98 protein-coding genes (1 of these 98 cut by a window edge) are annotated in these 115,343 nt (G+C 55.3%); 28 read left to right on the top strand and 70 right to left on the bottom strand.

The features are described from left to right. Nucleotides 1-180 precede the first annotated feature (180 nt). Nucleotides 181-2,001 (top strand): protein kinase domain-containing protein, encoded by a 1,821-nt coding sequence (locus K0H63_RS02875; protein ID WP_220066640.1) that lies wholly within the window; start codon nucleotides 181-183, stop codon nucleotides 1,999-2,001. 58 nt (nucleotides 2,002-2,059) lie between these two features. Here the strand turns inward: K0H63_RS02875 and K0H63_RS02870 are convergent, their stop codons facing one another. After that, entirely contained in the window at nucleotides 2,060-2,653 is a 594-nt protein-coding gene (locus tag K0H63_RS02870) for an FxsA family protein (protein WP_220066639.1), read from the bottom strand. 210 nt (nucleotides 2,654-2,863) lie between these two features. On the opposite strand from K0H63_RS02870, the gene cutA reads away from it, so the two are divergent. From cutA to K0H63_RS02845, 5 genes are all read left to right on the top strand, one after another. Continuing rightward, entirely contained in the window at nucleotides 2,864-3,196 is a 333-nt protein-coding gene (gene cutA / locus K0H63_RS02865) for a divalent-cation tolerance protein CutA (protein ID WP_220066638.1), read from the top strand. Continuing rightward, nucleotides 3,193-5,013: a protein-disulfide reductase DsbD gene (locus tag K0H63_RS02860; protein ID WP_220066637.1), complete on the top strand. Its 1,821-nt coding sequence runs from the start codon at nucleotides 3,193-3,195 to the stop codon at nucleotides 5,011-5,013. Before cutA ends, K0H63_RS02860 begins: the two co-directional genes overlap by 4 nt. Before the next feature lie 123 nt (nucleotides 5,014-5,136). Beyond that, a complete protein-coding gene (locus K0H63_RS02855) occupies nucleotides 5,137-6,744 on the top strand; it encodes a cation:proton antiporter family protein (protein WP_220066636.1) in 1,608 nt (535 codons plus the stop codon). A gap of 151 nt (nucleotides 6,745-6,895) precedes the next feature. After that, entirely contained in the window at nucleotides 6,896-8,044 is a 1,149-nt protein-coding gene (gene galK, locus K0H63_RS02850) for a galactokinase (RefSeq protein WP_220066635.1), read from the top strand. A 96-nt stretch (nucleotides 8,045-8,140) separates the two neighbouring features. Then, complete coding sequence (locus K0H63_RS02845; protein ID WP_220066634.1) at nucleotides 8,141-9,166, top strand: aldose epimerase family protein; 1,026 nt, start codon at nucleotides 8,141-8,143, stop codon at nucleotides 9,164-9,166. A gap of 161 nt (nucleotides 9,167-9,327) precedes the next feature. Here K0H63_RS02845 and K0H63_RS02840 read toward each other — a convergent pair whose 3' ends face one another. The 6 genes from K0H63_RS02840 to K0H63_RS02815 all read right to left on the bottom strand — a co-directional run bounded on the left by K0H63_RS02840 (nucleotide 9,328) and on the right by K0H63_RS02815 (nucleotide 15,721). After that, a complete protein-coding gene (locus K0H63_RS02840) occupies nucleotides 9,328-9,753 on the bottom strand; it encodes a hypothetical protein (RefSeq protein WP_220066633.1) in 426 nt (141 codons plus the stop codon). 246 nt (nucleotides 9,754-9,999) lie between these two features. Further along, the gene (locus K0H63_RS02835) at nucleotides 10,000-11,001 is read right to left on the bottom strand and encodes an NAD(P)H-quinone oxidoreductase (protein WP_220066632.1); all 1,002 of its coding nucleotides are present in this window, start codon (nucleotides 10,999-11,001) and stop codon (nucleotides 10,000-10,002) included. Between the two features lie 255 nt (nucleotides 11,002-11,256). After that, on the bottom strand, nucleotides 11,257-12,828 hold the full coding sequence (locus tag K0H63_RS02830) for a methyl-accepting chemotaxis protein (protein ID WP_220066631.1): 1,572 nt from the start codon (nucleotides 12,826-12,828) through the stop codon (nucleotides 11,257-11,259). A 188-nt stretch (nucleotides 12,829-13,016) separates the two neighbouring features. Beyond that, a complete protein-coding gene (ybaK, locus tag K0H63_RS02825; RefSeq protein ID WP_220066630.1) occupies nucleotides 13,017-13,490 on the bottom strand; it encodes a Cys-tRNA(Pro) deacylase in 474 nt (157 codons plus the stop codon). A 188-nt stretch (nucleotides 13,491-13,678) separates the two neighbouring features. Next, on the bottom strand, nucleotides 13,679-14,857 hold the full coding sequence (locus tag K0H63_RS02820) for a GGDEF domain-containing protein (protein WP_220066629.1): 1,179 nt from the start codon (nucleotides 14,855-14,857) through the stop codon (nucleotides 13,679-13,681). 177 nt (nucleotides 14,858-15,034) lie between these two features. Next, nucleotides 15,035-15,721, bottom strand: coding sequence for an arginine N-succinyltransferase (locus K0H63_RS02815; RefSeq protein WP_220066628.1), 687 nt, complete (start codon nucleotides 15,719-15,721; stop codon nucleotides 15,035-15,037). Between the two features lie 238 nt (nucleotides 15,722-15,959). Between K0H63_RS02815 and K0H63_RS02810 the strand changes: the two genes are divergently transcribed. Then, entirely contained in the window at nucleotides 15,960-16,538 is a 579-nt protein-coding gene (locus K0H63_RS02810) for a c-type cytochrome (protein WP_258405698.1), read from the top strand. A gap of 11 nt (nucleotides 16,539-16,549) precedes the next feature. Then, a complete protein-coding gene (locus K0H63_RS02805) occupies nucleotides 16,550-17,611 on the top strand; it encodes a c-type cytochrome (protein WP_220066626.1) in 1,062 nt (353 codons plus the stop codon). Nucleotides 17,612-17,727: 116 nt separating this feature from the next. On the opposite strand, the gene K0H63_RS02800 is transcribed toward K0H63_RS02805, so the two are convergent. Together K0H63_RS02800 and K0H63_RS02795 are read right to left on the bottom strand one after the other, a co-directional pair. After that, entirely contained in the window at nucleotides 17,728-18,684 is a 957-nt protein-coding gene (locus K0H63_RS02800) for an alpha/beta hydrolase (protein WP_220066625.1), read from the bottom strand. 2 nt (nucleotides 18,685-18,686) lie between these two features. Then, nucleotides 18,687-19,853 (bottom strand): MFS transporter, encoded by a 1,167-nt coding sequence (locus K0H63_RS02795; RefSeq protein ID WP_220066624.1) that lies wholly within the window; start codon nucleotides 19,851-19,853, stop codon nucleotides 18,687-18,689. 165 nt (nucleotides 19,854-20,018) lie between these two features. Here K0H63_RS02795 and K0H63_RS02790 point away from each other — a divergent pair, with 165 nt between their 5' ends. Then, entirely contained in the window at nucleotides 20,019-23,522 is a 3,504-nt protein-coding gene (locus K0H63_RS02790; protein ID WP_220066623.1) for a hybrid sensor histidine kinase/response regulator, read from the top strand. A 145-nt stretch (nucleotides 23,523-23,667) separates the two neighbouring features. On the opposite strand, the gene K0H63_RS02785 is transcribed toward K0H63_RS02790, so the two are convergent. The 5 genes from K0H63_RS02785 to K0H63_RS02765 all read right to left on the bottom strand — a co-directional run bounded on the left by K0H63_RS02785 (nucleotide 23,668) and on the right by K0H63_RS02765 (nucleotide 29,482). After that, nucleotides 23,668-24,339, bottom strand: coding sequence for a response regulator transcription factor (locus K0H63_RS02785; protein ID WP_220066622.1), 672 nt, complete (start codon nucleotides 24,337-24,339; stop codon nucleotides 23,668-23,670). 128 nt (nucleotides 24,340-24,467) lie between these two features. Further along, nucleotides 24,468-26,744, bottom strand: a complete 2,277-nt coding sequence (locus K0H63_RS02780) for a TonB-dependent receptor (protein WP_220066621.1) — start codon at nucleotides 26,742-26,744, stop codon at nucleotides 24,468-24,470. A 276-nt stretch (nucleotides 26,745-27,020) separates the two neighbouring features. Further along, entirely contained in the window at nucleotides 27,021-27,968 is a 948-nt protein-coding gene (locus K0H63_RS02775) for an extracellular catalytic domain type 1 short-chain-length polyhydroxyalkanoate depolymerase (protein ID WP_220066620.1), read from the bottom strand. Nucleotides 27,969-28,093: 125 nt separating this feature from the next. Beyond that, a complete protein-coding gene (locus K0H63_RS02770) occupies nucleotides 28,094-28,759 on the bottom strand; it encodes a CoA transferase subunit B (protein ID WP_220066619.1) in 666 nt (221 codons plus the stop codon). A 9-nt stretch (nucleotides 28,760-28,768) separates the two neighbouring features. Next, on the bottom strand, nucleotides 28,769-29,482 hold the full coding sequence (locus tag K0H63_RS02765; RefSeq protein WP_220066618.1) for a CoA transferase subunit A: 714 nt from the start codon (nucleotides 29,480-29,482) through the stop codon (nucleotides 28,769-28,771). 219 nt (nucleotides 29,483-29,701) lie between these two features. Between K0H63_RS02765 and K0H63_RS02760 the strand changes: the two genes are divergently transcribed. Next, a complete protein-coding gene (locus K0H63_RS02760; protein WP_220067790.1) occupies nucleotides 29,702-30,502 on the top strand; it encodes a 3-hydroxybutyrate dehydrogenase in 801 nt (266 codons plus the stop codon). Nucleotides 30,503-30,624: 122 nt separating this feature from the next. On the opposite strand, the gene ssb is transcribed toward K0H63_RS02760, so the two are convergent. After that, a complete protein-coding gene (gene ssb, locus K0H63_RS02755; protein WP_220066617.1) occupies nucleotides 30,625-31,323 on the bottom strand; it encodes a single-stranded DNA-binding protein in 699 nt (232 codons plus the stop codon). A 35-nt stretch (nucleotides 31,324-31,358) separates the two neighbouring features. Further along, nucleotides 31,359-32,726 carry an MFS transporter gene (locus tag K0H63_RS02750; protein ID WP_220066616.1) on the bottom strand — a complete coding sequence of 456 codons (1,368 nt, stop codon included), beginning with the start codon at nucleotides 32,724-32,726 and terminating at the stop codon, nucleotides 31,359-31,361. Between the two features lie 257 nt (nucleotides 32,727-32,983). Here K0H63_RS02750 and uvrA point away from each other — a divergent pair, with 257 nt between their 5' ends. From uvrA to K0H63_RS02730, 4 genes are all read left to right on the top strand, one after another. Continuing rightward, a complete protein-coding gene (gene uvrA, locus K0H63_RS02745) occupies nucleotides 32,984-35,812 on the top strand; it encodes an excinuclease ABC subunit UvrA (RefSeq protein WP_220066615.1) in 2,829 nt (942 codons plus the stop codon). 80 nt (nucleotides 35,813-35,892) lie between these two features. After that, nucleotides 35,893-36,849 (top strand): M28 family peptidase, encoded by a 957-nt coding sequence (locus tag K0H63_RS02740; protein WP_220066614.1) that lies wholly within the window; start codon nucleotides 35,893-35,895, stop codon nucleotides 36,847-36,849. Nucleotides 36,850-37,051: 202 nt separating this feature from the next. Next, nucleotides 37,052-38,983, top strand: coding sequence for a DEAD/DEAH box helicase (locus K0H63_RS02735; RefSeq protein WP_220066613.1), 1,932 nt, complete (start codon nucleotides 37,052-37,054; stop codon nucleotides 38,981-38,983). A gap of 274 nt (nucleotides 38,984-39,257) precedes the next feature. After that, nucleotides 39,258-40,208, top strand: coding sequence for a TerC family protein (locus K0H63_RS02730; protein WP_220066612.1), 951 nt, complete (start codon nucleotides 39,258-39,260; stop codon nucleotides 40,206-40,208). Nucleotides 40,209-40,308: 100 nt separating this feature from the next. On the opposite strand, the gene K0H63_RS02725 is transcribed toward K0H63_RS02730, so the two are convergent. After that, the gene (locus tag K0H63_RS02725; protein WP_220066611.1) at nucleotides 40,309-41,214 is read right to left on the bottom strand and encodes a dTDP-4-dehydrorhamnose reductase family protein; all 906 of its coding nucleotides are present in this window, start codon (nucleotides 41,212-41,214) and stop codon (nucleotides 40,309-40,311) included. Nucleotides 41,215-41,432: 218 nt separating this feature from the next. Between K0H63_RS02725 and K0H63_RS02720 the strand changes: the two genes are divergently transcribed. Further along, the gene (locus K0H63_RS02720; RefSeq protein WP_220066610.1) at nucleotides 41,433-43,310 is read left to right on the top strand and encodes a metallophosphoesterase family protein; all 1,878 of its coding nucleotides are present in this window, start codon (nucleotides 41,433-41,435) and stop codon (nucleotides 43,308-43,310) included. An 83-nt stretch (nucleotides 43,311-43,393) separates the two neighbouring features. On the opposite strand, the gene K0H63_RS02715 is transcribed toward K0H63_RS02720, so the two are convergent. The 6 genes from K0H63_RS02715 to K0H63_RS02690 all read right to left on the bottom strand — a co-directional run bounded on the left by K0H63_RS02715 (nucleotide 43,394) and on the right by K0H63_RS02690 (nucleotide 50,246). Beyond that, complete coding sequence (locus K0H63_RS02715) at nucleotides 43,394-44,443, bottom strand: HlyD family secretion protein (protein ID WP_220066609.1); 1,050 nt, start codon at nucleotides 44,441-44,443, stop codon at nucleotides 43,394-43,396. Then, the gene (locus K0H63_RS02710) at nucleotides 44,444-45,772 is read right to left on the bottom strand and encodes a glycosyltransferase family 2 protein (RefSeq protein WP_220066608.1); all 1,329 of its coding nucleotides are present in this window, start codon (nucleotides 45,770-45,772) and stop codon (nucleotides 44,444-44,446) included. Next, nucleotides 45,772-47,163 carry a TackOD1 domain-containing metal-binding protein gene (locus K0H63_RS02705; RefSeq protein ID WP_220066607.1) on the bottom strand — a complete coding sequence of 464 codons (1,392 nt, stop codon included), beginning with the start codon at nucleotides 47,161-47,163 and terminating at the stop codon, nucleotides 45,772-45,774. The genes K0H63_RS02710 and K0H63_RS02705 overlap by 1 nt, the downstream gene beginning before the upstream one ends. A 316-nt stretch (nucleotides 47,164-47,479) precedes the next feature. Then, nucleotides 47,480-48,409: a pseudouridine synthase gene (locus tag K0H63_RS02700; protein WP_220066606.1), complete on the bottom strand. Its 930-nt coding sequence runs from the start codon at nucleotides 48,407-48,409 to the stop codon at nucleotides 47,480-47,482. Nucleotides 48,410-48,481: 72 nt separating this feature from the next. Then, nucleotides 48,482-49,057: an LON peptidase substrate-binding domain-containing protein gene (locus K0H63_RS02695; RefSeq protein WP_220066605.1), complete on the bottom strand. Its 576-nt coding sequence runs from the start codon at nucleotides 49,055-49,057 to the stop codon at nucleotides 48,482-48,484. A 133-nt stretch (nucleotides 49,058-49,190) separates the two neighbouring features. Continuing rightward, nucleotides 49,191-50,246 (bottom strand): alpha/beta hydrolase, encoded by a 1,056-nt coding sequence (locus K0H63_RS02690; protein WP_220066604.1) that lies wholly within the window; start codon nucleotides 50,244-50,246, stop codon nucleotides 49,191-49,193. A 137-nt stretch (nucleotides 50,247-50,383) separates the two neighbouring features. Here K0H63_RS02690 and K0H63_RS02685 point away from each other — a divergent pair, with 137 nt between their 5' ends. Both K0H63_RS02685 and K0H63_RS02680 read left to right on the top strand, forming a co-directional pair. Next, on the top strand, nucleotides 50,384-50,845 hold the full coding sequence (locus K0H63_RS02685; protein ID WP_220066603.1) for a NanQ anomerase/TabA/YiaL family protein: 462 nt from the start codon (nucleotides 50,384-50,386) through the stop codon (nucleotides 50,843-50,845). 146 nt (nucleotides 50,846-50,991) lie between these two features. Further along, nucleotides 50,992-52,656: an alkaline phosphatase gene (locus tag K0H63_RS02680; protein ID WP_220066602.1), complete on the top strand. Its 1,665-nt coding sequence runs from the start codon at nucleotides 50,992-50,994 to the stop codon at nucleotides 52,654-52,656. A 152-nt stretch (nucleotides 52,657-52,808) separates the two neighbouring features. Here K0H63_RS02680 and K0H63_RS02675 read toward each other — a convergent pair whose 3' ends face one another. Then, a complete protein-coding gene (locus K0H63_RS02675; protein ID WP_220066601.1) occupies nucleotides 52,809-53,399 on the bottom strand; it encodes an MliC family protein in 591 nt (196 codons plus the stop codon). 85 nt (nucleotides 53,400-53,484) lie between these two features. Between K0H63_RS02675 and K0H63_RS02670 the strand changes: the two genes are divergently transcribed. Further along, complete coding sequence (locus tag K0H63_RS02670) at nucleotides 53,485-53,823, top strand: hypothetical protein (protein WP_220066600.1); 339 nt, start codon at nucleotides 53,485-53,487, stop codon at nucleotides 53,821-53,823. Here K0H63_RS02670 and K0H63_RS02665 read toward each other — a convergent pair. The 7 genes from K0H63_RS02665 to K0H63_RS02635 all read right to left on the bottom strand — a co-directional run bounded on the left by K0H63_RS02665 (nucleotide 53,795) and on the right by K0H63_RS02635 (nucleotide 61,927). Beyond that, entirely contained in the window at nucleotides 53,795-54,409 is a 615-nt protein-coding gene (locus K0H63_RS02665; RefSeq protein WP_220066599.1) for an HAD family hydrolase, read from the bottom strand. The two genes, K0H63_RS02670 and K0H63_RS02665, sit on opposite strands and share 29 nt — an antisense overlap. Further along, complete coding sequence (locus K0H63_RS02660) at nucleotides 54,406-55,293, bottom strand: DMT family transporter (protein ID WP_258405697.1); 888 nt, start codon at nucleotides 55,291-55,293, stop codon at nucleotides 54,406-54,408. The genes K0H63_RS02665 and K0H63_RS02660 overlap by 4 nt, the downstream gene beginning before the upstream one ends. A gap of 126 nt (nucleotides 55,294-55,419) precedes the next feature. Beyond that, nucleotides 55,420-56,874, bottom strand: coding sequence for an MBL fold metallo-hydrolase RNA specificity domain-containing protein (locus K0H63_RS02655; RefSeq protein WP_220066597.1), 1,455 nt, complete (start codon nucleotides 56,872-56,874; stop codon nucleotides 55,420-55,422). 79 nt (nucleotides 56,875-56,953) lie between these two features. After that, on the bottom strand, nucleotides 56,954-59,197 hold the full coding sequence (locus K0H63_RS02650) for a GGDEF/EAL domain-containing response regulator (RefSeq protein WP_258405642.1): 2,244 nt from the start codon (nucleotides 59,195-59,197) through the stop codon (nucleotides 56,954-56,956). A 104-nt stretch (nucleotides 59,198-59,301) separates the two neighbouring features. Next, a complete protein-coding gene (gene arsJ, locus K0H63_RS02645) occupies nucleotides 59,302-60,543 on the bottom strand; it encodes an organoarsenical effux MFS transporter ArsJ (RefSeq protein ID WP_220066595.1) in 1,242 nt (413 codons plus the stop codon). Between the two features lie 5 nt (nucleotides 60,544-60,548). Then, nucleotides 60,549-61,562: an ArsJ-associated glyceraldehyde-3-phosphate dehydrogenase gene (locus tag K0H63_RS02640; RefSeq protein ID WP_220066594.1), complete on the bottom strand. Its 1,014-nt coding sequence runs from the start codon at nucleotides 61,560-61,562 to the stop codon at nucleotides 60,549-60,551. 29 nt (nucleotides 61,563-61,591) lie between these two features. Next, nucleotides 61,592-61,927 carry an ArsR/SmtB family transcription factor gene (locus K0H63_RS02635; protein ID WP_220066593.1) on the bottom strand — a complete coding sequence of 112 codons (336 nt, stop codon included), beginning with the start codon at nucleotides 61,925-61,927 and terminating at the stop codon, nucleotides 61,592-61,594. A gap of 677 nt (nucleotides 61,928-62,604) precedes the next feature. Between K0H63_RS02635 and putP the strand changes: the two genes are divergently transcribed. From putP to K0H63_RS02615, 4 genes are all read left to right on the top strand, one after another. After that, a complete protein-coding gene (putP, locus tag K0H63_RS02630) occupies nucleotides 62,605-64,101 on the top strand; it encodes a sodium/proline symporter PutP (RefSeq protein ID WP_220066592.1) in 1,497 nt (498 codons plus the stop codon). 299 nt (nucleotides 64,102-64,400) lie between these two features. Further along, nucleotides 64,401-65,504: a phosphoribosylaminoimidazolesuccinocarboxamide synthase gene (locus K0H63_RS02625; RefSeq protein WP_220066591.1), complete on the top strand. Its 1,104-nt coding sequence runs from the start codon at nucleotides 64,401-64,403 to the stop codon at nucleotides 65,502-65,504. A gap of 230 nt (nucleotides 65,505-65,734) precedes the next feature. Further along, entirely contained in the window at nucleotides 65,735-67,582 is a 1,848-nt protein-coding gene (locus tag K0H63_RS02620; RefSeq protein ID WP_220066590.1) for a M48 family metallopeptidase, read from the top strand. 314 nt (nucleotides 67,583-67,896) lie between these two features. Continuing rightward, nucleotides 67,897-68,355 carry a universal stress protein gene (locus K0H63_RS02615; protein WP_220066589.1) on the top strand — a complete coding sequence of 153 codons (459 nt, stop codon included), beginning with the start codon at nucleotides 67,897-67,899 and terminating at the stop codon, nucleotides 68,353-68,355. A gap of 55 nt (nucleotides 68,356-68,410) precedes the next feature. Here K0H63_RS02615 and K0H63_RS02610 read toward each other — a convergent pair whose 3' ends face one another. Further along, on the bottom strand, nucleotides 68,411-69,340 hold the full coding sequence (locus K0H63_RS02610; RefSeq protein WP_220066588.1) for a zinc metalloprotease: 930 nt from the start codon (nucleotides 69,338-69,340) through the stop codon (nucleotides 68,411-68,413). A 279-nt stretch (nucleotides 69,341-69,619) separates the two neighbouring features. Here K0H63_RS02610 and K0H63_RS02605 point away from each other — a divergent pair, with 279 nt between their 5' ends. Beyond that, the gene (locus K0H63_RS02605; RefSeq protein ID WP_220066587.1) at nucleotides 69,620-70,117 is read left to right on the top strand and encodes a GNAT family N-acetyltransferase; all 498 of its coding nucleotides are present in this window, start codon (nucleotides 69,620-69,622) and stop codon (nucleotides 70,115-70,117) included. Between the two features lie 80 nt (nucleotides 70,118-70,197). Here K0H63_RS02605 and K0H63_RS02600 read toward each other — a convergent pair whose 3' ends face one another. Then, nucleotides 70,198-70,905: an SIMPL domain-containing protein gene (locus tag K0H63_RS02600; protein ID WP_220066586.1), complete on the bottom strand. Its 708-nt coding sequence runs from the start codon at nucleotides 70,903-70,905 to the stop codon at nucleotides 70,198-70,200. 241 nt (nucleotides 70,906-71,146) lie between these two features. Here K0H63_RS02600 and rimO point away from each other — a divergent pair, with 241 nt between their 5' ends. Beyond that, complete coding sequence (gene rimO / locus K0H63_RS02595; protein WP_220066585.1) at nucleotides 71,147-72,571, top strand: 30S ribosomal protein S12 methylthiotransferase RimO; 1,425 nt, start codon at nucleotides 71,147-71,149, stop codon at nucleotides 72,569-72,571. A gap of 3 nt (nucleotides 72,572-72,574) precedes the next feature. On the opposite strand, the gene K0H63_RS02590 is transcribed toward rimO, so the two are convergent. Further along, the gene (locus K0H63_RS02590; RefSeq protein ID WP_220066584.1) at nucleotides 72,575-72,814 is read right to left on the bottom strand and encodes a ribosome alternative rescue factor ArfA; all 240 of its coding nucleotides are present in this window, start codon (nucleotides 72,812-72,814) and stop codon (nucleotides 72,575-72,577) included. Between the two features lie 169 nt (nucleotides 72,815-72,983). Here K0H63_RS02590 and K0H63_RS02585 point away from each other — a divergent pair, with 169 nt between their 5' ends. Then, nucleotides 72,984-73,889, top strand: a complete 906-nt coding sequence (locus tag K0H63_RS02585) for a substrate-binding periplasmic protein (protein WP_258405641.1) — start codon at nucleotides 72,984-72,986, stop codon at nucleotides 73,887-73,889. A 113-nt stretch (nucleotides 73,890-74,002) separates the two neighbouring features. Here K0H63_RS02585 and pmbA read toward each other — a convergent pair whose 3' ends face one another. Continuing rightward, nucleotides 74,003-75,346 (bottom strand): metalloprotease PmbA, encoded by a 1,344-nt coding sequence (gene pmbA / locus K0H63_RS02580; protein ID WP_220066583.1) that lies wholly within the window; start codon nucleotides 75,344-75,346, stop codon nucleotides 74,003-74,005. Nucleotides 75,347-75,512: 166 nt separating this feature from the next. Here pmbA and yjgA point away from each other — a divergent pair, with 166 nt between their 5' ends. Further along, on the top strand, nucleotides 75,513-76,061 hold the full coding sequence (gene yjgA, locus K0H63_RS02575) for a ribosome biogenesis factor YjgA (RefSeq protein ID WP_220066582.1): 549 nt from the start codon (nucleotides 75,513-75,515) through the stop codon (nucleotides 76,059-76,061). A 50-nt stretch (nucleotides 76,062-76,111) separates the two neighbouring features. On the opposite strand, the gene K0H63_RS02570 is transcribed toward yjgA, so the two are convergent. The 6 genes from K0H63_RS02570 to K0H63_RS02545 all read right to left on the bottom strand — a co-directional run bounded on the left by K0H63_RS02570 (nucleotide 76,112) and on the right by K0H63_RS02545 (nucleotide 82,099). Continuing rightward, nucleotides 76,112-77,272: an ABC transporter permease gene (locus tag K0H63_RS02570; RefSeq protein ID WP_220066581.1), complete on the bottom strand. Its 1,161-nt coding sequence runs from the start codon at nucleotides 77,270-77,272 to the stop codon at nucleotides 76,112-76,114. Further along, on the bottom strand, nucleotides 77,269-78,396 hold the full coding sequence (locus K0H63_RS02565) for an ABC transporter permease (protein ID WP_220066580.1): 1,128 nt from the start codon (nucleotides 78,394-78,396) through the stop codon (nucleotides 77,269-77,271). Before K0H63_RS02565 ends, K0H63_RS02570 begins: the two co-directional genes overlap by 4 nt. Nucleotides 78,397-78,399: 3 nt before the next feature. Beyond that, nucleotides 78,400-79,368, bottom strand: a complete 969-nt coding sequence (locus K0H63_RS02560; protein ID WP_220066579.1) for an HlyD family secretion protein — start codon at nucleotides 79,366-79,368, stop codon at nucleotides 78,400-78,402. Then, nucleotides 79,365-80,729 carry a TolC family protein gene (locus K0H63_RS02555; protein ID WP_258405696.1) on the bottom strand — a complete coding sequence of 455 codons (1,365 nt, stop codon included), beginning with the start codon at nucleotides 80,727-80,729 and terminating at the stop codon, nucleotides 79,365-79,367. Before K0H63_RS02555 ends, K0H63_RS02560 begins: the two co-directional genes overlap by 4 nt. Nucleotides 80,730-81,195: 466 nt before the next feature. Beyond that, nucleotides 81,196-81,498 carry a MafI2 family immunity protein gene (locus K0H63_RS02550; RefSeq protein WP_220066577.1) on the bottom strand — a complete coding sequence of 101 codons (303 nt, stop codon included), beginning with the start codon at nucleotides 81,496-81,498 and terminating at the stop codon, nucleotides 81,196-81,198. Next, complete coding sequence (locus K0H63_RS02545; RefSeq protein WP_220066576.1) at nucleotides 81,491-82,099, bottom strand: hypothetical protein; 609 nt, start codon at nucleotides 82,097-82,099, stop codon at nucleotides 81,491-81,493. Before K0H63_RS02545 ends, K0H63_RS02550 begins: the two co-directional genes overlap by 8 nt. Nucleotides 82,100-82,403: 304 nt before the next feature. Here K0H63_RS02545 and K0H63_RS02540 point away from each other — a divergent pair, with 304 nt between their 5' ends. Both K0H63_RS02540 and curA read left to right on the top strand, forming a co-directional pair. Beyond that, nucleotides 82,404-82,994, top strand: coding sequence for a TetR/AcrR family transcriptional regulator (locus K0H63_RS02540; protein ID WP_220066575.1), 591 nt, complete (start codon nucleotides 82,404-82,406; stop codon nucleotides 82,992-82,994). Nucleotides 82,995-83,103: 109 nt separating this feature from the next. Further along, nucleotides 83,104-84,138 (top strand): NADPH-dependent curcumin/dihydrocurcumin reductase, encoded by a 1,035-nt coding sequence (gene curA / locus K0H63_RS02535; RefSeq protein ID WP_220066574.1) that lies wholly within the window; start codon nucleotides 83,104-83,106, stop codon nucleotides 84,136-84,138. Nucleotides 84,139-84,291: 153 nt separating this feature from the next. On the opposite strand, the gene K0H63_RS02530 is transcribed toward curA, so the two are convergent. From K0H63_RS02530 to K0H63_RS02390, 29 genes are all read right to left on the bottom strand, one after another. Further along, complete coding sequence (locus K0H63_RS02530; RefSeq protein WP_220066573.1) at nucleotides 84,292-84,465, bottom strand: hypothetical protein; 174 nt, start codon at nucleotides 84,463-84,465, stop codon at nucleotides 84,292-84,294. A 242-nt stretch (nucleotides 84,466-84,707) separates the two neighbouring features. Continuing rightward, a complete protein-coding gene (gene tldD, locus K0H63_RS02525) occupies nucleotides 84,708-86,156 on the bottom strand; it encodes a metalloprotease TldD (RefSeq protein WP_220066572.1) in 1,449 nt (482 codons plus the stop codon). 33 nt (nucleotides 86,157-86,189) lie between these two features. Next, the gene (locus K0H63_RS02520) at nucleotides 86,190-87,032 is read right to left on the bottom strand and encodes a carbon-nitrogen hydrolase family protein (RefSeq protein ID WP_220066571.1); all 843 of its coding nucleotides are present in this window, start codon (nucleotides 87,030-87,032) and stop codon (nucleotides 86,190-86,192) included. After that, on the bottom strand, nucleotides 86,956-91,500 hold the full coding sequence (locus K0H63_RS20025; protein WP_258405640.1) for a YhdP family protein: 4,545 nt from the start codon (nucleotides 91,498-91,500) through the stop codon (nucleotides 86,956-86,958). The genes K0H63_RS02520 and K0H63_RS20025 overlap by 77 nt, the downstream gene beginning before the upstream one ends. Continuing rightward, the gene (gene rng / locus K0H63_RS02510) at nucleotides 91,500-92,966 is read right to left on the bottom strand and encodes a ribonuclease G (protein ID WP_220067788.1); all 1,467 of its coding nucleotides are present in this window, start codon (nucleotides 92,964-92,966) and stop codon (nucleotides 91,500-91,502) included. The genes K0H63_RS20025 and rng overlap by 1 nt, the downstream gene beginning before the upstream one ends. An 89-nt stretch (nucleotides 92,967-93,055) precedes the next feature. Continuing rightward, on the bottom strand, nucleotides 93,056-93,640 hold the full coding sequence (locus K0H63_RS02505; protein ID WP_220066570.1) for a Maf family protein: 585 nt from the start codon (nucleotides 93,638-93,640) through the stop codon (nucleotides 93,056-93,058). Between the two features lie 5 nt (nucleotides 93,641-93,645). Beyond that, nucleotides 93,646-94,134 (bottom strand): rod shape-determining protein MreD, encoded by a 489-nt coding sequence (mreD, locus tag K0H63_RS02500; RefSeq protein WP_011758589.1) that lies wholly within the window; start codon nucleotides 94,132-94,134, stop codon nucleotides 93,646-93,648. Beyond that, on the bottom strand, nucleotides 94,131-95,057 hold the full coding sequence (gene mreC, locus K0H63_RS02495) for a rod shape-determining protein MreC (protein ID WP_220066569.1): 927 nt from the start codon (nucleotides 95,055-95,057) through the stop codon (nucleotides 94,131-94,133). The genes mreD and mreC overlap by 4 nt, the downstream gene beginning before the upstream one ends. Nucleotides 95,058-95,102: 45 nt before the next feature. Then, the gene (locus K0H63_RS02490; protein WP_011758587.1) at nucleotides 95,103-96,152 is read right to left on the bottom strand and encodes a rod shape-determining protein; all 1,050 of its coding nucleotides are present in this window, start codon (nucleotides 96,150-96,152) and stop codon (nucleotides 95,103-95,105) included. Nucleotides 96,153-96,365: 213 nt separating this feature from the next. After that, nucleotides 96,366-99,011, bottom strand: a complete 2,646-nt coding sequence (locus tag K0H63_RS02485) for a DUF8470 domain-containing protein (protein ID WP_220066568.1) — start codon at nucleotides 99,009-99,011, stop codon at nucleotides 96,366-96,368. Next, nucleotides 98,998-99,417, bottom strand: coding sequence for an MSHA biogenesis protein MshP (locus tag K0H63_RS02480; protein ID WP_220066567.1), 420 nt, complete (start codon nucleotides 99,415-99,417; stop codon nucleotides 98,998-99,000). The genes K0H63_RS02485 and K0H63_RS02480 overlap by 14 nt, the downstream gene beginning before the upstream one ends. Then, nucleotides 99,407-100,255, bottom strand: coding sequence for a PilW family protein (locus tag K0H63_RS02475; RefSeq protein ID WP_220066566.1), 849 nt, complete (start codon nucleotides 100,253-100,255; stop codon nucleotides 99,407-99,409). Before K0H63_RS02475 ends, K0H63_RS02480 begins: the two co-directional genes overlap by 11 nt. Further along, nucleotides 100,255-100,782 carry a prepilin-type N-terminal cleavage/methylation domain-containing protein gene (locus K0H63_RS02470; RefSeq protein ID WP_220066565.1) on the bottom strand — a complete coding sequence of 176 codons (528 nt, stop codon included), beginning with the start codon at nucleotides 100,780-100,782 and terminating at the stop codon, nucleotides 100,255-100,257. Before K0H63_RS02470 ends, K0H63_RS02475 begins: the two co-directional genes overlap by 1 nt. Next, complete coding sequence (locus tag K0H63_RS02465; RefSeq protein WP_220066564.1) at nucleotides 100,772-101,263, bottom strand: pilus assembly FimT family protein; 492 nt, start codon at nucleotides 101,261-101,263, stop codon at nucleotides 100,772-100,774. The genes K0H63_RS02470 and K0H63_RS02465 overlap by 11 nt, the downstream gene beginning before the upstream one ends. 123 nt (nucleotides 101,264-101,386) lie before the next feature. After that, nucleotides 101,387-101,896, bottom strand: coding sequence for a pilus assembly FimT family protein (locus K0H63_RS02460; protein WP_220066563.1), 510 nt, complete (start codon nucleotides 101,894-101,896; stop codon nucleotides 101,387-101,389). Between the two features lie 12 nt (nucleotides 101,897-101,908). Further along, a complete protein-coding gene (locus tag K0H63_RS02455; RefSeq protein WP_220066562.1) occupies nucleotides 101,909-102,415 on the bottom strand; it encodes a type II secretion system protein in 507 nt (168 codons plus the stop codon). Nucleotides 102,416-102,453: 38 nt separating this feature from the next. Next, complete coding sequence (locus K0H63_RS02450) at nucleotides 102,454-103,059, bottom strand: pilin (RefSeq protein ID WP_220066561.1); 606 nt, start codon at nucleotides 103,057-103,059, stop codon at nucleotides 102,454-102,456. A gap of 70 nt (nucleotides 103,060-103,129) precedes the next feature. After that, nucleotides 103,130-103,621 carry a hypothetical protein gene (locus K0H63_RS02445; protein WP_220066560.1) on the bottom strand — a complete coding sequence of 164 codons (492 nt, stop codon included), beginning with the start codon at nucleotides 103,619-103,621 and terminating at the stop codon, nucleotides 103,130-103,132. 3 nt (nucleotides 103,622-103,624) lie between these two features. Next, entirely contained in the window at nucleotides 103,625-104,845 is a 1,221-nt protein-coding gene (locus K0H63_RS02440) for a type II secretion system F family protein (protein ID WP_220066559.1), read from the bottom strand. A 2-nt stretch (nucleotides 104,846-104,847) separates the two neighbouring features. Beyond that, nucleotides 104,848-106,611: a GspE/PulE family protein gene (locus K0H63_RS02435; RefSeq protein WP_220066558.1), complete on the bottom strand. Its 1,764-nt coding sequence runs from the start codon at nucleotides 106,609-106,611 to the stop codon at nucleotides 104,848-104,850. After that, nucleotides 106,608-107,801: a tetratricopeptide repeat protein gene (locus tag K0H63_RS02430; protein ID WP_220066557.1), complete on the bottom strand. Its 1,194-nt coding sequence runs from the start codon at nucleotides 107,799-107,801 to the stop codon at nucleotides 106,608-106,610. Before K0H63_RS02430 ends, K0H63_RS02435 begins: the two co-directional genes overlap by 4 nt. Next, nucleotides 107,798-108,700, bottom strand: coding sequence for an ExeA family protein (locus K0H63_RS02425; protein WP_220066556.1), 903 nt, complete (start codon nucleotides 108,698-108,700; stop codon nucleotides 107,798-107,800). The genes K0H63_RS02430 and K0H63_RS02425 overlap by 4 nt, the downstream gene beginning before the upstream one ends. Before the next feature lies 1 nt (nucleotide 108,701). Continuing rightward, on the bottom strand, nucleotides 108,702-110,378 hold the full coding sequence (mshL, locus tag K0H63_RS02420) for a pilus (MSHA type) biogenesis protein MshL (RefSeq protein WP_220067787.1): 1,677 nt from the start codon (nucleotides 110,376-110,378) through the stop codon (nucleotides 108,702-108,704). A gap of 11 nt (nucleotides 110,379-110,389) precedes the next feature. Next, on the bottom strand, nucleotides 110,390-110,686 hold the full coding sequence (locus K0H63_RS02415; RefSeq protein WP_258405639.1) for an MSHA biogenesis protein MshK: 297 nt from the start codon (nucleotides 110,684-110,686) through the stop codon (nucleotides 110,390-110,392). Continuing rightward, entirely contained in the window at nucleotides 110,670-111,323 is a 654-nt protein-coding gene (locus K0H63_RS02410; protein WP_220066554.1) for an MSHA biogenesis protein MshJ, read from the bottom strand. The genes K0H63_RS02415 and K0H63_RS02410 overlap by 17 nt, the downstream gene beginning before the upstream one ends. After that, nucleotides 111,320-111,925 carry a PilN domain-containing protein gene (locus K0H63_RS02405; RefSeq protein WP_220066553.1) on the bottom strand — a complete coding sequence of 202 codons (606 nt, stop codon included), beginning with the start codon at nucleotides 111,923-111,925 and terminating at the stop codon, nucleotides 111,320-111,322. Before K0H63_RS02405 ends, K0H63_RS02410 begins: the two co-directional genes overlap by 4 nt. Beyond that, nucleotides 111,922-112,791 (bottom strand): MSHA biogenesis protein MshI, encoded by an 870-nt coding sequence (locus tag K0H63_RS02400; RefSeq protein ID WP_220066552.1) that lies wholly within the window; start codon nucleotides 112,789-112,791, stop codon nucleotides 111,922-111,924. Before K0H63_RS02400 ends, K0H63_RS02405 begins: the two co-directional genes overlap by 4 nt. Nucleotides 112,792-112,961: 170 nt before the next feature. After that, nucleotides 112,962-114,869, bottom strand: a complete 1,908-nt coding sequence (csrD, locus tag K0H63_RS02395; RefSeq protein ID WP_220066551.1) for an RNase E specificity factor CsrD — start codon at nucleotides 114,867-114,869, stop codon at nucleotides 112,962-112,964. 149 nt (nucleotides 114,870-115,018) lie between these two features. Continuing rightward, nucleotides 115,019-115,343, bottom strand: the 3' end of a protein-coding gene (locus tag K0H63_RS02390) for a malic enzyme-like NAD(P)-binding protein (RefSeq protein ID WP_220066550.1). 923 nt of this gene lie beyond the right edge of the window; only the last 325 of its 1,248 coding nucleotides appear in the window; its start codon lies off the right edge, out of view; it ends in the stop codon at nucleotides 115,019-115,021.

The raw sequence follows: 115,343 nt of genomic DNA, 5'->3' as shown, positions 1-115,343 counted from the left end.
CCTGCGGTTAAGCAAAGTATAAATTGATAAAAACACCTTAGCCTGTGCTGTCTGCGCCAGAGTTGATTTGCATCAAAATGGAGGGTAAAAAACTTGGGTAGGCGGCCGCTAAATACCTTGCCTGTCTGCGGCGGATATGGCTTTAATGGTGGATTGATATCAGCGCCGGGGATCCCTTTTTTGTCCGCCCAAACGCCACAGCTGCAACACTTCTATATTTCTGAAGAACAATCCATCTACCTGCTCAAGGCCGACGACGCCCGTAAACACAAGGCGTGGGTGCGCCTGTGTAAGCAACAGCTGTCCAAACTGGGTTACAGGGACATAGAGTTTATTGGCAAGGGCGCCTATGGCTTTGTGTTTGCAGGGGTCAACGAGGCCGGCGAAGCACACGTATTCAAGTTTTCCCGTATTACTTTGCCCCAGCAAATCCAGGACAGGCTGGAAGAAGAAGCCTTTATGCTATCCCATTGCCGCCACCCCAATGTGCCGCCGCTGGTCAAATTTGAGCGTGTGGGCAAACAGGGGATTCTGGTGATGGCCCGTGCTCCGGGGGAAGAGCTGGAGCAGCTGTGTCGGCGCCGAGGCGCACTGCCTATTCCCATGATCATGAGCATTGCGCGCCAGCTGGCTGATTTGCTTGTGTATCTTCGCACCGGCAGGCCGTTGGTTCACGGCGATATCAAACCATCCAATCTGGTTTATGACGAAGCCACCGGCCATTTGTCCCTGATTGACTGGGGCTCGGCGGTGTTTGCCCAGCGGGATGAACTGGGGCGGCCGGTGGAAGAACATGTGATGAATCTGCTCTCCAGCGACCAGCAGCACACCAATGCCCGCATGGGGGATGTGTACTTTATCGGTGACGAACAGCTCAGTGGCGCCCTTTCGAGCCCCCGATTCGACGAGCAGGGGGTTGCAGCCACCCTGTATGCCCTGGCATCGGGACAAGCCAGCCGCTTTGGTTCCCGGGTTATTCCGCCCACCAGCATTGGCCTGCCGATGGAGCTAGCCCGTACTCTCGAAGCCATGCTCAGTGATGATGCCCAGACCCGCAACCGGGGCGGCGACTATTTCCTTCGCAGCATGCGCCACAGTCACCGCCTGCTGTTACCGAATATCCCCCGCCCCGAGGCCATGGCCGAAATTCCTGTGTGGGTACAAAACCGTGGCAAAGAGGTAGATACGGTGAGCTACAGCTCGCGCAAGTCCTTTTTACGCGAGCACAACGCCGATGAACCCATCGCCCGAGTCGATGATGTGCAGCTGGATAAGTACTACCGCAATTTCCTGGCCGGCATGGGGGATACGGAGAAGGGCTTTATCGCCGCAGTGGGCAGATTGGGACAGTATCCCATAGTGGGCGGGCTCGCTATCCATTGGCAACAGGATGGGGTGTTTATCGACTCCAACCTGGCGCTCCACGACGCTGCGCTAAAGCAGGCGTTGGTGCAGGCAGTCAATAACATGGTTACCCTGGCCAGGGGCATAGGTCGCCTCGGTACCTTCAAAGCCTGCTTTTTTAATGCAAGGGACACTTTGCACATCAGCCGGGATTCGACCAGCGGCACCTTTGTGGCGAGCCCCGCTCAGCAGTTACCCTTTGAAGTGGGCGATGTGCCCATGTTGGAAGACAAGTCGCGACTGCACTCGTACTTTGAAGATGGCAAAGATCCGGACGAAAATCTGGAGCTGCCCGCCGAAATCATGACCGAGCTTGGTTGGCTCAACCAAATTCACCACACAGGCTGCATCATCTTTGAGGCCCTTGGCGATCACTTGAAGATCCACAGCTACTTAAAGCTGCTTAACCCGCGCAAGCAGGCGGCCTTCAGGGCCAGTCTCGACAGGATTTTGCACCATGTAGATAAAATTCACGGTAACGGCGTATCGGGCTTTATGAAGCTGCCATACAAGAACACCCGCAGGTTCGCCAAAATCAGCACCAAGCCCGAGGCCTTTTATCCTAAAGATCCCAGGCAGTTACAATCCGAAACCTGACTCATCGAGTGTGGGACAAGATACTGAGAACGCGCGGCCAGTAAACCCGTCGCGCGGCTCAGTCTTTAGGTTTGTTGGTGTCAGAGTGGGCGGCATCATCTTCACTGGCCGGAGTTTTCGGCTGGTCCAGCTGATGACTTCGTGCCATGGGGTCATCTTTACGCTCAAAGTCGCCGTCAAAGGTGTTGCCCCCATCACGATTAAAGGGGTCATTTCCGAAAGGCCCCTGGCCGAAGGGACCTTGACCAAAAGGCCCCTGACCAAAATTGGCGCCAAAACCGCCCTGCCCCACCACTCTCAATTGCAAGCGCTTCAGCAGCAAGGCTGCCAGGGGTTTGCGGGTAATGGGTGTCAGCAGCAGCAAACCGATAAAGTCGGTGACAAAACCTGGAATCAGCAGCAAGACGCCGGCCATGGCCAGCATCATGCCCTGAACCAATTCGGACGTGGGCGCCTCCCCCTTGGCCATTTTCTGCTGCGCCTGCATCAGGGTGGACAATCCCTGACTGCGCACCAGAGATACCCCCACCACCGCGGTAAAGAGCACCAGCGCCACTGTGGTCAGGCTACCGAGGGCTTCACCAACCCGAATCAGCACCGAGAGCTCGACCACGGGGATCAGGATAAATATCAGAACAAAAGCAAAAAACATGGCGGCCTCTAATGCAGTGGGTTGCAAGATATATGGGGGCTGTCCGGTCAAATTTCAAGAGTATCGGCTGTCGCTGCGGGGAAACAACCCGTATCACTATTTCAGCTTTCTCTTAATGCAAGAGTCAGACAAAACACGTAAAGTGTTTGCCAACCTGAGCTTAAGGCTAACTTAGCAGCCTTAAGGGAGTTTTAAACCTTGGGAGAGATCATGGCACAGTCCATGGATGACTATATCCTGGTTATGACCACCTGCCCCTCAGAGGATGTCGGCCTTGCCATTGCCAAACGTCTGGTGAGCAACAGCCTTGCTGCCTGTGTGCAGCAGGGTGGCCCCGTGACTTCGGTGTACCATTGGCAGGGGAAACTCTGTGAAGACAGGGAATATCCCTTATTCATCAAAACCCGGCGGGCACTGTATGCCGAGGTGGAACGGGTGATTTCTGAGCTGCATCCCTACGAGTTGCCTGAGATTATCGCGACGCCCGTAACCGAGGCCCTGCCCGGCTATTTGAACTGGATAAACGACAATACACAATCATGAAAAAAATCATCACCCTGCTGTTTAGCTGTCTGCTGTTATTGGCGCCCTCGACCCATGCCAATGATATTTTTGGCAAGAAGTTCGATTTCCTTAAGGGCGAGCCCGAGCTGATGCCCGTGAATGAGGCCTTTGTGTTCGATGCCGTGCAGGACGGGGATCGGATGCGGCTGTCCTTTGTGATTGCCGATGGCTATTACCTGTACCGCGACAAGCTCAAGTTTGAGGCCGACAACGCCACCCTGGGCGAGGTTGCTCTGCCGCCGGGCAAGCTGCACAACGACGAGTATTTTGGCGAGCAGCAGGTGTTTTACAGCTATGTTGAGTTCACCGTTGCCCTCAAAGAAGCACTGGAGCAGGGCACGCTGACAGTCACCTTTATGGGCTGCGCCGAAGGCAAACTCTGCTTCCCACCCACCAAGGTCAGTAAGCAGCTTGCCGCTGTGGCACCCAACGATGGCAAGCTGTCGGGCGAAACCGCAGAGCAGCTAACCGGCGGCACAGTTTCAAGCACGTCCGCCTCAGCCCCCCTGACTCAACAGGACAGTCTGGCGCAGATGCTGACCGAGGGAAATCTCGGTTGGACCTTGTTGATTTTCTTCGGGTTGGGCATTGGTCTGGCGCTCACTCCCTGCGTGTTCCCCATGTACCCCATTCTCTCGGGCATCATCGTCGGCCAGGGTGAAAAGCTGTCCACGGGCCGCGCCTTTACCCTGTCCATGGCCTACGTGCAGGGCATGGCAATTACCTACTCTCTGCTGGGGCTGGTGGTGGCTTCGGCCGGGATGAAATATCAGGCCGCGCTGCAGCACCCCGCCGTGCTTATTGGTCTTGCGGTACTGTTCTTTGTTCTCAGCCTGTCTATGTTCGGCCTATATGATCTCAAGCTGCCGTCATCCTGGCAGGAGAAGATGAATGGCCTATCCAACAACCAGAAAGGTGGCAACCTCACCGGCGTTTTCATCATGGGGGTGATTTCCGGTCTGGTGGCCTCGCCATGCACCACTGCCCCCTTGTCGGGTGCGCTGGTTTACGTGGCACAAAGTGGCGATCTGCTGATGGGCTTTGCCGCCCTGTACGTGCTCAGCATGGGCATGGGTCTGCCACTGCTGCTGATGGGCACGTCCGGTGGTAAATTGCTGCCCCGCGCCGGTGCCTGGATGGAAATCATCAAGACGGTGTTTGGCTTCCTGCTGATTGCGGTGTCTGTGATGATGATTGGCCGCATCTGGCCGGGCATGGTGTCTGACTTGCTGTGGGCCCTGTGGGGCGTGGCACTGGCGGGCTACCTGCTGCATCAAAACAAAAAGACCGAGTTCAACTGGAAACAAACCGTGCGCACTGTGCTGCTGATGCTGGGGCTGCTGGCGGCGTTCTCCTACGGCTTCCAGGCTGTGATGGGTGGTTTGGGCTACCAGATGCCCACCAACAAGGCACAGCAAGCCGTGAAGGGAGTTGAATTCAAACGCATCAAGTCGGTGGAAGATCTCAATGCCGAGCTGGCCATTGCCCGCTTAGAAGGCAAGTTTGTGATGCTGGATCTCTACGCCGATTGGTGTGTGGCCTGCAAGGAATTTGAGCACATTACCTTCCCCGACCCGGAAGTGAAGAAGCGCCTGGATAACATGGTGCTGCTTCAGGCCGATGTGACCAGGTCAGACGCCACCGACGTAACCTTGCTGGAAACCTACGATGTGCTCGGCCTGCCGACGCTGCTGCTGTTCGATCCCCAGAGTGGCCTGCGTGATGACCTGAGAGTCACCGGCTTTATGGGCCCCAAAGAATTTGCGGCGCACCTGGACCTGCTGCAAGTGCATTAATCCCCATTTTCCCTTATAACTAAAGGCAAAGATTTCACTGAAATCTTTGCCTTTTTCATCTCACATTAAATAAAGTCCGCTAAGATACCTGATTTATAGCTGAATTATCTGTTAAGGAGTTTCATGGAGCCGGCCATTCTCGTCATCACCCTCGCTTGCGGCCTCTTGGTCAACCGCGTTGGTTTGCCGCCATTGATAGGATATCTGGCCGCCGGCTTTGTGCTCTTTATGTTTGGCATTGAAGAATCCAGTTTGCCGATGCTGCAGCAATTTGCCGATCTCGGTGTAACCCTGCTGCTGTTTGCCATTGGCCTGAAACTGGATATTCGCAGCCTGTTCAAGGCCGAAGTCTGGGCCGGTGCCAGCCTGCATCTGGTGGGCACCATGCTGTTTTTGGTTCCCGTGCTCAAACTGCTCGGTATTCTGGGCCTGAGCCAACTTACCGACCTCAGTCTTAATCAGCTGTCGCTGCTGGCCTTTGCCCTGAGCTTCTCCTCCACGGTATTTGCGGTGAAGGTGCTGGAAGACAAAGGGGATATGCAAACCCTTTATGGTCGTGTCGCCATTGGTATCCTCATCATGCAGGACATCTTTGCCGTAGGCTTCCTGACCGTGTCCAAGGGGGAATGGCCTTCCATCTGGGCGCTGACACTGCTGTTGCTGCCAATAGCCAGACCGCTGATTTACCGCGCTTTTGATCGCGTTGGCCATGGTGAACTCCTGGTGCTCTTTGGTCTGGTCATGGCCCTGGTGCTGGGTGCCTGGCTCTTTGAAGCCGTGGGGCTTAAGCCCGATTTGGGCGCCCTGATTATCGGCGTGCTGCTTGCTGGCCACCCCAAGGCATCCGAGCTTGCCAAATCATTGTTTTACTTCAAAGAGCTCTTCCTGGTAGCCTTCTTCCTCACCATAGGACTCAATGGGCTGCCAAGCCTGGAAGACGTGGCGCTGGCGGGGCTCCTGGTGGCACTCATTCCCTTCAAGGTCGCCCTCTTTGTGGTGCTGCTGACCCGCTTCAAGCTGCGTTCCCGTACCTCTATGCTGGCTTCGTTCAACCTGGGTAACTATAGCGAGTTCGGTCTGATTGTCGCGGCGGTGGCCGCGTCCAAAGGCTGGCTGCCGTCACAGTGGCTCATTATTATCGCCGTGGCGCTGAGCTTCAGCTTTTTGCTCGCAGCCCCCCTCAACAATATGGTAGGTAAGATTTACCAGCGATACCAGCAGCCCCTGAGACGCATGGAGCGCCCGCCGCTGCATCCGGAAGACAGACCCATCCCCATTGGTAACCCCCGTTTCCTGATTTTGGGTATGGGCCGTATTGGTTCAGGTGCTTATGATGAGCTGAAACTCAGATTCGACGGGGAAATCCTTGGCATTGAGCACAAGCAGGAACTGGTGGACTTCCACCGCGCACAGGGACGTAATGTAGTGCAGGGCGATGCCTCGGATACCGACTTCTGGGAAAAGCTCGACAGAGCCCCCAACCTGGATCTTGTCCTCCTTGCCATGCCCCATCACGCGGGCAACCTTTTTGCGGTAGAACAACTGAAGAAACAGGACTATCAGGGTAAGATCAGCGCCATTGTCCAGTACGCAGAACACACCGACTCCCTGAAAGAGAGTGGCGTGCACAGCGTCTACAACCTCTATGAAGCCGCGGGTGCGGGTTTTGTGGAACACGTCGCCACAGAGCTGATGCCCGCAGAGGGTGAACTGGCCCAGGCCAGAGGCTGATTTGAAACGCCGCGAATTCGCGGCGTTTTTGTTTGTTCACTTATCGCAAAAATCTCAGTTTTCCGGCTTTTTAAGACGTGGTATAACTCAGGGAAGCCGCCATTTCGTGCGGCACTTCAGAATAACCCGGTTATCAATGGGATCAGTGAGCATGTCGAACCCTGCGCAGCGCGCCACCAAGCTGTTTGTCCAAACTTTCGGGACCAAGGCCGATGCCTATTACCAGGCTCCGGGCCGGGTCAATATCATTGGTGAACACACAGACTATAACGATGGGTTTGTGCTGCCTGCAGCCATTAATTTTCATACGGTTATCGCAGTAAAAAAGCGTGATGACGACCGTTTTCGGGTCGTCACAGAGGCCTTTCCCGGTGAGCTGAAGGAGTGGCGTTTCGGCGAAGAAGGCGAAGTCACTGCCGGAGGTGACTGGGTAAACTACCTCAAAGGTTTCACCCAGGCAGTGGGCCAGGCCGGACTCAAAGCCAAGGGGCTCGACCTGGCGGTGGTAAGCAGCATCCCTATGGGAGCGGGCTTTTCATCCTCAGGCGCGCTGGAAATTGCCTTTGGCACGGCGTTGAATGACACCTGTCAGCTCCACCTTTCCCCCATGGCCATTGCCCAACTGGCACAGCGCGGCGAGAGCCGTTTCCACGGCAGTACCTGCGGCGTGATGGACCATATGACCAGCGCCCTGGCCGAGGCGGATTCAGCCCTGCTGATTGACTGCCTGGATCTGGATATAGAAGCCGTGCTGATCCCCGATAACCTGAGCCTTATCATTGTGCATTCGCCACTGGACCCCAAGTTACTGGAAGAGGCCTATAAGGCCCGGGCCGATGAGTGCCGCGATGCCGCCGAATTTTTCGGGCTCGACTCCTTACGGGATCTGGAACTGGACGAGCTCAAGGCCGCCAGCGACGTGCTGGATGAAACCCTCTATAAACGCGCCCGACATGTCATAACCGAGAACCTGCGCACCCAGAGTGCCGGCCGGGCATTGAAACGCGGTGATGTGGCCAGGCTGTCGGAACTGATGGCACTTTCCCACGCCTCACTGCGGGATGACTTTGAACTCATGGTCCCGGAAGTTGAGACCCTGGTGCAAATCATGGCTCAGGCCATTGGCGACCGTGGCGGGGTGCGAATGACCGACGGCTGCAGTGTCGTTGCGCTGGTGGAACATGATTTGACCGATGCCGTGGTACACGCGGTAGAGTCGGAATACCCTGCCAAAACCGGGCTGGAGCCCGTGCTGTATATGTGTGCCCCAAGCGCAGGCGCAGGACGTATCGACGGCTGATTTTTTTCAGCCAAAACATACGAATGCAGTCACTGTTTCGTGGCTGGGCTATCGTTTATAGTGCTTTGACTTTTATATGGATAAGGCAATCTACTCATGGTGCGTCACTCAGTGCTCGACTCCTGGAAGGATCCCAGGGGCGGAGAAATCGAACGGGTCCGATTGGATAACGGCCAGTTGGCCATCGAAGTACTGAGTCTGGGCGGTATCATTCGCTCACTCTGGGCCCCCGACAACCGGGGCGAGCGCGCCAATCTGGTACTTGGCTGTGACAGTGTCGAAGACTATCTCACCCAGAATGCGCACCTTGGCGCCATTGCCGGACGCTATGCCAACCGTATCGCCCACGGCAAATTGCACTATGACGGTGAAGACTTCCAACTGGATGTGAATCAGGCAACCAATTGCCTGCATGGCGGCCGGGAAGGTTTTAATCGCAAGCAATGGACGCTGGGATTGCTTCCCGACGGTGTGCGTCTGAGCCTTCGCAGCCCCGATGGTGACATGGGATTTCCGGGCAATTGCTCGGTCCAGCTGGATTACCGGCTCGCGGGCAACAACCTCTACGTTGAAATCATGGCGATGACCGACAAGCCCTGCCCGGTCAACCTGACCCAACACAGCTACTTTAACCTCGACGGACGCGCCGATTGTCTCGATCACACTGTGACCATGCACGCCAAGACGTTTCTGCGCTGTAACGAGGCAGGGATACCCACAGGACACGCCTCCACCACAGGTACACCGCTGTCGTTGCAGGATGCTCGCCTTGGTGACCGGGTACAACACCCGGACTTGGCCTCCACCCGCGGTTTTGACCACTGTTTTGTTATCGACAAGACGCAGGACGAGCTGGCGTTGGCAGCCGAGCTGCACAGTCCACACTCGGGCAGACTCCTTAAGCTCTATACCAATCAGCCGGGTGTACAGCTCTATGGGGCGAATTTTCTCGATGGCGAACGTGGGCGGCAGGGCAAAATTTATCGACCCTATCAGGGTGTTTGCCTGGAGCCACAACTGTTTCCGGATGCGCCGAATCAACCCGACTTGGGCAAGGCCTGGTTAATGCCGGGGGAAATCTATCATCACATCAGTCGTTACCAGTTCGAGGTAAAAGACTGAATCGAGGTAACCCAGCGCGCCATAGATGCAGCTCAGCAAGAGCCTACCGACAAAGTGATGGAAGGTGCTGAAGCACTGGATGCTGCGGGGTGAGAGCTCACCACTAAACAGAAAAGCGCCAGGTCGACCATTGGGTCGACCTGATTGCAGCAATCGACGGATTAATCGTCGAAATCGTCGGACCAATCGTCGCCGAAATCGTCGCTGCTACCGCTGCTGCCACCACCACTCAAGTCTTCATACTCAGGCTCAGCTTCGGCTTTGGCCTTGCGGGAAGAGGCTGGTGCATCCTTGATATTGCTCAAGTTGATCCGTGCGTGGTGCTTTTCCATAAAGGACGCACGAGCGGCTTTCCATTCTCCGCTGTAATTGCTCTCGGCAGCCTTGAGTCCGGCATCATCAAGCTCATGCAGGTTGGGCTTAACGATGTCTTCAACATACTCAATAATGGCTTTGCGCTCGGTGTTATAAAGATAAACACGTCCCGCGGAAGCTTCGGGCAACTGATTGTCGTGAATGACGATGGAAGTTCCGCGAGCAGTTTTCAACACTCCCCACCAAACCTGTTTCTTCGCCGTGTTATACATATATGCCAATACCTTTTAATCAACACATACACTAGGAATTTACGGTTGTTTGAATTCGCGGGGAAGCACACCACCCCAGCAAAAAATCGACCGAATAACTCGGACGCTTCAAGTTGGGTATTCTTACAGAATCTTTCCGAGAATCAATGCTAAATTAAGCGATTTTTTTGTGATATTTAGATTAATTTCAACCTGTTTTTTTCATTTTTCCGTTTAATCTCGACTTTAGTCGAAAATTTCGCCATATCAAGCAATTCCCTTGAGGCTGAGCACCAGCTTTCCATGATGGGATTTTGCCTCCATGATGCTGTGGACCTTCACCACTTCATCAAGGGGATAAACACCGAAAAGGGGGATACGGCATTGACCGGCGTCGAGCAGCGGCCAAACCTTCTCTTTAAGCTGCTCTGCGATGGCTGCCTTGGCCTCGATACTCAGGGGTCTTAAGGTTGAGCCTGTCCACAGGATGCGTTTACTCATGATGCGAAACACATCCACCTCAGCCCTGGGGCCAGCCTGCATGGCCACAGAAACCATGCGGCCATCATTGGCGAGCATTTTCAGATTGTTATTAACCATGGCACCACCCGCCATGTCCAGCACTACATCCACACCGCGGCCTTCAGTGGCTGCAAGCACCTTGTCCACCAGCGCCTCATCCCGGTAGTCAAAGGCCATGTCAGCCCCCAAACTCAAGCAATAATCGCGTTTATCGGCACTGCCTGAGGTTACCAGCACCCGCGCCCCAAACGCCCTGGCCAGCAGAATAGCCGTGGAGCCAATGCCACCGCTGCCGCCCTGAATAAGCAAGGTCTCGCCCGCCTTGAGGCCACCGCGCATAAAGAGATTGCCCCACACGGTAAAGAAGGTTTCAGGCAGGCCTGCGGCCTCCTCAAGGGACATAGTTAAGGGTATGGGCAAACAGTGTACTGCGGGGGTCACCACCAAGGCGGCATAGCCACCACCGGGCACCAGGGCGCAAACCTTGTCTCCCACTTTTGGCCAGCTGACATCGGCGCCAACCTCAACCACCTCGCCAGAAACTTCCAGGCCCAAAATTGGCGAAGCGCCCGGCGGTGGTGGATAAGCGCCTTTGCGCTGCGCCAAATCCGGTCCGTTAACGCCGGCGGCGGCGACCCGAATCAGCACCTCGCCGGTTATTGGGGAAGGCGCAGGCCCTTGCACCAGTTTCATCACCTCGGGGCTACCGGGGGCATCAAACACAACCTGAGTATGGAGTGAAGTCATAAAGAAAAATTACGCAGACTGAGAAAAGTTGTCCCAAGCATAGCAGCTTCCGGCAAGGCTAAAAGATGAAACTTAACCGGGACTTGAAACACACAACCGCCATTCTGGGTAAGCAGCGTCCACAAAGCAGCGCCATTCCACCGGATGGTGCCCATCCCTTACACAGGTTTTACGTCTTGTGTGCGAGAGAATTAGATAAAAAGGTCCGCGATAGCGGACCCTTCATATCAACACCTGGCCAAAAATGCCTGCAGCCTAACCTCGGCCGCTTACGCTTTTTTGCCAAAACTGCTTGGATAAACCACTGGTTTTACTTGAAAGGCGTGACATACGAGCCCCCAACTGCTCGGCCTCACGGGATTGGCTGAGCACGGCTTCGGCCAGTTCATTGATGGTTTGCAGCGAGTCGCTGATACTGCCCGCCGCGCTGGACTGCTCGGTCATGGCGTGGGCACTGTGATCGGAGAGGGATTTAATGGTGTTGATGGCACTATCCAGCGCCCCAAAAGCCTGTTGCACCTGCTCAAGTCTTGCGGCCAGATTCTTGAGCTGCTGCTGACTGTTATCCAGATTAGCTTCGGCCCGCGCCGTACTGGACTGGAATTTGCGCACTATGCCTTCGATCTGTCCGGTCGACTCGCCGGTGCGTCCTGAAAGCTGCCGCACTTCATCCGCTACCACGGCAAAACCGCGTCCTGACTCGCCGGCACGGGCGGCTTCGATGGCGGCATTGAGCGCCAGCAGATTGGTTTGCTCTGCTATGGTGCCTATGACTTCAAGCACCTGATTGATGGCCTGGCTGTCGCTGGCAATCTCACGCACAACGGCGTCGCACAGGCTCATTTGCTGCTGCAGCTGTTGCATGGCCCGTTCAACCTCCGCCAGCTGCTGTTGCCCAAGCCCCATGGCACTCTGGCACTGTTCCACATCGCTGGCCACCGCCAGCGTATGCTCTTTGACCTCGGCAAAACTCACGTGCAGCTCTTCCACTGCAGCGGCGGCCTGCTGGGTTTGCTGACGCTGACCGTCGGCCCGTTCGGCGCTGCGGGCAATGGCATCAAGCAGCTCATTGCTTTGGTTCGCCATGGTCTCGGTGGAGTCAGCCATCCGCCCCATCACACCGCCGGTTTCATTGGTCATAAAACGCATGGCGAGCATAAGGTCACCAATTTCATCCCGCCGACCTGTGTATACCGCTCTGGCCACGGGATCCTGAATAATACCGCGTGCCTCACTGGCAAGATCGCGCAGCGGCGCCAATAAACCACGGCACCCCAACAGGGCGACGGGCAACAGCGGTAACATCAACCAAAAAGACCACTGGGCGGCAAGGGCCGACAATCCGAGCATCAGGGCCGTCCACAGCATGAGTTTGCCACACACTCCAAAGCGGCTATCCCTGAGCATTGCGGGCTGATGACCTTTCACCAACTCGGCATACAAGGATTCGGCGCGCTCCCTGTGTTTGGCGTTCACCTTGCGGCGCACCGACTGGTATTCGTGGACTTCGCCATCTTCATACACGGGGGTGACATAGGCATCGACCCAGTAATAGTCCCCGTTCTTGCAGCGGTTTTTCACCAACCCCATCCAGGGGCGTCCTTCGCGAATTCGATTCCAGAGCATCTTGAATGCCGCAGGTGGCATATCGGGGTGACGGATGAGATTGTGGGGTTCATTCACCAGTTCCTCTTCCCGGAAACCGGCAATATTACAGAAGTCCTGATTGACGTACTTGATACGCCCTTTCAGATCTGTGGTAGAAAGAATGATGGCCTCGTTGTCGAGCACCACCTCCCTGAGGGTAACGGGTTGGTTGTTGCGCATCTTTTATTCTTGTTGGCCAATTGATGCGCAAGATTTTCACCTTTTAACGCCTGTATTAAATTGATGCAGTGCAAAAAAAGTGTCTCTGAGATGTCTGTTTATTGATCCACTGCACATTTGCAGCAAACAAAAAGCGCTAGTCAAAACCTTTAAAATATACAGTCACTTAAAATCTACTCAGCCGGAACTCAGCCAGCTATTGCGGCAAAACTCCCCCGACAAAGCCCAGCCAGGCTTTGGGGTGCCAGGGCAATCTCAAGCCCCCGTCGACCAGCGCTTACATGCATCTGCTTCAAGGGCTCGGCACTGATATCTATGAGTGTGGGCAAAGGCTTTTTCTGCCCCAGTGGACTTATGCCCCCCACCAGATAACCGCTGGAACGCTCGGCGGCCGCCGGATTTGCCATCACCAGCTTTTTTTGCCCCAGGGCTTTGGCAGCCAGTTTAAGATTCAGCTGCTTTGCTACCGGCACCAAGGCCACGGCGATGGGGGCAGACTTTTCGTCCAGTGCCACCATCAGGGTTTTAAAAACCAATTCGGGCGCAAGCCCCAATTTGTCGGCGGCCTCCATACCGTAGGACGGAGCACGGCTATCGTGCTCATATTCGAGCACCTCAAAAGGGATCCCGGCCTTTTCGGCCTGTTTAATCGCTGGAGTCATGGGCGTATCTGGTTTGGAATTTTCCCCAGTGTGCCAGCCTGATAGCGATGGGTAAATCCAGTCTAAAGCGAAAGCGTGTTAATGCGGGCTGTATGCCAAAACCCAGCAGGCACCATGTGACCCAAACACGCCTTTCTGAAAGTGATTAAGAAAAAACCACACCAGTAATCTGTTGTGGCAGACCCAGACTAGCTGACCTGGCTTAACTCCAGGCCATTGTGAAATGCAACCCTGTCACGCCCGGATTGTTTGGCATGGTAAAGCGCCGAATCGGCACGCTCGAGGATTTGTAGCCAGCTTTGGTCCCTTTCACGCCGCTGAGCCACACCTATGCTGACGGTAAGATTGACTCTGTCTTGCCCAAGGGTAACAGGTTCATTTTGAATTTTGACTCTTAGCCGATTGGCCAACTTACGAGTGCACTCATCATCACTGCCGGGTAGGAGGATCACAAATTCCTCGCCGCCAAAGCGGAACAGATAATCGTAGCCACGCAGCAATAAGGCGCAGGTGTTGGTGACATGCTTGAGCGCCGCATCACCATCAACGTGGCCATAGGTGTCGTTGATTTTCTTGAAATGATCTATGTCCAACACCATGAGCCCCAGCTCGGATGAAGTGCGGGCACTGCGCTCAAACTCACGCACGGCAATGTCATTCAGGGCACGACGATTGAACCAGCCGGTAAGGGGATCTGTGGTGGTAAGTTGCCTCAGCTCAAGCTCCTGGCGACGAATAACCATCGTGGCGCAGGCCATGGTACCCAGGCTTAAAAACACAAAAATCGCCAGGGTGCCCGAGGTTTGGAAAAACTGGCTCCCGGCGTAGGTCAGGTTCATCTCGGCCGAAGTGCCCAGGATCAGAGTGCGCAATAACAATTGCAGCAAAAACAATAACTCCAACACTAACAGAGGCATGCACGCCAGCCTCAGCTCCCTGGCGCCGTAACGCCAGAGTACGGAGATAGTCAGGCCGCTGATGAGCATCAACAGTGGGAAAAACAGTAACAGACGGTTGGCGACGGACGCCTGAACCCAGGGCACGGCGTGCACTGCCGCAATGAAGATGGCCACCGCCACACCAAACTGCCAGTGGGTTTTCAGGCCGAAGTAACGCCTCACCCCCATCAGAACGGCACAGTGTCCGGCAAAATAGAAGGCGTTAGTGAGTACCGGTGCCACCCAAAATGGTTGCGGAAAATGAAACACCAACACAGTCAAACCATTAGTCGCCAAAAAACATAAACCGGCAAAGGACCAGTCGAGCAGACTGTATTCCCTGGGGCTGGCGATAAAGAGTCCCAACAGGCTGATGGTCATCATGGCGCTGGCAAAGGCCGTGGCTATATGTAGGGTGTAAGCGTCCATTCTCACTCTCTTTTTATTGCACTGCACAAATCAGAATGCAGTACCGTATAAGATATTTCTGGCGCCATGTTAACCCAGTCTCGCCAGCGAACTCCAACAAACTTTGATCAGGTTTACCCATATCCGGGCTCACCGAGATCCAGCTTGCCCAAGTTGGCAAGCCACAGACCGCAGAGCTCAGGGGCGGAGTTTGATATAAAGCTCTCCTTCGCGGATTTCTATATCTTCGACCCCATCGGCAAAGGCATTCCAAAAGCCACTGTCGCCGAATTCACTCACCAGATTCACCTGCTTCATATTGCCAAGCCAGGCATTGGGAAGGGGCACGCCCATCAGGCTCACCCCAACCAAAGCCACCACAGGACGGCGACGCTGATCCAAATGGATATCCAGCCCCGCATTCACCCTCAGGGTTTCACCGGCCATGATGGGAAAGTCTCTGGGAATGGGGATCAACAATTTGGCACTGGCGAGGTTGTCGGAAAAATCAATCGCCAGTCGCTCGGCAAACTCCGGGCTGCGACCAATCATGGCGTTGACCTCTTTTTCACTGAAGGTCACCTGCCGCAAATCATCCCTCTCCCGGTAGGGCTCGGGAGTCAGGTCCGTACTTCCCCGGTTGGCTGTCCCTTGCCTGTCTTTATTCGATGGACGTTGAATATCCCAGCCCAGGGTGTCCAGCTTGGCCTCGAGTTTCTTCTCCTCTTTGGCGCTCAGGGTCACAGGGGTAAAGGGGCTTGGGAAAATATAGGTACGGATAATCAAAAAGCTTGCCACGACAGTCAATAACATCACGGCCAGAATAATGAGCAATACCTGTGCACCACTGAAGCCACGTTTATCAGCGCTGGTTCTTGTATTCATCCACTTGTCCCCTATCGTCTTTGCCCGGCATGTTACCGCCCTGACGCTCGAAAGGACAGCACCACGGATAGCGAGAGTAGTCAGGACAGAGCCCTGGCTGGCCCGAATCACTCTCGCTGTTTTTTGCCTTCCATTAAATTCTTCTAATATTATCGATTTAGGTTTACGCTGAACATCTTTCATGATGGGAGAAGATTTCATGACATCCAAACTAATCGGGGCTTTTGGCCTGTTGCTGATGGCCACTACCCATGGTGCCCAGGCGACTACGGCACCCGCCATGCCACCACAGGCAGCACTTTGCGGCAGTTGCCACGGCCCCCAGGGCCTTGGCGTAGAACCGCTGGGACCTCGTTTGGCGGGGTTATCGAGCGAGTACATTCAAAAGCAAATCAAAGATTTTCAATCTTCAAAACGGCAAAACCCCACCATGACGCCCATGGCCATGACGCTGCAGGGCGATGCCTTGATTGTCCAGGTTGCGGATTATTTTGCGGCGCAAGCCGTACCCAGCGTCAGCATTCAGCGCCGTGGTGAGCAAGTGACATTTAAGGACAGCACAGAGCAACTTGCCTACCAGGGAGATTGGTCCCGTGAGTTACCGGCCTGTGTCACCTGCCATGGCCCATCGGGCATCGGCGCTGGCACCTTCCCCCGTCTTGCCGGACAACAAGCCAGCTACCTCAAGAGTCAACTGCTGGCCTGGCAGGCAGGAACGCGTCAGGGTGACAGTGACGGCATGATGGCCAATGTTGCCAATAAGCTCTCGGCGGCGGAAATTGACGCCATTGCCCACTATTTTGCCAACCTGAAGTAAGGACGCCCGACATGAAACCTGTACTGATGTTGATGCTGGGCGCCGCAGCGGTTACGGCCGCCCACGCAGCTCCACCTGCCACCACCAGCCTGCCCGATCGCCAGGCACAGCTACCCTCATCTCCCAAACTCGAGGGCCAGGAATATCTCATCCCAAGACCACTGGAGAGCATTCCTCAGGGTGCCTTTGGCGATAAGGTACGCCGCGGCTATCAGTTATTTGTGAATACCCAGCAGCTGAGGGGCAAGTATGTTGGCAACGAGCTTAACTGCGTAAATTGCCATATGGATGCGGGCCGCAAACCCAATGCCTCACCCATCTGGGGGGCCTTTTTTGCCTATCCGGCGTACCGCAAGAAAAACGACAAGGTCAACAGCTTTGAAGAGCGCATACAGGGCTGCTTTACCTATTCCATGAATGGCAAAGCGCCACCTTCCGGCAGCCCTGAACTGGTTGCCATGTCTGCCTATGCCTATTGGCTGGGAATGGGCGGCCTGATGGTTCAATACGGTGTTGCCGGTGAAGTGCCCCAGCTTGATGATGCCGAGTTGCTAAAGGGCGCAAAGCGCGATGATTTTCCAGCACCGGATGCCATCAAGGCGGCATTGACGGTAGACGCCCGAGCGCAACTGCCCGGCAGGGGTTATCCGGCAATCCCCAAACCAGAGCTGCCTTACGATGCCAGCCGAGGTGCCTTGGTGTATCAGGCCCATTGCCAATCCTGCCATGGCAGTGACGGGCAGGGGCAGGCCATTGCCGGCGTCTATGCCTTGCCGCCCCTGTGGGGACCGCAAAGCTTTAACTGGGGAGCGGGCATGCACAGGGTCAACACGGCTGCTTTTTTCATCTATGAAAATATGCCACTTGGAAAGAGTATGCAGCTGACAACTCAGCAGGCCTGGGATGTGGCGGCCTTTATCAACGCCAAAGAACGGCCCCAGGATCCTCGCTTCGAAGGCAATCTGGACGCAACCAAGTCTCGCTACCACAAGCACGATGGTTACTACGGTACCACCCAGGATGGGGTGCTGCTGGGTAAAGACGCCTTCCCTGTGTTTCCAGCCACACACTGAAATGTAAACGCCCCTGCCCGATGATGCGGGCAGAGGCTGCTACCGGCAGAGTACGCAACCACGCTGCGCGCCTGCGATGACTACAGGAGCCAGATTGTCTGCGCGTCCGGGCGCCGTCAGGGGGCATGGATAAAGCGGGCAATACGCTGATAGGTGCTTAAACACTCTTCTGCCACCAGGTCGTGAAGCAGCATATAGGCGTGGATCATGTCCTCCAGCCCGTGATGCTCTACCTTTACCCCCGCGCGCTGTAACGCCTCGGCATAGGCCCGGCCTTCATCGCGAAGCGGATCGCAGCCAGCAGTGAAGATCAGCGTTGCAGGCAATCCAGCCTCGATACGACCGTGCAGTGGCGATGCCGCCCTCACCTTTTCAGCATCCAGGGCCGAATCCTGAAAGTATTGCTCGAAATACCACTTCACCCTTGGGGTTTCCAGCAAGAAACCCGCGCCGTTGCTCTCGTACGAGGCGCTCGCCATGGTGTAATCCACGCTGGGATAAATCAGAATTTGCTTGCGAATATCCAGACTCGGGTCAGCCAGACTGCGCTCACTCAAACTGGTGCAGATGGCACCGCCCGCACTGTCGCCCATGATGCAGGGGCCGGTGATAAAAGCGACGTCCTCCAGCACTTCGGCGTAGTGGCGCAGGGCATGCTCGCAATCCTCAAGACCCGCAGGATAAGGATGCTCAGGTACCAAGCGGTACTCCACACTAATCACCACGCAGTGAGCTGTGCTCGCCAACTGGCGGCAGATGGGGTCGTATAGCTCCACACTGCCACACATGTGGCCGCCACCATGGCAGTGCACCACCACAGGCAAGGCGCTATGTGGGTCGGGGCTGTAAACCCGTGCGGGAATGGCTCGGTCACCAAGTTGCCAGGCTCTGTCGGCGATGTAGCTCACATCGGGTTTACAGGTCATGAAGGCGGCGAGCTTATTGAGATTCTCCCTCAACAGCGCCGGTGTGAACTGAATGTTTTGCTCCCTCGCAAGGGCTATGTTTTGGTTGGCTTGGGCCAGAAACTCCGCCAGCTTTGCTGACGCCGAACCACGTGGAGAGTCTTGCATGCTTATTCCTTGGGTTTTCCGGTTTCAGGGAGAAAATAGCTGCCAACAAATACGGTGGCGCTCAGCAGGGTAATAAGGACAAAAGAGGCGAAATAGCTGCCCTGATTCATGTCCACCAACTTGCCAAAGAGCCACAGCACTATGGTGGAAATGAGATAACTGATGGACCAGAAGAGGCTGAAAATCACCGTGATTTTTTGCCCCGTCATCTTTGGCAACTCGTGGGGAATGCTGACAAGGGCCGTCACCGGCAGGAAGATACAAAAACCCAGTACGATGGCGCACAGGGTTTGCAGCCAGGGTTCGCTGCCAAAGGATAAGCCCAGCACAGTGATAAAAATCACCAGCCCGCTTATCCGGATGATGGGCAGTCGCAGCGGCTGTTTGCGGCTGTAGAGGATACCGGCGACAGTGCCGAGAATACCAAAGCCAATCACCCACTTGCTTTGGCTGATGCCCGCCTGGGGATAAAAGGTAAACAGGCAAATATAAAAAGACAGCAGACCGGAATAAGTTAAGGCGTACGCCCAGTTAAAGCCGTCCTTCAAACCATCGAGATAACTGTAATGGCTGGACTCTTGAGCTGGCACACCAGCACCTGGCTGCTCGCGGTCGAACTTCACCATCAGCCACAGCAGTGCCAGCGCCAGACTCGCCAATGAAAACACCAGCAAACTTTGCTGCCAACCGCCGGTAATGGCATTGATGGCAGGCATGCCCCAGAGCACGATTGCGGTACCCACGTTAAAGGCCACTGCGTTCAAGCCGTTGATCACCGGGCGCTCTTCGGGGGCAAACCAGTGCATCACTATGGGGTTGAAATACACAATCATAAAGGCGCCGCCAAGCCCCATCAGAAAGCGGCTGACCAGGAGCACATCGTAGTTGGGGGCGTAGGGCGTGACTATGCCGGTCACTATCAACAAGGCCGCCACCAAAAAGGCGTATTTCACCCCGAATTTCAATGTGAGGTAAGCTGCGGCAAAGGTGCCGACAATCTTCGCCAGGGTCACGGCGCCGCTCAGTAAACTCGCCGAGGCAAAGCTCTCGATATGCATCGAGGCCATTATCTGGTCCATACTCGCGGTGCCGCCAACCCATGCCATGGCAAATAATACGTAACTGGTAAAAACCAGACCTTCCACCAGATATTTATGGGTTATTTTCATAGGCGTAATGGCTCAAAACCTGAGATGAATATTGGGGGCTAGGTTATCTGATGAAGTGGGATAAAGAAGTACTACCTTAGTGCACCGCAGAGGGATCAAGCCTTTAACAATCGGCCTGCCTGGTGTAGCTTGGCTGGGTATTGGAACATCATTCTGGGGTTTATTTTGCTGGCTTGGCTGTCTGTTGATACCTGGTGGATCAGCGTTATTTCAATCGCCTATTTGGCCGTGCTCTTTATTGTTGCTCAATGGGGGCAAAACCAGCCCTTCGGCCAGTGGCGAAAAAGACCCTGGGTTTACAGCCTGTCTTTGGGGGTATGTTGTACCTCCTGGGCCTTTTACGGCACTGTCGGCCAGGCCGCCACCACAGGTGCCTGGCTGGCACCCATTTATATCGGCTCCATTATGTGTCTGGTGCTGGCCTGGCCCATGTTGATGCGCACCCTGCACATAGTCAAAAGCCAGAACCTCACCTCCATCGCCGACTTCATTGCCTGCCGCTTCGACCGCTCGCCCAAAATTGCCGCCAGTGTGGCCATGGTATCGCTGCTGGGCACCATTCCTTACATCGCCCTGCAACTTCGGGCCATCAGTACCAGTTTTGATCTCCTGACAGGCACCTTCCAGTCTGGAATAAGCACGGCGTTTATCGTGACTATTGTGCTGATTATATTCAGCATTTTATTCGGCACCCGCCAGTTGTCGGCAAGTAAGCAAAATCAGGGGCTGGTGCTGGCCATTGCCTTCAGCTCGGTGGTGAAGCTGCTGGCACTGACGACTGTGGGCATCTTTGCCACCTTTTATATTTTCGACGGCTTCAGCGATCTCCTCTCCCGGAGCCAAACGCTCCCCACCAGCACAGAGGCCAACTCCCTCTATTTTGTGCTGTCGCAAATCCTGCTGGGGGCCATCACCATCTATGCCCTGCCCCAGGAGTTCCACATGATGATGATTGAGAATCATCATGCCAAAGAGCTCAAATCTGCCCGTTGGATGGTCCCCCTGTACCTGCTGCTCATGAATGCCTTTATTCTGCCGATAGCCCTTGCGGGCCAGCTGAGTTTCCCAGGCGGCAGTGTGGATGCCGATACCTATGTGCTTACCCTGCCGCTGTTTTACCAACAGGCCTGGTTGGGGGTACTGGTGTATCTCGGTGGTCTTGCCGCAGCAACCGCCATGGTGATTGTGGCGGCCATTGTACTGAGCACCATGATATCCACGGAGATCCTCACTCCGCTGCTGCTCCGTCTGCCCAGATTCAGTTCTCAGCAAACACCGCAGCTTGCGGGAATTCTGCTGAACCTGCGCCGCGTCGCCATTGCCGCCATCCTGTTATCGGCCTTTGCCTTTGAGCGCTATATCGACCAGCAAAATCACCTCGCCAGCATAGGCCTTTTATCTTTTGTGTTGTTGTCGCAATTTGCACCCGCCGCCGTGGGAGCGCTGTACTGGCGCAGGGCCAACACCCAGGGTGCTTTCTGGGGCATGTTGCTGGGCAGCCTGGTCTGGCTCTACACCCTGCTGCTGCCCGCCACCTTCCCCGATGCCAACTGGGTTCTCAACGGCCCATGGCACATCGGCTGGCTCACCCCCAATGCCCTCTTTGGCCTTAATGGTCTGGATAACATCAGCCACGGCCTCTTCTTCAGCCTGCTGGTGAATATCGGTAGCTTCGTGCTTATTTCCCTCTTCCGAGAGCAGAGTGTGGGCGAGCTCTTGCAGGCCGATGTGTTTGTAAACCGCAAGCAGTTGCAGCTTGAGCGCCATCTGTCGGTGAGCGATTTGGCCAGCCTGCTACACCGCTTTATCAACAAAGAAGAAGCCGATGCCCTGGTGACAAAAGCCAAACTGCTGGGCTCTGAGCTGTCGTCCCGCCGGGAGGAACTGGTGGATTACACCCGGCTGAAACTCTCAGGTGTATTGGGGTCCGCCTCCACCCGCATGGTGATGAACGCCGCCTCCCGCGCCCAGCAAGTGCCGCTGGAGGATGTGGTCAGCATTGTCGATGAAGCCAACCAGATATTTGAATTCAACCGTGAACTGCTGCAATCGGGGGTGGAAAATATCGAGCAGGGGATAAGCGTGGTCGATGCCGACATGCGCCTGGTAGCCTGGAACAAGCGTTATATTGAGCTCCTTGATTATCCAAAAGATTATGTAAAAGCGGGCATCCCAATCGAGAAGCTGCTGCGCTACAACATAGCACGCGGCATCATAGTCGGTGACGAGGCCCACGAGCTGGTGGAGAAGCGCCTCGCCCATATGCGCAGCGGCAGCCCCCATCATTTCCAGCGCACCATGCACGATGGCCGGGTGCTGGAAATCCGCGGCCAGGCGATGCCGGGGGGCGGCTTTGTCAGCACCTTCAGCGATATCACCGCCCACATTCAGGCCGAAAAGGCACTGCAGCAAGCCAACGAAACGCTGGAGAAACGGGTCGAGAGCCGCACCCGGGAGCTCGCCAAGGCCAAGGCCGAAGCCGAAGCCGCCAACAGCAGCAAAACCCGTTTTTTGGCCGCGGCCAGCCACGACCTGATGCAACCCTTTAACGCGCTCACCCTGTTCACTGAGATGCTGAAGCAAAGGGTGACCTCCACCGAGCTTCAGGATTTGGCGACCCATATCGAAGACTCTCTCAATGTGGTGGAAAGTCTGCTGTCTGACCTGGTGGAAATCTCCCGCCTCGACAGCAGCAGTCTGAAAACCGAGCAGAGCCAATTCGCCCTCGATGACTTGCTCTCGACGCTGGTAAACGAATTCAAGGTGTTATCCAAAGAGCAGGGGATTGAGTTTGGCTATCAGTTTTCATCCTGCTTTGTGCAAAGCGACCAACGCCTGCTACGGCGCATCATTCAAAATTTCCTCTCCAACGCCTTTCATTACTCCCCTGCCGGCGCCCTGAATCAGGTTCAGGCAGCATCGCGAGTACAGCTGGAGGGTGGAGAGTCGATGGCAAGCGGCGGCGAATTTGTCCCAAGAGTACTGCTTGGGGTTCGCAGGCGTCAGGACAGCCTGCTTATTCAGGTATGGGACAATGGCCCGGGGATCCCGGCGGAAAAACAGCAGGCAATTTTCGGTGAATTTGAACGCCTGGAACAGACCCGGGAAATTCCCGGACTCGGCCTCGGCCTGGCGATTTGTGACCGCATAGCCAAGCTGCTTGGCATCCGGATTTATCTGCATTCTGAGCTTGGTAAAGGCACTTGCTTCAGCGTGGAAGTACCAAGGATAAGGCAGCAAAAGCTGCCCGGTAATGTGGTCAAACTGCGGCGCGACGACGAGACCATGGGCGACAGCTTCGATATTCAGGTGCTGGTTATCGACAACGACGAGCTGATGCTAAAAGCCATCTCTTCGCTGCTTCTCGGCTGGGGTTGTAAGGTACTGACGGCCAGAGATGAAGCGAGTGCCCTGGCACAGCTTGAAGGGACGGACACGCCCAGACTGATTCTTGCGGATTATCACCTGGATGATGACCAGAACGGGGTTTCGCTGGTGCAAAGCCTGCTTGAGCATCCAAGGCTTTTACAAGCGCGCCCCACCTGCGTTATCTGCTCGGCAGACCCCTCAGAGGCCGTCCGGCAGCACACCAGCAGCGCCAATTTCAGCTTTGTGCGTAAACCGGTGAAAGCCACTGCACTTAAGCGGCTGATTAAGCAACTGTCATGAGTCATTGCATCGGCTTGATACAGGATTGATTAACGCAACGCTGCGCGAGGGCACCCCCCGGGCGCAAACAAAAACAGTGGCCATATGCCACTGTTTTTTTATTTTCGCTTTTTATGTGCGCTTTTTATGTTCTTAAGCGGTTTGCTCAGGCAGTCGCCGCCTGCTTGTCGCTACTGGTGATCATCAATTGCTGGAACACCAGCCCTGCCTGGGTGCGATTGTAGACTTCCAGTTTCAGCAGTATGGCCGACACATGCTTTTTAACCGTGGTTTCCTTGATATTGAGATCGTAGGCAATTTGTTTGTTAAGGCGGCCATTGGCAATGCTGGCAAGCACCGTGTATTGCTGCGGCGTGAGCTGAGCGAGCTGCTTTGCCAGCCGCTGATGCTCTGCCGCCGTCTGTTGGTCGACATTGATGTCGGTGTTCTCCGGCAGCCACACCTCGCCATCGAGCACTGTGCCTATGGCATCGGCTATTTGATTGAGGTTGGCCGACTTGGGAATAAAGGCGCTGGCACCCAAATTGATTGCCTTGCGAATGATGTCGGGCTGATCGTCCGATGACACCATAATCACCACGATATCGGGGAAATGGTTCTGCAACAGGGTTAATCCGGTAAACCCTTCATTACCCGGCATATGCAGGTCGAGAAATACCAGCTCAATATCGGGATGACTTTCAATGACTCTGATGAGTTCCTGAAAGTTTTCGGCCTCCAATACTTCAGCCGTATTTACATTTTTGAGAACGGCCTGAGTTAATGCTGCGCGAAATAGTGGGTGGTCATCTGCAATAGCCACTTTTATCTGAGACATAATCCACTCCCTTTATTTTTAACCCAGTTTAATCACACCAGAAATTAATTCCAGACAAACCTGTCCTGCTTCAATAAATAACCGACTCAGGGGAGTCGGTTATTTACGAATTATGCTGGCAATAAATGCTAGAAACTGTATCCCACGGTGAGTGAAATGGTTTCCGGATCGCCATAATAGCCAATTAATGTATTGTCACCACCCAATCCTGGAATATAGCCACCGTTGCCGTCCGGCGTCACGAAGGCATAGTTACCCACCAGGTATTCTTCATCGGTGATGTTTTTCCAGTGCAATCCGGCAGTCCAGTGACCGTCATTGCTGTACCAGTTCAGCCCCAGATTCAGCAGGCCATAACCGTCCTGGCTCAGCAGGTTATCCACTACAGCCAGGTCATAGTCGCTGCGGTAGTAGTAGTTTCCGTTTGCCACAAAGCTGCCGAAATCCGTGTCTATGTTGTAGCTGAAGCCCACGTTGGCTGTGGTATCCGGGGTGTTGGTGATGGTGTAGGTATCGCTGATATCGATTTGATTCCCATCCGCATCGTAAGAAATCACCTCATCAAAGTTGGCATCGATAAGACCCAGGCTGGCGAACAGATTCAATGATTCAGTGGCAGCATATTCCAGCTCAAGCTCCAGACCCGATGCCGTGGAGGTACCAATGTTCCCGAGACGCTGATTGAGGTCAGCAGCATCTTCACCGGGCAAGACGGTCACGAACTGGCGATCTTTATGGTTCAGGTAAAAAGCCGTGGCGTTGATGCGCAGGTTGTTGTTCCACTCGCTCTTCACACCCACTTCAAATGAATCAACCACTTCTGGATCTACTGCCGGCTCAGGCCCGGTCGCCCTTGGGTTAAAGGTACCGGACTTAAAGCCCTGGGAGTAACTGGCGTAGAACATCATGTCGTCGTTTAGCTGGTACTCGACCCCGACTCTGGGGGTGAATCTGGACCAGGTCTCTTCATCGTCGAGCACCTTGGGGATACTGGCTTCAATCTGGGCCTCGTCCCGTACATAACCCGGATACCAACCTGTCTCTGGATAGATGCTGTCGAAAATCACCCCGTTGTAAACGGTGGCATCCTTGGTCTCGCGGGTGTAACGGGCACCCAGGGTCAGCGACAGTTTGTCGGTGATATCGTAAGAGCCCTGAGCATAGGCGGCATAGCTTTCGCTGTTGTTGCAACCCCGTACTTCACGGGTCAGGCCACCATACGCCTTGAAAGCCTCTTCGAGAATGGCATCGAACACGCCGCAGGAGTCACCTTTAAAGTAATAGAGGCCAGACACCAGCTTGAGATTTTCACCATCATAGTTTGCCTGGAACTCCTGACTGAACTGCTCATCATCGTAGATGGCAGGCACATCGAAGATACGCAGGCTGGTGTTGTCAAAGTCGATGTTGGTGGGCGAATAGCTCTCACGGGATGAGGTGACTGACTTAAGGGTCCAGTCATCATTCAGACCATATTCCAGCGTCAGCCCCCAACCTTCGGTTTCCACCTTGTTCCAGGTGGGCATGCTGGTATAGGAGTCGTACTTGCTGTCAGGCACGGGCGCATTGGTGAGCAAGCTTGGCAGAATACGATACCCACCCTTGGCGTTGGAATCGTCCTCTGTTTTGTCATAGGTCAGACGCATAAAGAGCGCATCTGTCGGGGTATATTCCAGGCTGATACGGCCTGCCATCAGGTCTTTATTATAGTTTTCAGTGTCTTGATCGTTCAGCGCCGAAGTAACAAAGTCACCGTAACCGTCACGGCTTAAACTGGCCACCGCAAAACCAAAATAGAGTTTATCGTCAACCAGGGGGTACTGACCTGCTACCTTGAAATCACGCTGTGCATAGCTGCCAACGGTGGCGTTCAGGCTCAGCTCGGCATCGCCGCTCATCTTCCTGGTCACGTACTTCACCGCGCCGCCTATGGTGTTTTTACCATAGAGGGTGCCCTGCGGGCCGCGCAGCACTTCGATGCGCTGTACATCGAGAATGTCCAGCACTGCGCCCTGTGGACGGGCAACATACACATCATCGATATAAATACCGACCCCGGGCTCATAACCCCAGAGCGGGTCTTCCTGGCCTACACCACGGATAAAGGCGGTGAGCGTTGAGTTGGTGCCCCGGCTCGCCTGCAGGGTGGTGTTGGGGGAAAACTGCTGAATTTCGGTCATGACATTGATGCCATTTTCAGCCAGATCCGTGGCGCTGACCGAGGTCACGGCAACGGGCACATTCTGCAGACTTTCCACGGTTTTGCGCGCGGAAACCTCAATGCGTTCCAAGGTGGCTTGCTTCTCCCCTGTGCTATTTTCATCTTCGGCGACAGCATATTGTGCTGCCAGTGCCGATGAGATAGCTAAAGCAATGCAACTCATTTTAATAGTGTTCTGTTTCATACAGAGTTCCCGTTGTAGTATTTATTTTTTAAAGGTTGGTACTTACTGCTATTTAAGTTCACATCGACTCTATAGCAGTTCCTTAAAAATTAAATCGGTACTATAGTAGTATGTGTTTATAACCAGTTGTTTTTAAATTGATTCAACTAAACAACGTATTCACTCTGCCATCGATAAAATTTCAAAATCATATCGAATTCAAGACTGTTTAAAAAGTCAAAGTGATTTTAAAACCGGCTGAAGAAGCGGTGTGAAAACTCATTTAATTTAATCAGCCTATAATCCCCAGGACCGAATAATTTCATCCATACTGCCGATGGGTGCCTTCAATAAAAAGTCCCCTTCTTTTCCGCCATTATTTATTTCCGGATTCACTGCAATGCCATGGCCCATGTTATTAATCTCCACCAAAGCAACCCGCAAAAGCCCATTGGCATCGGTCCAGCGGCTTATCCGATAATCGGTAGATTGTTCGACCCTCGGCGCTGTCTCCATTCCGGATAACTGCACCCACTGCGCCGCGAGGCTCTGGGCATTTTGTGGATGCACCACCGCATCTGTTGTGCCCGTCCAGATGCTGAGGGTCGGCCAGTGGGCTTGCTCGGGATGTAACTTGCGCACAAAGCTAACAAGCTCCTCGGTGGATTCTGCTGGCCCTTTTTTCATGCAGGAAATGGCTTTGGTAAGGTTATCGGCACAGGGATAAGGCAGGCCGGCTATCACGGCCCCGGCGCTGAACAGGTCCGGATAATTTACCAGTGCCGCGCTGGCCATGGCACCACCAGCAGAGAGACCCACCAGATACACACGTTTGGTGCCGGTGCTGACCTGCGCCCGGATAATCATGTTTTTCAGCGATAGCATTTCGCCGCTGTCAGCCTGAGTATCCTGCGCGGAAAACCAGTTGAAACAGCGTTTTACGTTATTATCAAAACTCTGTTGTGGCACCAATACGGCAAATTGCTTTTCTTGTGCAAGGCCAGTTAACCCGCTGTTGTCAGCAAGCTCGATACCGTCCTGTACGCAGCCGTGCAGCAATACCACCAGTGCACTGCCGGGGTTGGTTGCAGGCGTATAGATTGACGCCGTCAACGCCCCGGGATTGGCACCAAAGTCGTTAACCGGCTCAAATACCTGGGCGGAAGCATGGGCCGCAACACTCAGAGAGAGACTGCAGCTTAAGACAGCCGCGGCCTTAAGCGCCAACGAAGAGATTTTGAGCATAAACAGGCTCCAACACAGAAATACAGACACTGCAAACTTGCGTAATTTGCACCCGGCTGACAATGGCACTTTAGATCCAGAACTGTCCTGACCCACGCCACAGACACAAGCATTAGCTACCGGACTTACCCCCGCTTAAAGCTCATTTCGGGCACATGCTCAGGCACCACCAACTCACCAGCCGTGAGTTTGATAATCTCTTCTACACTCACACCGGGGGCGCGCTCCAGCAGATGGAACTTCCCATCTTTAATTTCGATAAAGGCGAGATCGGTGAGCACCTTTTTGATACAGCCTTTGCCGGTCAGCGGCAGGCTACATTGGGTGAGCAGCTTGGATTCGCCCTGTTTCGAAGCGTGGGTCATGGTCACTATGATGTTGTCGGCGCCCGCCACCAAATCCATGGCGCCGCCCATACCCTTGATGAGTTTCCCCGGGATCATGTAAGAGGCGATATTGCCCTGGGTATCCACCTCAAAGGCGCCGAGCACAGTCAGGTCCACGTGGCCACCACGGATCATGGCGAACGACTCAGCGGAGTCGAACAAGGCCGCGCCGGTCGCCATGGTCACCGTTTGTTTGCCCGCATTGATAAGGTCGGGGTCAACTTCATCCTCAGTGGGAAAAGGCCCCATGCCCAGCAAGCCGTTTTCCGATTGCAGCATGACTTCCATCCCATCGGGAATGTAGTTAGCCACCAGAGTAGGAATACCTATGCCGAGGTTGACGTAATAGCCGTCTTTGAGTTCCTGTGCGACACGCTGGGCGAGTTGTTCTCTGGAAAGTGCCATGGTGAACTCCTATTGGCCTTGTGAAGAGGGACGTATGGTGAGCTGCTCGATGCGCTTCTCGAAACTGCCCTGGATCAATCTGTCGACGTAAATGCCGGGTGTATGGATTTCATCGGGGTCCAGCTCGCCTGGCGCAACAATTTGCTCCACCTCCACCACGGTAATCTTGCCCGCCATAGCCGCCAAAGGATTGAAATTACGTGCCGTTTTACGAAAGACCAGGTTGCCATAGGTATCGGCTTTCCAGGCTTTGACCAGGGCAAAGTCGCCCTTGATGGACTCTTCGAGAATGTATTGCCGGCCGTTGAACTCTTTCACTTCCTTGCCCACGGCCACCTCGGTACCAAAGCCCGTTGCCGTGTAAAAGGCCGGAATTCCGGCACCCGCCGCACGCATTTTTTCCGCCAGCGTGCCCTGGGGGGTCAACTCCACTTCCAGCTCGCCCGACATCATTTGCGCTTCAAAGTTGGCGTTTTCCCCCACGTAGGAGGCCACCATCTTCCGGATTTGTTTATCCAGCAGCAGAATGCCCAAACCGTATTCGGTTGTGCCGCAGTTGTTGGACACCACGGTGAGATTTCGCGTGCCCTTGCGTTTGATTTCCTTGATGAGATTTTCAGGTATGCCGCACAGGCCAAAACCTCCGGCTATCACTGTCATCCCGTCTTCGAGTCCAGCCAACGCCTGTGCGTAACTGGTAACGACTTTATTCAATCCCGCCACAATCTGCTCTCTTACCCTGGGTGATGTGTGGCGCCTACTATCACCCAATTTTAGGAGTCGGCCTATGGTACTAAGGTCCCAAATAAAAGCCGGGCCCGTTGCTCTATTCTGGGGACATCAATCGCGAGCCTGTCAGCCCGGACGCACGCGCCCTGCGCGCGGAAAATGTCGGTCTGGCGGACTTGCATCACATACACAGAGTAACGGGAGACACCAGTGATGTCGGGTGGACAAAGGAGTTTAGAAGGCAAGGTCGGGCTTATCACAGGCTCCACCAGTGGGATTGGCCTGGCCACGGCTCAGGTACTGGCCGAGCAGGGTTGCAACCTGATATTGCATGGGCTGTTACCAGAGGATGAAGGCCAATCCCTGGCGGCCGACTTTGCGGCCCAATACGGCATTCGCACCTTTTTCAGCAATGCAGACTTGCGCCAGCCAGAGAGCATCCACCGCTTTATGACAGAAGGCACTGAAGCCCTCGGCAGCATAGATATTCTTGTCAACAATGCCGGTATTCAGCACACCGACTCAGTAGCCAATTTCCCCATTGAAAAATGGAACGATATCATCGCGATAAATCTGTCATCGGCCTTTCACACCATACAGCAGGCCGTACCCGCCATGGCGCAAAAGCGCTGGGGCCGGATCATCAATATCGCCTCGGTACATGGCCTGGTGGCATCGGTAAATAAGGCCGCCTATTGTGCTGCCAAGCACGGCATTGTCGGCCTGACCAAGGTGGTTGCCATCGAGTGCGCCGAGCAGGGCATTACCGTTAATGCCATCTGCCCCGGCTGGGTCGACACTCCCCTTATCAACAAACAGATAGAGGCCGTCGCCAACACCAAAGGGCTTGACTATCACGAAGCCAGATACCAATTGGTCACCGCCAAACAGCCGCTGCCGGAAATGCTCGACCCCAGGCAAATAGGCGAATTTGCGCTGTTCCTCTGCGGTGATGCTGCCCGCGGCATCACAGGGGCTTCACTCGCCATGGACGGGGGCTGGACGGCCCAGTAACCCGGGGCACGTGAGGAAGAGACCCGGGCATTGGCACTGGATTGCCCAAAAACAAAAAGCTCCCTGATGGGAGCTTTTTTGATTCTGACCTTTCGATTCAGACCAAGAATTAATGGACTGAATTAGAACGGGATATCGTCGTCCCAGCCATCATCCAGATCAGGGGTGTAGTTTTGCTGCTGTGGCTGAGGGGCCGGACGCTGCTGTGGTGCCTGCTGTGGCTGGTAAGCCGGAGCAGACTGCTGAGGCTTGCTCTGATAACCGCCCTGCTGCTGTGGCGCCTGCTGACCATAACCACCCTGAGCCTGCTGTGGCTGCTGATAAGCCGCTTGCTGAGGCTGCTGTGCAGGAGCGCTGTAGCTTGGCTGTGCGGCCTGCGGCGCCGGTGCGTATTGGTTTTGAGCAGGTGCGCTGTAACCGCCCTGAGACTGGCCACCCTGACCAGCTGCAGGCGCGCCCTGACCCTGGCCCTGGTTGCGTCCACCAAGCATCTGCATGCTGCCGCTCTGATCCACTACGATTTCAGTAGTGTATCTGTCTTGACCACTCTGATCTTTCCACTTACGGGTTTGCAGCTTGCCTTCCAGGTATACCTGAGAGCCCTTGCGCAGGTACTCACCGGTGATTTCAGCCAGCTTGCCAAACATCACCACACGGTGCCATTCGGTACGCTCCTGCTGCTGACCTTGGTTGTCCTTCCAGGACTCACTGGTGGCGACCGTGATATTGGCTACCGCATTGCCGTTGGGCATGTAGCGCACCTCAGGGTCTTGCCCAAGGTTACCTACCAGAATCACTTTATTCACACCACGACTGGCCATTCAATCTCTCCCGAAATTTTGCGTATAAAACAGAGTTAATTTGCAGAGCCTAACACAGCTCTGGCTTCTCTTAAATCGAATTGCTCATCCACTTTGAGGTAAGCAACTTTTTCTTCAAGCACCACAATGGCTTCGGCTACACCGGCCAATTGCGACAGCCTGCTGGCCATCTCGCGGGCCTGCTCACGGCCTGCCACCTTGGCTTCCAGAGTGTAGCTCTTGAGCAGTACCGGGTTCTTCATCCCCAGGGTGAGCACCAGCCACAGCGCCATCAAACCCAGCGCCACCACAAACACGCCCGCCGCTCCCAACAACTGGAAGGCGCCGCCGCCCAGCAGACCACCGCAGAAGGCGCCAAGGAACTGACTGGTGGAATACACGCCCATGGCCGAGCCCTTTTCACCCACGGGGCAAAACTTGGCAATCAGGCTGGGCAGAGAGGCTTCAAGGTAGTTAAAACCGGTAAAAAACAGCAGCACGGCAAAGGCCAACAACCACAGGTTATCGGCAAAGAGCGCCATCACAGCGAGGGCCAGCATCATGATCACCAATGCCACCTGGAACATGCCCTTGGTGTTCTTACGCTTCACGCCGATGATGATAAGCGGCACCATCAAGAAAAAGGCACCGATAAAGGCCGGGAAGTAGAGCATCCAATGCTTTTCTTTGACAAGGCCTGCATCCACCAGATCCAGCGGCAGCGCCACAAACACCGCCGTCAGCACCAGGTGCAAAATAAAGATACCGGCATCGAGGCGAAACAGCTGCGGGTCTTTGAGCATCCGCATCAGCTTGGCAGGCGCCGCCAGGGTGTCACCCTTGGGTGCCTGATGCACCGGATTTGGCACCAAAAGCTGCACTATCAGCATGCCAAAAAGCGCCAGGCCAGCGGTGAGGGCAAAGAGCCCCGAAAGCCCCATATGCTGCGCCACCACAGGGCCCACCAGCAATGACAGCGCAAAGGAAAAACCGATACACATGCCAATAATGGCCATGACCTTGGTGCGCTGCTCGTCACGGGTCAGGTCGGCGGCCAGCGCCAGTACGGCGGCGGCAATGGCCCCCATGCCCTGCAGGGCACGGCCGAAGACTACTCCGTAGATGCTGTCGGCCATGGCGGCAACCACGCTGCCCACGGCAAACACCAGCAAGCCGATAAGAATAATGGGCTTGCGGCCAAATTTATCCGACAGAATACCCATGGGGATTTGCAGCAGCGCCTGGGTCAAACCATAGGCGCCAATGGCGATACCCACCCACAGGGGTGAGAAACCTTCGAGGTGTTGGCCGTAAAGGGCAAACACCGGCATGATCATAAACAGACCCATCATTCGCAGGCCGAATACGCTGGCCAGTGAAAAGGCGACTTTTTTCTCGGTGGCCGAAAGACCGCTGTTAGCCATGGCTGAAAACCTTGATTCTAGAATGCACCGGGGGCGCGAATGGTAGCACAGCGGCCACACTCCCCCAAGTTGGCGATCCGGCGTTTGAGATGCCGGAAGTGAAAATTGTCACGATTGTAAATTTGATCCACGCCGCTGGCAAAGGGGTATTGCAGCTTACACCCAAATCCTCTGGCAGCAGTCTTTGGTGCGGCTGTAGTTTCAGGCGCAAATTATGCGATACTGATGGTCTTTTTTCCGGCGTTTAGAAGTGGCAGATGGACAAGATTGAAATCCGCGGGGCCCGCACCCACAACCTCAAGAATATCAACCTGACAATCCCCAGAGACAAGCTGATTGTGATCACAGGTCTTTCGGGCTCAGGTAAGTCGTCGCTGGCGTTTGATACCCTGTACGCCGAAGGCCAGCGCCGTTATGTGGAATCTCTCTCTGCCTACGCCCGCCAGTTTTTGAGCCTGATGGAAAAGCCCGATGTGGACCATATCGAAGGTCTTAGCCCGGCCATTTCCATCGAGCAGAAGTCCACCTCCCACAACCCACGCTCCACCGTGGGCACCATTACCGAGGTGTACGATTATCTGCGTCTGCTGTTTGCCCGTGTGGGCGAGCCCCGTTGCCCTACCCACGGCCAACCGCTGGCGGCTCAGACCGTGAGCCAGATGGTCGACAAGGTGCTGGAACGCCCCGAGGGCGAAAAGCTGATGCTGTTGGCCCCTGTGGTCAAGGCCCGCAAGGGTGAGCACGTTAAGCTGCTCGACAGCCTGTCGGCCCAGGGCTATATCCGCGCCCGTATCGACGGTGAGGTGTGCGATCTGTCCGATCCCCCAACTCTGGATCTGCATGTGAAGCACACCATCGAAGTGGTGGTCGACCGCTTCAAGGTAAAGGACGACATGCAGCAGCGCCTGGCGGAGTCCTTTGAGACCACCCTTGAACTGTCCGGCGGCATCGCCGTGGTGGCCAGCATGGAAGAAGGCGCTGCCGAGGAGATGATTTTCTCGGCCAACTTTGCCTGCCCACATTGCGGTTATTCCATGGCCGAGCTGGAGCCACGGATTTTCTCCTTCAATAACCCTGCCGGCGCCTGTCAGACCTGTGACGGCCTGGGGGTACAGCAATTTTTCGACCCTGAGCGGGTTATCGTCTCCGGTGAATTGTCGCTGGCGGGTGGCGCCGTTCGCGGCTGGGACAGACGTAACTTCTATTATTTCCAGATGCTCAAGTCGCTGGCGGAGCATTATGAGTTCGATGTGGAAGCCCCCTTCAGCGAGCTGAACGCCAAGGTGCAAAAGATTGTGCTTTACGGCTCTGGCAAAGAAGAGGTGGCCTTCCGCTATGTGAACGATCGCGGCGATGTGGTGGTACGCAAGCACCCCTTCGAAGGCATTCTCAACAATATGGACAGACGCTACCGCGAGACCGAGTCCAATACGGTGCGCGAAGAGCTGGCCAAGTACATCAGCAATCAGGCCTGCAGCAGCTGCGGTGGCTCGCGCCTGCGGGAAGAAGCCCGCCATGTGTTTATTGAAGATCTCAACCTGCCAACCCTGACCCACTGGTCCATCGGCGAAGCCATGGATTACTTCAACAAGCTGGAGTTTGAAGGGCAAAAGGCGCAGATCGCCGAGAAAATATTAAAAGAAGTGCGCGATCGCCTTGGCTTCCTGGTGAACGTGGGCCTCAATTACCTGAGCCTGGCGCGCTCGGCCGAAACCCTCTCCGGCGGTGAGGCCCAGCGTATCCGTCTGGCAAGTCAGATAGGTGCGGGTCTGGTTGGGGTGATGTACGTGTTGGACGAGCCCAGTATCGGCCTGCACCAGCGCGACAATGAGCGACTGCTGAATACTCTCACTCACCTGCGGGATCTTGGCAACACAGTGATTGTGGTGGAGCACGATGAAGACGCCATCCGCATGGCCGACCATATTATCGACATAGGCCCGGGCGCCGGTGTTCATGGTGGCGAGGTGATTTGCGACGGCGATTTGGCCGCCATCACCGCCTGCGAGCACTCGGTCACCGGCCAGTACATTTCCGGCAAGCGTAAAATCCAGGTTGAGGGCGGTCGTACCCCCATCAACCCAGAGCAACTTATCGAACTGAAGGGTGCCCGTGGTAACAACCTCAAAAATGTCGACCTCAGCATTCCGGTTGGCCTCTTTACCTGCGTGACCGGGGTGTCAGGCTCGGGTAAATCCACCCTGATTAACGACACCTTCTTCAAGATTGCCCACAGGGCGCTCAACGGCGCCACTGTGGATGAACCCGCGCCTTACACCAGCATCACAGGGCTTGAGCAGTGCGACAAGGTGGTGGATATCGACCAGAGCCCCATCGGCCGTACCCCACGCTCCAACCCCGCCACCTACACAGGCATCTTCACCCCCATACGGGAACTCTTTGCCGGTACCCAGGAGTCCCGCACCCGGGGTTATCAGGTGGGCCGCTTCTCCTTTAACGTTAAGGGCGGCCGCTGTGAGGCCTGTCAGGGCGATGGTCTTATCAAGGTAGAGATGCACTTCCTGCCGGATGTGTATGTGCCCTGCGACTCCTGTAAGGGCAAACGCTACAACCGCGAAACCCTGGAAGTGAAATACAAGGGCAAGAACATCCACGAAGTGCTGCAGATGACGGTGGAAGACGCCCGGGAATTTTTCGATGCCGTGCCCGCCATCGCCCGCAAATTGCAAACCCTGATGGATGTAGGCCTGTCTTACATTCGTCTCGGCCAGAGCGCCACCACCCTATCGGGCGGCGAGGCCCAGCGGGTAAAACTGGCCAAGGAGCTGTCGAAACGCGACACGGGCAAAACCCTGTATATTCTCGATGAGCCAACAACGGGTCTGCACTTTGCCGATATCCAGCTGCTGTTGGACGTACTGCACCGCCTCAAGTCCCATGGCAACACCATAGTGGTGATTGAACACAATCTGGATGTCATCAAGACAGCCGACTGGATTGTGGATTTGGGCCCCGAAGGCGGCTCTGGCGGTGGCACCATTTTGGTGGCCGGCACGCCGGAGGAAGTGGCCGAGCATCCCACCTCTCACACAGCGCGCTTCTTAAAGCCGCTGCTGCAACGCTAGAGGCATTCACAATGGGACACGGACGTCTTGGGTACCGGACTTTGGGAGCAGCCTTGTTGACATGTTGGCTGACAGCTTGCGTGTCTGCTCCCACATGCAGGCGTGACCTGACGGCCGATTGGGTTTCGCTGACTGCAATAAATCAGGATGTCGAATACCTGGCCTCGGCGCCCCTGGCCGGTCGCAAAACCGGCACCGAAGGGGCCTTGCTTGCCCGCCAGTATCTGGCTGTGCGTTTTGGTGAGTCGGGTCTGCAGCCGGTGGCGGCAGACTTTTCGCCCATGACGCCGGGAAGCCTTGAGCAAACGGCGCAAGACAGCCATCCCTTCTTTCACCCCTTCAGCATTGAAAAACTCTTCGGCCAACGTGAGGGAACCAACGTGATAGGGCTGCTGCCGGCGGCGAAGGCCAGTTCGCGCTGGCGGGTCGTGCTGGCCCACTACGATCATCTGGGCACAAGTGGCTCGAGACACTTTGCCGGTGCCGATGACAATGCCTCCGGCGTCGCCGCCCTGTTGGCGCTGGCAAAACAAGCGGCAAAGGATCCGTCGCGCCCGGCGGATCTCAACCTGGTCTTTGTGGCAACCGATGCAGAAGAGCCTGGGCTGTATGGCAGTCAGGCGCTGGCAACCCATCTCGGCGAGCTTGGTATAGTGCCCGAGTTGGCGCTGAATCTGGATATGGTCGGCCATCCCGGCAGTCCCTACGCCATCTACATGGAAGGCAGCCGCAAATTTGCCAATGCCGATGAACTCAGGGCGTTGGTGGAGAGTAACGGTCTCTGTGCCCGTCTCAGTCATTCACGGTTAGAGCGGGATGGCAGCGCCATGAAGGTGAACTATCTCAAAGCCTCTGATCACTACCCTTTCCATAAAAGCGGCGTGCCCTGGCTGTATTTTGGTGTGCCTCCCCACCCTCAGTACCACACGGTGGACGATACCCCGGATAAACTGGACTTCAACTTCCTGGCGGCGACCATAGAGGCGGTATACCCTTTACTCTGGACCCGGCTGGAACCCAAGCAGCCTCAGGGGTAAAAGTTAATCTTTTGTTATTTTGCCCATTTGGCGCCAAAAAAGGGCCAAAATCGTCAAAATGGATATTTTCTTGGCCAAAATCAGCAAAGGCTGCTATACTCTGGCGTTTTCGGATTCGGAACGGGAAATCGACACGGGGTTGGTTTTCTGGTCTGTCTAGTGAATCAACAAGCGCAATCACGCGCACCCTAAGGCGTTATCCATGTCATCCAATGAAAAGACTTTCCGCGAACTCGGTCTGACCGAGTCTGTTTTGCGTGCCCTCGACGAGCTGGGTTATGAAACCCCTACGCCCATCCAGGCCGCCAGTATCCAACCTCTGATGTCCGGCCAGGACATCCTGGGTCAGGCACAAACAGGTACGGGTAAAACCGGTGCCTTTGCACTGCCACTGCTGTGCAGTGTCGATGCCAACCTCAATGCCCCGCAAATTCTGGTGCTGGCCCCAACCCGCGAACTCGCGGTACAGGTTGCCGAAGCCTTCACCAGCTATGCCAAACACATGAAGGGTTTCCACGTACTGCCTATCTACGGTGGCCAGAGCATGTATCAGCAGCTCCAGGCACTGCGCCGTGGTCCACAGGTGGTTGTGGGTACACCAGGCCGTGTTATGGACCATATGCGCCGTGGCACCCTGAAGCTCGACACCCTCAAAGCGCTGGTACTCGACGAAGCCGATGAAATGCTGAAAATGGGCTTCATCGACGATATCGAGTGGATCCTCGAGCACACCCCGGAGAGCCGCCAGCTGGCACTGTTCTCGGCCACCATGCCTGAGCAGATCAAGCGCGTTGCCAACAAGCACCTGCGCAATCCGGTGAACATCAGCATCGCCGCCAGCCACACCACAGTGGAATCTATCGAGCAGCGTTTTGTGCAGGTTTCCCAGCACAACAAACTCGAGGCCCTGGTGCGGGTACTGGAAGTGGAAAACACTGAAGGTATCATCATCTTTGTGCGTACCCGTAACTCCTGTGTGGAACTGGCCGAAAAGCTGGAAGCCCGTGGTTATGCCGCATCACCTCTGCACGGTGATATGAACCAGCAAGCCCGTGAGCGCGCCGTAGATCAACTGAAATCCGGTAAGCTGGATATTCTGATCGCCACCGACGTGGCCGCCCGTGGTCTGGACGTTGAGCGTATCGGCCACGTAGTTAACTACGATATTCCTTACGATACCGAAGCTTACGTACACCGTATTGGTCGTACCGGCCGCGCGGGTCGTACCGGTATGGCAATTCTGTTTGTGACCAGCCGTGAAATGCGCATGCTGCGCACCATCGAGCGTGCCACCAACAGCCGTATATCTCCAATGAAGGTCCCAAGCCCTGAGTCTGTGGCCGAGCGCCGTCTGTCTCGCCTGGGTGAGCAGGTTGCCGGCATCCTCGCCAACGAGCACCTGGACTTTATGAAAGGCGCCGTGGCTCAGCTGTGTCAGCAGCTGGAAGTGGATACCGAGCAACTGGCCGCAGCCCTGTTGCATCAGGTGCAGTTGGAGCGTCCATTGCAGCTGCCAGCCATGCACGAGCGTCAGCGTGACAACTTCGACGAGCGCACCGGCCGTGGCCAGAATGATCGCGCCGAGCGCGGTGATCGTGAAGGCCGTAACGAGCGCCGTCGTGACTCCCGTCCTCTTCCGGGCAATTTCGGCAGTGCCGATACCCTCAAGGACAACCCGGACATCAGCATGAAGCGTTATCTCATCGATGTGGGTCGTGACCATAACGTGGGTGTGGGCAACATCGTCGGCGCCATCGCCAACGAAGCCAACATCGACAGCCGCTATATCGGCCAGATCCAGCTGTACGATGCCGTGACCACAGTTGACCTGCCAGACGGCATGCCAAAAGAAGTACTGCAGCACCTGAAAAAAGTGCGCGTATGTGGCAAGCCACTGAACATCCGTGAAGTCAGCACAGATGGCAGCGACGAAATCCCGGTAAGCAACGGTCCTGTTTCCAAGCGCCCACGTAAGCCATCCGGCGATCGTCCTGAGCGCGGTGAGCGTAAGTTCAACGATCGCGGCGGTGACCGTGGTGACCGCGGTGGTGATCGTGGCGACCGCAAGTTCGGCGAGCGCAAGAGCTTCGACAAGAAGCCTGCCAGCAAGCCACGCCGTCCAAAGGAAGACTAATTCCTGATAAGAAAAGCCACCCCTGAGGTGGCTTTTTTATTGGCGACTATTTTTGTATCGGCCACTGGCACAGAGGCTTTGGCACTGGTAGAGTAAGCGCCAACAAGGGGAGTAACTTCTCGCTGGTTTGTCGTCATGACGGTGCTTTGCACCCGGCAACCAGGCAGCCATGGGGGGCTGTAAGTGAGACCTTGCCGACGGGCAAGGTGTATCTCCAATTCAGAGCAGCTTGTACCGTCTGGTACAGGCTGTTTTTGTTTTGGGAGTATTACTCGTGGAAACCTGGTGGTTGTGGGCTGCGTTTGCAGCCATAGTGCTGACCCTGCTGTGGGTCGATATTAAATTTGTAGGCGGCAAGAGTCATAAAGTCTCGATGAAGGAGGCGCTGACCTGGTCGCTGGTGTGGTTTGCGGTGGCTATGGCGTTTAACGCCGGTGTCTGGGCGTGGTTCGATTACTCGGTTGGCCGTGAAATTGCCAACGACAAGGCGCTGGAATTCCTGACTGCCTACGTGATTGAAAAAGCGCTGGCCGTGGATAACGTCTTCGTTTGGTTGATGATTTTCTCTTACTTTGCCATTCCACCTGAGCTGCAACGGCGGGTGCTGCTATATGGGGTGCTGGGTGCCATTGTGATGCGCGCCGGTATGGTATTTGGCGGCATCTGGCTGATTAACCAGTTCCACTGGTTGCTGTATGTGTTTGGCGCCTTCCTGGTGTTCACCGGCGTAAAAATGCTGCTGACCGCCGACAAGGAAACCGACCTTTCCACCAATCGCGGACTGCTGTGGCTGCGCAGTAAGATGAAGTTGACCGAGCATCTGGAAGGTGAGCGTTTCTTTGTGCTGCGTGAAGGGGTGAAATACGCCACACCGCTGTTTTTGGTGCTGATATTGGTGGAGATAAGCGATCTTATCTTTGCGGTGGACAGCATCCCGGCCATTTTTGCCGTGACCACAGATCCCTTTATTGTGCTCACCTCCAACATCTTCGCCATCATGGGCCTGCGGGCCATGTACTTCCTGCTGCAGGGCGCGGCCGAGAAGTTCAGCCTGCTCAAATATGGCCTGGCCATCATCCTGGTGTTTATCGGCTTTAAGCTGATGCTGATTGATGTATTCCACCTGCCGATTGCAGTGGCACTTGGCGTTGTGGGCACTATCCTGGTGGGCTCGATGCTGCTGAGCCTGTGGGTGAATCGCGACAAGCCCACGCAGTTCGAATAAGGCGATGCACGCTGCTGAATAGCAGCGGGTTAAGTAAAAAGGGGCCGACTGGCCCCTTTTCGTTGGCGCTTTAACGCCGGTCTTGGTCTTGAGTGCGACCTCAATGGCCTGCATTGGCCAGCGCTGCCGAAGAGGCAGCAAGCGCCTCGGCCGCCGCCACGTTGAACGGCCGGGTCTTCAAGAGTCCCAGCGCCTCGAGCCGCCGGCAGCTTAAGGTGCAATCTCTCGGTCGCCTGGCGGTATCTGTGGGGCTCGACTGGGCTATCAAATGGCCACTGTCTTTACCCAAAATCTGGGCCAGCGCCACTATCATGCCGTGCTTGGTCATGGTCTCGGCAGCGCTGAAATGATAGATGCCGCTGATTTGCTCACCCTCGAGATGTTTGCCAATCATGCCATTGATGGCATCGGCTATGTCCGCCGTTGATGTTGGCCTGCGAATCGCCCAGTCATCCACACCCTGCTTTTGATAATCCAGCAGCTGCTCAATCAACACCAACACCGCCGACTCATTGAGGCGCTCCACCTCACCATACAAAATCGGCAACCTCAGTATGGCGGCATCCGGCATCAAGCTCGCCGTGGCCTTTTCCCCCAGCAACTTGGTTTCGCCGTAAAAATTCACCGGGTTGGGGGCAGCATCTTCACTGTAGGGCGGCTCAGTGCCATCAAACACATAGTCAGTGGATATATAAATGAGCCAGGCACCACAGGCCCTGGCCGCCTGGCACAGGGCCTCGGTGGCCGATAAGTTGAGTGCCTTGGCGGCGTCCGGGTTTTGTGCCGACACATCGGGTCTACGCTCGGCGGCGCAGTGCACTATCACCTGGGGCGCAATATCAGCCACCGCTGTTGCAACGGCATCGGCATCAGTTAAATCCAGCCGAATAATGCCCTCTGCGGCGCGGCTGAAACCTGTGCCTGTAACTGTGTGGCTGGCAGACAATGCCCTGACCACTGCGCGGCCCAGAAGCCCGGTTGCCCCCGTTACCATAATGTTTGCCATTAACAACCTCCTGAATCGCCCCTGAATCGCGCCTGCCACATGTTAGCCAGGCAAAGAATGGCCAAAGCCTAGCACGGCAAGACTTGGCTTTACATCAGCTTACGATTAAATACGCCTCAGATCTTGTGGCCACAGCGCGCTTTTTTTACCCTTGGGGCACATTCAGTCCGCCTTGTTCACACAGGCGGCGAAACAGAGGAACTCACAAAGCAGCATCTATGGACAGCAGCCAAGCACGAAACCCGCTTCCCACACTGATTGCCGGCCCAATTCTGCGTCACTGCGACCACAGCAGCATGACGCTGTGGCTGGTCAGCTCGCGCCCACTGCGGGAGCCTGTGCTGACGTTAAATGGCAAAGCGCATCAGCCGCACATAGATGAATTTCCCCTCGGCGAAGCTGCCTGGATGTACCTGCTGACAGTCTCTGGCGACGACTTGCTGCCCGAAGGCCAGTCAATTTCTTACGATCTTATCGACGGTAAAAGCAGTCTGCTTGGCGAGCTGGATGGCCTTTGTTATCCCGGGCAAACCCTGCCCAACCTGAGTTACAGCCGCAACATACACTCATTGCTGCACGGCAGTTGCCGTAACCCTCACCATCACAGTGGCGATGCTCTGGTGGCGGCCGATACCCTGCTGGCTGAAGGAAAATCTGAGCGGCCTGCGCTGCTGATGTTAAGCGGCGATCAGGTGTATATCGACGATGTCGCCGGCCCCATGCTCTATGCCATCAAGCAGGTCATTGAGCTACTGAAACTCCGGCAGGAAGACTTTGTCGGCGCTCCTGTCGCGGGCAGCGACAATATCGATTACTCGCCTGCGAACCTGTACCAGAGGTACAAGCGGCTTCTGCCCCACACCCAATATCCGGCCAAAACCGCACTGTGGCGTTGGTACATCAATCATCCGATTTTTACGTCCTCCATTGCCGAGAACCATCTGGTGAGTTTTGCCGAAATGACGGCGCTGTATTTACTGGTTTGGTCGCCAGAGCTTTGGCATTTGATTGATATTCCCAAATCACCTCAGGGGCTGTATGGGAAACGCCTCGTCCAGTGGCAGAAGGAATGGGATCATCTGCTGGCATTCAGGGCCGGACTCAGTCAGGTGAGGCGCCTGATGGCCCACTTGCCCACTTACATGATCTTTGATGATCACGACATCACCGACGATTGGAACCTCACCGCAAAATGGGAAGAAGCGGCCTATGGTCATGCCTTTTCCAAGCGCATCATTGGCAATGCCCTGCTGAGTTATTGCCTGTTTCAGGCCATAGGCAACGCGCCGAAAAAGTTTGAGTCAGTGATATCTGAACTCGAGGCGATGCTGGCACCGCCGAGACTGGATGTATCGACGCAGGACGCAATGATAGATAAGTTGCTGAGGTTTGAAGACTGGCATTTTCACCTGGACACCAGCCCCAGACTGGTGGTGTTGGATACCCGCACCCGCCGCTGGCGCAGCGAGTCCAACCTCGCCAAGCCCTCGGGCTTGATGGACTGGGAAGCCCTGATGGACTTTCAGCAGCAACTGATTGGTCAGGAGAAGGTGATTATTGTCTCGGCGGCCCCCATGTTTGGCGTCAAGCTGATTGAATCCGTGCAGCGCACGGCCACCCTGCTGGGTGGTTCTCTGCTGGTGGATGCCGAAAACTGGATGGCACATCCCGGCGCCGCCGGCGCCCTGCTGTCGATGTTCATGCACCGCAAAACGCCGCAGGAGTTTATTATTCTCTCGGGGGACGTGCACTACTCCTTTGCCTACGATGTAAGCATCCGTTTCCGCCACGCCAGCCCCAACATTTATCAAATTACCTCCAGCGGCATTAAAAATCAGTTCCCTGAAAAACTGCTGCCCTGGTTCGATAAATTAAATGGCTGGCTTTACGGTTATTTCTCGCCGCTGAACCTGTTCACCAAGCGAAAACGCATGCTTATCCGTGGCCGCAGACCCAATGGCGAGCGCAGCAAACGACTGGTAAATCAAAGTGGTATTGGCCTTGTTCACCTGTCAGAATCAGGTGCCCCCCGCCGTATTGCCGTGCTCCATGCCGACATGAGCCAGACCGAGTTTCTGCCGCCACGGGAACACTGACACCGAACAGGAAGGTGCAGACACCAACCTGATTTGCCAGATAAGCGCTGCTGATGCAGAGCCATGCCTGGCATCTGGTGGCGTTAAAAACGATCGAAACTCACTTCCACCGGCACCCCTTCCACCACCAGCGACAAGGGCTCAACCGGGGTCAGCGTCACTTTTAGCACGGGCTTTTCTCCATCGAATGGACCAGACAACTGCTTGGGCAACTTGCTCACCAGCTCTGTCGGCTCTTCGATGCGTCCATTGAAGCTCTCGCCATTGGGCAGCTTGATGCTCGCCTGCTGGCCCAGGTCCACATAGTCCAGGTACTTGGGTTCAAGGTAGGCCACAACCACAGGGTTGGCACGCCCCGAGAGCAGCAGCAGCGGACGCTCTGCGGCCAGTTGTTCACCTACCTGCACCTGAATATCGGCAATTCGCGCATCGTAAGGGGCACGTATGGTGAGCTGCTCCCGAAGCGCCTTGAGACGGGACAACTCCAGCTCCATTCGCTGACGGCTCTGGGTCACCACCCCCGCCTGACGGGCTTCCTGCTGGCGCTGAAGTTCGCTGACCAGTTCGGCTCTGGCCTGCTCCAACGCCATTTTTGCGGAGGTGTGCGCCTGCAGCACCGCCGCCATATCCGCGGTAGGCACCACACCTTTGGCGCGGAATTTCTCAAACTGGGACAAGAGCTCATCCTGACGAGTCATTCCCTCTTCGGCGACGCGGATTTTCTCGCCGATTTGTGCACTGATCTCGGCCCCCAAATCGCGAAATTGCTGCATCTGGGTGAGTTGGCGCTCAAGCCCCTGGATCTGGGCGTCAAGGGCGGGATCTTTCAGCACCAGCAGTGGCTGCCCGGTACTCACAACATCGCCCCGGGTTTGATATACCGCATGCACCACGCCTGAGGCGGGAGAGCGCATCTCCAATGGCTCGCTGGTCACTATGCCGGGCGCCAGAATAAACAGCCATGGCTTGAGCACAAACCAGAGCACCAGCAACACAGGGGCAATAACCAGGGCCAGCAGCATATACCAGCGACCGCGATAACCGCCTCGCTTTGGGCTGTCGTAGTTGACCTTGAGGCCGGCATCCGCAGTGGGTGCCTGAGATTTGTCCGACGGACCGTAACTTACCTTCACTTAAAATCGTCTCCCGCGCTTCATCACCCACCAGGGGGCCATAGCGCTCTCCTCGTGAGAGCGGCGCACCGCTTCGTTAAGAAGCGCAAATGCACATATCAGTCGCATAAACAGCGCATAAAAAGGGTATACAGGCAACCAGAGTGCAAGCCGCCAATCCTGCTTCGGCCGCTCGGAAATAGCCAATAACACCAATAAATAGAAAAACACCAAAAATCCGAGATAGAAACCATAGATGGTCAGGGCTATCGAGGTTAAAAACTGCCAGGGATAAGCCAGTATCAGGCCAATACCATAAATAACAATCACCAATGGCATCAGCACATTTTGCAGGAAGCCATAGAGTAATGTGAACAAAAATGTGCCTTTGCCCAGCAGTTTAGGGGTAAAGGCTGGCCAATGCTTGCGGAAATACAAAAACAACAGGTCGCCGTCCCAGCGCAGCCGCTGCAGCACCAGGGTTTTCAGATCTGCTGGCGCGTCAGTGTGGCCTATGGCCAGAGTCGCAAAGGGGATCCGCCATTCGGGATGACGACCAAAATACTGCTTAAACCTCAACGTCAGATCCAGGTCTTCCGCGGTGTGGGTATCCCAGCCTCCAATCTGAATAAGCAATTCACGCCGAAATGCCCCGAATGCCCCCGAGACATTGTTAAGCAGATTCCACTGCCCGAGGCCGGTTTTGCCCCCCTGCATGGAAATCAGGTATTCGATGGCCTGCATGCGGCTCCAGAAACTGTCGCCCACATTGCGCACTCGCAGCGCTCCGCCAACGGCGGGCACATTGGGGTCGTCAAAATAGGGAACTATGCTGGCCACCATGTTGTTATCAAAGGAGGTATCGGCATCGGCATTAATCACCAGCTCGCCGGTCGCCACGCTGAGCCCTGCATTCAGGGTCGAGACCCGACCTCCCCGTTGCCACTTGGGCAGCACTATCACTTCCCGTCCGGGGCGCGACAATTCCCGGCTGGCCCTCATCGCGACGTTAAAAGAATGGCCATTTTGCACTGCGCCATCCACCACGGCGATGATTTCAAGCTCGCCGTCGTATACCTGTTCCACAAAGGATTCAATGGTAGAGCGCACCGCGTCGCCTTCGGCGTAGCAGGTAATAACACAGGACACCTTTGGCTGATAGCTGGAGACCTTGGAAACCGTGCAATATTCCTGATAGTAAAAACGTAAAATCCCCATGACCACCATTATCATCAGAGGCAGTTCATAGCAGAGGATCAATGGCACCAACCAGATGATAAAGCTGCCATGGGTCGCCAACTGATGCCATACATCCGCCAGAATGTAGTGCAGTGTGTGCAGCTCACTCATCAGAGCAACTCGGCGTCAGCAAGCGCCTCAGCCAGCCACAGGGCCATGTCCCCACCCGTTTGTGCCGGAAGTGCCAGAGCCCTGAGTCTCAAGTCAATTTGCGCGCCTTGCTGCAAACCTTCTATTTCCCTCAGTTTTGCCACCACAACCCTGACCTGCTGGATAGCCGTGTAAGGCAAAAACAGCAGCAGTCCCTGAGCCGTATAGTTACTGCAGGCGTCGGTTACCCGGATAAGACCTTTCAGGCGTTCGAGCAAAGCGTCCAATCGGGCAAACCCCTTGGTTTCCCCTTCGGCCTTTAAAAATGCATCGAGATTCGTCATCTCAATCGCCAGAACCGCGTGTTGATGACCATGGCGCCTGGCCAACTGATTTTGCCAGTCAATCAGCCAATAAAACTGCCCCTGCCCCATACGCTCACCGGGTACCAGATTAAACAGATTCTGCAACTCCCCCTGACGCACCAGAGTCCGCCCCGCCGGTGCCAGCTCATAACCATAGATATTGCGCACCTTAAGATTGTCGAGCCTGGATGCGGTGTCACAGTGCAGACAGTGCGCCTCAACCTCGGCGTCCACAAAGCTGTGATCGCAACTGTGGCATCCCTGGTTCTCGATGGGGCGGTCATAATCGACGCCGATATGCCGCAGTTGCGTCAGGCAATTGGGGCATCCCAGTTGCCCATTGCCGAGGAAGGCGTCTTTCGGACCAACATGACCACAGTTGAAACAGTGCAGACTGCTCCGATGGGCTATATCCAGGCTACGGCAACGGGGACAGACATCGATATAATTCAAATGACCCGAATCACACCGGGGGCAGTAGCGCGTGCGATTGATGAGCCGCTGCGGCGCTATCCACCCTTTCTGCTTGAGGTTGGTGAGCCAGGCAAAACTCTCCTGAGCCTTTATTCCCCAGGCAGAAAGCAGCGGGTAGTGATAAAGCTCAGGCTGTGAAGGTACTGCATGTGCAGTCAGCGACAAACCGCTTAACCACAACCAATTCAGTAATCTGAACTCAGGGTCGTCCCCGTGACGCAAACGGCTCTGTGTCAGGCGGGTGTGGTATTGCATCAGATGCTCGCCATAGTTCGAATCAAACTGCCCGTTGGCGAGGAAAGGCGACAGTGTGCTCTCATTAACGACGTAAATCGCCGATAGCGCTGTAGCGGCATGCGCCCGTAATATTTTCAGTGCAGCATCCTGCTCTGCACTGGCAAGGTTGAGTACCAGCATGGCTGAGGGACTGAACAGGCGAATGGCGTCCTGCGCTCCGGGAACCTCAGTAAAGTCCGGGTGCCAGGACTGAGGTTGGCGCTGACCAATCCATAGAAAGGGGTGTTTGGACGACTTGGGCTGAAGCTGATTGATATTGGATACGGCGGTGAACATGGGATACCTGCGATAAAAGCCGACCGCCCAAATATCCCTGTAATCATTAAAAAGGCGCCTGGTGTGGCCGCCTGTGGGTCAAAAATGCATCCTTTACCGACCCGGGACGGTGAAATTATGCTCAGGCTAGCACCACATAAAACACTGAGTCCACAAAACAAAACAGCCTGATGAACTGCAGATCGGTTGCATTAATAGCCGATTAACGTAACCAGGATCTATCGGGCAACTTTCAGAACAAACACCCCAAAGGACGTAACAAAAGCAACCAAAGTTTGCCTAACTGCTTTTTGCAGCAACAATTAGCAAATGCTAACTAACTGAATTCATGTGAAAAGCCATCACAGCCGACATCCAACTTCTCCCCGGTGATGGGGTCGGTAAATCTGAGTCGCTTGGCCACCAGCTTTAAGGGGGTATTAAAGTTATCTGCCGATTGGGGTTGCAGGCTGGGGTAAAAACGATCGTTTTCCAGCGGCATGCCGAGACTCTGCATGTGCACCCTTAGCTGATGAGTGCGACCTGTGATGGGGCTGAGCTCAAACAAACCGCGGCCATCCTTTACCTTGAGCAAGGCGATTTCAGAGTGGCTGTTGGCCTCTCCCGGCACGACCTGCATCAAAAACGACGGGTCTGCCGGTTGCATACGATTTTTCACTGTCCAGCGCTGCGGCAAAGCCTGCCCCTCGCCATGCTTTGCCAGGAGTTCTGGCGTTAACCGGGCAATGGCTTCGTAGTCTTTGCGTATTCCACCATTTAAGAAAAGTTGATGGTACTGAAGCCGGGTTTCCGGGTTCAGGCTCATCAGAATAACCCCGGCGGTTTCCCTGTCGAGTCTGTGGGCCGGACTGATGGTGTCGATGCCGGTGGCAAGCCGCAGCCGATGCACCAGACACTCGTTGACATAGTTACCCGAAGGGGTCACCGGCAAAAAATGCGGTTTAAACACCAGCATCATATGCGCATTGCGGCACAGTATTTTCTCGCTGAAGGGGATCTTGGTCTCGGCCACAACTTCGCGGTAGTAGTAGACCCTTGCCGTGGGGCGATAGGGCGTGAGCAGTGTAATAAGCGTGCCATCCTGCCAATGCACCTTGCCATCGAGAATGCGGCGACGCCAAACCTCTTCGCCGATACGGGCGAAATGGCTGCACAAAAAACCAAATACCGTGGTACTGGGGTTATCCCGTGGCAAGACCACATAAGAAGGTTGGGCCGCACGGGCGGTGGCGGTTAATTCAGACACAAGATGGCTCCCTGGCAAGAGGGCGCCCAGTGTAAAGGCAAAGCGCAAGCGGGGCAAACACCCCGCATTCGCTTATCCGGCGTGGGATTTGATGAGCTTGAGCACAAAGTCCATGGCCTTGTGACAATCCGGCTGATTAATCAGTTTGAATTTGTCCTGGCTGTACATGGGCAGCACCTCTAGCCAACGCTGGCTTACCCAGGCCGCATCCTCAAGGTGCACATCGCTGTACAAACCGAAAAGATCCGGATTGACCTGGTAAAACTGCTCCAGCGCCGCACTGATGATTTCGAACTCGCCATCAATGGGCTCTTTTTCCCAGTTGTGGCAAGGGGCCGCTCTCACCTTCCACAGCAGGTCTTTATCCTGCCTGGCAGAGAGAATTTCCACCCGCTGACGCCCCTCAATAATGATACTCAGGGTGTCGTCTTCCAACTGGTTAAAGTCGATGATCTCGCATTGGGTTGCTTCCGGATAGCAAGGTGGATGACCGTTGGCCTTGTGCATCGCGAAGGCCAGAGGGTAATACCCTTTGAACACTTCTGCCACCATGCGCAAATAGCGCGGCTCAACAATCCTCAACTCAAGCCGTCCATCTGGCAACAGTAAGGCGTCGTGGATCAGTAACGCCATGTCCTGTGATTGCATGGTAACCTCCTGCAACGGTCTGCGGAGTAACACTACTCAACTGATCAAATTTTAGCAGGTGAGTGGCACCAATCATCAATGAACAAAAATTAATCAGTCTCAGGCATTAGACCCACTATCACAGTGATTTGTTTCATCCCGGAAACGATTCTATCCGGGAGATGTCGCCCTCAAGCACCCGGGAAAACTCCTCTGCCAACCGTTCGCTGGCCTGGGCCGCCTGCCGCCAACTGCGCTGACGGCTCTGTGTGTCGAGGGTTTTGAAATCGTCCCGGTCAGGAATTTTTCCATTGGGCAGGGAGGCGACAAACCCGGCGCTGGGCACCAGCAGCAACGCATTGTCATAATTGGCCACGGCCCTTCGCCACGGCAACGACTTATCAAACCAACCGGGCTTGATGGAGGGGAAAAAATGCGGATACAGGGTGAGTCCCTGGTGCTGCTCAAGCGGGAAATCAAAATGGTAGTCGGTAATGCCACCGTCATAGAAGTGCCCTTCCCCCGCGCCTTCTATGTGCCCCACCGGGGCCAGCACCATGGGAATGGAACCGGTGGCCTGCAACACGTCCGCCAGGTTATCCTGACTCAGCTCGCAATCACGGCTGGGCAGATCGGTGAGCAGACGAAAGTGGGAGTCATTGTCTGCCTGGGAAAACACCAGCCGTTCAAAGTGCCAACCCAGACTGCGACGACTGACGAGATTGGTGGCCGCCGTTACCGAAAGCCCCAGTGCCAGGGGCAGCTTGCCATTAACGCGATTTAAATGTCGCCCACGACAGACCACAAAATGCGAACGAAATACCGGGTTGGCCAATATCTCGGCGGCGCCTGTGTCACCCAGAATCCCGGCCACAATACCTGTGACCTGACGGCTGACCTCTTCACGGCTGGGTTTGGTGTCGTAACGCTGGCCGATATAAAAGGCTTCCAGGCGGCCATAGGCCGCCAGCACGTCCTGCTGTGCCAAACAGGCTAGCCGCCAGGCTCCGGAGGAGGCACCCAGGGTATAGAGTGGCGTCTTACGGTCTTTAAAAAACTCACTGAACAGATACTTATCGAGCCCGGCAATGCCAAGCCATTTGGGGCCACCGGACGCCGCCAGCAGACGGCTGAAAAGCTCAGGCTTGAGCCCCTCCTCGCGGATCCGTTTCATGGCGGTTTTGCCGGCCAGTAATCTGAGTGCGTTCAATCTTTTACCCTTGGGTCGTCTACAGCAATAAGGCTAGAGGTTACCTCAATTCTTAACGATGCCAAAGCAGGCGGCTTTCGCTATACTCCAGCACGCCAGCGTGGCCAGTGAGGCCCGCGTATCAGCCCGGAGCTTTTATGATTGTCGACAAACTCGAAAACAGACACAGATACAGTAACCTCCATTCAGGCATCCAGGCCGCACTCGAGTTTTTGGCCAACACGGATTTGGCCGCCTTGCCCAAGGGCCGCCACACCATTGATGGCGATGCACTCTTTGCCATAGTCAACGACTACGACACCCAGCCCCCGGGCACAGAACCCTTTGAAACCCACAGACGCTATGCCGACGTACAGTTTGTTGTAAGTGGCGAAGAAGCCTTTGGTTATCTGCCGCTCGAAGATCAAGCCCCCCTGGCGCCCTACCATGACGCCCATGACTTTATCGAATATGACTACGAACAGAATCGCGAGGCCGCCTGCTTTGTCCCCTTGAAGGCTGGGATGTTTGCCATTTTCATGCCGGAAGACATGCATATGCCGGGTACAGGCACTACACCCGTAAGGGTTCGCAAGGTAGTGTGCAAAGTGCTACTTTGACAGTTAACCGCATGATATTCAGATAAAAATAAATAAGTAAATACTCAAACTGACACAAAACTTTCGTCATTTTGTCATCTGGTCTCGTCAGACTTTCGGGCGTTTAAATCACGCCCTACACATTAGAAAGTCAAAAGAGATCAAGCATGAAACACAAAAGCCTGCTGGCAGTAGCCATCGCAGCCGCACTGATGAGCGGTTGCAACGACGATAAAACGGTTGAAGTGATCAAGGAAGTGGAAGTCATCAAGGAAGTGGCTCCCGAGGAAATCACCTCGGTGAAGAACGTCATCCTGATGATCGGTGATGGTATGGGTGCCCAGCAGGTTGGTCTGCTCGAAGAATACGCCCGCCGTGCCCCGCACTCCACCTACAACAGCAAAGGGAACCAAACCGCCCTCAAGCGCCTGGGTGATGCTGGCCAGATGGGTCTGTCGCTCAATGGCCCCGATGGCAGCCTGGTAGTGGACTCAGCCTGCTCTGCCAGCCAGCTGGCAACCGGCAAGGCGGCAGGTTCAGAAATGATTGGCCTGGATGCCCAGGGTTATGTGGTTGAAACCATCCTTGAGAAAGCCAAAGCCAAAGGCAAGGCAACAGGTCTGGTCTCTGACACCCGCCTGACTCACGCCACCCCCGCGGCCTTCGCCGCCCACCAGCCACATCGCAGCTATGAGTCTGCCATTGCCGCCGAGCTTATCGACAAGGCCGTGGTAGACGTGATGCTCTCCGGTGGTGCCCGCGAATTCATTCCTCAGGATGCCGGCAGCAACGACGCGGTAAAAGCCGAGCTGGCCGCCCTGGGCGCCGGCACGTCGGTTGTGAAAAAATCCAAGCGTAAGGACGATCGCAATCTGGTCAAAGAAGCCAAGGATACCAAGGGCTACCAGCTGGCATTCGACAAGGCGCAGCTCAATGCCGCCGACGGCGACAAGTTGCTGGGTCTGTTTGCCAACTCCGGCATGATGGATGCCATCGCCTACAAGGCCTGTCAGGAAGCCGGTGATTGTAAAGAACCTTCGCTGCGTGAAATGACCCTCAAAGCACTGGATATTCTGTCCAGGGACGAAGACGGCTTCTTCCTGATGATTGAAGGCGGCCAGATTGACTGGGCCGGCCACATCAATGATGCCGGCTGGATGCTGCACGAGCTGCTGCGTTTCGACGAAGCCGTGGATGCCGTTTATAAGTGGGTTAAAGACCGCGACGATACCCTGGTAATTGTCACTGCCGACCACGAAACCGGCAGCTTTGGGTTAAGCTACAGCCGCAAAGATCTGCCAGACGCCCAGAGCCTGCCCGGTGACGGTATGCAGGGCGCCGACTATCAGCCCAACTTCAATTTTGGCAGCCTGGACAAGCTGGACCGCCTCTATGCCCAAAGCGGCACCTTCTACAACATGATGGACATGGTCAGCGCCGACTGGGCCTTTGACAGCTCCACCGGTGACGAATGGGCCGGCGCCATTAACCACTACAGCGACTTCAAGGTAACACCAGAGCAAGCCGCGCCGGTCGCCCTGCGTGAAGCCAACGAGTACTGGGTCGATGGCCACAGCTACCTGTCTGCCACCGTGTTTCCCAAGGTTAATGATTTCAAGGAATTCTACGTTTACGCAGATGAAGTCCACGCCAACCTGATTGGCCGTGCCCTGGCTGCGGATCAGAACGTGGTTTGGGGTACAGGCACCCACACGGCCGCGCCAGTGCCCGTATACGCCTTTGGTCCTTATGGTGTGACCAAGCAATTCTCCACCATGCAGCACCACACCGAAGTGGGCCAGAAAATGATGGCAGCGCTGCTCGGTGAATAACTAAGCTGGGTGACAAACCAGGCTCGGTGACAAACGCTCGGTGATTAAAACGCACCCGCAAAAAAGCCGCCCATGGGCGGCCTTTTTATTGGGTGAACCCCATTTGGGGCAAGTTTTGGATACCGGCGGTTCTATCTCTATCAAAACCCCTATCAAGGTACCAATGTACACTTGAGCGCAGGTGCACCATACCCCCAAACCACTTCGGCTTCGCCCTGATGCTCCCAAAAGCTTTCATTGGGTCCCTGATAGCGTGCGCCGCTGCCGCTTGGGGCAACAAACATCAGCGACACAGAATCGCCCCGCTCGGCGATGGCACTTGCGGGGGCGGTGTCAAAATAGCTGATAATCACTTCGCTGTTATCGCCGCAGCGCCAACTGAAAGGGCCCTTCATGGGCACCAAACGATAGAGTGCCTGTAATTCCGCCGTCCGGGTTCGATAGCTCTGGGCCACACAAGCGGCCAGTTCTTCGGATTTCCAGCACTCATTGCGGCCTTTAATCCAGCCCCGCTGCTCCGCCTTGAGGGTTGGTGGATGTTCATTGACAGCCTTCATCAGGGCCGCCTTATAGGTATCTGCCAATCTTCTGTCAAGCGCAGCCAGCGCCGGGTCGCTACACACCAGCTTTTCGGCCGAGGGAGCATTGTCAGCTAATTTACTGCAATCAAAAGAAGGAGCCTCGGCTGCCGCCACGCCCAGAAATGCCAATGTAAAAACACCGGTGATTATGCTGAGTTTCATCCATTAATCTCCTTTGCCTGTATATGTTTGCCGCCTTGTCAGCGGCCTTCAAGCTGTTATGCTGCCATGGTTCACAGGAGAATCCATGTCTAACGAATTGAAAGCACTGATGTGCAACGCCCTTGTATGCCCGGGAAGTGGGCATCTGCTGCTGGGTAAAAAGTGGCTGGGCTGGTTGATACTGCTACTGACGGCAATCAGCCTTTCTCTGCTGCTCAGTGACGTTTACCGGGTCGCCAACGACATTGCCAACGAGATAATGTCAGGGATGCTGCCGCTGGACATGCCGCAAATTCTGGCAGAGATCCACAATCGCAGTAGCGCCATCGACTCATTTGCACTGTACCTGGTCATCGGCGTGTGGCTGTTTGGGATTCTGGACAGCCTGAGACTGCTTATTCAGCGCCGCGCCACAAATCAATGAACTCAAAATAACAGGGCACCAGCAAGTCAGCCAGATCGGCATAGTCCGGCTTCCCCTCCGGGCAGTAGAGCGCCGACCGGCAACCGGCGCTATGGGCCGTCTGCAGGTCAAACAGATAATCACCAACGTAGAGCACCTGGTGCGGCGCAAGCTGCCAGATTTGCATGATGTGGATGAGGCCGGCAGGGTCGGGCTTGGCCGGCGCATCTTCCCGGGTCAGCAAGACGCCAACCGATAATCCCAGACGCGACAGCGTCAGCTGTGCGGCCTGACGCATATTGCGGGTCAAAATCGCCGTCGGCAGCGGTATTTGCTGCACAAACTGCAGCAGTTCCGCTGCGCCCCCTATCCATTCAGCCTGATGAGAGGCCGCCATTTCATAGTGATGCACTGTCGCCATGGCATCGCCCTGCTCCGCCGCAGGTAAACCTGCAATATGGGCCAGAATATCCTGCCCGGCAGTGAGCCCGAGCGCCTGCCGGATAGCCGGAAAGTCTGGGTTGGAATGGGCCAGGGTGCCATCGAGGTCGAAGACAACGGCGCGAATGTCCGAAAGCCAGAGCGGCGGCTGTGCCTGACGGCTCATGGCTGCACGCTCCCGGGTTTACTGAACGAAGCCAGATATCTTGGCAACAATTGAAGCGTGGCCACCGCCAGCACAATCAGCACTATTCCCATCATGCTCACAGAGCTCAGGGCATCGGACTGGAAGCTCTCTGGCCACCAGCCAAAGGCGACGACAGCCGCCGTTAAACTGAAGCTGACTATGGGTGTCAGGGCAAGCATGGCGCTCACCTGCGCCGTGGGCCAATACTTCATCGACTGACCAAAACAGCCGTAGGCCACCAGGGTATTGATAGCGCAAAAGCCTGCCACCAACCAGGCATTGGTATCCATGGCCCCAAAGGCTGTGAACTCACAAAAGGGCGCCATCAGCACCACACCCACACCGTAGATAAACAGCAGCACATTGGCCGGTGAAATCCTGGGGATGAGCGCCTTTTGGATAAGGGCATAACTGGTCCAGGCCAGCGCCGAAAACTGCACTATGGCAAGCCCCAACAAGAGCTCACCGGCATCCCCTTCAAAACTTAATCTGGGAGCAAAAAACAGATACATGCCTACGGCGAGCAAGGCAAAACATCCAAGCTGCACCGCCTTCAATCGCTCGGCGAAAAACATCACTCCGCCAAACGCCAGAAAGAAAGGCGCCGTCTGGAAGCTGAGCTGCGCCACACCGGGCGCCAGATAATCGAGGGAGTAAACGAAGGAAACATAATTGGCCATCAGCAGCACAGCCGCGCCAAGGAGGAGCAGCCAGTCCTGCTTTGCCAACGCTGCAAACTGCCGCAACCGGCCGCCTAACCATTGCACCGCCACACTGACAATCAGGGCTACCAAAAACCGAAACCAGGTCAGGGTAACAGGGTCGATAAAGTCGGCCGATAATTTGAGCGCGATGGGAAGCATGCCCCAAAAAAACACGGCGACGGCGACATAAATAAAACCGGCCCGAAACGATGCAGCATCCACTTCATGCTCTCCAAGGAGGAAAGCGCCAATGATGCAGCAAGCACAGAGACAACTCCAGCACTATCAGCCGGGGGCTTTGCCCTGATACAACCAGCTGAGCCGTGGCAAAGCCGCCAGATCAAGATGATCGCCATAACTGGCCGCACTGATTGCTTTGGGTGGCTCGGGCTCATTCTCGAGGGTGGCCATTAAAATTTCCTGGGCTTCTTTTTCGCCATGCACCAGCACCAGCGGCGGCCGCCCCTCGAAGTGATGATACCAACGCAGCAGTTCGGCCTGATCCGCATGGGCCGACAGACCGCCCACGGTATGAATACGGGCGCGCACATCAATGGATTGCCCATTGATAGTCAGCTTATCCACCCCATCCACCAACGCCCTGCCCGGTGTGCCTTCGGCCTGATAGCCGCAGATGATCACGTCGCATTCGGGTCGGTAGAGGTTGTGTTCCAGATGGCAACGGATACGCCCGCCGTTACACATGCCACTGCCTGCAATGATAATGAGCCCCTGATGTACCTCATTCAGTGCGATGGACTCGTCGGTGCTTTGAATAAACTCCACGTCCGTGAGCAAGGGGTGCTTACCCGGATGTTGGCGCACAAAGCGTTTGAAATCATCATCCATCAGCGGCAAGTGGCGTATGTACACCTTGGTGGCCTCAATGGCCATGGGGCTATCCAGGCAAATGGTCCAGCGCGAAAGGTCCCAGTCTTTGGCATTCAAATGAAACAGGTACAACAGCTCCTGCGCCCGGCCCACCGAGAATGCCGGGATAAGAATATTGCCGCGACTGTCGCTGATGGCCTTGGCAAAAATTCCTTTAAGCTCTTCCAGTGTGGCTTCCCAGCTGCGGTGCAGGCGGTTGCCATAGGTAGACTCCATGAGCACCAGATCGGCGCGGTCCACCAAATCGGGATCCCGCAGTATCGGCATACCGGCCCGCCCCAAATCGCCTGAAAACACCAGACGTTTCTGGCGCTGGCCGTCATCCAGCTCCAGCTCCAGCAGTGCCGAGCCCAGAATATGCCCGGCATCCCTGAGGGTGATGGTCACCCCCGGAACAGGGTCCAGCCGCATGCCATATTCCAGCGGGATAAAGCGGGTCATGGCAACATCCACATCCTGCTCATCGAAAAGTGCTTCCAAAGGTTCCAATCCTTGTTTCAGCCGCTTTTTGTTTTGCCGCTCTGTGTCCCTGCCCTGCAGCATGGCCGCATCTTTAAGGAGTATTGCGCAGAGGTCGAGGGTGGCGCTGTGGGTATAAATGGGGCCGCTGTAGCCTTGCTTTACCAGCAGAGGCAATCGACCGGAATGGTCAATGTGGGCATGGGATAAGACCACGGCATCCAGGCTTGCGGGGTCGAAAGGGAAGGGTTCGCGATTTCGGGCTTCCTGCTGCTTGCCTCCCTGCAGGAGGCCGCAATCCAGCAGCAGGCGTTTACCGTTGAGTTCCAGTAAGTGACAGGAGCCTGTGACTTCCGCTGTGGCTCCCCAAAACGTCAGGGTCATACTCATGACATTGCCTCCTGCAATCACGCTGTAAGTACATAAGCAGATTGCCGAAAAAGCGTATAAAACTCAAAAAGTTTTATGTTTAAAGACCTGCGGTGGTACTTCGCGCCGGGTCGAGCAGCGCCAGCGCCTCGCCAACGGGCAAAGGCCGGTGGAAATAAAATCCCTGCACAAAATCCACCTGCATGGATTTCAGTAGCTCCAGTTGCGCCTCGGTTTCAACTCCCTCAATAATCAGCTGCTTTTTGAGATCCCGTCCAATGCGCAAAATCCCCTGCAACACAGCGATGGCTTCGTCGCTGTCGGTCAGATGAGAGATAAAGGCCCTGTCTATCTTGATGACCTGAATAGGCAATCGCAATAAATACCCCAGGGAGGAGAAACCGGCCCCAAAGTCATCCAGACAGATGATAAAGCCGCTTTGATGAAGCCGATGCAGCTCACTGATGGCCCGGTCTGAGTGCACCAGTGCATTTTCGGTGATTTCCAGCTCTACCCGGTCAAAAGCCACGCCGGCACGGAGAAATTCGGCCTTGAGATCGTCGACAAAGGTCTCGTGGTGCAGTGAATTAGCGGAGATGTTCAACGATACAGGGACATTCAGCTCAGGATGCTGAGTAATGAGCTCGCAGGTCGCCCGCGCTACATAGAGATCCAGGCCGTAGTAGAGTCCGGATTTTTCCACCGCCGGGATAAAGGCGCCAGGGGGAATGTTGCCCTTTTCCGGATGCTGCCAGCGGATGAGCGCCTCATAACCCACTACGGCACCGGTGTGAATGTTCACCTTGGGTTGCAGCACCAGATAGAGTTCCCGATTATCCAGAGCAATGCGCAGGTCACTGAGCACTGTCATGCTGTCTCTCGATGCCTGCTCGTAGCGCTTGTTAAAGGTTTCACCGGAGCCACGCCTGTGCTCCTTGGCCACCTTCAGCGCCGACTCGGCATGCCTGAGCATCTGTTCCATATCAGGCTCTTGGGTGGCATCCAGCACGGCGCAGCCAACAGTAAGACCCAATCGAATCGATTGCTCGTCTATCATCAGGGGTTTGGCGCAGCGCACCGCCAACTCATGGGCAGTGAGTTTTACCTCAGGCAAGAGCACGGCAAACACATCCGCATGCAAGCGGGCAATCAGGGCACGGGTGGAAAATTCTTTGCGCAATACCCGCGACATTTTGTCCAGAATGTTGTTACCAAACTCGTACCCCAGGGACTCGATAATCTGGTGGAAATAATCGATATCCACCATAAAGAGACTCGCAGCCCCCGGGTCAAATTGTTTCAGGAAACTGGCGCCATACTCCACCAATCCGGCGCGGTTGTGCAGGCCGGTCAGCTCATCGAAAAAGGCCGCCTTGTTGAGGTGCGCAAAAAACTTGGCATTTTCCAGCCCAAGTGCCACGTTCAGGCAAAACACCTGTAACAGCTCCTGATCCACCTTGGTCAGACCGGTGGCATTTTCGGCGACGATCACCCCCTGCCAGCCCGATGGCGTCGACAGATATAAACAACTGCAGTTGGGATGAAATACATGCTGATGGGCGTTGAGGGTTTCCTGCACCAGCTTGCGCTGCTCAAGCTCGGGACTCAGCTCGTCCAGACTCTTACCGTAGAAGGGGCGGAACTTGTCACTGGCGGCCACCACAAAAAACTCATGATTACCGGAATCTATGGCAAAGGGCCCGTTCATTGGCCGTTTGGAGACACAAAACAGGCTGTCGGCCTTGATGTTAAAGAGGGCATCGATTTGCTCGAGCACCCCACCAGCAAACTCATGGAGCGATCGTTCCTGAAACAGATTTGCGGCCGCATTAATTACCGACCTTAATCCCTGACGACTGCGCTCCAATGCATCCATCTGACTGAAACATCGCAGTCCGGTTGCCACCACAGTAAACAGTTTATTGCGTGTCAGCTCGCTCTTGGTCTTGTAGGAGTTGATTTCGTACTTGAGGATAACTTCTTCTTCGGGGGTATATCCGGGCTGGCCTGTCCTGAGGACAATTTGCAACAGGTGGTTATCGAGTTCATTGCGAATGCGGTCCACCAGCATCAAACCGGCCTCATCGGTTTCCATCACCACGTCCAGCAGCACCAATGCCATCTCGGGGTGTTTTTTCACCAGCTCGAAGCCTTCTTTGGCATTGAATGCCGATACAAACTCAAGGGGGCGTCCGAATACGCGAACATGTTTCAGGGCCAAACGGGTAACATCGTGAATGGCAGGCTCATCGTCAATAATACCGATGATCCAGGGGGCAACAGGAGCCTCAGGCTGAAGCGGCTGTTCCTCAAGTTTACGGGCGCTGGCAAAGAGTTTACCCACGATTGGCCCCCCCGCAATTAACAGCAACTCGCACCGACCGTTCCATTCAGGCTCCCGCATTAAAGACTTGGTTCAAGTGTAGCAGCAATTAATACCCGATAATGTTAACCGACGCTATTGTCAGGTAGTCTTAAACTGATGAAAGCGGTAATACCCAACATCAGCGCACTGACCCATAAACAGGCTTCCAGACCATAAAATTGGAACACGGCTCCCGATAACAGTGTACCCATAAGACGGCCAGCGGCATTGGCCATGTAGTAGAATCCCACATCCAGCGAAACCCCGTCTTCATCGGCATAATGCACTATCAAAAAACTGTGCAGTGCCGAGTTGATGGCAAAGAGCACACCAAAAATCAGTAGCCCTGCAAGCAACCAGTAGAGGCTTAAACTGCCACCCTGTCCGGCATCCCCCATGGCATACAACCCCATGGCGATAGCCGCCGGTGACAGGGCCAGCAAAGCCACCCAAAAGGTGGCTTCACGGCCGCCGGGCAATCGTCCCTTTCGGCGAATAAGCCGAGGGGCAGCAGCCTGTACCATGCCATAACCAATAATCCAGGCCGCCAGAAAACTCCCGACCTGCCAATGGCTCCAGCCAAAGAGACTGGCAAGGGACACAGGCAGTGCCACCACGAACCAGACATCTCTTGCCGCAAACAAAAAAAATCGCGCCGCCGACAGGGTATTGACTCTGGCACTTTTAGAAAAAATCTCTTTGAATTTTGGCTTGTTTTTGGCCTTGCCGAGCTCATGCCTGAGGCCACTCAGGCTATCAAGCCAAACCAGCCCGAGCAGGATCAGCAGGATTGCAACGGCACCTGTAAAGCCAACCAGCGACAACAGTGCCCCGCCGACAAAGAAACCCACGCCCTTGAGGGCGTTTTTCGAGCCGGTGAGCAGGGCCACGTACTTGAACAGCCTGTCATCTGCACCATCCTTGGGCACCAGAGACTTGATGGCGCTTTTGGCACTCATTTTATTGAGATCTTTGGCGATACCTGACAGCGCCTGAGCCGCCATCACCCAGGCCACCGTGAGCCAGGCCGACGGTGCCAACAGCATGCCCAGTGCCAGAATCTGCAGCCCCATACCTATATTCATGGTGCGATTAAGACCAATACGAGCGCCCAGCCAGCCCCCTACAAGATTGGTCACCACGCCAAAAAACTCGTAGAACAGGAATAACATGGCGATCGCCAGCGGCCCATACCCCAACTGATGGAAATAGAGCACCACCAACATCCGCAGGGCACCATCGGTAAGGGTAAAGGCCCAATAGTTGGCAGTGACCAACAGGTATTGACGCTGATCCGGCGTCAGTGTATTGCCCCTCGCAAACATAGGATTTACGCCTTATCCCGTTGTCCGACCATCAACGCCAGTTCGGCCACGCGGTTGGCATAACCCCACTCGTTGTCGTACCAGCAATAGAGCTTCACCTGGGTGCCGTTAACCACCATGGTGGACAGGGCATCCACCACGCTGGAGCGGGGATCGGTGCGATAGTCGATGGACACCAGCGGCCTTTCTTCAAATCCCAAAATACCCTTGAGTTCGCCTTCTGCGGCAGCCTTGAGCAGGGCGTTCACCTCCACTTCAGTGGTGGGACGCTCCACTTCGAATACGCAGTCGGTCAGCGAGGCATTGGCCAGCGGCACCCGCACGGCGTGGCCGTTAAGGCGTCCCTTGAGCTCGGGGAAAATATGGGTAATGGCGGTGGCGCTGCCTGTGGTGGTAGGGATAAGGCTCATACCGCAGGCGCGGGCACGGCGCAGGTCCTTGTGAGGCGCATCCAGAATGGTTTGGGTGTTGGTGATGTCATGAATGGTGGTCATGGAGCCATGCTTGATGCCCAGCCCCTCGTGGATCACCTTAACCACGGGCGCCAGACAGTTGGTGGTGCAGGAAGCCGCAGTAACAATCGGGTGCACATCCGGGTTGTACAGCTCGTGGTTAATCCCCATCACCACGTTAAGCACGCCTTCTTCCTTCACGGGTGCCGTCACCACAACCCGCTTAACGCCCTGAGCAAGATAGGCTTCAAGCACCGCCCTGGTTTTCATCTTGCCGGAGGCCTCAATCACCAGATCGCAGCCCGACCAGTCGGTCTCTTCGATGGTCTTGTTCATACTGGTGCTGATCCGCTTTTCACCAATGAGGATATTGCAGCCATCGCTGGCCACCGGATGCTGCCAACGGCCATGGACGGAATCAAATTCCAGCAGGTGCGCCAGCGCCGTGGCATCCCCCGCCGGGTCGTTGATATGTACAAATTCAAACGCGTCACTGTTCCATGCTGAGCGCAGCGTGAGACGCCCCATGCGGCCAAAACCGTTGATACCTACTTTAATCTTGCTCATTTTGTCTCTTCTCCCAGTCAGACACGCTATTAACAGCAGCGTCCGGGTCTGCAACCCATGGTCGCCAAACGTTGTTTTTCATCCACCAGCCAGTCTGGTCCTTTCTGCGCCAAATGTGCCAGTTGCCCGGCACACCACAGTGGCAGGTCATCGGCCTGGCGGTAGTACACCCACTGGCCCTGACGCCTGTCTGTCAGCAAGCCTGCGTCTTTTAAAAGACGTAAATGGCGTGAAATTTTGGGCTGACTCAGATTAAGCGCCTCCGTCAGCTCACACACGCACAGCTCAGTTTCCCCCACAATCAGCATCAGGATTCTGAGCCGGGTATCATCGGCCAGCGCTTTGAAAAAACTCACTACATCCATCGCCGCCTCCTCAATCATATATGGCTGCCATAATATATGAAATTCCATATGTGTATAGTTACACTTTTGTGAAGTTACACTTTCTATGTCAGGCCGTGCCCCATCGCGTGCATGCCCCGCTTACTTGCACCTCACTTATTCGCACCTTCCTCAGTATCAACCAATCAGGACAAACTTGTTTGCAGGTAAAATATTCTCCCCAGACTGCTAAATAACCGCAGAAATTATTAAAGTCTGACTAAATAATTTCAGAAAAATTATTCTACCGTAAGTCACTGCCCTACGGGAAAATATTAAGAATCGGCTGACGACAAAATCAACCAAGAAATAGAACACATCTTCAACCGGCCTTGAAAATTCAGCCGATAATTTACATAATAGCCCGGTCAAATTCATTCGAATGCTAAAAAATACAACACGAAAATGTTGACTTAGTTGGCTTTCAAATGATTTTTTCCGCGATTACAATCAAGCAGTTAAAAAGGAAATCATCATGTCATCCTCTAACTCACAGGATCCAGACACGAACGTGTTACTGGATACTACCGCTATTAAAAATAAGCTTATTTATTCAGTTCAATTAGTCTGCTTTTGGCTAATTCTCTCAAGCTATATATTCCCTTGGCTATCAGCCAATATCAAAAATATACTTCCTTCGAAAAGCAGGTAATTTTTAAATGGAACACTCCAGCTATATTTCGCTGGCACTCTACTTTATTGCCATGTTGGCAATAGGGCTGTTTGCCTATCGTAATTCCACCGATGATCTTGCGGGCTATATGCTTGGCGGGCGTCAGGTCAGCCCCCAAGTTACCGCCCTTTCCGCCGGGGCATCCGACATGAGCGGTTGGATGCTGATGGGGCTGCCCGGCGCCATGTTTACCATGGGCTACGACGCCCTGTGGATTGCAGCAGGATTGTTGCTCGGTGCCCTGCTGAATTATCTGCTGGTCGCCCCCAGACTCAGAGTGTTCACCGAAGAAGCCAATGACGCCCTCACACTGCCAGACTTTTTCAGCAAGCGCTTCAATAAAGACAACGGCTCGGTGCGCATGATTTCAGCGGCAGTCATCATCCTATTTTTCACCCTGTACACATCCGCAGGATTGGTCGCTGGCGGTAAGTTTTTTGAATCGGCGTTTGGCTTACACTACCAAGTCGGTTTGCTGGTCACTGTGTCTGTGGTGGTAGCCTACACACTGCTCGGTGGGTTTCTGGCGGTCAGTCTGACTGACTTCGTGCAAGGTTGTATCATGTTCATCGCATTGGTGTTGGTACCCTTGGTTGCACTGCAGGAGTTCAACAGTGGCAGCGAAATGCTGGACCAGGCCGGGCGCAGCATTACGCCGTTGACCGACTCCTTCGAACAAATGAGTCTATTGGCCATCATCTCCAGCCTCGCCTGGGGACTGGGTTACTTTGGTCAGCCCCATATCATTGTGCGCTTTATGGCAATTCGTTCGGTGAAGGACATTGCGACAGCCAGAAATATCGGCATGAGCTGGATGTTGGTCACCATCATAGGCGCGTTGGCAACCGGACTCATCGGCGTGGCTTACGTGAACAAATTCAAGCCGGGTTTGGATGATGGTGAGACTATCTTCATTCTATTTTCTGAGATCCTGTTTCATCCGCTTATCAGTGGCTTCCTGTTGGCGGCGATTCTGGCAGCGATTATGAGCACCATTTCCTCGCAGCTCCTGGTGTCATCCAGTTCACTGTCTGAGGATGTTTATCGCGCCCTGTTTCATAAAGAAATGGATCAGAAAGCCACTGTGACCGCAGGTCGCATCGGCGTGCTCGCGGTGGCGGCGGTGGCAACCTTGCTGGCGCTGGACAATAACGCCAGCATACTGTCTCTGGTCGGCAATGCCTGGGCAGGCTTTGGTGCCGCTTTCGGCCCCCTTGTACTCTTGAGCCTGTTCTGGCGCAGAATGACCCACAGCGGTGCAGTCGCTGGCATCATCAGTGGTGCGGGCACTGTCATTGTCTGGAGTCAGCTGCCACTGCTTGAAAACAGTCAACCGCTGTCCAGCCTGATATATGAAATCGTGCCCGGATTTATTGTCAGCGCCACCACCATAGTGCTGGTGAGCTATCTGGGGCGTGCGCCCTGCAAGACGACCCAAAAAGCCTTTGAGGTCACCCGGGAAAAGCTCAAACAAGCCACCTGACCCTCGAGTGCCCGCCGCTACGGCGGGCCTTTTGGTATCTAATGCAGCGAACAGTCTTTTAGCTGTACGGACTACCGTCGCCATGGCAAATTTTCCCAATCGTTGTAAAATACCCCATCTTTTGCAGTGGGCAGATAGTCAGTGAGCCATCCCAATCACAGTCTGGATACCAAACGCACTTTTCTGAATGCGCTCTCGTATCATTCGCTGCAATCCCCGATATTCCGGGAAACAGGCACACACCATAATAAGCCTGCCCGACTTAACACTGACCCCACACATTCAGAGGAATACTCGTCATGAGTCTTGCTGATTCCGTACTGGCCGTGAACAACGACCTGCCCATCCGTACCGACAAACCTGTGCACAGCGGCAAGGTACGCAGCGTTTACTGGCTGACCGAGGCCGACAGCGCCCGCCTTATCCGCGAACGCGGCTACGATGTCCCTGCCGACACGCCGCTGGCCATCATGGTGATCTCTGACCGTATCTCCGCCTTCGATTGCATCTTCCACGGTGAAGGCGATTTGCGTGGTATTCCCGGTAAGGGCGCGGCCCTCAATGCCATCTCCAACCACTGGTTTGGGCTGTTCAAAGAGAACGGTCTGGCCGACAGCCATATTCTGGACATTCCACATCCTTTTGTTTGGATCGTGCAAAAAGCCCGCCCCATCAAGGTTGAAGCCATCATTCGCCAATACATCACAGGCTCTATGTGGCGCGCTTACCAAAAGGGCGAGCGTGTGTTCTGTGGCATCACATTGCCAGAAGGACTGGAAAAAGATCAGAAGTTGCCTGAGCTTTTGATCACCCCGTCCACCAAGGGCATTCTCACCGGTATTCCCGGCGTGCCAGAACAGGATGACGTGAACATCAGCCGCGCCGATATCGAAGCCAACTTCGAAGCCTTTGGTTTTGAAAAGAAAGAAGATATCGACCTGTACGAAAAGCTGCTCAAAGAAGGCTTTGGCGTTATCTCCGAGGCGCTGGCAAAGCTGGATCAGGTGTTCGTGGATACCAAGTTTGAATTTGGCTATGTCACCGACCGCAACGGCAATTCCAAGCTGATTTACATGGACGAAGTAGGCACCCCGGATTCTTCACGTATTTGGGAAGGCGCCGCCTACCGCGACGGCAAGATTGTCGAAAATTCAAAAGAAGGTTTCCGTCAGTTCTTGCTGAACCACTTCCCTGATCCGGACATCCTGCTCAACAAAGACCGGATGCCGGAACGTGAAGCCCTGGCCCGCGACAATGCCCTGCCGCTGGATGCCATGATGAATGTATCCCGTACTTACACCGGCATCGCCGAGAAGGTAACTGGCCGCAAGATTGAACTGTCCGACAATCCCAAGGCAGAAATCATCGCCATCCTCAAAGAGCAGTACGCTTTGGTGGATTAAGGCGTACGCGCCCCGAAACGGCGCACTTAATTCCGCACAAGAAACCCCGGCCAATGCCGGGGTTTTTATTTAGCTGACAACCTTCAGCTTGCCCAAACCACAGAGACGACGGCCGAACCATTCTCTCCGGCACAAGCGGGAACCCTGCCAAGCCTTTCACACAAAAGTATTGCCAAAGCAGCCACTTATCATCATAGTTGCTTAGGGAAGATCAAGATGAAGGCATAGCCATGGAATTCAATCAGGGAACACTCGACGAGCTGATGCTAAAGGCCCAACAGGACCTCAGCAGCGACCAGCAAAGCTACAAACGTAAACTCAACCTCTATGTGTGGATGGCCTACGGCGTCATCCTGTTATTGCTGCTGCTCTTTGTCGGCCTGGTGGCAGGTACGGTGGGACTGGCGTTCACCAGCTCAGTATTCCTGGTGCTATTACTCAAGAAAAAGCTGATTATTCCGCTGCTGATCATCGGCTGGATGCTGGGAAGAGTACTCTTTCTCGGGGCAGGTAAACCCGAAGGGTATAGACTCAGACGCTCCGAAGCCCCACTGCTGTTTGGCCAGGTGAATGAGCTGACCAAAAGCCTCAATACCCCCAGAGTGCACAACATCATTATCACGCCGGAATTTAATGCCGCCATGGCGCAAACGCCCCGTTGGTTTGTGGGCGGCCCAACCGAGAACACGCTTATCATAGGGCTTGAGCTGCTTATGTCGCTGTCCAAAGAAGAGCTCAAAGCGGTGTTGGCCCACGAGCTTGGTCACCTGAGCGGCGACCACGCCAAATTCAACGGCAAGATTTACCGTGCCCGCGCCATGTGGGAGCAGATGATGCACAGCTTCGAAAGCTCAGGCTCCCTGGTTACCTACCCCATGCGCAAGTTTTTCAGCTGGTATGCGCCGCGCTTTTCGGCCTATTCATTCGCACTGGCGAGGCTCAACGAGTACGAAGCCGATTTGTCTGCCGCCACGCAGACCTCCGCAGCCACTTTTCAGTCGGCATTGGTCAAAACCTCACTGCTTGCCGAAATCACAGATGAAGATTTCTGGCCGCAATATTACCGCCGGGCCTATGAGCAAGCCGCCCCCGATACCTTGCCCTACACTGCCTTTAAGCAGTTTATGGATGCCGGTGAATTTGGCGATCTGCCACTGCGTCTTGCGAAGGTTATGGCCGAACGCACCTCCCCCCACAATACCCATCCCTGCACCAAAGACAGGGTAGAAGCACTGGGCACATTCGATGCCGACGAATTAAAACTCAGGGAAAACAATGCCTGGCAGTTGCTTGGCAAATCGGCCCATAAAATCATTAAAGAATTCAATGATAATTGGCTGATGTATAACGGCCAGGAGTGGCAGTTCCAGTACCAGCTGGCGCAGGAACAATTGGCCAGACTCAAGGAGCTTGAGCAGATAGATCCCAATCAGCTATCGCTGGACCAAAAGGAAGAACTGGCGTTCCTGCTGGATAAGTTCCAGCGAGACCCGGAGCGGGTCGTGGCGCTCTACGACGGCATTATGGCATCCAAACCCCATGATCTCGACACAGGTCTGCGTTTGGCACAACTCTATGCCAAAGCAGGTAATCCGCGTTGTCTGCCACTATTCCGGGCCTGCCTTGCCAAGGATGAGCTGGTTAACGACGCCTGCATGGGTGCCTATGGCTACTACCTGCATCTGGGAGACGGCAATCAGGCCAACGAGTGGCTCGATAAACTGGTTGCCCACGGTGAGATAGCCGAACGCGCCAGGCAGGAGCGCATCACGGTAGGCGCCAAAGACCCCTTGATGGCGCCCACCCTGCCTAAAGAGGCCATAGATGCACTCGCCGCGCGGCTGATTGCGATAGACAGGGTGGAGGATGTGTGGCTTTGCCAAAAATCGGTGCAGTACTTCCGTGACAGCCCTGTGGTGGTGCTTGCCATCAAGGTGGGCGGCTGGACCGGCAAAGACAAGGTGCTGGAGGAATGCTTTGGGCAACTCCCCGCCGATTGGACCAGTTTTATCGTGACCAGGGATATGGACTCTGCGCTGTTTAAAAAAGTGCAAACCAAAGGCACTCAGATTATTTAAAACCCATGTCGACAAACACTTGTTTGCGATATACCGACAAAAGGCACCCCATGGGTGCCTTTTCGGTTGTGCGCTTTATACGGACGATTGCAGATTTTAATAGCCAAAGCGAACTTCGCCTTGCTGGCCTGGGGCATCGAGCGCGTTAACACGTCGAGCTGAAGCCCTTTCGGGAAGCCCCGGCCAATTGCATATTTTGTTACCTTAAAATACTGTTGTGCCCAGTACAACTCCCTGTGTCAAACCTTTGGCCGACAGAAAAAACACTATAATTTAAAGTGCCCTTCCCCTACATACAGCCAAAGGAGGGAAGTATGGACAAGCAATATATTCTCTACCCGACAGACTTCTCTGAAAGCTCAACCCACGCTCTGCAACAGGCTCTTGATCTCGCCCAAAAGAGCCATCAAAAACTGCGCCTGCTGCACGTGATAAGTCGTCCTTATGGCGATGACATCACCACAGAGCCACACCACGAAGACAACTTCGGCATAGTGGTAGCCAACGCCACAGAGCAGCAGGCCCATTCGGCAGCCTATGCCAAAGAAAGGATCAACGCCTTGCTGGCCGGCCTGCCACCGGATCAGGAAGTGGAAATACAAATAGACAAGGGCAATGCCACCAGCCAGATCCTTGCCGAGGCGGCACGGGATGATGTTGCCATGGTCGTCATCGGCTGCCATCATCATGCCCCTTTCACCCACTGGCTACATCCCAATGTGGCAGCGCAGGTAGTGAACAAAGCCCACTGTCCCGTATTGGTGGTCAGGTAGGGCAACTTCTCCAACAAAAAAGGCACCCGAGGGTGCCTTTTGAACAGTCCAATGATTAGAGATTACGGTAGGTAAAGCTCAGTTCATCGGCGCGGTTGGCCTGACCTTCCGAAAACTCATACATGCAGGAGTCGTCGGTGTAATCCATGAAGTTGGTGATGGGGTCCAGGCCGGGATAACGGCTACCGGCGCAGGAATCACGGTTCACAGGACAACCATAAGCAGGGCTGCGCTCTGCCGGAGTATCGGCAACATAGTCACCATTGCCGCTGCAGCCACCCTGGAAGGTGTGATACAACCCCAGCCAGTGGCCCACTTCATGGGTACCTGTGTCGCCTTCATTATAGGGCGCGGCACTGCCGCCGGGCAGGCTGGAGTAGAGCACAACCACACCGTCATTTACCGGATCGGATGCATAGCTGCTTGGGAAGGTTGCCCAGCCCAGGAGGCCGCCGCCCATGTTGTTGGTGTAGAAGTTGAGGTCTGAGGCATCGCCCTGGCGCAGTGCCGCCTTCATTTCCTTCTCAGCGGTTGAACCATGGGTAGCCGTGTACCAGCTGTTGTTGGCGGTACGGGTGATACCTGCCACTTTAAAGGTAAAGGGCGTATTGGCATAAGCATCGTTCAGCACATTGATTTGGGAATTTATTGCACCTGCAGACAAATCACCATTGCCGCCGTTATCAGTGATTACGTGCATATACACATCAACCACCACGCTGCCATTGGGACGAGGCTGGTAAGTGCTGCCGCCACCACCGCCTCCGCCACCACCTGGCTTACCTTTGGCGGCCTTCAGAGTTTGAAAATGTTTCTCACGTAATTCGGCTTCCTGGATGCTGGGCTGCTTGGTACCACAGCGCAGGAAGGATGCATTGGGGTTGGCATTGTCGAAGGCATTGTCGTTTTTGGCATTGCCAATCGCAGGCACTGTAGCCAAACCCAGTGCCATTATCAGGGTAGAGGTCTTTGCAATAAAGCTCACAATGGGCTCCTTGTCTTTATCTTGTTAGTCAAATCACGGCGTACCGTGCGACACAGACACCAACGACGCAGCCTGAAACGGCACAAACTACATGATGTAACCCTAAAGCTAGCGAATCACCCCGCGTTAATCAAATGATCCAGCATTGTTAATTGAAATGATAAGACCAGTGCTCCCAATATCCGGGCTTTCATCTGCACAGCGGCAACCCGGCGAGACGCTGGCAAGGGCGCTGCACCCTTGGCATACTGGTCATCTTCTTACTGACTCCTTACCACTATGCACATAGCTTCCTGCCAATTCGAACAACACGGCGCCATCATTCAGCACATCTTTAACCACGCCATCGCCAACACCACAGCGCTCTACGAATATGAGCCAAGGGACATGGCAAGAATTGCAGCCTGGTTTGCACAAAAGGAGGGGGCGTACCCTGTGCTGGGTGCCTTTGATGAAAAGGGTGACTTGATGGGATTTGCCAGCTATGGCCCATTCCGGGGCTTTCCGGCAAACCTCTATTCGGTGGAGCACTCTGTTTATGTTCATCCGGATCACCGTGGCAAAGGGGTCGCACTACAGCTGATGCAGGCGCTTATTCAAGCGGCGAAGGATGCTGGATTGCATATGATGGTGGGCGGCATAGATGCCAGCAACAATGCCAGCATAGCCCTGCACCAGAAGCTTGGCTTTGAACATGCCGGCACCTTAAAAGAAGTGGGCTATAAGTTTGATCGCTGGCTGGATCTGGCCTTTTATCAGCTGAAGCTCAGCAACTAATCCTCTGCTTTAAAAAGATATAGAGCCGGTATCGGCTCTCTATATTGTTCGCAAACCAGTCAGGCCACACGAAATTCAGATCAGTCTTTCAGTCGATAAGTCACTTCGACCCTGTCCGACAGGGTAATGTCACCGGACTGATAGCTCTGCCCTACCCCATTGTCGGCCTCCATCATGGCCGCTTTGTACATCACCGGGCGAACCGGCCCCTGATCGTAGTAGCGGATATGCCACACCCCCTGAATTTTGGCGCCAAAGCCCTGGGCCAGGGACTCGGCCTTGGACTTGGCATCGGCAATGGCAAGCTCCCGCACCCTGGCTCGGGCGGCGCTGTCATCGCTGAGCTCAAAGCTGATATTGCCCACCCGGTTGATGCCTTCGGTCAGCGCCGAGTCCACTATTTCATTCACTCTGGACACATCTGTGATGCGCACCGTCACCCGGCGATTGGCGCCATAACCTATCAGCTGAGGCTCGGCATCCTTGTGGTACTTGTACTCTGGATTGATGATGAGATTGGCACTTTCAATCTGCTCGCGCTTCACACCGGCGGCTTCCAAACGCTTGATAAAACCGGCCACGGCCTTGTCAGAAGCGCCCTTTACATAACGGGGGTCCTTACCTTTGGATACCACCTCAACCGAGATAACGGCGGTGTCGGGCGTCACTTTCAGCTCGGCGACTCCCGTGGTGTCCAAAGTGGGGAACTCGTTTGCCTGTGCTGATGAAGTCAGGGCTGTCACGGCAAACAGGGCACTCACGCCGAGGGCTGTCAGAGTTTTTTTCATGGGATTCTCCTTGGTTTTCAAATCTGTCTGACGTTACAAACGGCATAAAATTCAAAAAGGGTTAAATTTTTCAAAAAAATTTTCCATCATCTTGCTGAACAAATTTTCACCACACACCCTGTACCTTTCGGGCACTTGCGGTATAATCGCGCGCACTTTTTTACTGCCCACAGCCCAAGCCACTGTGCACCCGGCCCGGCGCGGTAAATGAAACCAGTCACGCAATATCGGAACGCGCACTTTGAACAAGACAGTCGAAACTTTTGATCCCAAGCAGACTACCACGCTCGAGACCCCAGCCAAGACCCTGGCAGCAGAAGCCAAGGCCAGCGACGGCACCATTCAGGGCAACCGTATCGGCTTTGTCAGCCTGGGCTGCCCCAAGAATCTGGTGGACTCAGAGCGCATTCTGACCCAGCTGCGTATCGACGGTTACGAGGTAACCAACAGCTACGACAATGCCGATCTGGTGATTGTAAACACCTGTGGCTTTATCGATGCCGCTGTGGAAGAGTCGCTGGACGCCGTGCGTGAAGCCCTTGAAGAAAACGGCAAGGTGATTGTGACCGGCTGTTTGGGTGCCAAAGAAAACCAAATTCGCGAAGTGCACCCCGATGTGCTGGAAATCACCGGCCCCCACAGCTACGAGGCTGTGCTGAACCACGTACACAAGTATGTGCCAAAGCCTGAGCACAACCCTTTCATCTCGCTGATCCCCCAGACAGGTGTAAAGCTGACGCCCAAGCACTATGCCTACCTGAAGATTTCTGAAGGCTGTGACAACCGCTGCACCTTCTGCATCATCCCAGCCCTGCGTGGCGACCTGGACAGCCGCGGCGTCGGCAGTGTGCTGGACGAAGCCAAACGTTTGGTTGAAAGCGGCGTACAGGAAATTCTGGTAGTGAGCCAGGACACCTCCGCCTACGGCAAAGACAAAGATGGCCGCACCGACTTCTGGAACGGCATGCCGGTAAAACAGGACATCACCAGCCTGGCACGCCAGCTGGGCAAGATGGGCGCCTGGGTGCGTCTGCACTACGTGTACCCATACCCCTGGGTTGACGACTTGATCCCGCTGATGGCCGAAGGTCTCATTCTGCCTTACCTGGACCTGCCGCTGCAGCACGCCAGCCCGCGCGTTCTCAAGATGATGAAGCGTCCAGGCCGGGTTGACCGCCAGTTGGATGCCATCAAGAAATGGCGTGAGATCTGCCCTGACCTGGTGATCCGCTCTACCTTTATCGTGGGCTTCCCCGGCGAAACCGAAGAAGACTTCGAAATGCTGCTGGACTTCCTGCGTGAAGCACGCCTCGATCGCGTTGGCTGTTTCAAGTATTCCGAGGTGGATGGCGCCGTGGCCAATACCCTGGCCGAGCTTATCAGCGAAGAAGTGAAAGAAGACAGGTACGAGCGCTTTATGGAAGTACAGGCCGAAATCAGCGCCGAGCGTCTGGCCCGTCTGGTTGGCCGTGAGCTGGATATTCTGATTGATGATGTTGACGAAGAAGGTGCCATCGGCCGCTCTTACGCCGATGCCCCTGAAATCGATGGCATGGTGTTTATCAATGGCGAAACTGAGCTGACTCCCGGTGATATGGTGCGTGCCCGTATCGTTGCCTCGGACGAGCATGATCTCTGGGCCGAATTGGTCGCCCTGGAAGACTGACGTTCAGCGCATTAAAAAACGGGCTTTATGCCCGTTTTTTGTCTTTGCGTTGCCAAACGCCCTAAAATCAAAAGGGGCATCGCCCTTATGCTGATGCCCCTTCTGGTTGCGAGCCTTGCGTTGATAAGACCCTTTGCCTTTTTTCGGTTTCTCGACCTTCAACCTGAACAGGTCTGAGGTCACCAGCGCCTTGACGGCGTTGTCGCGGATCTCTCCGCGGCCATGATCGTGATGCTTGCTCACTGATTTGCTCCTTTGGTTAAAAACCGGCCAAGCATAAGACCAATGGCCGCCGGGATCCAGATCAAATTTACGCGTTCGTACGCTATTTCTGTTTTCCCCCACCCAGTTTTTTGTGTAACTCTTAAGCAGGCATGAAGCCAAGAACAGAGCAATCAAGGAGATATATTAAGTGAGGCCGCCGTTATTCTTACTGCTGATGCTCTTGAATGTGCCCGCTGTTGGGTGCGAGTTGACCATGGGTTACCGCACCAACGAACGCCTGCCTTATATTCACGCAGAGCCCACGGATACCGGGCTTTTTGTCACCCTCTTTGAGGAGGCAGCAAAGCGTATCGGCTGCAACCTGACCGTAATCCGCGCCCCGAAAAACCGCATTATTCGCGAATTGGAGCAGGGCCATATCGATTTCTACCCCAGCTTGAGCTTTACCCCGAAGCGTGCCAAATATGCCTGGTTTTTCCCGAACGGCCTGCCGGAGCGCTATACCGGGATCAGCCGGATAAATTCGCCGGATATCAAACAGCTCGATGAGCTGGTTCCCCATAAGATGGTGCTTCTGATGGCACCCGGCAGTTACGACCTTGGCGGACTGCCCAAGGGACTCAATCAGCGCCGCCCCCAGGACCTGGATATTCCCAAGGCCTTTGCCATGCTCAGGGCCAACAAGGGCGACTTCTTTATTTATGATGAATTTACCCTGGAGTATTACCTCCATCAGGAAGGGGGGGATGGCCTCAAACTGCACCCTGATTGCTGCGAAAAGCCCCGCACCATGTTCTTTGGTTTTTCCCGCAAGAGTGCTCATTTTCAAGAGATAGCCAACCCGGACTTTTTAGCCGACAAGCCGATGTCCGCAAACAATCAGCCGGGTATACCGTCACCCAACAGTGTTGCCAGGCAGCTGGTGCAGGCGCTTACCGAGATGATGCATGATGGCACCATCGCAGCCTACAGAGAGGCTGTGTTACATCCAGAGATACAAGCGCCCTCTGCCACCACACAAGAAGTTCAAGCCACAGACACGCCGCCAGCCGCTGCAGAAGCCGCCTCCAAACAAGACAAACTGCAGCCATAGCCGGTCCACTGGCTGAGTGATGCCGCCACCGGGTTCTGGCTAAAATCGGCTACAAAAAAGCCCCGGCAATACGGGGCTTTTTTTGGCCTGAATGGCCGATTCTGTCAGGCGTATCAGTTACCTGCTACCTTCATGCTATCCAGCAGGATACCGCCGGTGCGGATGGAAGAGCGCAGATCTCTGTCCTGACTCACGGCCTGAATACTGCGATACATGTCTTTAAGGTTACCGGCGATGGTGATTTCTTCCACCGGGAACTGGATTTCACCGTTCTCCACATAGAAACCGGCCGCGCCGCGGGAATAATCACCCGTCACCATGTTCACGCCCTGCCCCATGACTTCGGTCACGATAAGCCCCTTGTCCATCTGGCGAACCAGGGCATCGAAATCCACGCCTGTGTCATTCAGGGTCCAGTTGTATATACCACCGGCATGACCTGTGTTGGTCATCCCCAGTTTACGGGCCGAATAGGAAGTCAGCAGGTAGGTGGCGAGCAGCCCGTCCTTGATGATGTCTCTGTCCACAGTCGCCACCCCTTCGCTGTCGTAGGGGGCGCTGGCAAGGCCCGCCAGCAGATGCGGCTCTTCGCGGATATTCAGCCACTCGGGGAACACCTGGGTGTCCAGCGCATCCAGCAGGAAGCTTGATTTGCGGTACAGGCTGGAACCACTGATGGCACTGATAAGATGACCAATGAGGCCGGTGGCTACCTCGTGGGCAAAGAGTACCGGCATGGTACCTGTGGCAATTTTGCGGCCACCGAGGCGACTTAATGTCTTGGCCGCAGCCTTTTGCCCCACCAGCTCGGGAGACAGCAGCTCGGCATATTTGCGGGAAATGCTGTAGTCGTAATCCCGCTGCATGTTGCCATCGTCTTCTTCGCCAATCACAACGCAGCTTAAGGAGTAACGTGAAGAGCAGTAGCCATTGAGGAAACCATGGCTGTTGCCATACACCTTGATACCCGTGTGGGCATTGGCGCTGGCACCATCGGAATTTTTAATGCGCGGATCGGCGTCGAGGGCAGCAGCCTCAGCGCGAACAGCAAGCTCTGTCAGCTCTTCCGGAGTCAGGCTCTCTGGATGATAGAGATCCAAATCAGTCACGGCTTTGGCCATTAAACTGGCTTCTGCCAAACCGTTGCAGGGGTCAGAGGAGGTATAGCGGGCGATATCATCTGCGGCCTTTACTGCCTGACGGATGGCCTCGGGGCTTAAATCGGAGGTGGATGAACTGCCCTTGCAGCCATCGCGGAATACCGTGATCCCCAGTGCACCGTCTTTATTGAATTCAACGGTTTCCACTTCCTTGAGTCGGGTAGAAACCGACAATCCCTGTTGCTTGCTGATGGCCACTTCGGCGGCGCCTGTTCCCAGGGTTTTGGCGTAGTCCAGCGCCATGGCCACGGCATCCTTGAGGGCGTTCAATTCCAATTCAATTTTGTTAGATGACACTGTCTTGCTCTTGTTCACTGCCTGATGGGGCTAAGCATAACAAAGCCCTGTGGCAAATCACATCCACAAATGTGCTCCCTTTGCAGACAAAATCTGCGCCCGAGGCAGCAGTTTCCCCTGCTTAATGGTAATATTGCCGGATTGCGTGTAGAGAGGTTTTTAGCGAATGAACGTCGTTGGCGATCCAGAGAATTTCAAACAGCCCTATGATGATGACGAAAACTATGTCAGTAAGTCATCTTTCAAGCGGGAATCCCATGCTGCCCAGGACCTGGGTAAGCGTCTGCTTGGTCTGAGCAAGAGCCAGCTCGAAAAGCTGGATCTGGAAGAAGACTTGCTGGATGCCCTGGCTGCAGCCAAAAAAATTAAACCCAACAGTGAGGCCCTGCGCCGTCAGGTCCAATTTATTGGCAAACTGATGCGTAACCTGGACACCGAGGCCATAGTCGCTTCGCTGGACAAACTGGCCAACAAGAACAACAACCAGGCTGCCCGTCAGCATGTACTGGAAAAAATTCGCGATCGTTTGCTCACCGAAGGCGACAGCGAGATCCAGGCGCTGGTAGAGGAACACCCCGCATTTGACCGTCAGAAGCTGCGTCAGATGGTGCGTGCCACCGCCAAGGAAGTCAGCAAAGATGCCGAAAAAGGTCTGGAGTCCAAGGCGGCCAAAGAGCTGCTCAAGTACCTTAGGGACAATACTCCCGAGTCTTGAAGACTGCCATACCGCCAGACAGATCAACGCCCCGCAATGCGGGGCGTTTTTTATGCCTGTTTGGGGATACCCGGGCGATCCACTTCCCGCTGCCTGACAGCCAGCCCCCACCATGCCAGTGCCAGATACACCAGTGCCAACACCCAAAGGGTTAGCCATTCAGAGAAGACAGCGTCAAATCCCGCCCCCAACTGATTGAGTTTGAGCATGCCAAAAATGGCAGGCACTGCCGGAATGGCCTGTGCCGCCATCACCAGAGGCTCCGGAATGAGCGAAAGCGGCCACACAAAACCGCTGACAAACAGAATCGGCATGGAGGCCAGCAACATCACCTGAGTAGGCATATCGCGGCGGCGGAACAGGCAACTCGCCGCCACCCCGGCCGCGGCGGTAGCCACATAAAAAGGCACGATAAAGGCAGCGATATCCCCAAGCCCCGCCTGCACACTGACCCCATACCAGTGATAACACCAGCCAAGGTAAAAAGCGCCAAGGGCAGCATAGATAAGGCTAAATGCCGCAAGACGGCCCATCAAGAGTTCAAGGGCCGACACCTGCTGCCAATAACCCGATTTACGCCATTGCCCGGCCCCCAAAATACCGGTACCAATCAGCAATGTCTGATGCAAAATGAGCAGGAACAGGCCGGGCACCACATAGGGGGTGTAACCCAAACCCGGGTTATAGGCAGGCACTGCATTCAGGTGCATGGGTGCCAGACTGAGGCTGGCACCGGCAAAAGACTCGCCCCGACTCAACATCCCCAGCAGCTGTACCGACTTTGCAGCATCCATACCGGCGGTCACCAGGCCCTCCACCAGTGCCGAGTAAACCAGAAAGTAACTGGCATCGCCGCCATAGCTGAGAGTCGCGCCCTTGCCCAGCAGGAGATCGCGTTTAAAGCCCGCCGGGATCACCAGCAAGCCATGGAAGTCGCCGCTGGCAATATAGTGCTGCGCCTCGGCCACACTGCCTGCCCCCCTCGCCACCCGGATTTTCGGGCTGGCATCGGCATGACGGATAAGCTCCCTGCTGAGGCTGGTATTGTCCAGGTCAACCACCACCAGCGCCTGCTCGGTAGGCACCTGATTCAAATAGGGCAAGGGGTACAACAAGGCATAAAACAGCACCCCACCAAACAGGGTCACGGCAATCGCCTTATCGGCGACTATGGCTTTGAGTTCCTCAAGGATAAGCCGCAGCAGTGTCATGACTGCGCCTCCTTAAGCCCTTTTCGTGCCAGCAGCCCTATTGGCAACAAAAGCAGAAAAAATGGCATAAAAGACAAATTCTTACTCAGTAACTCCATGCCGCTTACACCGTAGCTCACCAGGGCAATATGGGAGTCAATATAGTGGCTCGATGGCATCAGCAGTCGCCAATACTGCGCCGCTGCCGGCATATCGTGTACCGGAAAGGTCACCCCCATAAAAGCAAAGGCCGGGGCAAACAACGCGGTGCAGAAACTCACCACACGGGCGGACTCCTGCATCAATAAAAATATCACTGCCACTATCAAAAAGACCGCCAGCAGCAGGGCCAGCATGGCGGGAATGAGCCACAGCGGCGAGGCCGCCACCGGCAGTTTCAAATAGCCAAACAGCAGCGCATGGATAAAGAGCCCCTGCAGCATCAACAGCGGTGTGTAGCAGAGCAACTTGGCACCCAGTTTTGGCAGCATGCCAATGGCTTCTTGCCGCGCCGCGGGTTCCAACTCGCGGTTGAGGGCGTTGGCAAACACCAACATGGCCGTGAGCTGCCACAGGGCAATCAGCACCGGCGGCACCAAAAAGCCCACGTAGTTGTTGTTACGGTTAAAGAGCGCCGTGGTTTGGGTGGCGACGGGGGCGATATTGATATGCGCCTGATGGGGATTGGCGCCCCGGGCCAGCTGCTTGCTGTAGGCCAGCGGCTTCATGGCATCGGCAATGGCTTGCTGCAAATTGGCGGCAAGCAGTTTGCCCACCAATAAGAACTGGCCGTTGTAACGCACATCCACCGTGGGCTGTACGGCAGTTTTCAATTCGCGGGAAAAGCCGTGGGGCACCACCACCAGGGCATAGACCTCGGCACGGTTCATGGCGTCCTGGGCCTGTGGCAAAGACGCGAAGGATATGGGGCTGACGACAGGGTTTGCGGCCATATGGCGGCCCAGCTCACGGCTCAGGCTGCTGTTATCCAGGTCCACCATGGCCACCGGCAGTTGCCTCGGCAAGGCGGCACTGAAAAGCCACCAAAGTGCCAGCATGGCAAGAATGGGCAGGTAGCTGACCAATGCCAGTTGCCAGGGGTTTTGCCACAGTGCGCCAAGCTCACGGCGCAACAGGGTTTTCATCGCTTATTCCCAAATGGCAGACATGCCAACCCGCAACCCTTCGATGGGGTGCTGGGGCACCAGCTCCACCTTGAAGGTGCGCAGGTCAAAGTCGTGGCCACTCTCGGTGGAGCGCCAGGTGGCAAAGTCGCCCATTACCGCAATATGGCTCACCTTAAACTCGGCGCGGGTATCCAACGCTGGAATATACAGCTGTTTCAGTTCGCCTTTTTTCACATCCTTTAGCATGTCTTCCCGCAGCTGGAACACGGCCCAGGCGTCATTCATGTCCACCAGACTCACCACAGGGAAACCGGACGGCGCCAGCTCGCCGGATTGCAGCAGCACTTCCGACACTTCACCGCCCCGTGGCGCGCGCATCTGGCTGTCGGCCAGAATGGCGCTCACTTCCTTTACGGCGCCCTCGGCCATACGGGCATTGCCGGCGGCCGCCGCCTTGGTTTCTTCCCGGGCGCCTTCTTCGGTCATCTGATACACCGCCAGTGCCGCCTGCTCTGTGTATCTGGCCGCCTGCCACTGGGTATAGGCTTCATCCCGCTTTTGCCTTGGCACCACGCCTTCGTTAAAGAGGTTATCCACCCGCTCGAAAGTGGTTTTGGCGAGATCCAACCCGGCTTTGGCCTTGAGCCACTGTTCTTTCTGGGCGGCAATCTGTTGCTTACGGGCACCGGTGTCGGCCTCAAGCTGCATGGCACGAGCAGCATCCCGGCCCCCTTCGGCCTGCATCAACTTGGCATTAAGCTCGGGGCTGTCAATCACGTAGAGCAAATCCCCTGCTGCCACAGTATCGCCGGTGCGCACCATCACCTGTTCGATGCGACCGGGCACCTTGGAAGAAACATGGTATTCACGGGCTTCAATCTGGCCCTGCAAGGGCGCCTTGGCAGGTGTGTGAGCCAGCATCAGCCCCCAGCCGAGGGCTATCACCAGCGTCACCAGTGCAGACGTTGCCAGCAAACGGTTGACTGTCATTGTTTTTCTCCCATGGTGGCCGACACTCGCTGGGCCTGACCGATAAATTCATCCAACTGGCCTGAGATGGCCATCAGGCGCGCATAGGCCTGCACATAACGAAACTTGGCACCCAGCTGCTGGGTATCCACGGCGGTGAGTTTCAGTTCGGCGTCCACCCGCTCGATAGAGGTGGACATGCCCTGATTAAAGGCAAGCTCCCTAAGCCGCAGGTTTTCCATCGCCAGCGCCCGCGAGCTGTCGAGGGCACGATATTCTTCTTCGGCCTGCTTAAGCTGACGAAAGCTTTGCTCCAGTAACAGACTCAAGTCTTCCCGGGTTTGCGCCTTGGTGTGGCGGGCCTGCAGCAGTGCGCTGTGGGCGGCTTCGACCTTGCCACTGCGACCGTCGCGGGAGAGCAGCGGCATCTTAAAGCCCACTCCCAGCATCCAGTCCGGCTCCATTTTCGCGAACAGACTATCGTCCTCGTACAGGGTGTAGTTGCCGTAAAGGAATACTGTGGGCTTGTAGGCGCCGCGCTCGACCTCAATCAGGCCGCTGGCCTGGGTTTCCTTGGCATCCAGCAACTTAAGCGCCGGATGGGATTTTTGGGTCAGCTCTGCAAGGCGCGGCAGCGAAGGTTCGCTCGGCGCAATAAAAAGCCCTGACGAGGGGGTATCGGCTTTTTTCAGCAGGCTTTTCAGGGCGATATTGGTCATCTCATACTGGCGGCGACTGCTGGATGCCTGCACCCTGGCGTTATCCAGGGCCACTTCGGCGTTCAGGCGCTCGACTTTGGCGATTTGTCCCTGGGCCTCAAGCTTGCGGGCATGGTCGACGTGTTTTTCCAGCGACGCCACCAACTTGTCCTGGGTACGGGCCAGCTCTGCCGCCACCATCACCCCGTAGTACCTGTCCACCAGGGTGGTAAACAGCTCACGGCGGGTGAGCTCACGCTGCTGCTCTTCTTCAGCAAGCAGGGCCTCGTGTATGCCCTGGGCCGCACTGATGCGCCCACCCGTGTAGATGGGCCACATGGCCGACAGGCTGGCACGGAAAATATCCTGCTCGGTGAAAGGAGTAATAAAAAGTTCGCCGGGAATACTGCCAAGGGCCGCGCCCAGGGCGGGCGGCAGACTTGCGGGGTCGAGTGAGGCCATGGGATTAAGATCCCGAAGATCCATCTCCAGCGGCTTTTCGAGGCGGGTATAGCTGCCATTGAGCGACAGCTCCGGCAGGTTCATGTCTTCACCGGCATCACGCTCGGCGCGGGCCCGGTCGACCTTGGCGCTGGAGGCCGCCAGTTTATCGCTAACCTGTTGCAGCTGCTGCCAGGCCTCATCAAAACTCTGGGCATGGGCAGCTGTGGCTATCACAGACATGCCGACGCAAGACGCAAGCACGGCCGCAAACAGAGCTGATTTAGTGATGCGGCCTTTTTGCGCAACAAGCGTACGCCTTGCCCGCTGACGGGACGAACACACCATTTTTGGCAGACAAACCAGTGTGGTGATAGGTTTCATTGACACCTCTAGAGCATTAACTCTAATTCCAGTGGCGGATGATAGCATTCCATTCTCTGACTCACCAACGGGCAGTTGAGCGCCATGACATCCACATCACGTTTGCCATCTCAGTTCAGCAGCCCAATACCCTGCGCCGCAAAGACTCAGTCGCCAGGCCGAAAAGGCCGCCAATAAGCCATGGTAAGTCCCCGGATCCTAATCTTTTTTGGTGAATGTTTAAACCTTGGCAGCACGTGCAAGCATGATGTCTAAAGGACTGGGGGGGCAGCTTTCAGGGTAAGCAGCTGCAAAAATCTTGCGGCGAGCTGAATAAAACTGTCTGCTAAGCCGTTTCACTTTCGCCATATCGTAAAAACAATAACCCCTCAGCATTACCCATTCGCCAAGGGGCTGAGCTATTCCGTTCGATGAGTTCACACAGTTGAATAGCAGGCGGCAAAGTCGCTATCACTTCAGTCAGTGCCACATTGACGCATTCCAGATGATCTTCGGGGGCATCATCCGTAAACACTGCATGAAAAAAGAGCGTCTGGCTTTCAATGTGCGCATAGATAAATCTTAGAGTCGGAGGCACTGCGCCAAGCAAGGCTCTTTGAACACTCAGTACCAGGGTGTTGTTATTCATGACGGCCACGCCAACATCTCTTGTCCCATTTAGAGAATTCGCAAGCGCCTGCCATTTGTGTTTTCTCATATCGCATTACTTTGGGAGAGAGCGACACCCGATCAAATAACGTCAAATAGTCACTTTCGCGATTCAACTTAATAAAAACCGATGCTATTACTTCTGTTATTTCTTGCTCCGGCCTTATCATCGACAATCTTACATCGAGGCCGTAGCTTTCTGGCTTCTCTGCACTCATGTTTGACTGAAATTGCCTGAAAGTATCGACAGCCTCAATTGTAAGTTCAAATTGATATTCAGTGCGTTCCGGTACTGAACTGAACCAGGCATCGTCCTTCGGAATGTCTTTCTGAGAAATTAACCCAATTGGGAAATAAAATTTTAAGTCGCCTTTGTGCGTTGTGATGGTTACAGCCATCTCAATATTATCTTTATCAAGCTCGACTGGCTTATCGACGTGAACTTTCACACTCAAGTCTTCGGGTTCCAGCTCTAAAAACGCGTTTTCATCAAATGAGCTCAACTCAATCATAGTGCTGAGCGGGATACTGGCGCAGCCTGAAAAACTCAAAAGAAGTAATACTGTTAAAATCCGTTTCATATCAGTTCCATATTCGGGTGAACAAGTTTCTCGATACAAGCTTACATATTCATCGGGAAACTAACACAGATTTTCCCTAACGCCTGATAATACTTCCACGTTTCATTTCATACGCTTGATAAAAAACGCAACTAATTTCACTTTCACCGCGTTCAGAAGCCGCCATTCCCACTCGATTTCACTTTGAGCCAAACTGAACACGCAGCGCGAGAGCAAAGCCTGGGGAACAACCCCAAATGACCGTACGATCACCAAGCAAAAAAAATACTAGACGACTGGTCTAATTGTCGATATTATCGCCGCCATGAACACCAAAACCCAAGACACCCGGCAACACATACTCGACATTGGCTACCAACTGGTGGTCAACAAAGGCTTTGCCGGTGTGGGCCTGTCGGAACTGCTGAAAAACGCCGAGGTGCCCAAGGGCTCCTTCTATCACTACTTCAAGTCCAAGGAGCAGTTTGGCGAAGCCCTGATCCAGGCCTACTTCAGCGACTACTTAAGCCAGCTGAACCAGCTGCTTGAAGCTGCCCCGGGTAATCACTTTGACAAGCTGATGCACTACTGGCAGCGCTGGAGCGAGCAAAACAGCTGCCAGGGGCAGGCCGGAAAATGCCTGGTGGTAAAGCTTGCCGGTGAGGTGTCGGACCTGTCGGAGCCCATGCGTTTGGCACTCCTTAGTGGCACCAACCGCATCATAGGGCGAATAGCCGACTGCATCGAGCAGGGGCGAGTGGCGGGCGAGCTCAACATCGGTGACAGCCACCAGATTGCCGAGCAGCTTTATAACCTGTGGATCGGCGCCAGCTTGCTGAACAAGATACGTTTGGACGATGCCAGCCTGCAGCAGGCACTGCTGACCACCAGACAGGTGTTGCAGCCAACGGCCTGAGCCGGAAGCCAAACACGAGAATAGCCCCAAATCCAAGCCGCTATTTCGATAGCGGATTTTTTGAAACGAACACTAGACGACTGGTCTAATTTAAACAAAGGACAGAGTTATGACTGATTCCATCAACCGCCGCATCGTGTTGGCCTCACGCCCCGTTGGCGCCCCCACCAGCGACAACTTCCGCCTGGAAACCCTGGCCAAACCCGAACCCAGGCAGGGTGAAGTGCTGCTGCGCACCATCTACCTGTCACTCGACCCCTATATGCGCGGCCGCATGAGCGATGCCAAGTCTTATGCCGAACCTGTAGCCTTGGGCGAAGTGATGATTGGCGGCACCGTCTGCCAGGTGGAAGTGTCCAACCATCCTGACTTTGCCGTGGGTGAGTGGGTACTCGCCTACAACGTGGGCTGGCAAAGCTATGCCGTGTCCGGCGCCGAAGGCCTGCTGAAACTGGGGGCCAATCCAAGCCACCCTTCCTACGCCCTCGGCGTGATGGGCATGCCGGGCTTTACCGCCTATATGGGCCTGCTCGACATTGGCGCGCCCAAAGCCGGTGAAACCATAGTGGTGGCCGCTGCCACCGGGCCTGTTGGTGCTACCGTGGGCCAAATTGGTAAGCTTAAGGGCGCGCGGGTGGTGGGTATTGCCGGCGGCGCCGACAAGTGTCGCCATGCGGTTGAAGTGCTTGGCTTTGATGCCTGTATCGACCACAAGTCAGCCAACTTTGCCGCCGAACTGGCCGCCGCCTGCCCCGACGGCATCGACGTGTACTTTGAAAACGTCGGCGGCGCCGTGTTCGATGCCGTCATCCCGCTTTTGAACACCAGCGCCCGTATTCCGGTGTGCGGCCTGATTTCCCAGTATAACGCCACCGGGCTGCCCGCCGGACCGGACAGACTGTCGCTGCTGATGGGGCTGATTTTGACCAAGCGCATTAAGGTGCAGGGCTTTATCATTTTTGATGATTATGGCCACCGTTACGGAGAGTTTGAGCAGGATATGAGCCAGTGGCTGGCCGAGGGTAAAATCCAGTACCGTGAGCAAATTGAGCAGGGTCTGGAAAACGCCCCCGAGCAACTGATTGGCCTTCTGGAGGGCAAAAACTTCGGCAAGCTGGTCATTCAGGTGAATCAGCCTCTCTAAATGTTTGCCTGACTCCGGCGCTAAGCCCCCAAGGCCGCAGCGAAGAAGTCCAGAGCCAAGCTTTAAGAGCTGAGTAATCCGGAAGAATCATCGATGAAAAAAAGCCTGTCCACTGGACAGGCTTTTTTTCAGGTGGCTGATGCCCGACACCTTTCAGGGGCGATAAGCCTGCACAGCGTTTTGGACTTTCGGCGCCTCACTCAGGGCCGCCAGCCCCGGATCCACAGGCTCGCCCCTGGCTGTCTCACCGCTGTTTAACTTGGTATCCGGTTTATCTGCCGGTTTAGTCTGCTCAGCCTGTCCGCCACACGCACCACAACAACTCATTTCGATGTCCTCGCTTTGGTTTTCCTGGCCCGGATTTCCTGCAAGCTCAGGTGTCTCCGATTGGAGATGCGAGCCAACCTTAGAGCAGTTTTCCCCGGAGGTAATTGACCTGGGTCAGTTGCCAGATGCTGTGAACGAGAGACTGGGTGACGGAATTCGCCCAACAAAAAGGCGATCCCCAGATCGCCTTAAAAATAGTCTCGCCTTTAATAATCAGTACAGCCTGATTGAGTGGCGGGGCCTCAGGCGGTGCCACCAACGGTTAAGCGATCGAGTCTAAGGGTAGGCTGGCCAACGCCGACGGGCACGCTCTGGCCGTCTTTGCCGCATACGCCCACACCCTTGTCGAGCTCGAGATCGTTACCCACCATGGAAATTTGGCTCATGGCCTCGGGGCCGTTGCCAATGAGGGTCGCCCCCTTGATGGCAAGGGTGATTTCGCCTTTTTCTATCAGGTAGGCTTCAGAGGCCGAGAACACAAACTTGCCCGAGGTGATGTCCACCTGACCGCCGCCGAAGTTGGGTGCGTAAATGCCCTTTTCCACCGACTTGATGATATCGGCAGGGTTGTCCTGACCGGCTGTCATGTAGGTGTTGGTCATACGTGGCATGGGCAGGTGGGCGTAGGACTCACGGCGACCGTTGCCTGTGGGCGCCACTCCCATCAAACGGGCGTTAAGCTTGTCCTGCATGTAGCCTTTCAGGATACCGTTTTCAATGAGCACGGTACGGTGCCCTGGTACACCCTCATCGTCTATGGTGAGGGAGCCGCGACGGCCCGGCAATGTGCCATCGTCCACCACAGTCACCAATTTGGATGCCACCTGCTGGCCCACCTTACCACTGAAGGCGCTGGAACCTTTGCGGTTAAAGTCGCCTTCCAGACCATGGCCAACGGCTTCGTGCAGCAGTACACCCGGCCAACCCGGACCGAGCACCACAGGCATTTCTCCGGCTGGAGCATCCACGGCGGTGAGGTTTACCTGGGCCTGACGCACAGCTTCACGGGCAAAGGCAAAGCACACCGGCATGCCGCTGTCGTCATTGGCAAAAAGGGGCGCGAAATCGTGGCGACCACCGCCACCGGCACCGCCGCGTTCACGCTTGCCGTTTTCTTCCATAATCACCGAGCAGTTGAAGCGTACCAGCGGACGAATATCGGCCGCCAGGGTACCATCGCTGGCGGCTACCAGGATTTCTTCGTGCACGGCTGAGAGGCTCACCACCACCTGGATGATGCGGGAATCGAGGCTGCGGATGTAGGCATCGGCCTGACGCAACATGGCGATTTTGGTGGCTTCTTCCATGGCCGCTATGGGGTCGGCGCTGTCGTACAGGGTCTTGGCACCCTGGCGTTTCCAGGCTTTGACCTGATAATCACTGCCGACCTGCGCTATACCTCGGGCCGCCAGTGCTGCCGCTTCGAGGGCGGCCGGAGTGATTTCGTCGGCGTAGGCGAATCCGGTTTTCTCGCCACTGATGGCGCGCACTCCCACACCCCGCTCGATGTGGAAGGAGCCTTCCTTGATGATGCCGTCTTCCAATACCCAGGTTTCGTGCCTGCTGCCCTGAAAATAGAGATCAGAAAAGTCCACATTATGGCTGTGGATGAGTTTGAGGTACTCGGCCAGGTTATCCAGGCTCAGGTTGTTGGCGAGCAGGCTCTGTTCAACTTGGGTTAAAAACGGCATCTGGTTTCTCTTTTCCCTAATAAAATTCTGTAGTTATTTACCGGCTTTCGCGGGCAGCAGCTCGGGGGCTGCAAAACGATTATGGCTGGCCACCGGCATGGCGGCACGTACCCTGGCCAACTCATCCCTGTCGAGCCTCGCCTGCACCCAACCTGTGCCCTCAGCAAGCTCGGCGAGGGTGCGCCCCCAGGGGTCAATCAGCATACTCTGGCCCCAGGTTTCACGGCTGCCGGTATTGTGGGCGCCCCACTGGGCGGCGCCAAGTACAAAGCACTGGCTCTCTATGGCACGGGCCTTGAGCAGTATTTCCCAGTGCGCTTCCCCTGTCACCCTGGTAAAGGCTGCCGGCAGTGCGATTATCTCGGCGCCCGCCAGTCTCAATGCACGGAACATGTCGGGGAAGCGTACATCGTAACAAATGGCGAGACCCAGTTTACCGAAGGGGGTGTCCACCACCACCAGGTTCTCACCGGGGCAAAAGGTGTCACTCTCGCGGTAGGTTTTGGTGCCATCGGCCACATCCACATCGAACAGGTGGATTTTTTCATAGTGCCCCAGCACAGTGCCGGCGTCATCGAATACATAGCATCGGCTATAAACCCGGCCATCGCCACTGCGGGCGGGGATAGTGCCCGCCACCAGAAATACTCCAAAGCGGGCCGCCAGTGTCGCCAGCGCCTGTTTCAGTGGCTCATCTTCGCCGGACCAGGCGAGCTGTTCACTCTCATGACCACCAAACAGCAAACAGCACTCGGGCAGCACCACCAATTGGGGCTCACCGGGCACTCTTGGCAGCCGCTCAAGCTGCGATTCGATAAAGGCCAGATTGGCCTGCACATCCCGGCTGCTCTGGCATTGCAGCAAACTGACCTGCATGCGGTTCTCCACGGCGTAAATAATGGCTCAATTGTACCGGCTTGGATGCGCCGGGCAACTGCGACAAAGGTTCAGGCTCGCCGGTCAAGGGCGTTTCAGGAATTTCGGGCTCCGGCTCTTCTGTTTGCTCCGGCACAGGAGAGTTGACGGGCGCCGACTCAGGCACGGATTCTGGCTTTGCCTGCTCAGGGGCTTGTTGCTGTGGCCCGGACTGCGCAGCTGGTGTCGGCTCTGGGCCCCCTTGCACGACCGGCGCAGCGCCATCCGCTGAAGTTGCTGGTGCCCCACCCTCTTTTGGTCTTGGCAGTACCGACTCAGGAATTTCTATCTCTTTGCTCTTACGCTCAAGCTCTTCGAGCATCGGGTCCGTCATGGTACCGGAGAGGCGGAAGCGGATTTCCGAAATCACCTCAATCACGGGTTCCAATACTTTGGTGAGGGCAAAGGCGCCGAGGCCCATGGTCCAGGCGCTGGTACTGAGCAGCACCACGGTTGGCACACTGGAGGCCAATTGGGGCACAAAACGAATATCGTAGTTCAGGCTCTGGGTGGTCAGGTCGGTATAGCCACGTACCTTCATATTGCCGGCGATGGCGTCCATCTCGGTATCGCGGGTTTTCACCACACCATTATCCAGCTCCAGAGTACCGGCAAAACTGTTATAGAACATCCCCTTGCCAAATACATCCGTGAAATCCAGCGACAGCTTGCGCAGCAGCGAATCCAGGCTGAAGAGAGAAAAGATACGCGCGCCCTTGTCGCTGATTTCGGTCAGGCTGCCTTTACCGAGTGCAAACTTGAGCTCGCCGCTGAGAGTGCCAAGGTCAAATTCGTGGGGTGCCCCCTGCCAGAAAAGCTCGGCGCTGATATCCAAAGGTGAATCCTTGATGCCCGGGGTAATGCCCAACTGCTGAGCCATGGCATCAAACTTATCCGCCTTGAGGCTGAACTCCATGCGGGTTTGGTTGACGTCCATCAACCAGCCGCCCTGCCCCTTCAAGGTGGCCGCACCGGATGAGAGTGACAGGGTTTGAAAATTGTAGCGGCCCGGCTCGGGCAACCCCTGTAGCACCAGGTGCCCAAGGGCCCGGTCGTAGAGCCGGAAGTCATCCACATCCACCGCGATTGGCGGCAGATTACTGCTGAACTGCTCATCCCCCAACACCGAGGTTTCGGCCTCAGCCTCGGTGAACTCGGGAGACAGATATAATTTGCTGGCCCTGAGTTTAATGCCGCCACTGTGCCAATCGGGGAAGAGATCGATATCACCGCTGAACTCATTGGCATCTGTGCTGACGCGCCACAGTCCATCTTCCGGACGGGCAAATATCAGCGCATCGGCAAGAGACTGACCGAATATCGTCAGCTCGCCGATATCTGCATAAATGCCTTCCAGGCGCGGGAAGAAGCCCTTGGGCTGAGGTTCTGGGGAGGTTTCACCATCTGAAGCGATTTTCTGGGCACTGTCAGATGCGGGCTCTGCAGTGCTTGAGTCCACAAATCCCATAATGATGGGCAGCCAGTCATTAAAACTCGCCTGGCGCAACGTAACATCGAGGTGGCCTCCGGTTGCAGAGCGAGCGCTCTGTGCAAGGGAGGTCACAGCCGCTACTGAGGTTGACTGTGTGGCAGCGGGCTCAGCGTGCTGTGTTGCATCCCCGGCCGACGTGGACTCAGGTTCCGCCTGAGTCAGACCGGCGGCTGCGGTGACGGTGCTGTCGCCCGCGCCTTCTGCAGCACCTGGGTTTTCAGGCGCCGTTGAGTTTTCGGAATCGCCGATTGTTTCGGACACGCCGACACTTTGTGGCGAGGCGAGGCTGTCAGCCAGGGTCAGCAGAAAACTGTCCATGGTGCCGCTCGATGGCAGAATATGGCCGGCAAAATGTCCCTTATTGTCCAGAAACACATCCAGTGTCAGGCCATCGCCATTGCCCTGCAGCGCCAGTTTAAGCGGCATGGGTACGCCCACACTTTTGGCAAAGGGAGGAGGCAGTTTCAGCTCGGCGTTGCGCAAACTGGACTCAGCCTCTGCCTTAATATCAAAACCACCGGTCTTGGGCAGTGTGAGGGCCAGAGTGCCCTGCCACGCCAACACACCGGCGTAGAAATCACTCAGGGGGTTGTCCAGTGATGGCGGCAAGGAGGCCAGATCCCAGCCACTCTTGAGTTTGGTATCCACTCGATAGCCATTGGCACCATCAGCACCAAACACATCCAGACTGAGGGGCTGACCGAAGAGTCGGGCACTGAGCCCCCCGGCCTCAATCCTGTCGTTGGCAAACCTGAGCTCGCCCTTGAGGCGGTTGAGCTGTACGCCTGGGGTATCAAGGTATACGGGGGTATCATCAAAGAGCACCAATCCCTGGATGTCAGGCTTGCCGCCATGGTAAAGGGGAATGACGAGGTCCAGATCCCCTTTGACTGCGCCCTGCACCTTCACCACGTCCAATACGGCGCCGACTGAGTGTTTCAAAGGAGAAGACTGCAGCACTGCTGTGGCTGCAGATCCTGTGGTGGCAAGCGCCGCCTCCACGTGCAATACGGTTTCGTGGCTCATTTTGGGAATATACACATGGGCTCCGGCGGCATTAACCGCCTTGAGCTTGCCTTCATCCACCCAGATATCCATGCGCAGGTTTTCAAACAGGGCACGCAACGACAAATCCGTCACCGCCGGCCAGTCAGGCTGGAAGGCGTAACTGGCCTCGTCCATCACAAAGCCCGCCTGAAAAATACCGCTGCTGTCCCGATAGGGAAAATCCTTGAGCGCACCATTCCATACCACGGCTGCATCTCGTGTACGACCTGCGATAATCGCCCCTTCCAGGTAGTCGGCCAACTCGTTGCCCATGGCAGCACGGGGAAAATAGTAGCCGGCACGGGCAGCGTCGCGCACCTCAACACCTGCGCTGAGCGCCAGATGAGTCGGTTGGCTGAACACCATTTTCATGGCCGCATCCACTGCCAGGTCGGGATTTTCGAGCTGCACCGAGGGGGCGAGCAGTGCGTTTTCGGTCACATCAAAACCAAGTTCCATCCCTGGGGTTTGGAAGACAAGCGGCGCTTTAAAGGCTTGGGTGCCAAAGTCGACTTCGAGGGTCTGTGCAGGTAAAGAAGCCCACAGTAATTCGCCATCGAAAAACAATTTTGCATCGAGCTGTTTAAGCCCGGGAATATGACCCACCTGCAGCCATCCCAGCCCACTGACCCCGGCGCTTACCGTCAGTTGATGGGTTGCATCCTGCTGAGCTGTGCTTTGCAACGCCTTATAGTGCAGGCGCATGTTCTGTAACTGCCCCTGAGGGTGCATGGCAAGCAGGGTTTTCAAGCCATCGATAGTGAGCCCGGGAATAAGGGGGACCAGAGGGGATAAGGAACCTAAATCCAGCGCATCCAGTTCGGCCTTAAGCTCAACACCATCGTACATGGCGGCCATGCTGGCCTCTGGCCAGGGCATATCATTGCTCACGAGCGCCAGCTGGTCACTGCCAAATAACCAGCCTCGGCCATGGCGTTGCCACACCAAGCTGCCACCATCGACGGCAAAGCGCTGCTGATTTTCGAGGCCGGGCCACTGCACATAGGAAGGTGAAAACTGCACCAGCGCCGACATCAAACTGAGGTCGGCCACATCGGCCCAGGCTTCAAAATTGACCACACCGGCCAAGGGTAAGGGCTCTGTCTCGTTGAAGGGATTGGGTTGGCGGGCTGCCCACTCACCCAAATCCAGCGCCCGTGCGGCCAGATACAACTGGCCATGAATGCTTTCCGGCTGACTTCCATCGCCTTTCAAATCGATTTGCAGCGATAAACGCTCGGAGACCGATGCCCTGTCATCCAGATACACATAGCCTTCCGCCCGGTGGCGACCATCCAGGTTCAGCCAGCGCATGTCACCCACGTAGATTGGGCGGAAATCGTGGTGCTTGCTCTTGAGCTGCACAGTGGCGTCGGTCAGGGCAAATTGCTGCAGCTGCTCCAGCAGCAGGGGCGACAGCCAATCTATTACCCGGGTGGACTCTTTTACCCGAGCGGCGTCGTTACTGGCAGGAATAGGCTCTTGCGGGCCTGAGCCCCCCATGGCGTCAAGGTCCAGGGCAATCTGTACCCCTTCGAAGGCCACGTGCTCCACCGTGGGTTCGCGGCTTATCAGCGTTTGCCAAAAATCTAGCTTGATGTCGGTGCGTTTGATAATCAGGGTAAGCGGGAGCCCTTCCTGGGGAGGCAAAATCAGGTTTTCAACCGTCAGTGATGGCCCGAAGGCTTGCCACTCGGCCGCCAGACGACTGACTTTGACTTCAATGCGGTAGTTTTCCCACAGGTAATCAGTCACTTTGTCGCGGGCTTGTTCCAGTTGCGGCAGCAGGCTGCGGATGAGGCTGACCCCCAGTGCAAACAGCACCAGTAAGGTTGCCAGCGTTAATCCACAAATCCGGCCCAAAGCGGCCGGACGCCAGAATGCTGCCACTAGACCATTACCACATCGTACTTATTCTGGGCATACAGGGGCTCCATCTGTACCCGGATCCGCTTGCCAATATAGACTTCCAACTCGGCCACATGGTGATGCTCATCGCCGCTGAGGCAAGCGTGCACCGCAGGCGCGCAGTACACCAAGAATTCATCGGCATCATAGGCCTTATCGAGACGTATGATTTCACGGAAAACTTCGTAGGTAACAGTTTCCACCGTCTTCATATAACCGCTGCCCTTACAGGCCGGGCACTCGCCGCAGAGCACATGTTCGAGACTCTCCCGGGTGCGTTTGCGGGTCATTTCCACCAGCCCCAAGCCGGAGAAACCGCTGACATTGGTCTTAACCCTGTCGTGGGCGAGGGCCGATGTCAGGCTCGACAGCACACGCGCTCGGTGGTCTTCGCTGAGCATGTCGATAAAGTCAATGATGATAATGCCGCCGAGATTACGCAGCCGCAGCTGGCGGGCAATGGCCTGGGTCGCCTCGAGGTTGGTGTTGAAGATGGTTTCTTCAAGGTTTCGATGACCAACAAAGGCGCCCGTGTTGATATCCACAGTCGTCATGGCCTCGGTCTGGTCGATAATCAGGTACCCACCCGACTTGAGTTCTACCTTGCGCCCCAGGGCCCGCTGGATTTCGTTTTCCACATCGTAGAGGTCAAAGATGGGTACACTGCCGCTGTAGAGCTCAATTTTTTCTTCAAACTCCGGCATAAACTCCTGAGCGAAATGTTTGAGCTCTTCGAAGGTGCTGCGGGAGTCCACCTGAATACGGTCCAGATCCGTGCCGACAAAGTCGCGTACAATGCGCACCGGCAAGGCGAGATCCTGATACAGCAGTGAACTGCCCTTGCGCTTGCGCCGCTCTGTCACCTTGGCCCAGACCCGTCGCAGGAAAGCGGCATCCTGTGCCAACTCTTCGGCGCCGGCACCTTCGGCCGCGGTGCGGATAATAAAGCCGCCATCCTCGTCAACAAAGGGCAGTGTGGCTTCTTTCAGGCGGGTTCTTTCATCTTCAGATTCAATACGCTGGGACACACCCACATGGGCAGAGCCGGGCATGAATACCAGATAGCGGGAAGGCAGTGTGATGTCGGTGGTCAGGCGTGCGCCCTTGGTGCCCAGGGGATCTTTTACCACCTGCACCATGATGTCCTGGCCCTGACGCACCAGCTCGGCAATGTCGCGCACCACAAAGTTGCCCTTCTCCACATCGGCCACACATTCAGTATGGGGCATGATGTCGGAGGCATGTAAAAACGCGGCCTTATCCAGGCCGATGTCAACGAAGGCGGCTTGCATGCCCGGGAGAACCCGGCTGATTTTGCCCTTGTAGATATTGCCGACGAGGCCGCGCTTCATCCGGCGCTCGATATGGACTTCCTGCAATACCCCGTGTTCCACCAGCGCCACTCTGGCCTCGTTGGGGGTGACGTTAATCAAAAGCTCAGAGCCAATCTTGCGCGGATTTTTCTGACTGGAGTTACTCACAGTGTTCACGGTTACCCCTCAGGGAAAGTCAGTTAATCGATTGGGGCCGATGCAGCTTAAATCAGTGAAAATGCAGCCAGTAAACGGCGACTCTCCACCAAAGGTAGCCCAACAACGGCGCTGTAACTGCCATTGATGGCTTCAACAAAGACACCACCCAGCCCCTGAATACCATAGGCACCGGCTTTATCCATGGGCTCACCTGTGTCCACATAGGCAAGAATATCCTGCCGGGACAGGTCGGCAAAGCGTACCTTGGTTGTCACAGTGTCGCACAACGTACGGTCACCGTCAGTGAGGGCCACCGCAGTCATGACCTCATGTTCGCGGCCAGAGAGCGCACTCAGCATGGCAACGGCTTCTTCTTTGTCACCGGGTTTGCCAAGGAGCGCTCCATCGAGCACCACTATGGTGTCTGAACCCAGCACCACGGGCGCATTGATGTGCCCGCAAAGTGCCAGCCCGGCCTTTGCTTTTTCGACCGCAAGACGAGCCACATAGTTCGCAGGTGACTCACCAACCAACGGGGTTTCATCGATATCGGGATTAACGCGATCAAAGGAAAATCCCGCCACACCCAAACCAGCCTGAGCCAGTAGCTCTCGGCGACGGGGTGACTGGGATGCCAGCACCAGAGTCATGAAATTTATCTCACTTTATAACGGCGGCGCACCCGACGCAGGAACCAGAACACCCAGGGCCAGATAACGAGGCTGGACAACACAGGCCAAAAGATGGCGTGGGAGTAAGTGGCCTTGGTCAGCACGTACTGCAGCCAGTACACCACCAGATGAAACACCCCAACCAGGGATGCAACCAATAAAGATTGCTGCCAGATAGTGAAGTTACGCATACGCTGGAAATGCAGCGCCACCACGTAAATCACCAGTGAAAAGGCCAGCGCCCTGACGCCAAGGGTCGCGCCCAGCAATACATCCAGTACCACACCCAAAATCCAGGCGGTCAGAATGTTGTATCTGTGGGGCAAAGCCATGGTCCAGTAGATGAGTACCAGCAGCAGCCAGTCCGGGCGCCAGGCGGCAACCAGATCCGGCAACGGCATAATTTGAAACAATAAGCCGACAAACAGAGTCAGCCATACAACGATGCGGCGATTGGGGGCCTGCAGACTCATTGGGCCTCCTCAGTAGCAATTGGTGCGGCCTCTGTGGCAGGCTCATCCTGAGCGGGCGCATCAGCTGCGTCAGCTGAGCCCTCAACGGCTTCGGTATTCACAGGGTTACTTCCGGCATCGGGCCAAATCAGCAGCAAGTAACGAATACGGTCCAGCGCCGCCAGCGGCTGTGCCATGACCTTGGCATAGGATTGAGCATCGTCACGCTCTACCACGGTAACGCGCGCAACCGGGTAACCTTCAGGAAAACGACGCCCAAGACCCGAGGTCACCAGCAAATCGCCGACTTTGACGTCGGTGCTTTTGGCGACGTGTCTTAATTCAACTTCATCCAACTCACCTGTGCCATTCACTATCATGCGCACATCGTTGCGGGTAATACGCACAGGGATGGCATGACTGGTGTCTGACATCAGCAGCACCCGCGCCGTAATGGCACTCACTTCAACCACCTGTCCCACAATGCCCTGGGCATCGAGCACAGGCTGGCCCACATAGACCCCATTCTGGGTACCGCGGTTAATAACGATTTGCTGATGGAATGGATCGCTGGCCACTTCCATCACTTCAGCCACCATCTTGCGGGCATCCATGTGCAGGGGCGAGCCCAACAAGGTGCGCAGGCGCTCATTTTCCTGGCGCAGATGTTCGAAACGCTGCAGTCGCTCGCTCATCATCAGTTGCTGACGCAACATTTCGGCATTCTGACGTTCCAGCATGGTGCGGGTAGCGAGCATTTCGGCAAAGCCATCCAGCATGTCGCCGGGAACATTGGCCAGATACTGCAGTGGGCTGAGCAGGGTCGCCATGGACTGGCGCACCGGCGTGAGGCGATCGTTGGCCACGATAAGCAGCACCGACAAAATAATTGCCAGTGTCAGTCGGAATTGGTTAGAGACGCCGCGAACAAAAATAGGCTTCATAAAACAAAGGAGGCGGTAGCATTACCGCCTCTTTCACCTGTGGTGTTAATTTTCTTCGGAGAAGAGATCGCCACCGTGCATGTCGATCATTTCAAGGGCCTTACCACCGCCTCTGGCCACGCAGGTCAGCGGATCTTCGGCCACCATCACAGGGATACCGGTTTCCTGCATCAGCAGGCGGTCGAGGTCACGCAAGAGCGCTCCACCACCGGTGAGCACCATGCCGCGCTCGGAGATATCGGAAGCCAGCTCCGGTGGAGACTGCTCCAGTGCCACCATCACGGCACTGACGATACCCGACAGTGGCTCTTGCAGGGCTTCGAGAATTTCGTTGCTGTTGAGGGTGAAGCTTCTTGGCACACCTTCGGCCAGGTTACGGCCGCGCACTTCGATTTCCAGTACTTCGTCGCCAGGATAAGCAGTACCTATGGTGTGCTTGATACGCTCGGCGGTGGCTTCACCAATCAGGCTGCCGTAGTTACGACGCACATAATTGATGATGGCATCGTCAAACTTATCACCACCGATACGCACGGAAGAAGAGTACACCACGCCGTTCAGGGAGATGATGGCCACTTCAGTGGTACCACCACCGATATCCACCACCATGGAACCTGTTGCTTCAGATACCGGCAAACCGGCACCGATGGCCGCCGCCATTGGCTCTTCAATCAGATACACTTCGCGGGCACCGGCGCCCATGGCTGATTCACGGATGGCCCGGCGCTCCACCTGGGTGGCTCCTACTGGTACGCACACCAGCACCCGGGGACTTGGGCGAAAGAAACTGTTGTTGTGAACTTGCTTAATGAAGTGCTGCAGCATCTTCTCAGTCACGTAAAAGTCGGCGATTACACCGTCTTTCATCGGGCGGATCGCCTGAATGTTGCCAGGGGTACGTCCGAGCATCAGCTTGGCTTCGGTACCCACAGCAGCCACGGACTTTTGCCCTGAGCTGTTGCGTTCGTTACGAATTGCCACCACCGAAGGTTCATTGAGGACAATACCTTCTTCACGCACATAGATAAGGGTGTTGGCGGTACCCAGGTCGATCGAAAGATCATTGGAAAAAATGCCACGCAGCTTTTTGAACATGTAACCAGCCTGTTTTTCTGAGAGGAGCCAGAGAAAAGAAAAATCAGCTAACTTTATCAATGCCACCCTGATTCCACAAGACTGGGGAGGTTAACAATCGCTAATGAAGTGATTTTTTTTGAACCGAAAGTAAGGTGATGAAAAATGCGGCAGTTTTTCACACCAAACCTGACAGAGTTCCACCGTGTTTGAGGGTCAAATTCTCTGTAGTCGTCAATTGATCTCGCGCCAGAAAATAATGCGGTCGTCGCCACGGTAACGACCAAAATAGGCACTTGCCCTGGGATCGCTGAGGGTTTGCGGCTCGCTGCCGCTCCAATTCCAGTACCAATGCAGCCAATCCGGCACATCCAGTGGCGCCGTCACCTGTCCGCGGTACAAGGGGCTGCCCAAAGCCTGCCAGAAGAGCGGCAATTGCCCCTGACTGAAACTTGCCGATGTGGCGCTGCGGTCAATACTTTGCCCGGCCAGCAATCCCGGCTGATACAAATAACCCAGAGCAGGGTTATCCACCTGAAAACTTAAAGGTACAGAGGCTATGCTGCAGCTGTCCTCGGTGGACAGCGTCCAGGCACTGCCGTTCCAGTATTGAGCATAGGCTGGCATGCGCAATATATCGGTCTCAGGGCCGTAGGTGTTATCCAGCACCGCCCGGCCGTGGCGCATGGGCACAGTGCCCAGTCGCTGGGCGCTGCAGCCATCGGGCATCACACTGCAGTCACCGACGCTGTCTGGTTTCATATCCAATGGCGCAAGCCTGGAGAGGTCTCCGTCCATATCATTCACCCAGAGGCCAATATCCAAAAGCTCAAAAGGGCCATCCATGCCGGGGGCCGTGGTGCGCGCAAAAATGAATGTAGATGTGCTGTCAAACGCCATAACGCCCGCTGCCCAGGCCCCTGCCAAGGCGCTCAATCTGGCAGACAAGTCCGTACCATCGTTGTCATTTTCCGCCGCCAGTACCGCCTTGCCTTTGGCAAAATCATCCCGGTAATTCACCGTGACCTGATTCTGATGATTGTGCGCCTCAAGCTGCATCGACAGCGGGGTCGGCTGCCCCATGTAACTGAAACTTGGCGAGTTAAGCAAGCCACAGGCCGGGATCAGACTGACGTCTTTCAGCGCAAAGCCCGCAGGCACAAAGCGGCCAATATTGCCGGACTGTGCCTGCGGAATGCGATAAAACTGGCTGCCAAGGTAGGTGTTCGGTGCCTGGGCGCTGAAAAGGAATACCCCCACCTCATTAATACTTTGGCTGATTTGGTTGGCGTCCACCTGAGCTTTATGGGAATAGCTGCCAGTGCCGACGACCCCGTCACTGCCGCCCACAGGCGCCACCAGGGTACTGCCGAGGGTAATGTTCTGTATCTCAAAATTGGGGGTTGTTGCGTTATCGCAATATTCATTGTCAGTATCTGAGCTCCAGGCATGGGCCGAGATAAGCAAGTCAAAGCTGTCGCCGGTTTTGCGATAGGCGGCGCAAGTGGCATCCCCTGCCGGGCAGCTCGCCAGCGGGTCTTTTGCTCTGACACACATTCCCACAGGAAAGCTGACGAAGCTGTCGCTGCCATCCAGCTGCAAATTCCCTTCACTGCCGCCACCCAGATACCTGGCATTGAGCGCAAGCTGGCCGGCGTCCGGATAATTCACACTCAAGGTGGCCTCACCCTGACTGTTAAAGTTCAGGGGGATGGAAGTCGCATTCTGGACGCTGGTACCTATAGGGCTACTCTCTACCGTCATTTTCGGACTGCCCACCAAGGCTACTGCATCTGGACTGAGGTAGTCGCTCCAAAATGCCAGCTGCTTGCTGGTGTTTTGAAACGTGGGGACACAGCGCTGCGACTGGTCGTCTTTACGCACTGCACTCAGGGTAATGCTTGCGGCCTTACCCGCCAGCTTGTCGGGCACATCAAATAAAAAGCCACTGTCGGCAAAGGCAAAGGTACAGGCGGCCATGCTGGGTGTACCGCTTCCCCGCTGGCACAGAGTCGGATTGACTGCCACCGGTGAAGAGCTGCCCACACCGATAGTCACCGGCGGCGCCACCACAGTATGCCAAAGCCGCTTTTGGCCACTGCCATTCACCAGGCTGATATTGTTGCCGCCTTCCCAGCCCGTTACGGCATTCGCTGCAGTTAAGGTGGCGCTGACCGGGTCTGTGACCAACTCACTGCAGCTGCCATTTTTACAGGCCAGCACTGTGACTGTCTCGGCTTTACAGGTCAGGGGACTTTGGGAGTATTGCAGCAGAAAGTGGTCAATTTCGATGGCCTTTTGCTTATCGCACATACCGCCAAAATCAGCATTGTCCACAACCGAGAGATCCACATCCACATCGCCGTTGCCCTGGATAGCCAAAGAGCCCCCGGCGGCCAGCGCACCATCGAGGGACGCATTACCAGTGATATGTACTGAGCCCGCAACATACAGGATGGCATTGATGTAGTTTTGTCCTGCCATACTGAAGGAGCCGCGAACATAGATAATCAGGTCTTCAGCGCGGCCACTGGCGTTGAGACTGGCTTGGTTCAAATCAAAACTATCAAAGTAAAGCCTGGTAGTGCGGCCATTGGTGTTGATATAGCTGCCGTGGCTGAAGCTGCCGCTGGAATAGTTGTAATCCCCCGGCGTAAAACTGTCATTGAAATTGCGGTTGTTCAGGGTGCACGACGACGCCCTTCCGTGTTTGCTGCATTCAATATTGCCACGACTGGTTTCGAGATTGGGGGGTGGTAGCAGTCCTGGATTGTGATTACCCGTTGGCGGATCCGTAAAAATATCGGAGCAAACCGGCACAGCCATAGCCTGTGGCAGCCAGCAAAGCAGTACTATCAGCAGAAGTCTAAGGTATGGCACGGGCACTGACCTCCACGCTACGGCTTACTCTCAGGTCACCACTTTCGCAGAATGCACGGCTGACAACGAGATACTGAGTCACCCCTTCGGCACTGAAACTATTGCAGGACAGATTCACCACACAACCATGAAACCCCACCACCGCAGGCGGCGTCCAACTGTCGCTGCTGTTGCACACAGGTGCGCCGCCACTGATGGGGAACAGCTTCGCCATGGCCGCATCGGCGCCGCTGTTGGCTGAAGCCAGTGCCCGAGCACCCCACACTTCCAGTGTCAAGGCTTCATCGGCATCGCTGACCATGCGGATAAGCGCCGCCGCGAGCAAAAACATCACAGTGATCACAAAGATCCCTACGATGAGCACACTGCCTCGCTGCCTGGAACGCATAGGGAAATTAGGGGACATTGGCTGTATGTACCTGATGTTGATATTGGAAGATTTCGCCGTTTACAGCAAAGCCCACGTCCAGCTGTACCATGGCATTGTTTATCAGGGTGGAAGCCTGCAGTGCGATGGGCGCAGGCGTAGTCACCGCGTTTGCCATCAGTGCCGAACGTCCCGCAAGCTTCATGGCAGGCACATCGGGTTGCACCGCACTGAGACCATAGCCACTGAAGCGCCACAGGCTGATATTGTGACTGGTCAGCTGCTCGATAAAACAATAACTCACCACATCCTGACTGAAGTATATACGGCGGCTCGGCGACCCCTGGCTGAAGCGTACCGGCTTATCAAAACTCAGCTCCAGCGAATCGACGCCGTCTATCACCGACTTCACGGCAAAACGCTTGCCGGTATCACCCGTCGCCAGTGGGTAAACATCTGTCGCCATCAGGGGGTAAACGTGGGCCATTTGCCCGGCGGTAATGCCGGTATTGGCACCATCGCGCATCACCTTGGCCTGCTGCGCCGCAGCATCTGGTGATATGGCCAATGTCAAATAGCTGGTGCTCGCTGCAATAGGCACCATTTCGAGACATTGCCAGCTATCGGTGCCATCGCTGCCGGCACCAAGCCTCAAGCTGCCGGGAAGCGCGCGGCGAATATCACGGGTGAGGCGTTCGATGGCATACCGGCTCTCACCCGTCACCTGCTCAACGGCCGATGACTCGATAAAGATGCGGGTGCCGAAGATGATGAAGCTGCTCACCCCCACGGCCAATACCCCCAGCACCAGGATCACGGTGACCAGTTCCACCAGGGTGAACCCCCGGGCGCTTGGCCCAATCGCAGCGCGGCGCATCAGTAGTTGCTCCTCACGGCATGGTAAGTGATCACTTCGCCTTGAGGTGTAGTGACATGAATGGCGATAAGTTTATTCACTTCAGGGGCCGAACTGCTGACCTCCACGGCCAGTTTGAAGCCGGGGTAACGGTCGATATAGCGCTGGCTGGAGTTCAGCATAAACTGGGATTCATTCAATCCATGGTAGTCATCCACATCATCGAAATCATTACGCCCTTCCCCCTCCGGCCCCATTTGAGTGCTGCAGGCCAAGGCTGAGGGCGAGCCACAGGCCGGCACGCCGCCATTGATATTGCTGTGTTCATCGTACCTTTTGCCCCAGATCTCATTGAGCACCGACTGTGCCAACTCAGCACTTCTTACCCGCTGCAGCGTCATTGCCGCCCGGTCTGCCTGGGGAAAAAGCATGCTGGACAGCAATACCAGTGCAATGGCCAGCACCAACATGCCAACCACCAGCTCTACCAGGGTAAATCCCGCTGTGCGTTTGGATAACACTGGCACATTGCTGAGACTAACGGGCATGAATATACCCCTCGGATTCTATCGCCAGCACCAGGGTTTCGTCGGCGATAGCCAGGATACAGTCGCCGCTGCAGCCCGTGGTGGGGAGTCGGCCGAGGGTATCAAAATCCAGATTAAAACTGCGGGTTCCACCGGCAAGCAGCGCCAGCTCACTACCGCCCTGAAATCCCTGCCAGGGCTGCTCATGGGCGGTGTCCTGAGCTCCGGAACATTGATTGGCGGTGCGATCTTGATAACGTTCGATGCGGTACCCCTGGCTGCTGGATACGGACACGCGAATACAGAGATCGGTATTATTCATGGCGAAGAGCTGCGCCTTACGCAGCTCAGCCATAAATTCATTGCGAAGGGAGTAGGCACTGTAGGAAGAAGCAGATAACAGGCGAGGAATGGCCACCACCGCCAGAATCCCTATCAGGATGATGGTGGTAACAAGCTCAATCAGGGTAAAACCACGCGATAGAGAATGACGTGACTGCATCCAGCGCTCACCTGCAATACTAGGTCATCCAAGTTTCCAACAACTTGTGCCATAAGGCAAATTTCAGACCTTGACTATATACCTGAAACTAAAAGGCCTGCGAAGCAGGCCTTTTAGTTTCAATTAGCAACCACTCGCTGTGGGTAACGCGGAGAAGGTTGGCTGGCCACCAGCAGCTGCAGGTGGAGTGTAAGAAAACTTACATGTATCAGGTGCGCCACGTTGCCAGAAAGTCGCAGTGCCTGCTGCTGTTGTAGCATCAATAATCCAGTCATTAGAGCCGGTAACAGTTGGAGAAGTGCCCGCATCAAACTTGGACTCCAACACTTTCTCCATGTCTGCTTTTGTGGCCTTCACGTAGCCGTAAACACCCACAATATCCGCAGTGCCATCGCCATTAAGATCGATGTTAGCTGTAGTGCCACCATCTTTGGTCTCTACGCCCTGGAGTGCGGCCTTGGAATATACCAGCGAATTTGCACCCTGGATGGAGGCCTTTAGACCGTTAAGAGCTGAGAGCCTCGCATCAGATTGCAAATTGATAAATTTAGGCGCTGCGGTCACTGCCAGAATCCCCAGGATGATGATCACCACCACCAACTCAATCAGGGTAAAACCTTGTTGTCTCTTCATCAAATTCACCTTTTAACAATCGGTTACTATCAAAACGTAGTTTGGCGCTGTCGTAGCCGTCGCAGGGGTATAATTTAAAAGACATGAATCAGTACTCTTTTTACCCTTGGGCATAATGATGAATGAACTATCGCTCACCCAAATAACACCGTAATCACCGGTCGCAACAGTTCCAGCATCTGTAATGGCTTCAAAAGTCATATCCATCGCTTTTTCAAGATTAGCTTTGACCGTAGCTGAATCAGTCGCACTATCCAAATATCCAAAATCTGTGGTTACTGTAACACCTGTACTAATAGTGACAGTTTCGCCAGCTGCTTTCTCTTTTCCTGCAAGCGCAGCCTTGGAATAAATCAATGTGTTGGCGCCTTGCAGGGCGGCTTTAACACCCTCCACAGTTGACTTACGTGCATCGGCTTGCAGATTAATAAATTTGGGTGCCGCAGTCACAGCCAGAATGCCCAAAATGATGATCACCACCACCAGCTCAATCAGGGTAAAACCTTGCTGTTTTTTCATGCTTTCTTACCTTTCTGTGAAATTAATTTGCCTGATATTCAGGGGTTGGTGAAGCTGAGCACCTTGCCGGTACCCGGATTATAAGTAATGCCGGAGGCGCCTGACGTGGTCAGGTCCGGTACCGGGGTGGCAATGCCGGTATTGGGGTCCAGGTTCAAAGATGACACCTGATGGTACACGCATAAATCCAGGCCATTAACCGTTTGACCATTGAGATCGTTGCTGCTGCCACCTGCGCCACCGATTACCCTCACGGTATAACGTTGCTTACGGGCGTCCTGGGTATAAAGCACGTTACGGGGCGTGCTTTGCAAAATCAGATTAAATACCTGCTGGCAGGTGGCATCTGTCATATCAGTGGCAGATACATTATTGTCGCCGGTGGGGTAACCAAAGCGTTTGTCGAGCCCTATTTGGGAGCCATCCAGCAACACGTAGTCGTTGTTGCGGCCATCGATTTCCCATTGGGCGCGCACGAAACTTACCGCCGTAACCAAACCACCGCTCACCGCATCCACGCTGGCCGCTTCTGCTTCGTCGGTGATGTTCAGAAATCTGGGTATAGCGGTCGCCGCCAATAGCCCAAGGATAACTATGACTATCACCAACTCAATCAGTGAAAATCCCTGCTGTTTAGCTTTCATAGGTGCCCCCAATCGTCCATTTTCCCATTGTAGCAGCTAAATTCATCTTGAAAAGTCTCATATATAACAGCTAATTAGTATGGTTGACCAAGGTCACTTTTCCGGTGTCCAAATGGTAGCTGATAAGACTGTCTGCTTCGCCCAAATACTGGCAACTGCCGCTGCCTGTATCAAAAGACACATCGATTAAATCTTCAGTGCCATAACCCAGGAGCTGCTGCCACAATGCCCGGCAACCGATGGCATCTCTTTGGGGCGGCTGCGGCCAGCCGGCAGCGCTCATATGAATAAGCACAGGGGCAGCCGGTTTATCTTTGTCCAGCAGCTCCCACTCCAATTTGAGTATCTCACCCCGCCCCTGCCCCAACCATTTGGAGCGCGCCATTGACACAAGATTCTGCAGGCGTCCCTGTTCCATCACCATGCTGTGGGATGCAACGGACTCCAAGCCGGAAAAATACCTGAATCCCACCACAGCCAGCAGTAACAGCATTACTATCACCGCCAACATACGGCGATAGATACCAATCAGTTCTCCTTCGGCTTCCCGCTGTGGTAACAAGGTTCAGCCTCCCTTGACCACGTTGAGCATGTCCCACATGGGCAGGTAAATACCCAGCGCCAAAATGAGCACTATGCCGGCCACGATTCCGATGAGAATGGGCTCAAGCTTGGCGGTAAGATTTTTCAGGTCGTAATCCACTTCGCCCTCATAAAAATCGGCGGCATCGTTGAGGAGCTGTTCCAGCTGTCCGGTCTCTTCCCCCACCGCCACCATCTGCAGCACCAGGGGGGTAAAGAGTTTGCTGTGGTTGGAAACCCTCAACATGGACTCGCCCGACTCAATCCCGCGGCGCATGGCAACAATCTTGTCGTGCATGTAGGCGTTATCCACCGCGTCGGCCACCAAGCTCAGGGCCTGGGTCATAGGGACACCGGCGCCCATCATCATGGCGAAGCTGCGGCAGTAGCGAGACAGGGTCGAGCGTTCAATGATGGAGCCCACGGCTGGCATGTGCAGCTTCCACTGATCCCATTTTTTTTCACCCTGCTCCGTTTTATGCCAATAGGCGAGACCACCCACAAGCCCCACCACCAGCAGTGCCAACAGCCACCAGTAATTGACAAAAAAGTTGGATGTGGCAATCAGTATCCGGGTCGCCCAGGGCAGCTCGGCGCCAAAGCGGGAAAACATGTCGGCAAATTTGGGGATCACCATGATGTTTAAAATCACCATGGCCAGGGAGATGGCTATCAGCACAAAGGTGGGGTAACGGACCGCTGACTTGATGCGGCGACGGGTTTCCTGCTCGCGCTCGAGATAACCCGACAACTGCAAAAAGACATCTTCCAACTTACCCGTGTTTTCGCCCACATGCACCATGGAAACAAACAGGGCATCAAACACCTCGGGATGATGATTCATCGCCGATGACAGGGGGCGACCCGCGGTCAGCTGCACAGAAATATCATCCAGCGCCTGCTTCATTTGCTGGGAATGGGTGGTTTCACTAAGCCCGGCAATGGCTCTGAGAATCGGGATCCCTGAGCGGGTCAGGGAGTACATCTGCCGGGTAAAAATCTGTAACTCTTCCAGGCTGACCCGGCGGCGAAACAAACTGGATACGCTGACACCTTCACCCCGGGGTTTGGTTTCTCGAAATTCCAGCGGAATAACCGCCCGCGACAGCAGCTGATCGGCGGCCGCATTCTCGGAGGCGGCATCAAGCTCCCCCGTTACCTGCTGTCCCTGGGCATTGCGCCCCCGATACTTATACACAGGCATCGTCAGGCTCCCGCCCCATCAAACTGGGCCATTTCCTGCGACAGAGGTATCTGGGTTTCGCTGACGTCCTCCACCAGCCTGGCGACCTCTTCAATGGTGGTCATCCCCTGCTTCAGGTAATTGAGTGCCGAGATAAGCAAGGGGGTAAAATTGGGACTGGCATATGCGGCATGGGCAAATTCCTGAGGATTGCCGGTGCGCATGGCATCCACCATGGCCTCATCCAGCTCCAGCAGCTCGAAAATACCGATACGACCACGGTAACCTGTACCACTGCAGCTTTGACAGCCAGTGCCCATGCGAAAACGGGCCTGAGAAAAATCCATCCCCTTACTGACGCTGGTTAGCCAAGCTTTATTCTGACTGGTCAATTGATAATCCACGGCGCAGTTTTGGCATACGCGTCGCACCAGGCGCTGGGCAATGATGACCCGCAGCGCACTGGCCACCAAATAACTGGCTGCCCCCATGTCCAGGAGTCGCAGTGCCGAGGTGACCGCGTCGTTGGTGTGCAGAGTCGAAAGCACAAAGTGCCCCGTCAGGGCGCCCCGCAATCCGATTTCCACGGTCTCGTGGTCACGCATCTCCCCCACCATGATGATGTCTGGGTCCTGACGCAGTGTGGTGCGCAGCACATTGGAAAAATTCAGCCCAATCTTGTGGTTAACCTGCACCTGATTGATGCGGGGCAGCTGATATTCCACCGGGTCTTCCACCGTGATTATCTTGCGATCGGCCGTATTGAGTTCACTCAGGATGCCGTAGAGGGTGGTGGTTTTGCCGCTACCCGTAGGACCTGTCACCAGCAGCATGCCGTGGGGCCGCTTAATCTGTTTACGTACCCGCTGCAGAATCGCATCTGGCATACCGGTTTCATTCAGGGTCAGCAAACCGGCCGATTGGTCAAGCAGACGCATTACCACAGACTCACCGTGGTAAATGGGCATGGTGGAAATACGCACGTCGATTTTGTGGCCTTTGACTTCCATATGGAAACGGCCGTCCTGAGGCAGGCGTTTTTCGGAAATATCCAATCCCGCCATCAGCTTGAGACGAAGCACCAGCGCTGCGGCTATGGTGACTTCGTTAAGTATGGTTTCCTGCAGGTGGCCATCCACGCGTTGACGGATGCGCAGCGATTTATCGCCGGGTTCGATGTGAATATCCGATGCCCGCATCTGTACTGCGTCTTCGAAAATCGACTGCAACAGTTTTACGACAGTGGTTTCACTGTCACTGTCACCGGCGGTCAGCGCGGCCAGATCGAATGCCTCGTCGGCGGCATATTCCTCTTCCAGCTGCCCGGCCATTTGGGCAATTTGCTCGGTGCGCCGGTACAGGTTGTCAAAGGCCTGCATTAGCTGGGCTTCAGGGGCAACCACCAACTCGAGGCGCTTGGGTGCCAGCAGCACTTCCAGGTTATCCAGCGCCTGCAGATCCGCCGGATCGCTCATGGCGACCACCACCGCATCCCCCTTATCTTCAATCACCAGGGCGCGGTAGCGACGGGCCTGCACTTCTGGCAGCAGATTCACCACAGCGGGAGGCACAGGACGGCGACTGATATCGAGATAGGGAATATTCAGCTGTTGGGACAGGAACTTAAGCAGCTGATCTTCGGCAATATACCCCATATCAATCAGGGTCCGCCCCAACTTACGACCGGTGCTCTTTTGCTGAGCCAGTGCAGCAGTCAGCTGATCCTCACCAATGATTTGTTCCGAGACCAGCAAATCCCCAAGGCGCATCTTGAGTTTTGGTTTCATTGGCTATCTCCCAACTGCGTCAATCTGTTTTCTATGTAGGCACGGGCGTCGGCTGATAACCCGGCGGTGCTGAGCGCACGCTGATAGTGATAACGGGCATCGCTCAACTTGCCCTGTGCATCCTGTGCGTAGGCAAGCCCCAGCCACCACTGGGCTTTTTCCATACCGCTGCTCAAAAGCTTCTGGTAGGCGGTTTCGGCCAGTGCGTAATCTTCTTGTTCACGGGCAATATCTGCCACCAATAGCCACTTATCCCGGGCAAGTGTGTCGCTGTCACCAATCGACTGAAGGGCTGCCAGCGCCTGCTGCTTATCACCCTGCTCGCGCCACAGACGACCAAGGAGCAGCGCAATAGACGACTGCTCAGGAAATTCGGCCAGCCCACGCTGCAGCAGCTTAATGGCTTCCCCGGCTTGCCCCTGCCCATAATGCAGCGCCGCCAATTGACGTCTTGCTTCATGCCGGGCTGGCTCATAAGAAAGTGCCATGGCGTATTGGCGCATCGCCTCATCAAGCTTGCCGGCGTCCCTGGCGGCATTGGCCTTCACCATGGCGCGCTCGGCTTGTTCTGCCGGGGTCAGCACTACTTCGGTCACCGCCATGCTGCCTGGCGCAGGCGTATTGGTATTCAGGGCAGCGCTGGAAGAACCAGTCACCGGCGGCTCGCTTAAGGTTTTCACTGACAAAGCCGGCGCAATTACCTCACCTGCCGCAGAGGCTGTGGTCGGTTCGGTTAAGGTCTCAGACTCGCCATCCTCCGTTGCGTTTTGGGTTGTGCTCCCTGACTCGCTTACTGGCTCTCTCGACACACCTGATTCAGTGCCTCGACTGGCATTTGCGGGCCCCGGGACATTTGACGCCTGAACAGGAGACTCCTGACGATGAGATTCCAAAGCATTACTCGCAGGTTCCATTTTTACCGGTGCAGCACCTGCAGTTGCCATGTTTTCCGCAGCCTGTTGTGCGGAACCCTGAGGGCCTGATGCTATCGTTCGCTCGCTATCAGACGCTTTCAGGCTCCAAAGCATCAGCGCGATTGCGACAAGGAGCAGCGACAGCAAGATAAGCCAGCGCCAGGGCAGACCCGAGGATTTGCTCGCTGAAATGGCAACTGCGGCGGGCACTTGTTGCAGCTGATGTGGCTCGGAGCGCTTATCCAAATCTTTCAGCATTTGATTGATAACGCTCATAATCCGCCCCCGCGCCACCATAGGCCCATGGCGGCAACCATCAGGCTGCCCAGACTAAGCACCGGCAACCAATGAGGCCAGAAGGGTTTGGATGCATCTTCGGTATCCCTTATGGCACCCAGCGCCTGGCGTCGCCCAATGCGGTGCAGGCCCTCGCCAAACCCCAGCATTAACGCCTTATGGGCCAGGATATTGATAAGTCTGGGTATTCCTCTCGATGCCCTGGCGATGGCGGCGATGGCGGCATTATCGAAAAGGCCTGTATCGCGTAACCCCGCCACCTTTAGTCTGTGCTCCACATAGGCTGCGATTTCTTGCCGGTTGAGGGGGCGCAAACGATAGCTGAAGGTAATCCTTTGCCTCAGTTGTCTCAGTTCAGGGCTCGCGAGTCTCTCATCCAATTCGGGCTGACCAAAGAGCACCACCTGCAGGAGCTTGCGACTCTCAGTCTCCAGGTTGGTGAATAGCCTTAAGGTTTCCAAACTCTCCTGAGGCAAAGCCTGGGCTTCATCCAGAATAAGCACCACGCTGTGACCGTGGGCGGCCAGCGCCATCAGTTGATGCTGAATAAGGCTGGTTAACTGCTGCTGATCGATATTGGCGGAGTATTTGAGGCCAAGCTCCAGTGCCAGCGCCCAGCGCAGTTCGTTGGGCGACAGACAGGGATTGGGCAGATACGCACAGCGAAGCGGTGCGGGCAGGTCGTTGAGCAGCTTTCTCAAAATCAGGGTTTTACCGGTCCCCACCTCACCGGTGACCTTGATAAAACCTTCGCCGGTTTGCAGTGCAGTTTGCAGCACCTGCAGCGCCTCTGCATGGGGCGCCAGTGCGAAAAAAAATCCGGTATTCGGGGTCAGCGCAAACGGCATCTCCCGAAGACCAAAGTGCTGCAAATACACCTTATTCGCCCTCGGGATACCAACGATCCAACAAGGCCTTTGAGCGTTCCAGCTCTTTCTGCCAGGTGCCGCTTACGACCACGGTGGGTTTGAGCAGTATCACCAGCTCAGTTTTACGAACAGACTGGCTACGGTTGGTGAAGGCTTCACCCAGGAGCGGAATATCCCCCAGCAGCGGCACCTTGGACACCAGCTCCATGCTCTCACTCTTCATCAGACCACCAATCACCACCACATCGCCCGACGTTGCTTTAATCACGGTATCCGATTCGCGGATCTCACTCTGGGCCAGAGGCAGTTCCAGATCGCTGTTGCTGATTTTGATGGTCTTGGTTTGTTCTTTCACATCGATAACTGAGGGATGCACGTGCAGCAGCACATTGCCCTGACCGTCAATTTGCGGGGTGACATCCAGTGCGATACCGGAGAAAAAGGGCGTCAGCTCGACTTCGGGACTGGTCACAGGCGTAGTGCCCGCCACAGTGGTGGATGATACATCGGTGACAAAGTATTCATCCTTGCCCACCTTTATCACCGCCTTTTGGTTGTTGGAGGCAGTGACACGGGGGCTCGACAGCACATCCACGTCCCCCTGGGTATCGAGGAGATTTATCATGGCGTCGAAGTCTGAACCTATGATGGACAGTGAGGTCACGCCCCCCAGAGCGCTGGAAATTTGATTGCCGAATTCATTGCCCGCTGACGTGGCAAAATTAATCTTGGTATTGCCATCGGCCAGGGCACTGCCGGCAATCTTGTTCCATTGGATACCCTGCTGGTAACCATCAGACAGGGTCACCTCAAGCACCTTGGCCTCCAAAATCACCTGACGCTGCAGGTGGGTTTCGGCGGTGGCCAAGAACTCCCTCACCTGACGCAGTTCGCCCGGCAGCGCACGCACAGTCACCAAACCGGCCTGGGGCGTCACCACTACATGGCGGTTATTACCGGTGCCACCAATCAGGGATTCGAGGGTTTCTTTCAACTCCCCCCAAAAGTCGGTTTTGTTGCGGGACTGGATAAAGGTGCCGTTGGTGTTGTTGCCGTTGGAATTACCGTTAACGCCGTTGTTTGCCCCACTATTATCAAATGCATTATTGCCATTGCTGCCGTTGTTGTTATTGCCGTTGTTATTGTTGTTATTGTTGTTGTCTGAAATACGGCCGGACGTCACCGAAGTTAAAGACACCCCCATGCGCTCCATGTAGAGGTAGTTCACCGGAAAAGTTTCGGTACGCATTCCCGATGGGAACACCTTAAGCACCTTGCCCTCGTGGCTGACCTCATAGCCGTACAGATCTTCAATCACCTGCAAGGCCTCACTCAGGGTCACCCCTTTGAGCGACAGCGAAATCCGTCCCTGCACCTCGGGGTGTACGGCCACACTGAAGGGAGTGCCTTTAACGAGACTGGGGAAAAACACCCGGGCATCCACCGCATTGGCGGCCACATCGAAACGGCGCTCCGGTGGCAGATTAGGCGCAAATACTGTGTTGCTGCCAGCGAGTTCGCGGGAGACCGAATCCGGCAGCTTCGCCGGTGGCTGAGTTTCTACACTTTTCTGAGCCACAACCTCCTTGAGCGCGTCTTTTGACGCCTGAGGGTTGGGCCTGTCAGTGGTTTGGCATGCTATCAGGCACAGCGACAGCAGAGGGGTAAGGTATTTGATACCAGAAATTGCCATATCTTTTATCTCTCTGTAATAGCCTGAAACAGCCTGAGGGTTTTCCCGTCAGACAGGGACACATAATCACTGCCAATAGCGGTTATCCTCGCGTTACCGATACTGTCGCCCAAAGTAAGCACCCGGTTACCTATCACGGCATATTTCGCCTCGGGGGAGTTGATGATGCTGGTCAGCCGACTTCCCTGGGTATTACCCACGGCCTGAGCCCTGAAGTCCGCAGGCTGGGTTGGGTCCCTCAGTGGCTCTGCCGCCTGGGATGCGCCGCACAGGCACAAAAGTAAACTACTGATTCGCCACACGGATAAAGTCCTCATTTACGCTCAGGGTATGCAGCATCAGCTGCACCTCGGCTTTGGGATACGCCTTAACCCGGTAATCCATTCGCTTCCAATAAAGCTTATTTTCAAGACCTTCCACCGCCTCAACAAACCGCTGCACCGCAAAAAAATCCCCTTCCAGAGTCAGCGCCATGCCGTGGGAATACAGGTTCAGTTTCTGCTCGCCCTCACCGACTTCAATCAGGGGCACGGGAGCGATGGATTCAAACCCGGTAAGTGTCAGCCCCTTGGCACCATCCAGCATTTTGGCCAAGACACTGGGCATCAGGCGGGCGGGTACCATATCCAGGGTTTGCTCTTCCAAGGCTTTATCCAGCTGTTGATGCTCTTTCTCCAGCAGTGCCTTGCGCTGAAGAAAATCCCGGTTTGGATCCTGAGCCAATCGCTCCTGATACAGGGCAAGCTGCTGCTCACTGATGTGGTTAGTGGCCCGGGTTTGACTTAACGTCTGGCTTGCCTGGCGATATTCCTTCCACAGGCTCTCCACCGGCATGGAGAGCAACATGAATAGTCCAAACAAGGTGGCAAAAAAGATAATGCCCCGCTCTCTTATGGTCAGGGCGTCGTATTTGGTCGCGAGGGAATCGAAACGGCTCATGGTTTCTGCTCCTCCCTCAGTGCGCCACTGGTGAGAATAAAGCCCAGCGGCGCGCCTTCTTCACGGGCCATGGTCATGGTTGAAAACTGTTTCCCCCGCAGGGTTTGGGTGTGCTTAAGCCGTTCGACCCACAAAGGGACACTGGTGGGCGCCTTGGCAAAGCCTTCAAACCTGAGCTCACCTTCGGCCACCAAAATACGTTCAAGCCAGACATTGCCGTCGGCGGCAGAGGCCAGGTCAGTCATGAGCGAGCCATAGCCACCGCTGGCAAATCGCTGCTGATTGCCAAGCTCACTCAGGAGTTGCCGTTTCAACGCCAGAAAATCCTGCAGCTCAGTCACCTCAGCCACCAGGGTAGCGTCGGCCTTATGGTTTGCCAGCTGAGCCTCCAGCTGCTGCTTTTGCTGGCCGAGGCGCTCAGATTCGGCTCTGGCACTGTTAAGCTCTGCCTTTACGGTTGAGAGCTGCCATCCAATTGCAATGCCCGCCAGCAGCAGTATGGCAAGCACGGCGACCACTGACTGGGTCATGAGGGTGAAATTCAGCCGCTGCCGGGTGGGCAGCAGGGACTCGTCGTATAGATTGATACGGGTCTTGGTCATGGACGCGCCCCCAAAAACTCTTCACAGGCGAGGCGGGCAAAGGTCTGTCCCACGGGCTCGGCATTTAAGGCCGTGACCCGCTGATTGAAGTTGGCACCCACCAACCTGGCCAGCGCCTGGGTCGCCCCCTGAGTCAACAGCTCTATGCTCGCCACCGGCGGCTGACGCAGTTGGCTCTCGAAATAATCCATGGAACGTTGCAGCTCCAAACTGAGATTGTCGGCGGCGCCATAGGCCAAATCAGACTCGGCTATTTCGTCAAGTTCACTGAATCCCCGTACCCGACGCTGCATCCACAGCTCACCGTCTTTGATGACTGTCAGCAGCAATTCATTGCCGGGCACATGACTTACCACCATGCGCGCCTGCGGCTCGGCGGCAAACAGTCTGGCAGTGACCAACTCTTCAATGCCAATACCGACTATCTCGCAGTCCTTGTCATCGGCGGCCAGCACCAGTTGTTCAAGGGCGCTGCGACTGACAGTCACCACGGTTACTTTGTTGGAATGGGTATGGGGAGGCTCAAAATAATCCAGCTTCAGGGAAGAAACCGGCTCAGACACCATATCTTTAATGGACCAGCGAACGGCATCGGCCAGTTCACTTTCGGGCACGGCTGGTTTGTCGGTGAGCAGCAATTGATAGCGCCCGGCACCCAATACCAATGCCAGACGCGCCGGGCCAAAGCGGGACACTATGGCTGCCATCAGCCCTTGCCAATTATCACCATCAAGAGGAATTTCAGCAGCTTCTGTCTCGGCGCCTGCAGCCGGGAACACCCAACAGCTGTTGTTCGCCAGATAGAGCCCAAGGTCGCGCCGCTCAGTTTTCTTTTGCCAAAAAGAGGATCGGCCCATTGCAGTCATGTCCGTGTGATTATGCGCCTTGCCATGTACCGCGTGAAACGCGCCAAGTCAGGGAAAGTGGGCGGCGATGGCGTACTAATTAGTTATTTTTAATAAGTATTATGCAGAGATTACCCCATAAGATAGGCCGAGGGCCTGTGTTTCACAAGGGTTTTGGCACAAATTGCCACTCAGATCTGCTGTGGATCGCCAAAGTAACTGCCCTGACCGGCACTTACCCCCAAAATTTGCAGTGTTTGCCACTCTTCAAAAGAGCCAACCCCTTCGGCAAACACCTGCACATCGGTGCGGTATAAACTGCCGATAAGACTGCGGACAAACAGCTGATTCTCGGGGCGTAAATCGATTTGACGCACCACTGAGCGGTGCAGCTTGATAAAGTTAAAACCCAGCTCACGGATATATTGGGTACTCACCACCTGCTGCCCCACATGGTCAACACAGATACGGCTGCCCATTTTGCGCAGCATATTGAGTTTGGGCTCGAGCTGACTGCGATGCTTCATCACCATGTCTTCGGTGACCTCGAACACCAGCCGGGAAGCCAAATGACGGTACTCGAGCAAGGTGGTTTGCAGCCAGCGCACAAAGGCTCGGCTGGTAAGCGAGTCCACACTCAGGTTGATGCTGTAATGACGCCTGGCAGTGCCGGTATCAGACATCAACTCAAACAGGGTACGCTCCACTACCTGCCGCTCGATTTGCGGCATCAGGCCGCATTTCACCGCCATGGGGATGAACAGGGTCGCCCTGACCAGACTGCCCATGGGGTCACGTACCCGGGTAAAGATTTCATGGTGATGATGACTGCCATCGCCTTCGCACACAGGCTGGGCAAAGGTGACGAAATTTCGGTTAACCAGGGCATTTTCAAGAAAAGAGCGCCATCGAACTGAACCCTTGGCAAATTCTTGATCCACAGCGCCCTTGTCATACATAAACCAGCCACTGGCACCCTGCAGCTGCGCGGCGCGCAAAGCCATATCGGCCTCGTCCAGCAAGGGCTCGGGCATGTCTCCCTCTTTAAAGTAAGCGCCCCCAAGATGGAAAAAGTTATCGGCCTCCTCAATTTTCGGCAGCGGCTGCGCCAGACAAATTTTCAGCAACTTATCAGCCAGAGCATCGGCTTCCACCAGGGAGATTTGCGGCACAACGATAGCCAGCTGATTATGGGAGCGGCGGGCGAAGATACTGTTGGCCTGGGTTTGCAACACCAGATTGATGGCATTGATGGTGCTGTGAAGCAGCTCAAGTACCACTTCATCGCCGGCCTCCTGCTGCAAAATATCCAGGTCTTCCATTTCAAGCAGATACAAGACACCCGGTGCCAGCATTCCCTGGTCGCTTGAAAGCGCATTGAGGCGGTTTTGTAAAAACAGCCTGTTACCTATCCGGGTTTGGGGATCGAGAAAAGTATTGGAGCGAATAAATTTATCGAAACGGGCCCGCTCTTTGTGGGCGTCGGCAAGTTCCGCCAGCAGTCTCGATAGCGCCCGATTAATTAGACGTGGTTTACCGTTCCCAGGTGTTTTTGCCGCCTCATCCAGCTTGCCATCGAGAATAAGTTTGCTGCGCTGCGCCAGCGCCTCAATGCCTTCAAGCTCAGCGGAAAACCACAGAAATCCGAAGCGCACGAATCCCGCTACCGCCACTATGCCCACCAGCAAGATCATCAACTCACGCCAGCCAAGTCTGTGGGCCGAAAACGGACGGGGAAGCTCCAGTCGCATCCTGAGCGCATCGTTGGCATGGAGAGTGCGCTCGTAAAGTACAGTCTGCTCCGAGCCGAGATTGCCCTGATATTCAAATACCAGTTCATCTCCCCGGGTTAAACGGAAACTGACGGTGTTGTAGGCCAGCAGCATGGGCGGCAACCAGCTATCCAGCTCCCAACTGCTCTGATGCTGATAATGGTTAACCAACATGGTTTCCAGCTCGGCGACCTTTTGCTGCTGAAAGCGGTAGGTCAGCTGGACGAAACTCATCAGGGCGCTGAGCAAAAACACAAAAGCGACAGCCGCCAGCGACATCATCCAGAAGCTGATGAGTTTTTTGGTCAGCATGCGAGTCAGTTGCATGAGATGAGGCCGTCCTGATGTTTTAGTTCTTATGTGCCGGCAAGGCCCCGGCGGGACACTGCAAATTGTTAAAAATTATCAGGTACTCAATAACAAAAGGCAACCACAAGGGTTGCCTTTTGTCTGTCTTTACCACTGAGGGGTTTGGATCAGGCCAGGTAGTTCTCTGGCAGGGTGTCGATGGCAGCAACACCGGAGTCGATGGCAGCCTGGGCCACAGCACGGGCAACCCTTGGCAGCAAACGAGGATCCATGGGTTTTGGCAGCACGTACTCAGGGCCAAAGCTCAGACTGCTGACATTGGGATAAGCAGCCAGCACAGAGGCAGGCACCGGCTCTTTCGCCAGGTCTGCCAGGGCGTGTACGGCGGCAATCTTCATTTCATCGTTGATGCGTGAAGCGCGAACATCCAACGCACCGCGGAAAATGAAGGGGAAACACAGCACATTGTTTACCTGGTTGGGGTAATCACTG

The sequence above is a fragment of the Shewanella zhangzhouensis genome, assembly GCF_019457615.1.
GTDB lineage: Bacteria > Pseudomonadota > Gammaproteobacteria > Enterobacterales > Shewanellaceae > Shewanella > Shewanella zhangzhouensis.
The sequence above is the reverse complement of the archived record's forward strand: the minus strand, read 5'-3'. Positions and strand labels throughout refer to the sequence as shown.

Bases quoted from the DNA above. Each gene is read 5' to 3' on its own strand.
- K0H63_RS02870 (WP_220066639.1), bottom strand. From the start codon at position 2,653: ATGTTTTTTGCTTTTGTTCTGATATTTATCCTGATCCCCGTGGTCGAG.
- cutA (WP_220066638.1), top strand. From the start codon at position 2,864: ATGGCACAGTCCATGGATGACTATATCCTGGTTATGACCACCTGCCCC.
- K0H63_RS02860 (WP_220066637.1), top strand. From the start codon at position 3,193: ATGAAAAAAATCATCACCCTGCTGTTTAGCTGTCTGCTGTTATTGGCG.
- K0H63_RS02855 (WP_220066636.1), top strand. From the start codon at position 5,137: ATGGAGCCGGCCATTCTCGTCATCACCCTCGCTTGCGGCCTCTTGGTC.
- galK (WP_220066635.1), top strand. From the start codon at position 6,896: ATGTCGAACCCTGCGCAGCGCGCCACCAAGCTGTTTGTCCAAACTTTC.
- K0H63_RS02845 (WP_220066634.1), top strand. From the start codon at position 8,141: ATGGTGCGTCACTCAGTGCTCGACTCCTGGAAGGATCCCAGGGGCGGA.
- K0H63_RS02840 (WP_220066633.1), bottom strand. From the start codon at position 9,753: ATGTATAACACGGCGAAGAAACAGGTTTGGTGGGGAGTGTTGAAAACT.
- K0H63_RS02835 (WP_220066632.1), bottom strand. From the start codon at position 11,001: ATGACTTCACTCCATACTCAGGTTGTGTTTGATGCCCCCGGTAGCCCC.
- K0H63_RS02830 (WP_220066631.1), bottom strand. From the start codon at position 12,828: ATGCGCAACAACCAACCCGTTACCCTCAGGGAGGTGGTGCTCGACAAC.
- ybaK (WP_220066630.1), bottom strand. From the start codon at position 13,490: ATGACTCCAGCGATTAAACAGGCCGAAAAGGCCGGGATCCCTTTTGAG.
- K0H63_RS02820 (WP_220066629.1), bottom strand. From the start codon at position 14,857: ATGGACGCTTACACCCTACATATAGCCACGGCCTTTGCCAGCGCCATG.
- K0H63_RS02815 (WP_220066628.1), bottom strand. From the start codon at position 15,721: ATGAATACAAGAACCAGCGCTGATAAACGTGGCTTCAGTGGTGCACAG.
- K0H63_RS02810 (WP_258405698.1), top strand. From the start codon at position 15,960: ATGGCCACTACCCATGGTGCCCAGGCGACTACGGCACCCGCCATGCCA.
- K0H63_RS02805 (WP_220066626.1), top strand. From the start codon at position 16,550: ATGAAACCTGTACTGATGTTGATGCTGGGCGCCGCAGCGGTTACGGCC.
- K0H63_RS02800 (WP_220066625.1), bottom strand. From the start codon at position 18,684: ATGCAAGACTCTCCACGTGGTTCGGCGTCAGCAAAGCTGGCGGAGTTT.
- K0H63_RS02795 (WP_220066624.1), bottom strand. From the start codon at position 19,853: ATGAAAATAACCCATAAATATCTGGTGGAAGGTCTGGTTTTTACCAGT.
- K0H63_RS02785 (WP_220066622.1), bottom strand. From the start codon at position 24,339: ATGTCTCAGATAAAAGTGGCTATTGCAGATGACCACCCACTATTTCGC.
- K0H63_RS02780 (WP_220066621.1), bottom strand. From the start codon at position 26,744: ATGAAACAGAACACTATTAAAATGAGTTGCATTGCTTTAGCTATCTCA.
- K0H63_RS02775 (WP_220066620.1), bottom strand. From the start codon at position 27,968: ATGCTCAAAATCTCTTCGTTGGCGCTTAAGGCCGCGGCTGTCTTAAGC.
- K0H63_RS02770 (WP_220066619.1), bottom strand. From the start codon at position 28,759: ATGGCACTTTCCAGAGAACAACTCGCCCAGCGTGTCGCACAGGAACTC.
- K0H63_RS02760 (WP_220067790.1), top strand. From the start codon at position 29,702: ATGTCGGGTGGACAAAGGAGTTTAGAAGGCAAGGTCGGGCTTATCACA.
- ssb (WP_220066617.1), bottom strand. From the start codon at position 31,323: ATGGCCAGTCGTGGTGTGAATAAAGTGATTCTGGTAGGTAACCTTGGG.
- K0H63_RS02750 (WP_220066616.1), bottom strand. From the start codon at position 32,726: ATGGCTAACAGCGGTCTTTCGGCCACCGAGAAAAAAGTCGCCTTTTCA.
- uvrA (WP_220066615.1), top strand. From the start codon at position 32,984: ATGGACAAGATTGAAATCCGCGGGGCCCGCACCCACAACCTCAAGAAT.
- K0H63_RS02735 (WP_220066613.1), top strand. From the start codon at position 37,052: ATGTCATCCAATGAAAAGACTTTCCGCGAACTCGGTCTGACCGAGTCT.
- K0H63_RS02725 (WP_220066611.1), bottom strand. From the start codon at position 41,214: ATGGCAAACATTATGGTAACGGGGGCAACCGGGCTTCTGGGCCGCGCA.
- K0H63_RS02720 (WP_220066610.1), top strand. From the start codon at position 41,433: ATGGACAGCAGCCAAGCACGAAACCCGCTTCCCACACTGATTGCCGGC.
- K0H63_RS02710 (WP_220066608.1), bottom strand. From the start codon at position 45,772: ATGAGTGAGCTGCACACACTGCACTACATTCTGGCGGATGTATGGCAT.
- K0H63_RS02705 (WP_220066607.1), bottom strand. From the start codon at position 47,163: ATGTTCACCGCCGTATCCAATATCAATCAGCTTCAGCCCAAGTCGTCC.
- K0H63_RS02695 (WP_220066605.1), bottom strand. From the start codon at position 49,057: ATGCAATCACAGGACATGGCGTTACTGATCCACGACGCCTTACTGTTG.
- K0H63_RS02685 (WP_220066603.1), top strand. From the start codon at position 50,384: ATGATTGTCGACAAACTCGAAAACAGACACAGATACAGTAACCTCCAT.
- K0H63_RS02680 (WP_220066602.1), top strand. From the start codon at position 50,992: ATGAAACACAAAAGCCTGCTGGCAGTAGCCATCGCAGCCGCACTGATG.
- K0H63_RS02675 (WP_220066601.1), bottom strand. From the start codon at position 53,399: ATGAAACTCAGCATAATCACCGGTGTTTTTACATTGGCATTTCTGGGC.
- K0H63_RS02670 (WP_220066600.1), top strand. From the start codon at position 53,485: ATGTCTAACGAATTGAAAGCACTGATGTGCAACGCCCTTGTATGCCCG.
- K0H63_RS02665 (WP_220066599.1), bottom strand. From the start codon at position 54,409: ATGAGCCGTCAGGCACAGCCGCCGCTCTGGCTTTCGGACATTCGCGCC.
- K0H63_RS02660 (WP_258405697.1), bottom strand. From the start codon at position 55,293: ATGCTTCCCATCGCGCTCAAATTATCGGCCGACTTTATCGACCCTGTT.
- K0H63_RS02655 (WP_220066597.1), bottom strand. From the start codon at position 56,874: ATGAGTATGACCCTGACGTTTTGGGGAGCCACAGCGGAAGTCACAGGC.
- arsJ (WP_220066595.1), bottom strand. From the start codon at position 60,543: ATGTTTGCGAGGGGCAATACACTGACGCCGGATCAGCGTCAATACCTG.
- K0H63_RS02640 (WP_220066594.1), bottom strand. From the start codon at position 61,562: ATGAGCAAGATTAAAGTAGGTATCAACGGTTTTGGCCGCATGGGGCGT.
- K0H63_RS02635 (WP_220066593.1), bottom strand. From the start codon at position 61,927: ATGGATGTAGTGAGTTTTTTCAAAGCGCTGGCCGATGATACCCGGCTC.
- putP (WP_220066592.1), top strand. From the start codon at position 62,605: ATGGAACACTCCAGCTATATTTCGCTGGCACTCTACTTTATTGCCATG.
- K0H63_RS02625 (WP_220066591.1), top strand. From the start codon at position 64,401: ATGAGTCTTGCTGATTCCGTACTGGCCGTGAACAACGACCTGCCCATC.
- K0H63_RS02620 (WP_220066590.1), top strand. From the start codon at position 65,735: ATGGAATTCAATCAGGGAACACTCGACGAGCTGATGCTAAAGGCCCAA.
- K0H63_RS02615 (WP_220066589.1), top strand. From the start codon at position 67,897: ATGGACAAGCAATATATTCTCTACCCGACAGACTTCTCTGAAAGCTCA.
- K0H63_RS02605 (WP_220066587.1), top strand. From the start codon at position 69,620: ATGCACATAGCTTCCTGCCAATTCGAACAACACGGCGCCATCATTCAG.
- K0H63_RS02600 (WP_220066586.1), bottom strand. From the start codon at position 70,905: ATGAAAAAAACTCTGACAGCCCTCGGCGTGAGTGCCCTGTTTGCCGTG.
- yjgA (WP_220066582.1), top strand. From the start codon at position 75,513: ATGAACGTCGTTGGCGATCCAGAGAATTTCAAACAGCCCTATGATGAT.
- K0H63_RS02570 (WP_220066581.1), bottom strand. From the start codon at position 77,272: ATGACACTGCTGCGGCTTATCCTTGAGGAACTCAAAGCCATAGTCGCC.
- K0H63_RS02565 (WP_220066580.1), bottom strand. From the start codon at position 78,396: ATGAAAACCCTGTTGCGCCGTGAGCTTGGCGCACTGTGGCAAAACCCC.
- K0H63_RS02560 (WP_220066579.1), bottom strand. From the start codon at position 79,368: ATGACAGTCAACCGTTTGCTGGCAACGTCTGCACTGGTGACGCTGGTG.
- K0H63_RS02555 (WP_258405696.1), bottom strand. From the start codon at position 80,729: ATGTCTGTGATAGCCACAGCTGCCCATGCCCAGAGTTTTGATGAGGCC.
- K0H63_RS02550 (WP_220066577.1), bottom strand. From the start codon at position 81,498: ATGAATAACAACACCCTGGTACTGAGTGTTCAAAGAGCCTTGCTTGGC.
- K0H63_RS02545 (WP_220066576.1), bottom strand. From the start codon at position 82,099: ATGAAACGGATTTTAACAGTATTACTTCTTTTGAGTTTTTCAGGCTGC.
- K0H63_RS02540 (WP_220066575.1), top strand. From the start codon at position 82,404: ATGAACACCAAAACCCAAGACACCCGGCAACACATACTCGACATTGGC.
- curA (WP_220066574.1), top strand. From the start codon at position 83,104: ATGACTGATTCCATCAACCGCCGCATCGTGTTGGCCTCACGCCCCGTT.
- K0H63_RS02530 (WP_220066573.1), bottom strand. From the start codon at position 84,465: ATGAGTTGTTGTGGTGCGTGTGGCGGACAGGCTGAGCAGACTAAACCG.
- tldD (WP_220066572.1), bottom strand. From the start codon at position 86,156: ATGCCGTTTTTAACCCAAGTTGAACAGAGCCTGCTCGCCAACAACCTG.
- K0H63_RS02520 (WP_220066571.1), bottom strand. From the start codon at position 87,032: ATGCAGGTCAGTTTGCTGCAATGCCAGAGCAGCCGGGATGTGCAGGCC.
- K0H63_RS02505 (WP_220066570.1), bottom strand. From the start codon at position 93,640: ATGACTCTGGTGCTGGCATCCCAGTCACCCCGTCGCCGAGAGCTACTG.
- mreD (WP_011758589.1), bottom strand. From the start codon at position 94,134: ATGAGTCTGCAGGCCCCCAATCGCCGCATCGTTGTATGGCTGACTCTG.
- mreC (WP_220066569.1), bottom strand. From the start codon at position 95,057: ATGAAGCCTATTTTTGTTCGCGGCGTCTCTAACCAATTCCGACTGACA.
- K0H63_RS02490 (WP_011758587.1), bottom strand. From the start codon at position 96,152: ATGTTCAAAAAGCTGCGTGGCATTTTTTCCAATGATCTTTCGATCGAC.
- K0H63_RS02480 (WP_220066567.1), bottom strand. From the start codon at position 99,417: ATGTCCCCTAATTTCCCTATGCGTTCCAGGCAGCGAGGCAGTGTGCTC.
- K0H63_RS02475 (WP_220066566.1), bottom strand. From the start codon at position 100,255: ATGCGCCGCGCTGCGATTGGGCCAAGCGCCCGGGGGTTCACCCTGGTG.
- K0H63_RS02470 (WP_220066565.1), bottom strand. From the start codon at position 100,782: ATGCCCGTTAGTCTCAGCAATGTGCCAGTGTTATCCAAACGCACAGCG.
- K0H63_RS02465 (WP_220066564.1), bottom strand. From the start codon at position 101,263: ATGCAGTCACGTCATTCTCTATCGCGTGGTTTTACCCTGATTGAGCTT.
- K0H63_RS02460 (WP_220066563.1), bottom strand. From the start codon at position 101,896: ATGAAGAGACAACAAGGTTTTACCCTGATTGAGTTGGTGGTGGTGATC.
- K0H63_RS02455 (WP_220066562.1), bottom strand. From the start codon at position 102,415: ATGAAAAAACAGCAAGGTTTTACCCTGATTGAGCTGGTGGTGGTGATC.
- K0H63_RS02450 (WP_220066561.1), bottom strand. From the start codon at position 103,059: ATGAAAGCTAAACAGCAGGGATTTTCACTGATTGAGTTGGTGATAGTC.
- K0H63_RS02440 (WP_220066559.1), bottom strand. From the start codon at position 104,845: ATGCCTGTGTATAAGTATCGGGGGCGCAATGCCCAGGGACAGCAGGTA.
- K0H63_RS02435 (WP_220066558.1), bottom strand. From the start codon at position 106,611: ATGAAACCAAAACTCAAGATGCGCCTTGGGGATTTGCTGGTCTCGGAA.
- K0H63_RS02430 (WP_220066557.1), bottom strand. From the start codon at position 107,801: ATGAGCGTTATCAATCAAATGCTGAAAGATTTGGATAAGCGCTCCGAG.
- K0H63_RS02410 (WP_220066554.1), bottom strand. From the start codon at position 111,323: ATGAGCCGTTTCGATTCCCTCGCGACCAAATACGACGCCCTGACCATA.
- K0H63_RS02405 (WP_220066553.1), bottom strand. From the start codon at position 111,925: ATGACCAAGACCCGTATCAATCTATACGACGAGTCCCTGCTGCCCACC.
- K0H63_RS02400 (WP_220066552.1), bottom strand. From the start codon at position 112,791: ATGACTGCAATGGGCCGATCCTCTTTTTGGCAAAAGAAAACTGAGCGG.
- csrD (WP_220066551.1), bottom strand. From the start codon at position 114,869: ATGCAACTGACTCGCATGCTGACCAAAAAACTCATCAGCTTCTGGATG.